This is a genomic window from Hydrogenophaga sp. (assembly GCF_965657535.1).
Taxonomy (GTDB): domain Bacteria; phylum Pseudomonadota; class Gammaproteobacteria; order Burkholderiales; family Burkholderiaceae_C; genus Hydrogenophaga.
Window position 1 is genome coordinate 1 of record NZ_CBFHOP010000011.1, and the last position, 109,221, is coordinate 109,221.

Here is a 109,221-nt window from a genome sequence, read left to right on the forward strand (position 1 = left end):
CGGGCCTGGGCCGCGAAGGCTCGCACCACGGCATGGACGACTATGTGGAGATCAAGTACCTCTGCCTCGGTGACATCATGAAATGAACAGCTTACCCAGCGCAATCCATACCCGGCGCTCTTGGCTGGTGCTCGCACTGGCCGGGGGCCTGAGCGCTTGGGCCAGCCTGGCGCCTGGCGACCCACCGCGGGTGGACGTGGTGGGCGTCGAGCCAATGCCCGGACAAGGCATGGAAGTGCGCCTGCTGGTCAAGCTGCGGGTGATCAACCCCAACGACAGCGCGCTGGAATACGACGGCCTGTTCGTTGAAATGGACGTGCGCGGCAAGTCGTTTGCCAGCGGCGTGAGCAACGCGCGCGGCACCGTGCCCCGTTTTGGTGAAACGGTGTTGAGCGTGCCCGTCACCGTGCCCGCCCTGGCCATGCTGCGCCAGGCCTTGGGCATGGCACAGGGCGACCGTTCACCCATCGGCTACGTGATCAGCGGCAAGCTGTCTGGCCCCCAGTGGCGCAGCCTTCGGTTCAACTCCGCCGGTGAATTCAAGCTGCCCGACTAGAGGGCATCGCCCAACCGGTGAATCCGGGCAAAGCCCCGCTCAATTCACGGCTTTCCAGCTGCCGTCGGGCTGGCGGCAGGCGGTGCCGTAGACCGTTTCGGTCTTGCCACCCACCACCGCTCGCACCGTGTATTCGCGGCAGGGGCCAGCGGCGGTGTCGTAGGTGCGCGTGGGCACCACCACATACTGGTTGCGGGTGTCCGGGTTCACCCAGCTCGACGGCACATCGGTGCGCACCGTTTCCAGCGCATGCGCGGTTTTGAGGCGATCGGTAGCGTCCATCGACCGACCAACGTTGCCGCCAATGGTGGCGCCGATCACCGTGCCTACGATGGTCGCCGCAGTACGGCCCGAACCCTGCCCCACCTGCGCGCCCAGCAGGCCGCCCAAAATGCCGCCCACCACCATGCCGCTCTGCTCCTGGGTGGCCGGCGCCGCGCAACCTGCCAGCAACGCCACCACCAACGAACCTGCCCACAACTTTTTAAAGCCTTGCATGTACCGCTCCCAACGACAAAGAAAAATCAATATTCGGCGAGCGAAATCACAGCGGTGCAACTGCGCAGCGACACCAACGGCAAGTCACTGCCCAACCACGCCACCAACGCCCACCGAGGCATTAGAAAAGTGTAGGCATCCAGCGCCGGCCACCATTGAGCGGACGCAACGCACTGCCGCAAACGAGCCGCAGTGGGCGACAGCGCTGCTCGGGTATGATTCGGGCCTTCGCGGGTGTAGCTCAATGGCAGAGCTGTTGCTTCCCAAGCAACTGACGAGGGTTCGATTCCCTTCACCCGCTCCAAAAATCTAAAAGGCCCGTCGAGGCCTTTTTCATGGCTGCTCGCTGAGCGTCATGTCCTGGTGTTCGTTCAACCCTCGGGGTCCAGCGACGACACCGCCAGCCAGCTCACCACCACCAGCGGTAAGCCCAGGCCAAACGCGTAGCGAATGCCCCAGTGTTCGGCCACAAACCCCAGCAGCGGTGGTGCCAGCAAAAACGCCATAAACGACAGCTGCGACAACGCGGCCACGTTGATAGCGGCTGGCCGGTCGTGGCGCTGGGCGGCGGCCGACATGGCCAGCGGAAAAATGGCGCTGCTGCCCACGCCCATGAGCGCGAAACCGAGCAACGAGGCCGTCGGGTGCAGCGCGGCAAACACCACCAGCACGCCGGCACCCAACGCCAGCAGCAACACGCGGGCCACCGTCTGGGGCGAATAGCGCTCGACAAAATGGTCGGCGGCAAAGCGGGCGCAGGCCTGCGCCAAAGCCCCGGTGGCCACGGCCAAGCCGGCCACAAAGGGGGCCACGCCAAACACGTCGCGCATGTAGATGGCTGACCAGTCGATGCCGGCGCCTTCCATCACCATGGCTGAAAACGTGAGGCACACCAGCCAGAAAATGGCCCGCGTGGGCCGTGCAAAGCGGGGTACCAAGGCCGCGCCGGCCATTTGTGGCCGTGGGTTGCTGGGCGCAAACCGACCCAGCAACAGCAGCGTCGAGATGAGCACCAGCAACACGGTGGCCGACAACTGCAGCTGCGGGCTGATGCCCAGCCAGGCACTGCCAGCGCCCACCATGCCGGCGACGAAAAAGCCCAGGCTCCAGAAGCCGTGGGCGCGGTTCATGATGCGTCGGCCCAGGGCATGCTCGACGCGGTCGGCTTCCACGTTGACGATGATTTCAAGCGCGCCCACGCCCACACCGGCCGGCAACAACACCGAAAACAGCACCCAAGGCGCCGCGGCCCAAGCCGCCAGTGCGTACCAGGTGGCTGTGGCCGGCAGCAGCCACAGCAGGCAGCGCCGGTAGCCCACGCGCTCGATCAGGGCATGGCCCCAGGTGAGCGACAACATGGTGCCGCAGGCGGTGCCAATGAGCGCCAGGCCCAGCGCACCCTCGCCCACCCCCATGCGTTGCTGTATCTCGCCCATGCGCGGGAACAAGCCACCCAGGCTCAACGCATAAAGAAAAAACGCGGCATAGACCCTCTGTGCGGGAGGCAACGCCCGCCCCCACCGGTGCACCCAGCTCTCGCTGTGGGCGGAGGGGCTCATGCGCCGCTCAGCAAAACGCCCACACCCAGCACCAGGAAAATCAGCGCGGCCACCACATGCACTGCCTTGATGGGCACGCGCCGGGTGATGGCGTCACCAAAAAACACCACAGGGGCATTCGCCAGCATCATGCCCAGCGTGGTGCCCGCCACCACGGCCACCAGCGGTTCGTACTGCGCTCCCAGCGCCACGGTGGCAATCTGCGTCTTGTCGCCCATTTCAGCCAGAAAAAACGCCCAGGTGGTGGTAAAAAATACCCCGAACTGGCGCTTGGGCACCGCGTCTTCGTCGTCCAGCTTGTCGGGAATGAGCATCCAGCCTGCCATGGCGATGAAAGACACGCCGAGCACCCAGCGCATCACGTCGGGCCCTGCAGCGGCCATCACCCACGAACCCACCGCGCCGGCCAGGGCGTGGTTGAGCAGCGTGGCCGCCAGAATGCCCCAGATGATGGGCCAGGGTTTTTTGAAACGCGCGGCCAGCACCAACGACAACAACTGTGTCTTGTCGCCCATTTCGGCGAGGGCCACGATGCCTGTGGACAGTAAAAAAGCTTCCAAACCCATTCCCCCAAACGCAAATAAAAACGCAAACGAAAAAGCCCGCACCTGGAGCGGGTGCGGGCGATGGACAGGCAGCAGTGTAGGCACTGCGGCTGTCAAATGGCTATCAGTAGACCATCAATAGGCCATCGACCGATCAGATCAGCGGAACGCCGGTCTTGCTCTGGATGAACTCGCGCGTCACGCCGTCGGCCAGTTCAACCAGCTTCAGGCCTTCAGGGGTCACGTCCATCACGCCCAGGTCGGTGATGATCCGGTCCACCACGCCTTTGCCGGTCAGCGGCAAGGTGCAGGCGGGCAAAATTTTCAAGTCTTCGGTGCCGTCTTTCTTCTTCGCCACGTGTTCCATGAGCACGATAACGCGCTTGACGCCCGCCACCAGATCCATGGCACCGCCCATGCCCTTGACCATCTTGCCGGGAATCATCCAGTTCGCCAGATCGCCCTCGGCGGTGACCTGCATGGCGCCCAGAATGGACAGGTTGATCTTGCCGCCGCGAATCATGGCAAACGACTGGTCGCTACCGAAAATGGCCGAGCCCTTCATGGTGGTCACGGTCTGCTTGCCCGCGTTGATCAGGTCGGGGTCCACCTCGTCTTCATAAGGAAACGGGCCAATGCCGAGCATGCCGTTTTCGCTCTGCAGCCAAACTTCCACATGGTCGGGCACGTGGTTGGCCACCAGCGTCGGGATACCGATACCGAGGTTCACATAAAAGCCATCCTGCAGTTCTTGCGCCGCACGCGCGGCCATCTGGTCTTGGGTCCAAGGCATGTTCTTTTCCTTTCGTGTTGGGGACAGCGCTGAAGGTCTGTCCCGCAAAAAAATCAGACTTTGCGGTCGCGGGTGGTGCGCTTTTCGATGCGCTTTTCCGGGGTGGGGTTCAGCACGATGCGGTGCACGTAAATGCCCGGCAGGTGCACGTCGTCCGGGGCAATGTCGCCGGTGGCCACAATGCGCTCCACTTCGACGATGCAGATCTTGCCGGCTGTGGCCACAGCAGGGTTGAAGTTGCGTGCGGTCTTGTTGAAGCGCAGGTTGCCCGACATGTCGGCCACATCAGCTTTCACCAGCGATATCTCAGGCACCAGCGAGCGCTCCATCACATAAGTCTCGCCATCAAACTCGCGCAACTCCTTGCCCTCGGCCACCAGCGTGCCCACACCGGTTTTGGTGAAAAAGGCCGGAATGCCAGCACCGCCAGCGCGCAGCTTTTCGGCCAGCGTGCCCTGCGGCGTGAATTCGAGTTCGAGTTCACCAGCCAGGTACTGGCGCTCAAACTCCTTGTTTTCACCCACGTAGGACGAGATCATTTTCTTGATCTGGCGCGTCTGCAGCAGCTTGCCTAGACCAAAATCGTCCACGCCCGCGTTGTTTGAAATAGCGGTTAGGTTCTTAACGCCCGAGTCGCGCAGCGCGTCGATCAGGGCTTCGGGAATGCCGCAAAGGCCAAAACCGCCCACGGCGATCAGTTGGCCATCAGCGACCACGCCTTTCAGGGCTTCGGCTGCGCTCGGGTAAATCTTGTTCACGTCGGTTGCTCCAGTGGTTGAACAGGGATAAGGTGACGATACTACGTAACGACATACGTAGTTTGACCTAATGACTAACCCTGACATGACCTCCGACGCGCCTGGCACCGCAGGCGACGCCAGCCCGGCGCTGAGCAGCCCCACCGGCATCGACTACCGGCTCGCTTTTCACCTTGCCCCTGTGGGGTTGGCCCTGTCGCGCCAGCGCACCATGGTGGACTGCAACCAGGCGCTGTGCGACATGTTTGGCGCCAGCCGCGAACAGTTGGTGGGCCAGAGCTTTCAGATCTTGTACCCCAGCGCAGACGAGTACGAGCGCACCGGCGCCCGCATTGCGCCGATTTTGGGCAAGAACGGCACCTATGCCGACGACCGCATCATGAAGCGGGTGGACGGCCGACTGAAGGGCGAAACCTTTTGGTGTCATGTGACCGGGCGGGCGCTGCGGCGCGAGGTGCCCCACGAGGCAGGCATCTGGAGCTTTGAAGACCTCAGTTCGCGCCGCGCCGTGAGAGCCGAATTGACACCGCGCGAACGCGAAGTGGCGGCCTTTCTGATGGACGGCCTGACCAGCAAGGAAATCGGCAAGCAGCTTGCCATCAGCCACCGCACGGTGGAAATTTACCGTGCGCGGCTGATGCGCAAATACCAAGCGGGCAGCTCGGTTGATCTGGTCCACAAGCTCATTGCGGGCTGAGCCGTCCCCCTTTAAAACCCGCACCAGGAGTCTACGATGCCATCCACCATTGACGAGCTGCTCGCGCGCATGCAGGCCCTGGAAGACCAATTGGAAACCGAATACAGCGAGCACCGTGCGGCTTTCATGCGCCACCGAGCCGAGCTGGCCGAGCGCTTTCTGGAACTGCAACAACGGCAGAAAGTGGGCCTGTGGCATTACCTGCGCCACAGCCGGTTCACCGTGCTGCTGAGCGCCCCGCTGATCTATATGGGTTGGCCGATCTTTGCATTGCTGGACGTGTTCATCAGCTTGTATCAGGCTGTGTGCTTTCCGGTTTACCGCATACACCAAGTGCGCCGTGCCGACTACCTGGTGTTTGACCGCAGCGACCTGCCCTACCTGAACACGGTCGAAAAATTCAACTGCTTGTATTGCTCTTACGGCAACGGTGTGCTGGCCTATGCCCGCGAGGTGGCTGCCCGCACCGAGCAGTATTGGTGCCATCAAACACGCGCGGCGGCTGCAGGGCGCGCACCTGCGCTACCCGCAGTTTTTTGAACACGGCGACGCCGAAGCCTTTCGACAGGGCCTGGACCGCCTGCGAGAGCAACTGCGCGAGGCGCAGGCCCACAGCACCGCAGACGCAGCCGAAAAAACACCCGGCGCCTGAAGCCCAGGGGCCGGGTGTCCCGATTTCAGCACCGCTGACGCACAGCCTTTACTGGGGCTGAAAGCCGCTGTCTTTGATGATCTTGGCCCACACCTTGGCGTAGCTGCGTTCGCGCGCGGCCAGCTGCTCAGACGGCATGTAACCCACCGTCAAGCCCATGGCGGTGAGCTTGCCCTGCACGTCGGGCTGGGCAATGGTTTTTTGAATGGCAGCGCCCAGCTTGTCCAGCGTGGCCTTGGGCGTGCCTGCGGGAGCAAACACGCCGTAATAAGGCACGTCTTCAAAACCGGCCAAGCCCAGCTCGGCAAACGTGGGCACCGCGGGCATGGCCGCCTGGCGCTGGGTGCCCATGACGGCCACCACGCGCAGCTTGCCAGCCTTGTGGTTTTCAATGAAGTCGGGGACGGACGCCACGCCCGCCGAAATCTGGTTGCCCAGCATGTCGCCCATCATGGGCGCGCTGCCGCGGTAAGGCGCCGCCACCAAGTCCAGCTGGTTTTGCTTGGCGATCACCTGCACCAAAAACTGCGGCACCGAGCCAGGCGCCGGGATGCCCACCGCACCCTTGCCGCCGCCTTGCTGGCGCACCCAGTCGACGTAGCCATTGAGCGAGGTGGCGGGCGTGCCGCTGGACAGGGCAAATGCGTTCACAAATGTGGCGAAGCCAGCCACCGGCACGAAGTCTTTGGCGGAGTCATAGCCCGGGTTTTTGGTGACCATGGGCAAGATGGTGATGCTGTGGTCGTGGCTTAGGAACAGCGTGTGGCCGTCGGGGGCTGCGGCTTTGAGCGTTTGCGCCGCAATCTGGCCGCCGGCGCCGGGCTTGTTGTCCACCAACACCGTGGTGCCCAGCTCGGCCTGCAGACGCTCGGCCAAAATGCGGGCAATCGCATCGGTGCCACCCCCGGCGGGAAAACCCACCATGAGCTTGGTCACCGGCGCCTGGGCAGCGGCCAGCCCCAGGCTGAGAGTGGCGCTCAGTGCCAGCGCAGTGCGCAGGCTGCGGGAAAGAAATGAACGGCGTGGACTGGTCATAGAGTGCCCCGGTCGGTATGGAAAAATGAACGCAATCAGGAAGATGCAGGCGGTTCGCACACCTCGGCCGCGCTGCGAAACGCCTCCACCGCAGTCGGCACGCCGCAATACACCGCCGCGTGCAGCAGCACCTCTTGAATCTCCTGCACCGTGGCGCCGTTGTTCAGTGCGCCGCGCACATGGCCTTTCAGCTCGTGCTGCTTGCCCAATGCGGTGAGCATGGCCACGGTGATCAGGCTGCGGGTCTTGCGGTCCAGCCCGTCGCGTTGCCACACATCGCCCCAGGCGGCGCGTGAAATGTGGTCTTGAATGGGTTGGGTAAACGGGGTGGTGCCGGCCAGTGCGCGGTCCACAAAAGGGTCACCCATGACCTCGCGGCGGGTCGCGAGGCCGGTGCGGTATTGCTCGTCTTGCATGCTGTGCTCCAAGTGTCTGGGGTGGGAATCGCCCAAGGATAAACTGGTGAGCACCTGCTTTTTTTGACCGGAGACAAGAACATGAGCAACACCCCCCGATACCCCCTGCCCGACCTGAATACCCTGCCCGACGACCTCAAGGCGAAGGTGCTGGAAGTGCAGGAAAAAGCGGGCTTTGTGCCCAACGTTTTTCTGGCGCTGGCCCGCCGGCCCGCCGAGTGGCGCGCTTTCTTTGCCTACCACGACGCCCTGATGACGCCGGAAACCGCAGGGCGCACCTCGGGCCTGAGCAAGGGCGACCGGGAAATGATTGTCACCACCACCAGCGCAGCCAACCATTGCCTGTATTGCGTGGTGGCGCACGGCGCCATTTTGCGCATTTACGAGAAAAAACCCTTGGTGGCCGACCAAGTGGCGGTCAATTACCGCAAGGCCGACATTTCACCGCGCCAGCGCGCCATGCTCGACTTTGCGATGAAGGTGTGCCTGGCTTCGCACGCGTTGGACGATGCCGATTTCGCTGCACTGCACGCCCACGGGTTCACCGATGAAGACGCCTGGGACATCGCGGCCATCACTGCGTTTTTTGGCCTGTCCAACCGCATGGCCAGCTTCAGCGGCATGACGCCCAACCCCGAGTTTTACGTGATGGGGCGTCTGCCGAAACAGAAGTAGTTTGGCCCCCACGCTCCGCCGCTGCGCGGGTCGCAGCCCCCCGAGGGGGCGCGAATTCGCTTGGGTCGGCCCGGCGCTGAATTACCTTGCTCAGCGCCCCAGCAAGGGCGGGCCGCCTGCGCACTCGATCAGGGCGCGGGCGTGTTCCGACATGGGCACCGACTTCTGCTGCGGAAAGTCCACCCAGACCACGGTAGCGCCGCCGTTGGCGTAGACCGTGCTGGGGTCGTCGGTGCGCAGCATCTCGTGGTAGGTGTCAAACGAGGTCCGCCCCATGGTGCCCAGGTAGGTGCGCACCAGCACATCGCCCGGAAACTCCAGCTGCCGGATGAAATTGCAGAACGCGTTGACGATCACCGGGCCTTCGCCCTTCGGGTCAGCCGGCAGGCCCATACCAAAAAACCAGTCCAGCCGGGCAATTTCCATGTAGCGGAAATACAGCGTGTTGTTCACATGGCCCATGGCGTCCATGTCGCCCCAGCGAATGGGAACGATGACGCTGTGCACCAGTTTTTTGTCTTCAGGTAGTTCGAGTTTCATCGGTGTGCCTTGATAGAAGCCAGGATACCCAGCACGAACAGCACGCAGGCCGCCCATTGCATGGCGGCAGGCCATTGGGCGCTCCAGGCAAAGGTGTAGATCAGTCCAAAAACCGTTTCGCTGACGATGAGTTGCCCAGCCAAGCTCGGGCTCAGGCGGCGGCTGGCCATGTTCCACAGCACCGCCGCCACCCAGGCCGAGCCAATGCCGGTCACGGTGCACACCAGCACAAAGGTGCCAAAGCCCTCACGGGCGCGCAGGCTGGCCCAGTCAGAGCCCCACAGGCCCCACAGCAAGAGCGCGCCCACACCCGCCGCGATGCCGAGCCAGTTGGCCCAGTCGGTCGAATTCACCTCGGGGTGGCGCCGCAGCCAGGCCGCGTTGAGCAAACCAAACGCTGTCCAGCTGGCCATGGCGGCCACCGCATACAACACGCCGCGCCATACCTGCCCGGCGGGTGCGTCAGCGCTGCCGTGGCTAGCGGCCTCGCCCGTGGCCTGCATCATCAACACCATGCCCAGCGCTGTGAGCAACACACCGGGCACCAGTGCGCCCCAGCGCAAAGCGTGCGGCTTGCCCAGCACCATCACCCACAGCGGAATGGTGCCAATGACCAGCACCGGCAAGGCCGCGCCCGCGTCTTGGATGGCCAGCACCAGCAGCAGGTAGTAGCCGGTGTAACCCAACACACTCAGACCCAGCGCCACCAGCGCCTGGCGCGGCGTGGGCCAGTGCCAGGCTCCCAGCTGCATCGTGCGCCCAGGCGCCTGGCGGCGAAACAAGGCGCCCATGGGCCGAGCGGCAAACAGCAACAGCGAAAACAGCCCGCAAGCCACAAAGCGACCTACCGTGTAGTCCACCGAACTGAACCCCGCCACCATCAACGGCGCCACAAAAGTCATGCCCCAGAAGGCGCCCGCACCCAGCCCAGCCAGAATGCCGGTAAGCATGCCCACCGGCCAGGCGGCGGTGCGCGCGGCGTCGGTTGCAATCAAGCGTCAGACCCCAAAACCGTCGTCGGCCGCGATCACCGCGCCGTTGATAAAGTGGCTCTCGCTGGCGCACAGCATCACCAGCAGCGCGTCCAGGTCAGCCGGGTGACCCACACGTTTGCGCGGCAGCATGTTGACCAGCTTTTGCCCTTGCTCAGTGGCCCAGTGGTGGTGGTTGATCTCGGTGTCGATGTAGCCCGGGCAAATGGCGTTGACGTTGATGCCAAACTTGCCCCACTCCACCGCCATGGCCTTGGTCATGTGCACCACCGCAGCCTTGCTCATGCAATACACGCCAATTTGCGGCAGCACTTTCAGGCCCGCCATGGACGCGATGTTGATGATGCGCCCACCCACGTAACTGCCGGGTGCCGCGCCCTTGGCCCGCGCCAGCATGCGCTTGGCCACCTCTTGCGCCACAAAAAACGCGCCCTTGGTGTTGGTGTTGAGCACGAAGTCGTAGTCGTCCTCGGTCACATCCTGCAGGCGCTGCGTGGTGCTCACGCCCGAGTTGTTGATCAGAATGTCGATCGGACCCACCTCGGTTTCAGCGTGGGCAATGGCCGCCTTGATGGACGCGATGTCGGTCACATCCAGCGCGACCACATGGGCATCGCCCCCCTCCGCCTCAATGTGCGCGCGCAGGGCCATGAGCCGGTCGGTGCGGCGGCTAGCCAGCACCACCGCCGCGCCCGCGCGGGCCAGCGTTTTGGCGAACTGCTCGCCCAAACCGCCCGAAGCGCCGGTGACCAAGGCCACGCGACCCGAAAGATCCAATGTGTATGCCATTTAGAGTTCCTACCCGAATGAGTTCGTTGCGGGGCCGTTTGCATCCCCCGTGACAGCGATTGTGCGACATCGCCCACTAGAATCCGTCACAACGACGACACGATCTGCACACCCCCTTCATGACGGACGGCTTGCGCCTGCCGGCCCGACCTTTCACTGAGACTGCACACCATGAGCCCACAAGAAATCCTCAGCACCTACGGCCCGCGCGAAGCGATGGAATACGACGTGGTGATCGTCGGCGGCGGCCCCGCCGGCCTGTCCACCGCCATCCGTTTGAAGCAGCTCGCCGCCGACAAAGGCAGCGAGATCAATGTCTGCGTGCTGGAGAAAGGCTCCGAGCCCGGCGCCCACATCCTCTCGGGCGCCGTGATGGACCCGAAAGCCATCACCGAACTGTTCCCCAACTGGAAAGAACTCGGCGCTCCGCTGAACCAGCCTGTGACCGGCGACGACCTGCTGGTGCTGTCTGAAACCGGCGCACAGCGCACGCCCGACTGGCTGATGCCGCGCAACTTCGACAACCACGGCTGCTACGTCATCAGCCTGGGCGCGGTCACAAAATGGCTGGGCGAGCAAGCCGAAGCCCTGGGCGTGGAGATCTTCCCCGGCTTCTCGGCCGCCGAAGTGCTTTACAACGACGACGGCTCTGTGAAGGGAGTGGCCACCGGCAACCAGGGCGTAGGCAAGGACGGCGAGCCGATGGACAGCTTCCAGATCGGCATGGAGTTGCACGCCAAATACACCGTGTTCGCCGAGGGCGCCCGTGGCCACCTGGGCAAGCAGCTGATCGCGAAGTACAAACTCGACGAAGGCAAAGACGCGCAGACCTTCGCCATCGGCATCAAGGAGCTGTGGGAAGTGCCGGCCGACAAGGCCAAGCCTGGCCTGGTGGTGCACACCGCCGGCTGGCCTTTGGGCGACGACGCTTTTGGTGGCGGTTTTCTGTACCACCTCGAAGGCAACAAGGTCACGCTGGGTTACGTCATTGGTCTGGACTACCAGAACCCGTGGATGAGCCCGTTTGAAGAAATGCAACGCTGGAAAACCCACCCCAGCATCAAGGCGCACATTGAAGGCGGCAAGCGCCTGGGCTACGGTGCCCGCGCGCTGAACAACGGCACACCGCAGGCCTTGCCCAAGCTGGTGTTCCCGGGCGGCGCCATGGTGGGCTGCAACGCCGGCTTTCTGAATGCAGCGCGTATCAAGGGCAGCCACGCGGCCATAAAAAGCGGCATGCTGTGCGCCGAAGCCGCGTTTGAAGCGGTGACCGCAGGGCGCCAGAGCGACGAGCTGAGCGCCTTTGAATCTGGCTACAAGGCCAGCTGGCTGCATGAAGAACTGTGGACCTACCGCAACTTCAAGAACTGGTTCAAGAAGAGCCCGCTCATGGGCAAGCTCATGACCGGTGTGGAGCACTGGTTCCTGCCCAAGGTGGGTGTGAGCAACCCGCCCTGGACGCTGCACAACACGACCAAGGACCACACCAAGCTCAAGCCGGCCAATGAAATGCCGCAGATCACGTACCCGAAACCGGACGGTGTGATCACCTTTGACCGGCTCTCCAGCGTGTTCGTCTCCAACACCAACCACGAAGAGCAACAACCGGCGCACCTGACACTCAAGGACGCGAGCGTGCCGGTGCAGATCAACCTCGCCAAGTATGCGGGGCCCGAGAGCCGGTACTGCCCGGCCGGTGTGTACGAGTTCGTCAACAAGGACGGCGCGGACCAACTGGTGATCAACGCGCAGAACTGCGTGCACTGCAAGACCTGCGACATCAAGGACCCGACGCAAAACATTGTGTGGGTCACACCCGAAGGCGGCGGCGGGCCCAACTACGCGGGCATGTGATGGCGCCCAAGCTCCACCCGGCGCTGGTGGAGCGCCTGCAGCTGCTGGCCAGCGGACCGCGCCGTCTGCTCGGGGTGGTCGGCCCGCCCGGGGCGGGCAAGTCCACGCTGGCCCGTCTCATGGAACAAAGCCAGGGCACACGGGCTCAGGCGGTGCCCATGGACGGCTTTCACCTGGCGCAGCTGGAGCTGGAGCGGCTGGGGCGCGCCCAGCGCAAAGGCGCACCCGACACCTTTGACGCTGCCGGCTACGCGGCATTGTTGCGCCGCCTGCGCACGCAAACGGACGACGAGGTGGTGTACGCGCCCGACTTTCGCCGTGAGATTGAAGAGCCGGTGGCCGGCGCCCTGCCCGTGTGGGCGAACACGCCGCTGATCGTCACCGAAGGCAACTACCTGCTGCTGGATGACGCCGGCTGGTCGCCCGTGGCGGGTCTGCTGGACGAGGTGTGGTACTTGCAGGTCGAGCCTGACCTGCGGCTGGAACGGCTGGCCGCGCGCCACCAGCAGTTCGGTCGCACCCGAGAACAGGCCCTGGCCTGGATCGCCCAGACCGACGAACCCAACGCGCGCCGTATCGAGGCTTCGAGGCACCGCGCCCAGCGCCAGGTGGCCTGGAACGCAGCGGCCGGGTGTTTTGAATTCCAGACAAGCTGAAAACACGCGCCGTGCTTTAGAATGCGCGTCTGTCAGGAGAGAGCTGCCCCACGGGTGGCCGCCGAAGGCGCAGGCGGTTTGCTGAACCAGCAAGCCCTGAACGCTCAGGCAAAAGGACTGGCAAGCAGTGGCTGAAAAGCCGCTGTACCCCACTGGAGAGAGGCAGCCCCCGTATCAAGGTTTCGGGCGGCCCACCGAAGGAGCAAACGCGGCATCGCCCGTGTGAATCTCTCAGGTAAAGCGGACAGTGGGGCAGCGCACGGATGAACCGTGTACGCCCTTCAGTGGGCCTGCCCCATTGAGTCCAGGTACAACCCTCCAGAAAGCCCGCCGTGTCTGACGCCCCCACCGCCTCCAAACTGCTGCACACCCCGCTGCACGCCCTGCACCTTGAACTCGGCGCCCGCATGGTGCCCTTTGCCGGTTACAGCATGCCGGTGCAGTACCCCGCCGGCCTGATGGCCGAGCACCACCACACGCGTACCGCAGCCGGTCTGTTTGATGTGTCCCACATGGGCCAATTGCGTCTGGTGGGCCCAGATGCAGCCGCGGCCTTTGAAACCCTGATGCCGGTGGATGTGGTGGATCTGGGCGTGAACAAGCAACGCTACGGCCTGCTGCTGAACGAAGCCGGCGGCATCATTGACGACCTGATGTTCGTGAACCGGGGCGCCGATATTTTTGTGATCGTCAATGGCGCCTGCAAACACGGTGACCTGGCACACATCCAGTCCAGCATCGGCAAGCTGTGCCACGTGGATGTGCAGTTCGAGCGCGGCCTGCTCGCCCTGCAAGGCCCACAAGCCGTGACGGCCCTGAAGCGCTTGCTGCCCGGCGTGGAACAGCTCGTGTTCATGACCGGTGCGGCCTTCACCTGGGCTGGTGGCGACCTGTACATCACCCGCAGCGGTTACACCGGCGAAGACGGGTTTGAGATTTCGCTGCCTGCGCATGTGGCCACCGATTTCGCCCGCGCCTTGCTGGCGCAGCCCGAAGTGAAGCCCGTAGGCCTTGGCGCCCGCAATTCGCTGCGACTGGAAGCGGGCTTGTGCCTGTACGGGCAAGACATCGACACCACCACCACCCCGGTGGAAGCCGCACTGAACTGGGCGATCCAGAAAGTGCGCCGCACCGGCGGCGCCCGCGCTGGCGCATTCCCCGGCGCAGCCCGCGTGCTGGCTCAGCTGGACGGTACCGAGCCCCTGCTCCGCAAGCGCGTAGGCCTGATCGCGCTGGAGCGCGTGCCGGTGCGTGAGCACACCGAACTGCAAAACACCGAGGGCGAAACGATTGGCGAAGTGACCAGCGGCCTGCTGGGCCCCAGCGCTGAAAAGCCGGTAGCCATCGGCTATGTGCACCCCGCTCAGGCCGCCCTGGGTACCCGCGTGAACGCCATCGTGCGCGGCAAAACCGTGCCCATGGAAGTGGCCGCCATGCCGTTTGTGCCCACCCGCTACTACAGGGGTTGATCTCCCGTTCGCCACCTCGCGTTCACCCTTGCAGCCGACACCCCTACTTTCAACCCCCACTTTTCACTGGAGCCCACCATGACCACCAAGTACACCGAAGACCACGAATGGATCAGCGTTGACGGCGATATCGCCACCGTCGGCATCACTCCCCATGCGCAAGACGCGCTGGGCGATGTGGTGTTTGTGGACCTGCCAGAAGTGGGCAAGTCCTTTGCACAGAAAGAAGTGGCCGGCGTGGTCGAGTCGGTGAAAGCCGCAGCCGACGTGTACATGCCCATCAGCGGCGAAGTGGTGGAAGTGAATGAAGCCCTGCGCGCCGACCCCTCGCTGGCCAACAGCGACCCGCTGAACACCGGCTGGTTTTTCAAAGTGAAGCTGTCTGACGCCTCCCAGGTGGATGCCTTGCTGGACGAAACCGCATACGCTGCTTTCGCAGCCTGAACCTGGACAAACCCTGCCGCGCTGCGCGCGCCTCCCTCAAGGGGGCGGCGCTGGCGGCCTTGCAAAGCCGGTTCGGCTGCGCCCCTGGATAGGGTCATCTCCTCCCATGCGGTTGCCCTTCGCCACGCCGAACCGTCCACTTTTCCACCCAGCTAAAAGATTGCCACCATGCTGATGCCGTCTGTCAAACCCCTCGATCAACTCGAAAACGCCAGCGAGTTCATCGCCCGCCACATCGGCATCAGCGAAGCCGACGAAACGCACATGTTGTCGGTCATCGGCGAGGCCTCGCGCCGTGCGCTGATCGATTCCATCGTGCCGCGCAGCATTGCGCGCAGTGTGGGCATGGACCTGCCACCCGCCGTCACCGAAGCTGCCGCACTGGCCGAACTGAAAGCGCTGGCGCAGAAAAACCAGCTGCTCAAAAGCTTCATCGGGCAAGGCTATTACGGCACGCACACGCCTGGCGTGATCCTGCGCAACATCCTGGAAAACCCCGCCTGGTACACCGCCTACACGCCTTACCAGGCCGAGATTTCGCAGGGCCGCATGGAAGCGCTGGTGAACTTCCAGACCATGGTGACCGACCTGACCGGCATGGCGATTGCCAACGCCTCGATGCTGGACGAAGCCACGGCGGCCGCCGAAGCCATGACGCTGGCGATGCGCACCGTCAAGAGCAAAAGCAAGGTGTTTGTGGTGTCGCGCGCTTGCCACCCGCAGACCCTTGAGGTGATTCAGACGCGCGCCAAACCCCTGGGCATTGAGGTGGTGGTGCCGCAGAGTGCTGACGCCTGGGCTGCTGCGTTGAACGGCGAGCATTTCGCCGCGCTGGCGCAGTACCCCAACAGCACCGGTCTGGTGGAAGACCTCACCGCCTACGCCGCCCGGAGCCACGCACAATCCGCCGCATTCATTGTGGCCGCTGACCTGCTGGCGCTGACGCTGCTGAAAGCGCCCGGTGAGATGGATGCCGATATTGTGGTGGGCACCACCCAGCGCTTTGGCATGCCCATGGGCGCGGGCGGCCCACACGCTGCCTACATGGCCTGCCGCGACGACTACAAGCGCTCGCTGCCCGGGCGCCTGGTAGGCGTGAGCGTGGACGTGCACGGCAACCCGGCCTACCGCCTGGCGCTGCAAACACGCGAACAGCACATCCGCCGCGAAAAAGCCACCTCCAACATCTGCACCGCGCAGGTGCTGCCCGCCGTCGTGGCCAGCATGTATGCGGTCTACCACGGCCCGCAAGGCCTCAAGCGCATCGCGCAGCGCGTGGCCAGCTACACCGCCGTGCTGGCCCAGGGTCTGCAAGGCATGGGCTACACACTGCGCAAAGACACCGCGTTTGACACCCTCTGGGTGCTGGCCAAAGACGCCACGGCCACGCTGATGCAACGCGCGCGCGAAGCCGGCATGAACCTGCGCCAGGCGTGTGACCAGAGCATCACCATGTCGCTGGACGAAACCACCACCCGCGACGACATTGCCGCGCTGTGGCGCGTGTTCGCCACCGAAGGCCAGGCCCTGCCCAGCTTCGACGCGTTCGAGAAAGGCATTGAGCCGATGATCCCGTCCGAACTGCGCCGCACCAGCGCGTTCATGACGCACCAGGTTTTCAACAGCCACCACTCGGAAACCGGCATGCTGCGTTACATCCGTAGCCTGTCCGACAAAGATCTGGCACTGGACCGCAGCATGATCCCGCTGGGCAGCTGCACCATGAAGCTCAACGCCACCAGCGAGATGATTCCCATCACCTGGCCCGAGTTCGCCAACGTGCACCCGTTTGCACCCGCCGACCAGCTGCAGGGCTACCAACAGCTCGACGAAGAGCTGCGCGCCTGGCTCTGCCAGGCCACGGGCTACGCTGGCATCAGCCTGCAACCCAACGCCGGGTCGCAGGGCGAATACGCGGGCCTGCTGGCCATCCAGGGCTACCACGCTTCGCGCGGCGAGAGCCACCGCAACATCTGTCTCATTCCCAGCAGCGCCCACGGCACCAACCCGGCCAGCGCCCAGATGGTGGGCCTGCAGGTGGTGGTGACCAAGTGCGATGAAAACGGCAACGTGGACATGACCGACCTGGCCGCCAAGTGCGAGCAGTACAGCGACAAGCTGGCCGCGGCGATGATCACCTACCCCTCGACGCACGGCGTGTTCGAGACCACCGTGAAAGAGCTGTGTGCCCTGGTGCACCAGCACGGCGGTCGCGTCTACGTGGACGGCGCCAACATGAACGCCCTGGTGGGTGTGGCCGCGCCCGGCGAGTTCGGCGGCGACGTGAGCCACCTCAACCTGCACAAAACCTTCTGCATTCCGCACGGCGGCGGCGGCCCGGGCGTGGGCCCGGTGTGTGTGGTCGAAGACCTGGTGCCTTTCTTGCCCCGCCATGCCACCGGCGGCGTGAAGGGCGGCGTGGGTGCCGTCAGCGCCGCGCCGCTGGGCAATGCGGCCGTGCTGCCGATCAGCTGGATGTACATCCGCATGATGGGTGCCGACGGGTTGAAACACGCAACCGAGGCGGCCATCCTGAGCGCGAACTACATCAGCAAGCGCCTGGCCGACCACTACCCGACGCTCTACGCCTCGGCCAACGGCCATGTGGCGCACGAGTGCATCCTGGACCTGCGCCACCTCAAAGAAACCAGCGGCGTGATGGCCGAGGACGTGGCCAAGCGCCTGATGGACTACGGTTTCCACGCGCCCACGCTGAGCTTCCCTGTGGTCAACACCCTGATGGTGGAACCCACCGAGAGCGAAACGCTGGAAGAGCTGGACCGCTTCATCGACGCGATGATCGCGATCCGCAACGAGATTCGCCAGATCGAAGCCGGTGAATGGCCGCAGGACGACAACCCACTGAAAAACGCACCGCACACCGCCGCCAGCGTGCTCACGAGCGATTGGACGCACCCCTACGCGCGCGAAACCGCCGTGGCTGCTGCGGGCCGCGCCGTGAACACCAAGTTCTGGCCGTCGGTGGGCCGGGTGGACAACGTCTACGGCGACCGCAACCTGTTCTGCAGCTGCTTGCCGATCAGCGAACTGGCGTGAAGCCAGCCTGAAAGACAAAGGGCGCCGATGGCGCCCTTTTTCATGGCGGGGTGGCCATGCGCTGAAAGTCCTTGATCCACACGGGCAGCTGCTCGCGCAAAAGCCGCAAGGCCGGCGCCTCCTGGCGCTGCGCCAGCGTGACCAGGCCGAAACGCGCCGTGGCGTTCAGGGGTGGGCTCATGTCCAGCGGCACCAGCCCGGGCGCTGCGGCCTCGGCCGTCAGCACGATGGCCAGGCTGCGCCGCGCCACTTCAACGATGCTCTGGGTTTCGTCGCAGCGCAGGGTCACCATGTCGTCGGGGTTGGCCTGCGGTCCGTAGCGCCCGATCATCACCCGCGCCACCTCGTCGCTCAGCGGCGTGGACGCCACCGGGTAGGCCAGCACCTCGTCCAGTGTGACGGGCCGGCCCAGCCGGGTGAGCGGGTGGTCGGGGCGCACCAGAAAACCGGCGGCCAACTCGAACGCCTGGGCAACCTGCAGGTCGGCCGAGGGCCGTACCGAACGCACATCGACCACGGCCGCGTCCAGCAGCTGTTCGCGCAGGGCGTCGATCAGCACCGACGTATTGCCGCGCGAGATGTGCAACTGCAGCCTGGGGTGGTGCTCGGCCATGTGCAGCATGAGCGGCAGAGACAGCAGCGCGCCGGGGCCCGAACTCAGCCCCACGCGCAGGCTCCCGATCAGGCCCGCATGCAGTCCTTTGCCGGTTTGCTTGAGCGCTTCGGCGTCGGCGACCAGGCGGCGTGCGCGCTGTAGCGCCTCGTGGCCGAAGGGTGTGAGCGCAATGCGTCGGCCCAACCGGTCGAACAGCCGCCCGCCCAGTTCGTCTTCCAGCGCCTGGATGCTGCGCGTGAGAGCGGGTTGCGTGAGAAAAAGCGCCTTGCAGGCCTGCACAAAACTGCCGGCTTCAGCAAGCACCACGAAGTGCCTGAGTTGCACGAGGGTCATCCCTAATCTCCCGTCGAATTCATGGGTTCTTGCCGATCAATGCATTGGACTTTAAATCAACAGCTTCCTAACATGCAACAAAGTTCATGTTTAGGAGAGACCCGGATGGATCGACTCAGCGACGCGGCAGTACAGGCATTCACCCTCCTGCGCCGCGACATTCACCAGCACCCTGAGCTGGCTTTCAGCGAACGCCGCACCGCCGCACTGGTGGCAGCGCAGCTGGGCGCCTGGGGTTATGCAGTCAGCACCGGCCTGGGCGGCACCGGCGTGGTCGGGCAACTGAAGCGCGGTACATCCGATCGCAGCATCGGCCTGCGCGCCGACATGGACGCCCTGCCCATTGCCGAGGCCACCGGCGCAGCCTGGGCCAGCTGCCACCATGGCGTGATGCACGCCTGCGGGCACGACGGCCACACCGCCATGCTGCTGGCCGCCGCCCAGCACCTGGCACAGCAGGGCCGCTTTGACGGCACGCTGAACCTGATCTTCCAGCCCGCCGAAGAAGGCGGCGGTGGCGCGCTGAAGATGATGGAAGACGGCCTGTTCGAGCGCTTTCCCTGCGACGCCATCTTTGCCATGCACAACATGCCGGGCTACCCGCAGGGCCAGTTGGTGTTCCGCAGCGGGCCGACCATGGCCTCGTCGGACTACGTCACCGTCACGCTGCACGGCTTTGGGGGGCATGGCGCCATGCCGCACAAGGCCACCGACCCGGTGGTGGCCGCCGCCTCGATCGTGATGGCGCTGCAAACCTTGGTGTCGCGCAACGTCGATCCGCAGTCGGCGGCCGTGGTCACGGTCGGTGCCATCCACGCCGGGCAGGCCAACAACGTGATTCCGGCCGAAGCCCGGCTGGAGATCAGCGTGCGCGCGCTCGACCCGCAAGTGCGCCGCGACCTGGAGCGGCGGCTGCACGAGACGGTGCGCCTGCAAGCCGAGAGCTTCGGTGTACGCGCCGAGATCGACTGGCGCCCCGGCTACGCGGTGCTGGTGAACGACGCCGAGCAGACGCAGCGCGCCTTGCAGGTGGCGGTGAAGCATTTCCCGGCCCACCAGGTGGTGCCGCAGGGCGCCCAGCTCACCGGCAGCGAAGACTTCGCCTTCATGCTGGAAAAAGTGCCCGGCAGCTACCTGTTCATCGGCAACGGCACCGATGGCGAACCCGGCGCCTGCATGGTGCACAACCCGGCCTACGACTTCAACGACAACAACATCGGCCCCGGCGCGAGCTACTGGATCGCGCTGGTGCAAGAGCTGCTTTCCCCTGCCCCCTGAGGCGTTTGCTCAAACGCCTGCCTCCATCGTTTCCCCCACCACAACCTCACTTTCACCCGAGGAGACAAACCATGAAAAACCGCCAACGCATCCACGCCCTGATCGCCAGCGCCGCCCTGCTCACGCTGGGCAGCGCCGCCACCGCCCAGGCCCAGACCACGCTCACCATGTCCAGCTGGGTGCCGCCCACGCACTACGTGGTCAAGGACATCCTGCAGCCCTGGATGGCCGATGTGGAGAAAGCCACCGAGGGCCGCGTGAAAATCAACCTGCTGCCCAAGGCCGTGGGCGCACCCGCCCAGCACTGGGAACTGGCACGCAAAGGCGTGGCCGACATTACCTGGGGCAACTTCACCTACGAGCCCGAGCGCTTCAAGCACGTCTGGTTCTCCGAGCTGCCCATGATGGGCGCCAGCAGCGAAGCCTCTTCGGTGGCGCTATGGCGCACCTACACCCAGTTCCTGGCCAGCAACGAAGCCTTCAAGGGCGTGACCCTGCTGGGCACCGGCATGCTGGGTGGCGGTCAGTTCCACCACCCCACCAAGGTGATCGACACGCCTGATGACCTCAAGGGCCAAAAGGTGCGCATGGGCGGCCCGATCCAGAAACGCCTGTTGGAAGACCTGGGCGCCATTCCGGTGGCCGGCCCCGGCACCAAGGCCTACGAACTGCTCGAAGGCGGCGTGATCGACGCGTCGCTGCACGCGCTGGAATCGGTGGTCAATTTCCGTCTGGACGGCAAGTTGAAGAACCACACCATCATCCCAGGTGGCCTGTACGAAGCTTCCTTCTTCATCGGCATCAACGAGGGCAAGTTCAAGAGCCTGTCCGCTGCTGACCAGCAGGCCATCCTGAAGATCTCGGGCGAAGCCCTGTCGCGCCGCTGGGGCCAGGAATTCGACAAGCAAAACAAGTCGGCCGAAACCACGCTGCGTGCCAACGGCCACAAGTTCGCCCAGCCCAGCCCCGCGCTGCTGGACAACATTCGCAAGGTGCGCACCGCCATGCTCGGCGAGCTGCAGAAAGACGGCGCCAGCTTTGGTGTGAAGGACCACAACGCCATGGTCGCCTTCTACGAGCAGCAGTACAAGGCGCTGGCCAAGTAAGCCGAGCCTGACCGGAGAACACGGCCATGAAACCCCTTGAACAAGGCATCCAGCGGGCGGTAAGCCTGTTGCTGGTGCTCATGCTGTCGGCCATGGTGGCGCTGACCTTCACCGACGTGATCGGGCGGCGCCTCTTCAACACCCCGGTGTTTGGCGCCAACGACATGACCGAGCACCTCATGGCCGTCATCATTTTTGCGGGCCTGCCGCTGCTCACGGCCCAGCGTGGCCACTTGAGCATCGACCTGTTTGACCATTGGTTGCTGCAGCCACGCTGGCGTCTGTGGCACAAGGCGGTGGACGTGCTCATTGCCGCGGTGCTGGGGCTGATCGCCTGGGAGTACTACCTGGCGATTGAAGAGGCACGCACCATCAATGAGATCAGCCCGGCGCTGATGATTCCCCGCTCCTGGATGTACACCTTCATCGCCATCACCACGGCGCTGGCCTCACTGCTGGCGCTGTTCGCGGGCGCTCCGCACCACGAATCCCACACCGAGGAGCTCGCATCATGACCATCGGCCTCATTTGCCTCGGCCTGGTGCTGCTGCTGGCCTTTCTTCGCGTGCCACTGGGCATTGCGCTGCTCACCGTTTCCATTGGTGGCATCACCGCCATCAACAGTTTCGGCGTGGCCGCCACGCTGCTGCCGATGACGCTGAGCGAAGCCGCGTTCTCCTACGAACTGGCCGTGGTGCCGCTGTTCATCCTGATGGGCAACGTACTCTCGCGCACCGGCATCTCGGCCGATCTGTTCCGCGCCGCCAACGCCTTTCTGGGCAGTGTGCGGGGCGGTCTGGCGCTGGCCACCATGGTCACCTGTGCGGGTTTCAGCGCGGTCTGCGGATCGAGCTTCGCCACCGCCGCCACCATGTCCAAGGTGGCATACCCGAGCATGCAGAAATACGGTTATTCGGACCGGCTGGCTACCGCCACCATCGCGGCCGGGGGCACGCTGGGCATTCTGATTCCACCATCCATCATCCTGATGATCTACGGCATCCTGACGCAGCAGAACATCGGTGAGCTGTTCATCGCCGGCGTGCTGCCGGGCTTGCTGGGCCTGGCCATGTACATGGGTGTGATCTACCTGATCGCCGTCATCAAACCCGAGCATGCACCACGCGGTGCGCGCGTCTCAGCCGCCGAGCGCTGGGCTTCGCTGGCTGGCGTGTGGCCCTTCGTGGCTTTGTTCCTGCTCATCATTGGCGGCCTGTACATGGGCTGGTTCACCGCCACCGAGGCCGGTGGCATCGGTGCCGGCATGGCGCTGCTGATTGCGCTGGCACAGCGGCGCATGGGCTGGAGCCGCTTCATGGAGGTGATGAAGGAAACCGCCATGACCTCGGTCATGCTGTACGTGGTGCTGTTTGGCGCCATGATGTTTGCGCAATTGATCAGCTTCTCGGGTCTGGCCGATGAATTGCTGTCGCTGATCAATGACTCGGGCCTTTCCAAGCTGGGCATCTTGCTGGCGATCCTGGCAGTGTTTCTGCTGCTGGGCTGCGTGATGGATGCCATGGCCATCATCCTCATTTTCGTCCCCCTGTTCCTGCCCACGCTGGTCGCCCAAGGGTATGACCTGGTGTGGTTCGGCATCATCGTGGTGGTGTTGACCGAAATCGGACTGATCACACCCCCGGTGGGCATGAACGTGTTTGTGCTCAAGGCCAACCTGCCCAAGGTGCCGGTGGGCACCATCTTCCGCGGCCTGCTGCCCTTTGTGGGCGTCGACGTGGTGCGCCTGGCGCTGCTGGTGGCATTCCCCTCCATCAGCTTGGTCTTGGTGCAATGGATGCGGTAAGTTAAGCGACAATCACGCAGTCGATCGGGAGAGACTGACCTGCCCAGCAGGCCAGCGCCGAAGGAGCAACCGCCCCGGAAACTCTCAGGCAAAAGGACCGATCGACACGCATCAAAACTCTGAAGAGTGGTCGGGATTCGTCTCCCGGCCCACCGCAGGAGCAAGCCATTCCCCAGCGGGGTGGTGAATCTCTCAGGTCCCAAACAGAGGGGGTCGTGGCCCGCACACCGTGTGCAGGCCACGTACCTCTTTGTTTGACGGCTTTGAAAGCGAGATTCCCATGGCACAACAACACCTCATCGTCATCGGCGGCGGCATCACCGGCGTGACCAGCGCCTACGCTCTGGCCCAGCAAGGCCACCGCGTCACGCTGATCGAAAAGAACCGCTACGCCGGCATGGAAACCAGCTACGCCAACGGCGGCCAGCTCTCTGCCTCCAATGCCGAGGTGTGGACGCACCCGTCCACGCTGATCAAAGGCATCAAGTGGATGCTGAAAAACGACGCGCCACTGCTCATGAACCCCAAGCCCAGCTGGCACAAGCTGAGCTGGATGGCCGAGTTCGTGGCCAACATCCCCAAGTACCGCGACAACACCATTGCCACCACCCGCCTGGCCATTGATGCGCGTCAGCACCTGTTTGCCTGGGCTCAGGCCGAGGGCATCGACTTCGACCTCAAGCGCGAAGGGATCTTGCACATCTACCGCGACAAGGCCGGCTTTGACCACGCGGGCGAAGTGTCCAAACTGCTGGCCGCCGGCGGTCTGCCCCGCCGCGCTGTCACACCCGACGAGATGCGCGCCATTGAACCCACGCTGCACGGCGATTTCTACGGTGGCTACTTCACTGAGAGCGACAGCACCGGCGACATCCACAAGTTCACCCACGGCTTGGGTCAGGCCTGCGAACGGATGGGTGTGCGCTTCCTCACCGGCGAGACGGTGCAATCGGTCAGCAGCGACGGCCAGGTGGCCCGCGTGGTGCTGGCCAGCGGCGACACCGTGCAAGCCGATGCCGTGGTGGTCTGCGCCGGCGTGCGCAGCCGCGCACTGGCCGCCCAGCTGGGCGACCGGCTCAACGTGTACCCGGTGAAGGGCTACTCCATCACCGTGATGCTCAACGACGAACAGAGCCAGGCCGCAGCACCCCAGGTGAGCCTGCTAGACGACGAAACCAAGCTGGTGACCAGCCGCTTAGGCGCCGACCGTTTCCGCGTGGCCGGCACGGCCGAGTTCAACGGCTACAACCTGGACATCCGCGCCGACCGCATCCGCCCGCTGGTCAACTGGGTGAATGAGTGTTTCCCGGGCGTGAGCACCCGCCGCGTCGAGCCCTGGGCCGGCCTGCGGCCCATGATGCCGGACATGCTGCCGCGCGTGGGCTCCGGCCGACTGCCCAACGTGTTCTACAACACCGGCCACGGCCACCTGGGCTGGACGCTCTCTGCCATCACCGCGCACCAGCTCGCAGGGCATGTGGCGCAGTGGCAAGCGCAACGGCGCCACACGCGCCTGGTGGTGCCCGCCCCGGCCCATTGACGCTGCACGCGCAACGCGCGCAAGCTTCCACTGGCGGTGCGGGCATGGCGTGCTCCCGCCCGCTGCAGCGGTGGGCTTGGGCTAAGCTCCTCGTATTGCCCCAAGCCCAACCGCCCATGCCCACCCACTTCCGCGTGCTCAGCCTCATCCCCCCGATGACGCAGCTCAACACGCCCTACCCGTCCACCGCTTACCTCACCGGCTTTCTGCGCTCGCGCGGCTTGGACGCCGTGCAGGAAGACCTGGCACTCGCCCTCGTGCTCCAGCTGTTCACACCCGCCGGGCTGGACGCCGTGCGCGACCGCGCCAACGCCTTGCCCGAGGCCGAGCGCAGCGCCAGCGTGCACGCCTTTCTGGACCAGCTCTCCACCTACCGCAGCAGCATAGGCCCCGTCATGACCTACCTGCAGGGCCGCGACTCCACCCTGGCCCATCGCATCGCCGCGCGCGGTCTGCTGCCGGAAGGCCCGCGTTTTGCCGCGCTGGACGCCTACGAAGATGACGGCAGCGGAGACCCGCTGGCCTGGGCGTTTGGCGCACTGGGCGTGCAAGACAAGGCCCGCCACCTGTGCACGCTGTACCTGAACGACCTGGCCGATGTGCTGCGCGACGCGGTGGACGAACGCTTTGAATTTGTGCGCTACGCCGAGTCGCTGGCCAGCAGTCAGCCCACGTTTGACCCGCTGGCCCAGGCGCTGGCCGCACCGCCCACGCTGGTCGACGACCTGCTGCGCAGCCTCACGCTGGCGGCCGTCGAGCGGCACCAGCCGCAGCTCGTGCTGCTGTCGGTGCCCTTTCCCGGCTCGGTGTACGCGGCCTTTCGCATTGCCCAGACCATCAAGGCCGACCACCCCAACATCACCGTGGCGCTGGGTGGCGGGTTCGTCAACACCGAACTGCGCGAGTTGAGCGACCCGCGCGTGTTTGACTTCGTGGACTACGTGACGCTGGACGCGGGCGAACGCCCCGTGCTCTCGCTCATTGAGCACCTGCGCGGCCAGCGCGGGCGACAGCGCCTGCAAAGGACGTTTGTGCGCGAGGACGGCGCGGTGAAATACGTGAATCTGGCCGAGCCGGACATTGCATTTGAAGACGTGGGCACGCCCACCTGGGACGGCCTGCCGCTGGACAAATACCTGAGCCTGCTCGACATGCTCAACCCCATGCACCGCCTGTGGAGCGACGGTCGCTGGAACAAGCTCACGGTGGCGCATGGCTGCTACTGGAAAAAGTGCAGTTTTTGCGACGTGAGCCTGGACTACATCGGCCGTTACGAGACCGCCACGGCCGAAAAGCTGGCCGACCGCATCCAGCAAATCGTGGAAGAAACCGGCCAGACCGGCTTCCATTTTGTGGACGAAGCCGCGCCACCCAAAGCGCTCAAAGCGTTGGCCGAGGAACTGATTCGGCGCGACCTGCACATCAGCTGGTGGGGCAACATCCGGTTTGAAAAAACCTTCACCCCCGAGCTGGCCGATCTGCTGGCCCGAAGCGGCTGCATCGCCATGAGCGGCGGCCTCGAAGTGGCCAGCGACCGCCTGCTCAACCTGATGAAAAAAGGCGTCAGCGTGGAGCAAGTGGCGCGCGTGACCAAGGGTTTTTCAGACGCTGGCATTCTGGTGCACGCCTACCTCATGTACGGCTTTCCCACACAAACGCTCCAAGACACGGTGGACGCGCTGGAATACGTGCGCCAGCTGTTTGAAACCGGTTGCATCCAGAGCGGCTTTTTTCACCGCTTCAGCTGCACCGTGCACTCGCCCGTGGGCATGGACCCGGCGGCCTACGGCATTGAGCTGATCCCGCTGCCGCCGGTGAGCTTCGCCAAAAACGACATCGGCTTCATCGACCCCACAGGGACCGACCACGACGCGCTCGGCCAGGGCCTGCGCAAGGCGATCTACAACTACATGCACGGCCTGTGCGTGGAAGACGATGTGCGCCGGTGGTTTGAACACCTGCCGCACAAAGTGCCCAAGCCCACGGTGAGCCGGCACAAGATCAGCAAGGCCCTGTCGCTACGGGCCTGAGGCGCTCAGGCGCCCGCTGCAATCTGCCGCAGCGCCTGTTCAAACACCGCCGCAGGCTGGCCGCCCGAAATGAGGTGGCGGTCGTTGATGATGACGGCCGGTACCGAGTGGATGCCCTGGCTGGTGTAGAACGCCTCGCGCTCGCGCACCGCCTGCGCAAATTCGCCGCCGGCCAGCACCGCGCGGGCGCGGCTGCCGTCCAACCCGGCCTGCTCGGTACAGGCCAGCAGCACGGCGGGGTCGGCCATGGCCTCTGACCGGGTGTGGCAGGCGGCCAGCAGGGCTTTTTTCAGGGCGGCTTGCTGGCCCGGTGCGCCTTCCAGCGCGGCCCAGTGCAGCAGCCGGTGGGCATCAAAGGTGTTCCAGATGCGGCCCCGGCCATCGGGGTTGAACGCAAAGCCCACTTCGGCGCCGCGCTGGCGAATGGTGTCCCGAATCTGCACCTGCTGCGCGGCCGTGCTGCCGTACTTTTGCGTCAGGTGCTCGGTGATGTCCTGGCCCTCTGGGCCCATCTGCGGGTTCAGTTCGAAGGGCTGGAAATGCAGATCGGCGCTGATGTCGCCCTGCACCGCGTCCAGGGCTTGCTCCAGTGCGCCCAGGCCCACGGCACACCAGGGACAAGAGACGTCGGACACAAAATCGATTTTCAATGCGGTGGTCATGGCGGGTACTCCTTCAGGATGGGGCGAAAAAAGGGAATTTAGTGGGCGCCCAGGGGCTTGAGCAGCTCGGCCAGATCGCTCTCGCCAAACATCGGCTCGCGCCGCGCGGTGGCGCCCCGGTACACGTCGTTGGCCAGGGCGGCTTTGCGCTCCTGCAGCGCGAGTATGCGTTCTTCAATGGTGCCCTGCGCCACCAGCTTGATCACCCACACGCTTTGCGTCTGGCCGATGCGGTGGGCGCGGTCGGTGGCCTGGTTTTCCACCGCGGGGTTCCACCAGGGGTCGTAGTGGATCACGGTGTCGGCCTGGGGCAGGTTCAGACCCACGCCGCCGGCCTTGAGGCTGATGAGGAACAGCGGCACCTGGCCGCTGGTGAAACGGTCGATGATCTCGTCGCGTTTCTGGCTTTGGCCGGTGAGTTTGACCCATTTCAGATCGCGCTTTTTCAACTCGGCTTCAATCAGGGTGAGCATGCTGGTGAACTGCGAAAACAGCAACACGCGCCGCCCCTCCGCCAGCATCTCGGGCAGCACCTCCATGAGGTGTTCGAGCTTGGCCGACTGTTTGACCTTTTTCGCCGCGTCGAGCTTGAGCAGTTGCGGGTCGCAGCACACCTGGCGCAGCTTGAGCAGCGCGTCCAGGATGGTGATTTGCGACTTCGCCAGGCCTTTGGTTTCGAGCGCCTCGCGCACGGTTTTTTCCATGGTGAGGCGAATGGTTTCGTACAAATCGGCTTGCTTGCCAGCCAGCTCCACCCGCGCCACGGTTTCCACTTTGGGCGGCAGTTCGTGGGACACCAGCGCCTTGGTTCGGCGCAGCATGAACGGGGTGATGCGGGCGCGCAGCTGCGCCAGCCGCTCGGCGTTGCCCTGGCGTTCAATGGGGTTGCGAAAGCGCTCTTTGAAACGCTGCTGAGCGCCCAGAAATCCGGGCATGAGGAAGTGGAATAGGCTCCAGATTTCACCCAAGTGGTTTTCCATGGGTGTGCCCGAGAGACACAGCCGGTGGCGGGTGACGAGCTCACAGGCCACCTGAGCGGCGTGGGTGCTGGCGTTTTTGATGTTCTGCGCTTCGTCCAGTACCACCAGGTGCCAGGGCATTTGCAACCACAGTTCCCGGTCGCGTTGTAGCAGCGAATACGGCGCAACAACCACGTCAATGCCATGCAGGTCCGCCGCTTTGGCGTGCCGGTCTTGCCCGTGCAGCACCGTGCAGCGCAGATCGGGGCAGAAACGTTCGGCTTCGCGCTGCCAGTTGCCCAGCAGGCTAACGGGCGCGATGATGAGCGCGGGCCGGTCCAGCCGGCCGGCGTCTTTTTCCACCTGGATGTGGGCCAACGTTTGCAGGGTTTTGCCCAGACCCATGTCGTCGGCCAAGATGCCGGCCAGCGCGTTTTCACGCAAGAACTGCAGCCAGTTCAGGCCTTGCTGCTGGTAGGGGCGCAGGCTGGCGCGCACGCTTTCGGGCAGTGGCACCACGGGCAGGCTTTGCTGCCCGTGCATGCGCTGCACCAGCCCGTGCAGGCTCTGCGCGCCGTCCCAGGCCACACCCTCGCCCAGCGCAGCGCTGGTGCGCAGGGCTTCCATGCGCGAGAGCTGTATTTTTTCAGCCCCGAAGTCCACCGCCCGGTCGCCCACCAGTTCCAGCAAGGCACCCAGCCAGGGGCGCAAGGACGCGCTGGGCAAGCGCACAAAGCCTTGCGGGTTGGCGGCGCGCAAATACAAAAACTCGGGCAGCTCGGGCTGGCCGGTTTCGGGGTTGATCGGACCCTGCGCTGCGGCGGCCAGCATGTCGGGCAGCCAGGGCAACACGTTGTGGCGCTCGCCGTTGATCTCGATGCCCAGCGACAGGTCAAACCAGGGTGAGGTGCCTTCGTCGCCGGGTTCACCGCCCTGCACGTCCAGCGCCACGTGTACACCGTCGGCGCGCTGCACCCAGTCGGTCAGGCGGTCGTCCAGCAGCACCTCAAAGCCGGCCTCACGCAGTTCTGCCCAGCCGCTGTCGGCCCAGCGCAGCCAAGTGAGCTGGGTGTCGGTGGACAACAGCGCCAGCAGCCCGCCACCACCCACCTGCAAACCCAGGGCGTGCAAGCGCTCCAGAGCTCGCCGTTCGGTGGCCAGGTCGCGGTGCAGCAGCTGGCGCGGACTGTCAGCGCTTGGGACGGGCAGCATCACCGTGGGTTGGTGGTGGTGCCAAAAACCCTGGTGGCCCGCATAGTTGAACCGAAGCTGTCCACGCACAAGCCCTTGGGCTGGAGCATCTTGGGCGGGCACCGGGCTCAGAAGAAGACGAGGCACCGGCACCACGTCCGCCAAGGACTCGACGCGCGGCAACACGGGCGGCAGCGGCAAAGCGCCCAGCAGCAACACCAGCTGTTCAGCGTGCTTTTGCAAGGCTGAGGCGGCCAGCACCGGCGCGTCCAGCAGCGCGGCCAGCCGTTCGGGCGCCACGCCTTCGGCCACCACGGCACCCAGCAGGCCGCGATCGGCGTCCAGGTACAGCGGCGGTTCGTTGGCACACAGCAGCAGGCTTTCACGTCCCAGTGCGCCTTGCAGGCGCCAGCCGGGCGGGGCCTTGCCGCTGGGCGCCACCTCAGCCCAGCGCCATTGCAGGGGTTCGGGTTCACCCCAGCGCAACGCCCGCTCGGGGTAGCCGGTGCTGGAGCGGGTGAACAGCCGGCCCGTGCTGGCGGCCAGGCGCAGCATGAACAACCCGGCCTCGCCGCCAGGCCACACCGTGTCGGCGTAACCATAGCCAAAGCTGTAGCCAGCGCGAGCGCCCTTGCAGGCGCGCATGAGCTGCAAGATCTGTCGGTCGGTGGGGCTGGCCTGGTCGTACAGGGCATAGCCCGCGCTGGGCTCACTGCGCACCACGCTGGGTTTGGACCACCCGCCGTTGACTTTGACGTAGGCGCTGCTCAGCGTCATCTGCAAACGGGGGCCGCCCGGTGCCGCCAGGGTCGACACAAGGTACAGCAACTGGTCCACCCGGGGCTCTCCGCTGCACGCATCGGCTTGCGGGCCGATGGCGCGGGTCTGGGCGGCATCCACTTTTTGCATCCAGCCGATCAACTGCCGCTCGGCCATGGCCTCGGCGGCGGCTTGGGCCTGTTGCTCAAGGCGCTCCTTGGCGGCTTTCAGCATGCCATCGGTGAGGGCCTGCAACGCCACATCGTCGCCATTGACCAAGGCAGCTGGCATCACCACGCCACCCAGCCGCAGGCCATTGAAACCAGCCTTGATGGTCATGGCCACGGCGTGTTTGCAGATCTCGCCCACGGGGCAGCTGCAGGTGCCAAACCAGTCCACGAGGCGGTTTTGCGGGTCTAGTGTGATCTCGGCTTGCACATCGTAGGGGTCTTCCTGGGTGCCCTGCACCTCACCTGAAATGACCCAGGAAACACCGTCTGAGGTCACGTCGTAAGACAACACCTTGCCATGCAGAAACAACGACTGGCCGCGCGTCCAGGTCTGATAATCCACGTGGTCTTGCAAGGCTTTGGTGTCAAACCAGGGACTGCGCATTGCACCGCTTTTTGCCATGTCTGCCTACCGCTGAAAATACGTTGAATTTGCCTGAAAAGGCCCGTATCAAACCACACTTGAACCGCCCCATGAGTGAACCCCACGCCATATACCGCTATGCGGTGATCGGCCACCCCATTGCACACAGCAAATCACCGCTGATTCACGGTCTGTTTGCACAGGCCACCGGCCAGGTCATGGAATACACCGCCATTGAAGCGCCGCTGGACGGGTTTTCTGCGGTGGTGCACGCCTTTCGCGCCCAGGGCGGGCGCGGGCTGAACGTGACCTTGCCGTTCAAGCTGCAGGCGTTTGAGATCGCCACCGATCCGATGGAATCGGCCCGACTGGCCGGCGCGGTGAACGCGCTCAAGTTTGACAACGACCGCATCTATGCCCAGAACTTTGACGGCCTGGGTCTGGTCAACGACATCCAGCACAACCTGGGCGTGTCGCTCGCGGGCAAGCGGGTGCTGCTGTGCGGCGCCGGTGGCGCCACGCGCGGTGCCATTTTGCCCATCGCAGCACAACAACCGGCCCTGATCGCCGTGGCCAACCGCAGCGCCGACAAAGCCCACCAGCTCCAGAGCGACTTTGCGGCCCATGTGAGCCTGCAAACGGGTGGCTACGGCGACCTGACGGGCGAGTCGTTTGACGTGGTGCTCAACGCCACCTCCACTGGCCTGTCGCAAGCCGAGCTGCCCTTGCCCCAAGGGGTGTTTGCCCCAGGCGCTCTGGCCTACGAGCTGGTGTACGGCAAGGGACTCACGCCCTTTTTGAAGCAGGCGCAGGCTGCTGGCGCCGCCCACATCGCCGATGGCGTCGGCATGCTGGTCGAGCAAGCCGCCGAGGCGTTTGCGTGGTGGCGCGGCGTGCGGCCCGACACCCGCCCGGTCATCGAACGCCTGACCGTGCCGCTGGTCTGACCAGCTGCGCGCCTGACACTTTCGCAAAACGCCGCCTGAAAAGGCCAGGCGCCCCCTTTTCACATGACTTCCCCACGCTGGGCGCAGGCCCTGCCCTTGCTCGCCGTGCTCGGCTCCGTCACGGCGCTGGGCATCGGCACGTCGTTTGCCAAGCAGCTGTTTCCCCAGGTGGGCTCGTTGGGCACCACGGCCCTGCGGGTCGGCTTCTCGGCCTTGTTGCTGCTGCTGATCTGGCGCCCTTGGCGCTGGCCGCTTTCTGCGGTCGACGCCAAAAGCCTGCTGCGCTACGGCATGGCGCTGGGCTGCATGAACCTGATGTTTTACCAGTCGCTGCAAACCATTCCATTTGGCGTGGCCGTGGCCATTGAGTTCAGCGGACCGCTGGCCGTGGCCATGTGGTCGTCGCGCAAGCCGGTTGACTTTGTATGGGTGGCCCTGGCCGTGCTGGGCCTCGGGCTGCTGCTGCCGCTGGGGCACGATGTGAGCAGCCTCGACCCCACTGGCGTGGCCTTTGCGCTGGGTGCCGCGGTGTGCTGGGCCGCCTACATTGTGTTTGGCAAGCGCCTGGGGCATTTGCACGCCGGACATTCGGTGGCGCTGGGCCTGAGCTTAGCCGCCCTCACCGTGGTGCCGTTTGGCGTGTGGCACGCCGGCAGCGCCTTGCTGGACCCGCACATTTTGGTGTTCGGACTGGGCGTGGCTGCGGTGTCCAGCGCCATTCCCATATCGCTAGAAATGGTGGCCCTGAAACGCTTGCCGCAAGAGGCCTTTGGCATCATGACCAGCCTGGAACCCGCCGTGGCCGCGCTGCTGGGTTTGCTGATGCTGGGCGAGCACCTGAGCGCCTTGCAGTGGCTGGCGATTGTGCTGGTGATGTGCGCTGCGGCGGGCAGCTCGGTCACGGCCAGCCAGGGCAAGCACAAGGTGGTCGCAGAAGAAATTGTGATGTGACGCCGTCGTGCGTCCGGACGACCGCTGGCCATCGTTGCTGAACACCGACAATCTAGGCGCATGAATCTGCCTCTCCCCTCCGCTTCGATGGTGTTTCCCGTCTTCCTGCAAGGCCTGGTCCTGAGCCTGGGCCTCATCGTGGCCATCGGTGCGCAAAACGCCTTTGTGCTGCGCCAGGGGCTGCGGCGCGAGCATGTGGCGAGCGTGGTGTTGTTTTGCGCGCTGACCGACGCGGTACTCATCACCGCCGGTGTGTTGGGCATGGCGCAGGCGCTGGGCAACAGCCCTGGCGTGGCCCGGGCCATGGCGCTGGCTGGTGCGGCTTTTCTGGCCTGGTACGGCTGGCAGGCGCTGCTGCGTGCGCGCCGCACGAGCCAGCTGAAGGCGGCCGAGGGTGGCGCGGGCCTGAGCCACGGCGCCGCGCTGGCGCAGGCCGCTGCCTTCACCCTGCTCAACCCCCATGTGTACCTGGACACGGTGCTGCTGGTGGGCAGCATCGGCGCCCAGCAACCGCCCGGGCTGCAGGGCTGGTTTGTGGCGGGTGCCTGCATCGCCAGCCTCGGCTGGTTCACGGCGCTGGGTTTCGGGGCGCGCTGGCTGGCGCCGCTGTTTGCCAAGCCCCGCGCCTGGCAGATGCTGGACGGTCTGATCGGCGCCACCATGTGGCTGCTGGCCGCGCTGCTGGTGCGGCATGCGCTGCTGGGCGCCTGAGATTCAGACGCCACCCCGACAGCAGCAGGCAGGCGCCTGCCCATATCTGCCACCGCTCGCTCACGGTATAACAGCCACCGACCGAACCTGTACCCCAAACCGCCATGTACATCCCCACCCACTTCGAAGATCACCGCCCAGGCGAACTGCAGCGCGTGATGCGTGAACACCCGCTGGGCACGCTCATCACACACGGCCCCCACGGACTGGACGCCAACCACATTCCGTTTGAACTGGCTGAAGACGCTGGCCCGCAAGGCACGCTGCGCGCCCACGTGGCGCGCGCCAACCCAGTGTGGCGCGAGGTGCCCGCCGAGGGCGCCGACGTGCTGGTGGTATTTCAGGCCAGCGATGCCTATATTTCGCCCAACTGGTACCCCAGCAAACCCGAACACCACCGGCACGTGCCCACCTGGAACTACCAGGTGGTGCACGCCCACGGCCGCCTGCGTGTGGTGGACGACGAGCGCTTCGTGCGCGGGCTGGTGGCGCGCCTCACACGCGAACACGAGCAGCGATCGCAGCAAGCCCAGCCCTGGAAGATGGGCGACTCGGCGCCCGAGTTCATCACCGGCATGCTGCAAGCCATCGTCGGTATCGAGGTGGAAATCACCCGCTTGGTGGGCAAGTCCAAGCTCGGCCAAAACCGTGAAGAACGCGACCGGCTGGGTGCGGCGGCAGGGGTGGAAGCTTTGGGGAACGCGCCAGCGGCTGAAGCCATGCGGCGTGCGGGTTGAGGCCAAGGCCCACCGATAGCACCTACCGGACAGAACGGGGATTCAAATCCCCGCACAATCGCGCGGTGAAAAACAAACACTTTGCGCAGCTCATCGGCCTCTCTGCCTTGTGGGGCGCCTCGTTTTTGTTTTTGCGCATCGCCAGCCCGCTGCTGGGTCCCATGGTGCTGGCCGGTGGCCGGGTGGGCCTGGCAGCCATCACGTTGGCTGTCGTCATGCGCACGCTGAACCACCGCTGGCCCTGGCAACACTGGCGCGAACTGCTGTGGCTGGGCGTGCTGTCGGTTGCGGCGCCTTTTCTGCTGTATTCCTGGGCTGCGCTGCGCCTGCCGGCAGGCTACAGCGCCCTGCTCAACACCACGGCGGTGCTGTTTGGCACGCTGGCCGCAGCCTGGCTGAAAGAAGACACCCTGTCAGCGCGCAAGCTGCTGGGCTGCCTGTGCGGCTTCCTGGGGGTCGGCCTGATCGTGCGGCTGGGCCCGGTGCAACCCGATGCCGCCACGCTGGCCGCCGCGCTCGCCTGCATCACGGCGGCGGCGTGTTATGGCTTCTCCACATCACTCATGAAACGCGCCACCACCCGCATGCAGCCCCTGGCCATTGCTGCGGGCATTCACGCCATGTCGCTGGTGTTGCTGCTGCCAGGTGCAGTGTGGGCGCTGCCGCAAGCGCAATTCACGCCGGCGGCGCTCGGGGTGGTGCTGGTGCTGGGCGTGGTGACATCTGGCCTGGCGTATTGGGCGCACCTGCGCATCATTCGCCACGTGTCCCCAGTGGCGGCCATGAGCCCGGCTTTTTTAATCCCGGTGTTTGGCGTCACCTGGGGCCATATTTTTCTGGGCGAAGCGCTTTCACCCGGTATTTTTGCAGGTGGCGCGCTGGTGCTGCTGGCCACCGCGCTGGTGACGGGTTTCAACCCGCTGCGGCGCACAGGGGTGGGAGACCCGGTGCCATGACAGAACGCCTGGCCAGTGGTGTTTACCGCTGCGCCTTCAGTGCGTCGTAAGCATCGTTCACCCGCTTGAACGCATCTTCGGCCAGCTTGTGTACCAGCGGTGGCACGTGGCCCAGGCGGTCTGGGTGGTATTGCTGCAGCAGCATGCGCCGCGCACGCTCCACCTCTGCCCATGGGCTGTCGTGGGCCAAACCCAGCACACCCCACGGGTCGGCCGCAGGCGCGCTCTGCACTTCGGGTGCGGGGTCTGCGCCAGCGTCAACCGTGTCGTCGTCCGCCGGCGCCTCATGGCGCTGCACCACACACACCATCTCTTGCCAATGGACGGCGTACTCGGTTTGACACGCAGGGCAGCGGATGTCGCTGGGGCTGTCCATCAGCGGAATGCGCAGGCGCTTCTGGCAGCAGGTGCAGCGGATGATGGCGGTGGCCGGCTGGGCGTGTGGCGATGCACCGTCAGGCGCTTGCTGCGGCGTTGCCCCCGTGTGCTCCCCGGTGCCCACCGCTGCGCGCAGCAATTCGGTTTTGGACATCGGCCGGTGGCGCAACTCTGCGCTCAGGGCTTGGCGCACCGCCGGGTTGCCACCCCAGGCGCGCTGCAGTTCGGCGAGCTCATCCACCGACAGGGCTTGCAAGGCGCGCGCGCGGTTGAGCTGCAGGTCCAACGCCACGTGCGCTGCGTCGCGGCCCTGCAAATGGCGTGCGTGCACGATGTCTTCACCCGTGAGCGGCGCCGAAGCCAGCGCGTCTTGTGGGTCAAGCAGGCCGGCAAGCATGTCAACCGTGAGGCGCGGCACGCCCAGAAACACAGCGCAGGCTTCGGCCAGCTCGTCCTTGATGGACTCGATGGGCCGAAACCCGATACGCAGCTGACTCACATCCCAATACGACACACCGAGAGACGTGGCCAGGTCGCTTTGCGACAGATCGCGCTCGCTGGCGCACTGCATCAGCGCTGCGGTGAGCAGCCCACCTGGGCGGTGGCATTCGTCCGGATCCACCCGGCCGCTCCACGGCTGGGGTGCAAATTGGACCGGTTTTTTGCGAAAGGCCGAAGCGGTGTCGCGGGCAGTGGCTTGGGGCATGGCGCAGGGCGATTTTTCGCGAGAAACAAGTGAAAGGCTTCAAAGAAACGGCAGGCACGATGGTAGCTGGTGCGACCATCGACGCAATGGGGGCACACGGCGACCTGCACACAACATGGGCAGCGCTGAGACCCGACCTTGGCCCTTTGGGTCAAAATCGCGGCTTCAAGCCCACACCGGTCCAGAACACAACATGAAAAAGATCCTGATCCTTAATGGCCCCAACCTGAACTTGCTGGGCACCCGCGAGCCAGCGCAATATGGTTACACCACGCTGACCGATGTGGAAGCCTTCTGCAAGGCACATGGCGAAAGCCTGGGTTACGAGGTTGAGTGCTTTCAAAGCAACTGGGAAGGTGCGCTGCTGGACAAAGTGCATGAATATGGCCGCCTCTACCGCGAAGGGAAGGCTTTGGGCGTGGTGTTCAACCCCGGTGCGTTCACCCACACATCCATCGCGCTGCATGACGCCATCAAGGGCGTAGAGCCATTGCCCGTGATCGAGTGCCATGTGTCCAACGTACATGCGCGGGAAGCCTTTCGCCACCATTCCTGGGTGTCACCAGCGGCTGCGGGCATCGTGGTGGGCTTCGGCGTGGACGGTTACCTGATTGCCATGGACGGCCTGGTTCGCAAGTGTGTCAACTCTGCCGCCACGCAAAAGCCCTGAATGGGTCTGTAAAGGCCAATGAAATATACGGGCAACAGCAGGTGGGGGGGCGCAATGCAAGGCCCACCCAACGCTTACTGATCGAGCAGCGGCAGCGGGAAATCGTAGTCTTCATCCAGCGCGCGTGCGGCCATGTAGGGGAGCATGCGGGCCAAGAACACCTCGCCGAGCCACTGGCGGGTGGTGCCGTCCACCTGCGCTGGGTCGGCTTGCAAGGTGAGGCTGCTGAACGCAGCAATGCCCACGTCAACGGACACATGCACCGGCACCGGACAGGCGCCAGCCTCGCTGTCGGCGGGGGTTTCGCTTTCCATGCGCCAAGCACCCAGAAAGCGCTCGAAAAACCCAACCGTGCCGCGGCGCCACACCTCGGCCACATACACATTCCAGACGCCCGCGTCTTCGGTCACAAAGCCCCAGGAAAACGCGTACACCCGCGCCGGTGCGTCATCAAAAACACCAATGCCCTGCACGTCTTCACGCGCCAGAAACTCGGCCAACATAGGCCCCGGGCCCGATGGCTCGCCCCGCACAAAGCGCTGCACTTCGTCCGCCTGCACATGAAAAAAGGGCTGCGGGTCTGACCAGGAGCGCTTGGCGCGGTTGATCAGACGGGACGTGGCGTCCACGCATTTTTGTGCCGTGATGCAGCGGTCCATAAACGTTGTTCGGCCCTCGGGGGTCGAAATCAGCGCCAAGGTTTCGTCAAACGCCGCGTCGTCCTGGAGCTGCCCGTCTTCGCGCATGCGCAGCACGATGTCAAGCATCGAATGGCGGGTGATGTGCTCAATGGTGTAAGCCATATCGCCACCCTCAAAGTCCTGCATCGACCGCTGGATCCAGGCCATGGTTTCCAGATGCGAAAGACCTTGGGGGGCTCGCGGCATGTCGTTGAACAGTGCCCTGAGCACCTTGACCGAATCCAGATCGCTGGCCATATTGCCTCCCTTGGTGACTGGTGACGCGTGTCGGACTGTCGCTTGCTTACTTGTAAAACACCTCGACCTTGCCCTTGATCTTCATCAGCAGCGGCTGGCCCTTGCGGTCCACCGTTTTGCCGGCGGGTACCTTCACCCAGCCTTCGCTGATGCAGTATTCGGCCACGTCAAAGCGCTCGCGGTCGTTCAGGCGAATCCCGATGTCGTGCTCAAAAACCGCCGCTACATGGTGCGGGCTGCGCGGGTCGATGGACAGGTGATCGGGTAGCGCTGGGGCTTGGGTCGCGTCGGTCATGGAAAAGCTTCACAGAATATGGAGAAGAAGTGATTTTCCCGGATTTGGCCAGGCCTGCGCAGCGGCAGCGCGACAAAGCGTGAACAAGCCCGCGTTCAGCCCGCAGCAGGCACACACGGGGCTGCCCGGCAGGGTTCAGCCACCCAGGCCGGCAAACACGTTTTGCACGTCTTCGTTGGCGTCCAGCGCCGCCAGAAAGGTTTCCACCTCGTCCAGCTGTTCGGGGGTAAGGCTGCCGGGGTCGATCGGATTCTTGGGTTTGTAGCCCAGCTTGGCAGACAGCACGGTGAAGCCCTGCGCGGGCAGCGCGCGGCTGACCAGGTCCAGGTCGGTGGGGTCGGTCATGAACACGGTCACACCGTCCTCGTCGCCCACCTCAAAGTCTTGGGCGCCCGCTTCAATGGCCGCCATTTCCGGGTCAGCGCCCTGGGTGGCGGGCTCGGCCTCAATGATGCCCACGTGGTCAAAGTCCCACGATACCGAACCGCTGGTGCCCTGCTGGCCCTTGCGAAACAGCACGCGCATGTCCGACGCCGCACGGTTCACGTTGTCGGTCAGGCACTCGATCATCACCGGCACGCGGTGCGGTGCGAAGCCTTCGTAAATGACGTGTTCAAAATGCACGGCCTCACCGGTGAGCCCGGCGCCCTTCTTGATGGCTCGGTCCAGCGTTTCCTTGGGCATGGACACCTTTCGCGCCTGTTCCACCACCAGGCGCAGGCGCGCGTTGGCCGCCGGGTCGGCACCGTGGCGGGCTGCAATCATGATGTCTTTGGCCAGCTTGCCAAACAGCCGCCCTTTGGCGTTGGCCGCCAGATCTTTGTGTTTTGCTTTCCACTGCGCGCCCATGGGTTTTCCTTGTGTTGTGGCCGACCAAAGCCCATGAGTTTAGTGGAGCCTGGCCGGGCGACGGGCGGGTACCGGTGCGTTCAGGCCTGCGGCGGGGCAAACGGCAGGCTGCGCCCGCCCAGCGCCTGCTGCAGCATGTCCACAAAGGCCCGCGTCTTCGCAGGCATGAGTTTGCGCCCTGGGTACACCGCCCAGGCGGTGCTGCTGGGCAGGTGCCAGCCGGGCAAAACACGCCGCAAAACCCCCCCACGCATGGCACCTTGCGCAAAACCGTCTGGCAAGGCCGCAATGCCGGCACCCGCACTGGCCAGGCGCATCAGCAGTTCGGGGGAATTCGCACTCAGCCGGCCCGCGGGCACCGCGTCCCAGCGCTGCCCGCCCTGCACCAGCGTCCAGCCTGCGGCCTCGCCGCTGCCGCGCATCAGGCGCACCGCTGTGTGGCGCGCCAGGTCGTCGGGGCTCTGCGGGTCGCCGTGTTCGGCCAGGTAGCCGGGCGAGGCATACAGGCCGTGGGTAAACACCGCCAGCTTGCTCGCCACCAGCAGCGCGTCGTCGGGCAGGTCGCCCATGCGAATGGCGACGTCAAAGCCCTCGCCCAGCAGGTCCACCCGCCGAGGTGACAGGTCCAGCTCCAGCGAAATGGCGGGGTGCAGGGCCATGAAGGCGGCCAGGCTGTCCACCAGCATCAGGTTGGCAAAGTCGCTCGGCATCGACACGCGCAACCGCCCGCTGGGCGCGGCTTGGCGCTGTTCGCGCAGCGCGCTCACAGCGTCCAGCTCGGCCACCACCTGGCGCGCGTGTTCCAGCAGCTGCAGTCCAAATTCGGTCATGGTCTGGCGCCTTGTGGTGCGCAGCAGCAGGCGCTCGCCCATGCGCTGCTCCAGCGCCGCCAGCCGGCGCGAAACGGTGGACTTGGGCAAGCCCAGGCGCTCGGCCGCGCGGCTGAAGCTGCCCAGCTCGGCCACCCGGGCAAAGATCAGCAAGTCATTGGGGTCGATACCGTGTTCAGCGCCTGATTGTTCCATCATAGAAACAATCATATCCATTTCAAGGTATTTTCAAGGCGATTGATCCATCTTAAAGTCACCACATCGAATGTCGCTTTTTAAGGAAAACACCATGAACATCCTGCAAATCAACGCCAGTGCCCGCCGCGAAGGCGCCAACTCCACCAAAGTCGCCAACAGCGTCGTCGCGCGACTGCAAGCGGCCAACCCCGCCGCCAAGCTCGCCCTGCGCGACCTGGCTGTGACGCCGCACCCGGTGCTGGACGAAGCCGCCCTGGGCGCGCTGTTCACCCCCGCCGACCAGCGCACACCCGAGCAAGCCGCCCGCGTGGCGCTGGACGACGCGCTGATCGCCGAGATCCAGGCGCACGACACCCTCGTGCTGGGCGTGCCCATGTACAACTTCGGCGTGCCGGTGCAGCTCAAGGCCTGGATCGATGCGATTGCCCGCGCCGGCACCACCTTCCGCTACACCGCCACCGGACCCGAAGGCCTGCTCACGGGCAAAACCGTTTACGTGGCCCTGGCCCGTGGCGGGCTCTACCGCGACACGCCCAACGACTCGCAGGTGCCGTACCTCAAGGCCGTGCTGGGCTTCCTGGGCATGACCGATGTGCGCTTCATCTACGCCGAAGGCCTGGCCATGGGCCCAGAAGCGCTGGCCAAGGGGTTCGCCCAGGCCGAGCAAGACATCGAAGCCGCGCTGGCTTGATCCACCCCACGCCCCGCTGAACGAGGAGACTGCCATGACCACCGCCACCCTCAGCGCTCCCAGCATCCAGCAACCGCGCCGCGTGGAGCGGCTGATCGCCGGGCAGCCCACGTCCGACGGCGCGGGCGTCAAGCTCACCCGCGTGCTCACGCAGGACCTGCAGCGCCGGCTCGACCCGTTCCTGATGCTCGATGCCTTTGGCAGCGACAACCCCGACGACTACATCGCCGGCTTCCCGGACCACCCGCACCGCGGCTTCGAGACCATCACCTACATGATCGCGGGTCGCATGCTGCACCGCGACAGCGCGGGGAACGAAGGCCTGCTGGAAAACGGTGGTGTGCAGTGGATGACCGCGGGCAAAGGCGTGATCCATTCCGAGATTCCGCAACAAGAAGCGGGCGTGATGGAAGGTTTCCAGCTCTGGCTGAACCTGCCCGGGCGCGACAAGATGAACGCGCCGTGGTACCGCGATTTCAAGAACGTCGAGCTGCCGCAGTTCACCACGCCCGAGGGTGTGGCCGTGACCGTGATCGCCGGGGAAAGCCATGGCGTGCAGGGTGCGGTGACTCGCGACGCCACCGCGCCGGTGTACCTGGACGTGCATTTCCAGGCCGCCGCGGCCTTATCACAAGCGCTGCCAGCCACGCACAACGCCTTTGTCTACGTGTACCGGGGCGCAGTGACCATCGGCGGCCAGCGCGTGCCGGCCGGCCGCATGGCCCTGCTGGCCAACACCGCCGGCAGCGACGGCGTGGTGGTCGAGGCCACAGCCGGGGCCAAGACCCTGCTCATCGCCGGCCGCCCGCTGAACGAACCCATCGCGCAGTACGGACCGTTCGTGATGAACACCAAAGAAGAGATCTACCAGGCGCTGAACGACTTTCGCGATGGGCGTCTGGGCGAGGAAGCGCAGACGTAAAAACCAGGTCGCTCAGGCCCTCGTCCGCTCCAGCCGGCGAAGGCGCAATGCACAGCCCATGGCAACCAAGGCGCAAGCGCTGGCCAGCCAGAACACACTGGCCAGCCCCAAGGCGGACGACAGCAGCCCCCCGCCCAAGCCACCCAACACCCCCGGTAAGCCGTAGCCCACCACGGTATAGAGCGCCTGACCGCGCCCACGCAGGCGCCCGGGAAAATGGTGCGACAGCAGCGCGATGCACACCGTGTGGTGCGCGGCAAAGGTGATGGCGTGCAGTGCCTGCGCCAACAGCAACAGCGGCAACACCATGGGCAGCCCGGCGGTGAGACCCATGCGCAGCGCCATGAGCGCTGCCGCCAGCACCAGCCAGCCGGTGAGCGAGAGCCAAGGCAAACAGCGCCCCTGAAAGAAAAACCAGCCGATCTCGATCACCACCGACAAGGCCCACAGCAGGCCAATCACGGTTTTGCTGTAGCCCAGACTGTCGAGGTAGAGCGAGAAAAACACGTAAATGAAGATGTGCGCCAGCACGTGAAAAAACACGGCGGCGAAAAACCAGCGCACCGCGGGCAGGCGCAACACGGGCCACATGTTGGGGTGCTGGTCTTCGTGGTGGGCTGTCTCCTTGAAGTCCGGCAACAGCCACACGCTGACCACCACCGCCGCCAGCGTCACCAACGTCCAAGCGGGGAAATGCCCCATGCCAAAGCGCTCAAACCACCAGCCGGCGCTCACCACCGTGAACAGAAAACCGAGCGAACCCCAGAGCCGCACGCGGCCATAGCGTTTGGCGTCAAACGCGCCGCCCTGGCTCACCAGATGCGCCAGCGCGGCTTCGCTCATGGGCATCATGGCGCTGGTGTGGGTAAACATGAGCAGCAACACCACAAACAGCGCCACACCACCGAGCGGAAACCACAGGCCCAAGGACAGTACAAGCGCCACCGTGGCACCAAAACGCAGCAGCTTCACGCGCTCGCCGGTGCGGTCGCTCAGCATGCCCCAGCCGTAGGGGGCAAACAGGCGGGTGGCCGACTGCACCGACGTCAGGACCGCAATCGCGATCAGGCTGAAGCCCAGCTCTTTCAGCCACAGCGGCAGGTAGGGGTTAAAGAACCCAATGTGTGCGAAGTAGCTCGCCGAGAGCGCCGCAAAAGGGAACAGCTGCCGGCGCTGGCTCACCGCGCGCCCTGCTTGAGCTGAGCCTGTCGGAACCCTCGCGAGCCCTTGGGCAGGCTCAGAGCGAAAGGGAGTGACGGTTGCACGAAAGACTTGAAATCAACTGCGCGAAGCGGCGGCGATGTCGGGCGTGTTCACCTGCACGTCACCACACTGCGCGCGGTGACGCAGCGCGTGGTCCATCACCACCAGTGCCAGCAGCGCCTCCATGATGGGCGCGGCGCGAATGCCCACGCACGGGTCGTGCCGGCCTTTGGTGATGACTTCCAGTGGCTGTCCATCCACGTCGATGCTGTCGCGCGGAATCAGAATGGAGCTGGTGGGTTTGATGGCAATGGACACGTCCAGGTCTTGCCCGGTGCTGATGCCGCCGAGCACGCCACCGGCTTTGTTGCCCACAAAACCTTCGGGCGTGAGCGCGTCGCCATGCGTGCTGCCACGCTGCGCGACGCTGGCAAAACCCGCGCCAATTTCAACGCCCTTCACAGCGTTGAGGCCCATCATGGCGTAAGCGATGTCAGCGTCCAGCTTGTCGTACAGCGGCTGGCCCAGGCCCACCGGCATGTTTTTGGCCACCACCCGCAAGCGCGCGCCACACGAGTCGCCGCTCTTTCGCAGCGCGTTCATGAAGTCTTCCAGCGCCGACACATCGGCCACTGGTGCGAAAAACGGGTTGTTGGGCACATGGTCCCAGCTCTCGAAGCCAATGGCCACGTCGCCAACTTGCGTCATGCAGGCGTGGAAGGTGGTGCCGTATTTCTCTTTCAGCCACTTCTTGGCCACAGCGCCGGCGGCCACGGTGGGCGCGGTCAGGCGGGCCGAACTGCGGCCACCACCGCGCGGGTCGCGGATACCAAACTTTTGCCAATAGGTGTAGTCGGCATGGCCAGGACGAAAGGTCTGCAGGATGTTGCCGTAGTCCTTGCTGCGCTGGTCGGTGTTGCGGATCAGCAGGGCAATGGGCGTGCCAGTGGTGCGCCCCTCGTACACGCCGCTCAAAATTTCTACCGCATCGGGTTCGTTGCGCTGGGTCACGAACTTGCTGGTGCCCGGGCGGCGGCGGTCCAGATCGGTCTGGATGTCCGCCTCAGCCAGGGCCATGCCGGGCGGACAGCCATCGATCACGCAGCCAATGGCCGGGCCGTGGGATTCACCAAAGTTGGTGACGCAAAACAGGGTGCCGAAGGTGTTGCCGCTCATAGTGGGTGGGATTATCCCAGAGGGCCGGCGTGGTGCCCGGCGGCCCGATGTGGTGCGCGGTTGCGTGCTTTTCGGTGCACGACCCCACCCGCCCAGAACAAAAGGGCAATGGAACGCTTCATGCTTTGTGCTGCATTGCAACAATTTGCTTGCATACCGCCCACAAGGAGCGCCCCATGCTGGACCGAACCACCACCCTGTTTTCCCACGTCAAACCCGGCGAAACCGAATTTGTGCGCGGCGGCTTGCGCGACTTTTTTCTCTACCGCGATCTGGGCGTGGCCGAAGCCACCCACGGCAAGGTGGTTGCGCACCTGGTGAAGGCCAACCTGCCGCCCGACGGCGGCACCGGCTGGCACATCCACGAGGCCGACTTTCAAATCGTGATCATGACCAAAGGCTGGGCCAAGTTCATGTACGAAGACCAGGTGACGCTGGTGGAAGCTGGTGACGTGGTGCACCAGCGCCCGGGTATTCGCCACTACCTGTTCGACTACTCGCCCGACATGGAGTACCTGGAGATCGTTTCACCGGCCGATTTCAAGTCGGTTCCGGTCGAGCCGGTGTGCGAGATCCCGGCGCCGACGCCCTGGAACGAACCCTGAAAGTCAAAAGGCAGCCGCCGGAGCGAGCTGCCTTCACCCAGAACGCCTCGGAACCGGCTTTGCCGGGCCGCCAGCGTTGCCCCCTTGAGGGGGTCGCGCGCAGCGCGGCGGGGGTGGGCCCAATCCATCTCGGGGGTGGGTCAAAACTCGGCGTCGAGTTCGTCAATTTCGTCGGGCTCGGCTTGCGCAGCCGCTACCCATTCCTGCATGGCCGGGAGCGCCATGACCGTGTCGCAATAAGTCACACAGACTTCGTCCAGCGGCACGTCGTAGGTGATGAAGCGCGTGACCACCGGCGCAAACATGGCATCGGCCATGCAGGGCCTGGCGCCAAACAGGTACGGGCCGCCGTACTTGGCGAAGCATTCCCGCCAGATGATCTCGATTCGGTCAATGTCGGTCTGCGCCCGCGACCAGAGTTTGAAGCCCGGAAAGTGGGCCTTGATGTTCATGGGCAACGACGAACGCATGGCGCTGAAGCCCGAATGCATCTCGCCGCAAATGGCTCGGCAGTGGGCACGGGCAGCACGGTCGGCCGGCAACAGCCCAGCCTTGGGCTTGATCTCGTTGAGGTATTCGCCAATGGCCAGCGTGTCCCACACGTGCACGCCGTCGTGGTCGAGCGAGGGCACGCGCATGGAAGCCGACAGCAGCAGCATCTCAGCCTTCATGGCCGGGTCGTCGGGCGAAATGGTGTGCTCGGTGAACTCCAGCCTGGCCAGTTTGGCCATGAGCCAGCCGCGCAAAGCCCAGGCACCGTAGTTTTTGCTGCTGATCGTGAGTACCGCTTTGGCCATGAACATGCTCCTGTAGGAGCAGTGCCAGGAGCAATCCCTGTGCCACATCCGTGCCCGGCAGCTGCACCAGCGGGGTGCGGCCCTCGCTGGCCCGTTACTTGCCTACAACGCCGCACACCCACAGGAAAGACCGACATGCTGTACCAGGCCTACCAACTCCAGTCCGACCTGGCCTCCCCGCTGCGTCTGGGAGCCCAGCACCTCAGCGCGTCGCTGTGGTTTGAGCAAACCGAACGCACGCTGGTGCGCAAGGTGGCAGCGGCCTGCGATGTGTTGTCGCGCCTGCGGCTCACCCATTCGCGTCCGCCTTACAACATCCAGTCGGCCGCAGTGGAAGGCCGAGACGTCCCGGTGGTGGAAGAAACCGTACTCACGCTGCCGTTTGGCACCCTGCTGCGCTTTCGCAAAACCGACACCGACCTGCCGCCCCAACCCAAGGTGCTGCTGGTGGCGCCACTTTCAGGCCACTTCGCCACCCTTCTGCGCGAAACCGCGCGCACGCTGCTGCAAGACCACGAGGTGTTCATCACCGACTGGCACAACGCGCGCGATGTGTCGCTGCTGCACGGCGGGTTCAGCCTGGACGACTACATCAGTTACATGATCGCGTTCACCGAAGCGGTGGGCGAAGGCTGCCACATGGTGGCGGTGTGCCAGCCGTGTGTGGCCGCGCTCGCCGCCACGGCCATCATGGCCGAAGACGACAACCCGGCCCAGCCGCGAAGCCTGACGCTGATGGCCGGCCCGGTGGACTGCCGTGTCAACCCCACCGAAGTGAACCGGCTGGCGGTGAGCAAACCCATCGAGTGGTTTGAGAAAAACCTCATCAGCCATGTGCCCCTGCCACACGCCGGGTTCATGCGACGCGTATACCCAGGCTTTGTGCAGCTCTCGGCCTTCATCAGCATGAACCCGGAGCGGCACAAGCAGTCGTTTCGGCACATCTACGACCACCTGGAACACGGCCGGCTGGAGGAAGCTGGTGCGATCCAGGATTTTTACGAGGAATACCTGGCGGTGAACGATTTGCCGGCTGAGTTCTATCTGGAAACGGTGGAAAAGGTGTTCCAGACCTACGACCTGCCGCGTGGCGTGTTGCAGTACAAGGGCCGCACGGTCAACACCGCCGCGATCCGCCGCACGGCGCTCATGACGGTGGAGGGCGAGCGGGACGACATTTGCGCCGTGGGCCAGACGGTGGCCGCCCAAGACCTGTGCACCAGCGTGCGCCCTTACATGAAAACGCACCACGTGCAGACCGGCGTGGGCCACTACGGTGTGTTCAGCGGGCGGCGCTGGAACCAGCAGATTTATCCCCGGGTGCGGGACATGATCCATAGCATGGGTTGAGGCGCCCCCCCGCGCCGCGCTGCGCGCGTCACCCCCCTGCTGGGGGCCACACCTGCCTCCCGGCAAGCCGGTTCTGCGGTGTTTCCAGATTGGAGTTACCTCACTCAAACGCCGCTTCAATGCAAAACGCCCCGGCGTGCGGGGCGTTTTTCTTGGCGTCGGGTGGTTTACTTGGCGGCTTCTGCGGGAGCAGCGCCCTCGTCTTGTGGCCAGTCACGAATGTAGGCCTTAAGCATCTTGTTCTCAAAATTCTGGCTGTCCACCACCGCCTTGGCCACGTCGTAGAAACTGATCACGCCCATGAGCATGCGGTCGTCCATCACGGGCATATAGCGGGTGTGCCGCTCCAGCATCATGGGGCGCACTTCGTCCAGTTCGGTCTGGGGCGTGCAACTCATGGGGTGGTCGTCCATCACGGTGCTCACCGTCTTGCCGTTAAGCGCACCGCCATTTTTGGCCAGCGTATGAATCACCTCGCGAAAGGTCAGCATGCCCACCAGCTCACCGCGGTCCATCACGGCCAGCGAACCGATGTCGTATTCCGACATGGTTTGCACCGCGCGGTCCAGCGATTCTTCGGGTTGGCAGGTGTAGAGCGTTCCGCCCTTGACGCGCAGGATGTCACTGACTTTCATGGCTGTTCTCCTCGGGGTTTTGCTGTCTCCAGCTGGGCTGTTGTGAGTCGGAATATAGCCCACAATAAACGGTAAAACCACTGCGCACAACCGGTTTCGGGTGTGGCGCGTCAACTCTGGAGACCCTGCATGTCCGGTTATTCCGACCCTGGCTTTGACACCTTGGCGTTGCACGCCGGTGCCACGCCCGACGCCACCGGCGCACGCGCCGTACCCATCCACCTCACCACGTCGTTTGTGTTCGAGTCGAGCGACCACGCCGCCGCCCTGTTCAACCTGGAGCGGGCCGGCCACGTCTACAGCCGCATCAGCAACCCCACCAATGCTGTTTTCGAGCAGCGCATGGCAGCGCTGGAAGGCGGCATTGGCGCCATCTCGGTGGCCAGCGGCCAGGCTGCGCTGCACCTGAGCGTGGCCACGCTCATGGGCGCTGGCGCCCACATCGTGGCCAGCACCGCGCTGTATGGCGGTAGCCAGAACCTGCTGCACTACACGCTGCGCCGCTTCGGCATTGAAACCACCTTTGTGAAACCCGGCGACATCGACGGCTGGCGCGCGGCCGTGCGGCCCAACACCAAGCTCTTCTTTGGCGAAACCGTGGGCAACCCGGGGCTGGACGTGCTGGACATTCCCACCGTGGCGCAAATTGCGCACGAGGCAGGCGTGCCGCTGCTGGTGGACAGCACGCTGACCACGCCCTACCTGATCAAGCCCTTTGAGCTGGGTGCCGATCTGGTCTACCACTCGGCCACCAAGTTTCTGAGCGGCCACGGCACGGTGATTGGCGGTGTGGTGGTGGACGGCGGAAGTTTCGACTGGGAGAAGTCGGGCCGCTTCCCCGGGTTGACCGAACCCTACGACGGCTTCCACGGCATGACCTTCAGCGAAGAAAGCACCGTGGGCGCCTTCTTGCTGCGGGCGCGCCGCGAAGGCCTGCGCGACTTTGGTGCATGCCTGTCACCGCACAGCGCGTGGCTGATTCTGCAGGGTATTGAAACCCTGTCGCTGCGCATGGACCGCCACATGGCCAACACCGAGCGTGTGGTGCAGTTTCTGGCCAAACACCCGCTGGTGAGCCGCGTGGGCCACCCGCTGCTGGAAAGCCACCCCAGCCACGCCCTGGCCGAAAAGCTGCTGCGCTTTGGCGCCAAGGGCGCGGGCTCGGTGTTCAGCTTCGACATCCGGGGCAGCCGCGAACAGGGCAAGGCCTTCATTGAAGCGCTGAAAATTTTCAGCCACCTGGCCAACGTGGGCGACTGCCGCTCGCTGGTGATCCACCCGGCCAGCACCACCCATTTCCGCATGACCGACGAAGCACTGGCCGGCGCCGGTATTGGCCCTGGCACCATCCGCCTGTCCATCGGGCTGGAAGACGCGGACGACCTGATCGACGATTTGAAGCGCGCGCTGAAAGCGGCAGAAAAAGCAGGAGCCTGAAGATGTACTTCGACGTTCAAGGCGCAAAAACCTACTGCTACACCGGCGGCAAGGCCTTCGATGCCGCCAAACCCACCATCGTCTTCATCCACGGCGTGCTGAACGACCACAGCGTCTGGATTCTGCAAAGCCGCTACATGGCCCACCACGGCTTTAACGTGCTGGCAGTGGATCTGCCAGGCCACTGCAAGAGCGCGGGTGTCGCCCCCGATTCGGTGGAAGCCGCGGCAGACTTCATCGGCGCGCTGCTCGACGCCGCGGGCGTGCAAAAGGCCGCGCTGGTGGGGCACAGCTGGGGCTCACTCATTGCGCTGGAAGCCGCAGCCCGCCTGCAGGAGCGCGTGAGCCATCTGGTGCTGGTGGGCACGGCCTACCCCATGAAGGTGTCGGCCGCGCTCATTGAGGCTTCGCTGAACGAGCCCATGAAAGCGCTGACCATGGTGAACGTGTTTTCGCGCAGCACGCTGTCCGCACCGCCTTCGGCGCTGGGGCCGGGCACCTGGGTGTTTGGCGCCGGCATGGCGCTGGGCCGCCGCGTGCTGGCCAGCAACCCCACGGTGAACGTGTTTCACCGCGGTTTCGTGGCGTGCGACAGCTACAGCCATGGCGAAGCCGCCATGGCCTCCGTGGCCTGCCCGGTGCTGTTTTTGCTGGGCGCGCAAGACCAGATGACGCCACCCAAGGCCGCAAAAACCCTGATCGCGGCCGCCCAGGCCAGCGGCCAGCGGGTGCAGGTGGCGCACCTGCCCGTGGGCCACCACCAGATGACGGAAGCGCCCGACGCCACCCTGGCGGCGATTCGCGACTTCTTGGCTCCATGAGCACGCACGCACCGCTGAGCGCCGCCGATGTGTCCCGTGTGATCGAAATGGCGTGGGAAGACCGCACGCCGTTTGAAGCCATCGAGCGGCAGTTTGGGCTCAACGAGCCGGCTGTGGTGGCGCTGATGCGTCGCGAACTGAAGCTGCGCTCCTTCAAGATGTGGCGCGAGCGCATGGCGGGCCGTGCCACCAAACACGCCAGCCTGCGCCCGCCGGGCGCCTCACGGCACCGGGCCAGCCACACACGGCAGGCTTGAAACCAGTTGCATCGGCCGGCTGATCAGGGCCCGGAACGGCGAGCGCGCTGACCCGGCATATCCGCCTGGCGCGACGCATGTGCCCGGGTGTGCTGTGTGCCTTTGTGCGAGGCGTGCACCACGCCCAGGCTCTGGTTTTCAAATTGCGAAGCCTGTGGAAACAGGCTCTGCAACGTGGCTCTGACCTGGGCCAAACGTGGGTCGTGAGCGTGTGCGTCGTCGGTGGTGTCGTTGACGCAGAAAAAGTCCAGCTGTCCACGGGCTTTCACCAACGCCGCCAGCTGTCCCGCCTGATCGGGATCGCCCGTGGCCACGTAGAGATGGGCGTAGTCCCGAATCTTGGCCACGCCGTGCGCCAGCGCCCAGCGCAGCACAAAGTCGGAAACCAGGGTCGGGTTGTCCCAGGTGCGAAACACGCCAGAACGTACCCGCTCGAACAGTTCGGGCGCCTCGTCTTCCAGCTGAAACAGCAGCGACTTCAACATCGGCCGCGGCGCGTGCGCAAAGGTGCGGGGCGTGTGGCAGTAGGCGGCTTCGGTGAGCGACGCCAGCCCGTTCAGCCACTGGTCCGACAAGCGGCTGGCATTTTCCAGCGAGTTGTCATCTGGCCGCATGGGGCCCTCCCGCACGTCCGGGTCGTCCGACCAGGCGGTATAAAAACCGCCGGGCCAAAACCAATGATCGAGCCGAACCGGGGCGCCAAAAAACACGTCGTCGTTGAGATAAAAATAGCGCTCAGACAGCCCAGGAATGCGGTGGATGTAGGACTCGATGTTGCCGGAATCGAACGTGGGCAAGCGGTCAGCGGGCAGCAGATCGCGGTGGCTCACCACGGTGAGGCGGCTGGAATCGCGCAGCCAGGGCGGCGTTTGTTCATCGGTCAGCAGGTACACATGGCCGTGGCCCGGGAAGAAGCGCTCCAGTGCACGCAGGCTGTAACGCAGTTCGTCGTTGTCCCGAAAGCGCCCTTCCACATTCCCAAAAGGCGCCAGCGCCTCTGTTTGGGCTGCGTCCATGCCCAGCGCGGCCCGCTGCCGCTTGGCCCGCCAGACAGGATCGTTGCCGTCCACCCAGAGGTAGACGATGTCGATGGGCTCGGCAACTGGGAGAGACATAGCAGGAAAGCAGCGAAACAAAAAAATAGGTGTGAAGACGAAAGCAACCGGCCTGGACAAACCCCAGCCAGGCACAGCGGCCCGTGCAACCGGGCGCAAATGGTACGGTGGTTTGGCTACAGGAGCAGGGTCACGGGTTATCTGCATGGTCCGATGGTGACAACAGGAGCCCAACCAAAACGGCCGGCGCTGCCAGAATGGCGCCATGACCAAGCCCATCGTCGCCCAAGCCATCACGCCCGCCATGACGTCGGAACGCGCCCAGGCCATTGCCGCCACCTTTGACCTGCGCGCCCTGCCCGCCGATTTTCTGGCCAACCCCTACCCGGTGTACGCCGTGTTGCGCGAAACCGAGCCGGTTCGGCGCATGCCCGACGACTCGTATTTTCTGACCCGTTACGCCGACCTGGTGGCTGTGTACCGCGACGCTGCCACCTTCAGTTCGGACAAACACGTGGAATTTGCACCCAAATACGGCGCGGGCTCGCCACTGTTTGAGCACCACACCACCAGCCTGGTTTTCAACGACCCGCCGCTGCACACCCGCGTACGCTTGCCTCTCATGGGCGCCCTCACCCGCCGAGCCATTGCCGACATGGAACCTGGCCTGGTTCGGCTGGTGGACAGCCTGCTGGACCGCATGGCGGCGCAAGGCGGTGGCGACCTGATCGAAGACTTTGCCTCGGCCATTCCGGTGGACATCATTGGCAACCTGCTGGGCGTACCGCACCCGGACCGGGGGCCGCTGCGGGCCTGGTCTCTCGCCATTCTGGGTGCGCTGGAGCCGGTCGTGTCGCCCGAGCAGCAGGCGCTGGGCAACCAGAGCGTGACCGACATGCTGGACTACCTGCGCACCCTGGTGGCGGCGCGCCGCCGGCAACCCGGCGACCCCGAGCGCGACGTGCTGACCCGGCTGATTCAAGGCGAAGCCGGCGGCGAACAGCTCAGCGAAGTAGAGCTGCTACAAAACTGCATTTTTCTGCTGAACGCTGGGCACGAAACCACCACCAACCTCATTGGCAACGGGCTGCTGGTGCTGCAAGAACACCCGGCTGCCCGCACACAGCTGCTGCAGGCGCTGCAACACACCCAAAACGATGCTGCAGCGCAAGAGGCTGTGCTGACGCGGGCTGTGGACGAGTTTTTGCGCTTCGAGTCGTCCAACCAACTGGGCAACCGCCGCGCGCTCACCGCAACCACGGTGGGGGGCGTTGAACTGCCTGCGGGCGCGCTGGTCACCCTGTGCATTGGCGCAGCCAACCGCGACCCGGCGCAGTTTTCATCGCCCGAAACGCTGGACCTCGCCCGCGAGCCCAACAAACACCTGGCGTTTGGCTTTGGCATTCACCAGTGCGCGGGGTTGAGCCTGGCGCGGCTGGAAGGCCGCATTGCCATCGGCCATTTTTTGCAGCGTTTCCCCCATTACCGGCTGACGCAGGCGCCGGTGCGGGGTGGGCGGGCCCGGTTCCGGGGGTTTTTGGATGCACCGTTCAGCGTGGACTAGCCGGGGCCCGCAGGGCAGGCTTCAGCCCGACGCCACCGAAGGCCCCACCACATCCACCGCACCGGCCTCGCTGGTTGCGACGGCAGGCGGCTCGGCCAACGCCTGCGCCACGGTGAGCTGGGCACACCGGCTCTCGTGCCAAAAGCGTGCGGTGCTGGCCTGGCGGGCAATCAGCAGGCGCTCCACCAGCGGGGCCAGCGCGGTCTGGGCCGGATCGATCAGCAGCACATAGCGCTCGCCATCCTCGTCCAGGCGGCCCAGCCAATCCAGGGTGACCAGCGCTGCCACCGGCGCTTCCAGCTGCAGGGCTTCCACCCGCAACACCTGGGCCAGCGTCTCCAGGCTCATGCCTCGCTGTGCATCGTCGCGTACCCGGTGCAGTTGCTCCAGCACCTCCAGCGCGAGCTGAAAGTTCCAACCCGGCTGGTCGCCGCGCCGCGCGATGCCCGACAACAGGCTGGGCAAATAGGCCGCCACCACAGCACCCAGTAGCACAATCACCCAGGCCACATAAATCCACACCAGCAAGATCGGCACCGTGGCAAAGGTGCCGTACACCACCGAATAGGTGGGCACCTGCGCCAAGTACCAGGCCAGCACTTTTTTGGCCAGCTCCAGGCCAGTGGCCACAAACAAACCGCCCAGCAAGGCGTGGGTCCAGCGCACTTGGGTGTTGGGCACGTAGCGGTACAGCGCGGCGATGCCCCCGGTCACCAGCGCCAGCTGCACCGATTCGAGCAGAAAGCGAACGCCACCCGGCAGGTTGGACACCACACCACGCGAAACCGTGAGCGCGTACGAAGTGACCGTGAGGCTGCCCGCCAGCAGCAGAGGCCCCAGCGTGAGCAGGGCCCAGTACACCAGCACGCGCTGCGTGAGCGAACGCGACTGGCGCACGCGCCAGATGTCGTTGAGTTTGCGGTCGATGGTGAGGATCAGGGCCAGCGCCGTCACCAGCAGCACCAGGGCACCGGCCCACCCTATCTGACCCGCCTTGCCCGCGAATTCATTCAGGTAACTCAACACCTGTTTGGCAATATTTTCAGGCACCAGGCTCTGGATCAGCCAGCGCTGCAGCGTGTCTTGCAGCCGCGCAAACATGGGGAATGCGCTGAACACCGCCAGTGCCACCGTGAAGAGGGGAACGAGCGAAATGGTGGTAGTGAAGGTCAGGCTGCTGGCGGTAATGCCCAGGCGGTCTTCGCGGAAGCGCTCGCGCAGTGTCAGGGCGGTGTTCTGCCAGGGAAACTTCAGCGCGTCGCGCCACAGAGTCCGCAGGAAGGTCTCCATCGCCCGCAGGCGGTCGTTCAAGGTCATCCCGGTATCATGCCAGCTGCCTATCTTGGGTCCCATCCGCACCTGCCATGACCGACATTTCAACCCACACCGCTTCACCCGCCAACCCCGCCAGCCAGGGCGCTTCACCCGTTGTCAATGGCACCCGCTGGCTGGCCGTGGGCAGCGTGCTCGGCTTGATCGTGCTCGGGCTGGCCTGGGAACTCTGGCTGGCGCCGCTGCGCCCGGGCGGCTCCTGGTGGGCCATCAAGGTGCTGCCGCTGGCGCTGCCACTGGCCGGCCTGCTGAAAAACCGCATGTACACCTACCGCTGGGTGAGCTTGCTGGTGTGGCTGTACTTCACCGAAGGCGTGGTGAGGGCCTGGAGCGACACGGGCCTGTCAGCCGGCCTGGCCAGCATGCAGGTGCTGCTGTGCGTCACGCTGTTCGTAGCCTGCGCACTGCACGTGCGCGTTCGCTTGCGCGCGGCGGGCACCGAAGCCGTGGCCGCCGACAAAGCCCGCCACGCTGCCGAAACCAACGCTGCAGCCGATCCGGTGGCGCCCCAGCCGCCCGCACAAGCATGAATGCCCTGATCAACACCTTGCGCGACGCGGTGGGCGCAGCCCATGTCCTCACCCACGAAGAACCCGCCACCGACCTGAGCGCCTGGGAACAAGACTGGCGCAAACGCAGCCAGGGCCGGGCCCTAGCGGTGGTGCGCCCCGGCAACACCGCCGAGGTGGCTGCGGTGGTGCGGGCCTGCGCGGCGGCGGGCACCAGCATCGTGCCGCAGGGCGGCAACACGGGCCTGGTGGTGGGCTCTGTGCCCGACGGCAGCGGTACCCAGGTGGTACTCAGCCTGTCGCGCATGAACGCGGTGCGCGACATTGACACCGCCAACCTCACCATGACGGTGGAGGCGGGCTGCATTTTGCAAAGCTTGCAGGAAACCGCCGAAAAAGCCGGTTTCTTGTTTCCGCTGAGCCTGGCGGCCGAAGGCAGCTGCACCATCGGCGGCAACCTGGGCACCAACGCCGGTGGCACCCAGGTGGTGCGCTACGGCAACACCCGCGACCTATGCCTCGGTCTGGAAGTGGTGACTGCACAGGGCGAGGTGTGGCACGGGTTGAGCGGCCTGCGAAAAGACAACACCGGCTACGACCTGCGCAACCTGTACATCGGCAGCGAAGGCACGCTGGGCGTCATCACCGCAGCCACCATGAAGCTCTACCCCCTGCCGGCGGCCCAACTCACCGCCTGGGCGGCCGTGCCCAGCCTGGACGCCGCCGTGGCCCTGCTCGGCCTGGCGCACCAGCACCTGGGCGCGGGGCTCACCGGTTTTGAGGTCATGGGACAGTTTGCGCTGAGCCTGGTGGACCGCCATTTCAAACAACTGCGGGTGCCCCTGTGGGACACCACGCCCTACTGTGTGCTGCTGGAAAACAGCGACAGCGAGTCCGAAGCCCACGCCCGTGCGCAGTTTGAACGGCTGCTGGAAGCCGCACTGGAAGAAGGTGTGGTGACCGACGCCGTGGTGGCCGAAAGTCTGGGCCAAGCCCACCAGCTCTGGCACATCCGCGAAAGCATTCCCCTGGCCCAGTCTGAAGAGGGTCTGAACATCAAGCACGACATCAGCATCCCGGTGTCACGCATTCCGGCCTTTTGCGCCGAAACCGACGCCCTGCTGCAGCGCGAGATTCCGGGTGTTCGGCTGGTCAACTTTGGCCACCTGGGCGACGGCAACCTGCACTACAACGTGCAGGCGCCCGCCGATGGCGATCCAAGGGCGTTCCTTGAGACGATGGAGGAACGTGTCAACACACTGGTTTTTGACGCCGTGGCGCGCTACCATGGTTCCATCAGCGCCGAACACGGCGTTGGCAGCCTCAAGGCCGCCAAGCTGCCACACTACAAAGACGCGGTGGCCCTGGGCCTGATGGGCGCCATCAAACAAGCGCTGGACCCCCAACGGATCATGAACCCCGGACGCGTGCTCATGTGAAAACTTCGCCCTTCGTGAAACGGCTGCTGAGCTGCTGGGCCGTGTTGCTCACAGCCGCCCAGCCCGCTCACGGACGGCCGCAAGACGCCGGCCTGTGGCGCGAACAGGCCCGCGCCTACGAACACGGCGAAGGGGTGGTTCGCGACATCGACACCGCCATGGCCCTGTATTGCAAGGCAGCGATGGCCGGCGACGCCGAAGCCCGCTACAGCCTGGGCTGGATATACGCCAACGGCCGTGGCACCGAGCGCAACGACGCTTATGCAGCCTATTTTTTCCAGCAAGCCGCCAGCCTGGGCGACGGGCCTTCGCAGCGCATGCTGAATCAGGTCGGCCCGCACACAGCCAAGCCGCCCTGCGTGTTGGCAGCCGAAGCCGTGGAGCAGGAACGCTTGGCCCAGGCACAAGCCGACGCCAAGGCAGCCGCCGCCTTGGTCGAAGCACAGCGCCAGTCGGGCAAGTTTGAACAATGGGTGCTCACGCCCAGCCAGAAACACATCATGGCCATCGTGCGGCGGCTTGCACCCCAGTACGGCATCCACCCCGGCCTGGCGTTTGCCGTGATCCGCGCCGAATCCAACTTCGACCCGCAGACCGTTTCCGATAAAAGCGCCCAGGGCCTCATGCAACTGATCCCTGAAACCGCCGCCCGCTTCAACGTGCACCAGCCTCTGGACCCCGAACAAAACATCCGCGGCGGCCTGGCCTATCTGCGCTGGCTGCTGGCCTACTTCAAAGGCGATGTGCCGCTGGCCGTGGCCGCTTACAACGCAGGGGAAGGCGCGGTCAACCGCTACGGCGGTGTGCCGCCCTTCAAAGAAACCCAGGCTTACCTGCGGCGTATCCAGGAGGTGTTCAACCTGCCTGAGCACCCGTTTGACCCGCGCATCACAGCCCCATCACCCATGCTGAGCAGGCCGCCTTTGCCGCCAAGGCTCTGATACACCGCTGCCTCAGCCCACGGCCGGGCGAAAGAAGTCAGGCTGCGTCACAATCGGTGCCTCGTCCGACCTGCCAGCAAGCCCCCATGACCGACCGCACCCCACCGCGTCCCGTTCGCTCCCAATACGAAGATTTCATGCGCCAGGTGTTTACCCAAGGCGTAAACAAAGGCGACCGCACCGGCACCGGCACCAAGAGCGTTTTTGGCCACCAGATGCGCTTTGACCTGAACGAAGGTTTCCCGCTGGTGACCACCAAAAAGGTGTTTCTGAAAGCCATCATCGTGGAATTGCTGTGGTTTCTGCGGGGCGACAGCAACGTGAAGTGGCTGCAAGAACGCGGCTGCACCATCTGGGACGAATGGGCCCGCGCCGACGGCAGTCTGGGCCCGGTGTACGGCGTGCAATGGCGCAGCTGGCCCACGCCCGACGGTGGCCACATCGACCAGATTGCCGACGTCATCCAGACCCTCAAGACCAACCCCGATTCGCGCCGCATCATCGTGAGCGCATGGAACGTGGCCGAGCTGAACCAGATGGCACTCATGCCCTGCCACGCGTTCTTCCAGTTCTACGTGGCCCCGGCCACCGAGCCAGGCGAGCGCGGCAAGCTCAGCTGCCAGCTCTACCAGCGCAGCGCCGACATTTTTCTCGGTGTGCCTTTCAACATCGCCAGCTACGCGCTGCTCACCCACATGGTGGCCCAGCAGTGCGACCTGGACGTGGGCGACTTCATCTGGACCGGCGGCGACTGCCACATTTACAGCAACCACCAGGAACAGGTGGCGCTGCAGCTGAGCCGGGAACCATTCGCTTACCCGACGCTCCACATCAAGCGCCGGCCCGACTCGATTTTTGATTACACGTACGAAGACTTCGAGGTGCTCGGCTACGAGCACCACCCGGCCATCAAGGCACCGGTGGCGGTTTGATTTCCCGCCGCCAACTCTGGGCGCTGCTCGCCCTCACGCTCATGTGGGGCGTCAACTGGCCCATGATGAAGCTCTCGTTGCAAGAGCTTTCACCGCTGTATTTCCGCGCCAGCACCATGCTGCTGGGGGCAGCCTGGCTGTTTGTGTACGTGGCGGCCAAAGGCGAGCGCATGTGGCCGGTAGGCCGCGAATGGAAAGCCATCGCCTGGCTGGGCCTGCCCAATGTGTTGGGCTGGCACACGCTGTCCATTTTCGGCGTGCAAGAACTGGCCTCGGGCCGCGCAGCCATTTTGGGCTTCACTATGCCCATCTTCACCGTGCTGCTGGGCGCAGCCTTCTTTGGCGAACGCATCACACCGCGCGTGCGACTGGCTGTGATCAGCGTCAGCGTGGCCATTGCGCTGCTGCTGTGGCATGAGTTGTTGAGCCTCACTGGGCGGCCCGCCGGCATCGCCTGGATGCTGGGGGCAGCGGTTTCGTGGGCGCTGGGCACGCTCATGTTTCGCCGCGCCCACCTCACGCTCTCACCCCTGGTGGTCACGGTCTGGATGCTGCTGCTGGGCAGCGCGGTGGTGTGGGTGCTGGCTTTGTCGCTGGAGCCTCTGCCCCAACCCAGCGGCTTTTCACTGCCCATGTGGCTGAGCCTGGCATACGGCGTGGTCATCAACTACGGCTTCGCCCAACTGATCTGGTTTGGCATGGCGCGCAACCTGCCCCCAGCCACCAGCGCGATGAGCGTCATGGCGATCCCGCTGGTGGGTACACTGAGCGCCACCCTGATCGTGGGTGAGGTGCCGCACTGGCAAGACTGGCTGGCCATGGGCTTTGTGATGGTAGCCATTGCCAGCGTGCTGCTGCCACCCCGCCAGCGGGCGGCACAATAAGGTCATGACCGCCGCCCCCCCCCCCCGCCTGCACCTCATTTATGCCCGCGCCGCCAACGGCGTGATCGGCAAAGACAACACCCTGCCCTGGCACCTGCCCGAAGACCTGGCGCATTTCAAGCGCACCACACTGGGCTGCACTGTGATCATGGGGCGCAAAACCTGGGATTCGCTGCCGCCCAAATTCCGCCCATTGCCTGGCCGGCTCAATATCGTGGTGTCCCGCGACCCTGCATGGCAAGCAGTCGGCGCGCTGCACGCCGCGTCCATCGACGCAGCACAGGCGCTGTGCCCACCTGGTAGCGATGTCTGGGTGATCGGCGGCGCGCAAATTTACGCGCAAGCCTTGCCCTTGGCGCATAGCGTGGTGGTGACGGAAATTGACCAGATTTTTGACGGCGATGCGCTGGCGCCGACCCTCGATGCCACCTGGCGCGAGCAGTCCCGCGAACCGCATGTCTCGGCCAGCGGATTGCCGTTTGCCTTCGTCACCTACACCCGACACGACTGAACCCACACGAACCCATGCAACTCGCCACCTGGAACATCAATTCACTCAACGTGCGCCTGCCCCAGGTGCTCGACTGGCTAGCCGCACACCCGGTGGATGTGCTGGCGCTGCAGGAGCTCAAGCTCACCGACGACAAATTTCCCACACAAGCCTTTGCCGACGCCGGTTACCAGGCGCAGTGGTTTGGACAGAAAACGTACAACGGTGTGGCGTTGATCAGCAAACTGCCAGCGCAAGATGTGATCAAGAACATCCCGGGTTTTGAAGACGAGCAGTCGCGCGTGCTGTGCGCCACCTTTGACGGCGTGCGCGTGATCGGCGCCTATTTTCCCAACGGCCAGGCGCCGGGCAGCGACAAGTTTGCCTACAAAATGCACTGGCTGGATGCCCTGCGCGAGTGGGTGCGCGCCGAGATGGCTGCCCACCCGCAACTGGTGCTGATGGGTGACTACAACATCACGTTTGACGACGCGGATGTTTGGGACCCTGAAGGCATGCGCGAGGCGATTCACTGCACCACCGAAGAGCGCACACACCTGCAGGCCCTGATTGGCCTGGGCCTCACAGACGCGGTGCGCCTGTTTCCGCAGCCCGAGAAAAACTACAGCTGGTGGGACTACCGTGAGTTTGCTTTTCGACGCAACCGCGGCCTGCGGATCGACCACATTCTGATCAGCGAAGCGCTGAAGGCCCGCGCCGCTGCCTGTGCCGTGGACAAACTGCCCCGCAAGAACGAGCGTCCCAGCGACCACGCACCTGTGGTGCTGACACTCGAATAGCAGGGTAACCGCTCAGAACGCCGTGGAACTGGCTCAGCCAGGCCACAGGTGTTGCCGATTGGGGGTGACGTGGAGCGGCGCGGGGAAAGCCCGCTACTCCAGGTTCAACTCCTGAATCTTCCGGGTGATGGTGTTTCGGCCAATACCCAGCTTCTGAGCGGCTTCAATACGGCGTCCACGGGTGTTGACCAGTGCGGTCTGAATGAGCCGCGTCTCGAAGCGGCGGGTCAACACGTCCCACACATCGGAACGGCCCTCCTCCAGCAAAGCAAGGGCTTCGGCCTGCAAGCCCGTTTCCCAAGCCGCCGCCGCAGTGTCCAACGGGGGTACCACCGCCAACCCCGCAGCAGCCGGCGTCGGCTCGTTGGGGGCCGGTGGTACCGTGGTGGCGAGTGCTGGCGGTGCAAATGCCAGGGCCACGGCTTCGGGCTCTGTCCAGGCCGGCGCGGCCTGTACGGCGGGTAGACCGACCGTGCCAGCGTCAACAGCCGACATGGCCAACACCTCGGGCGGCAGGTCTTTGAGTTCAATGACTTGCGCCGGCGCCATCACGGTGAGCCAGTGGCACACATTTTCCAGCTGGCGCACGTTGCCCGGGAAGTCAAACGTACCCAGCAAGCGCAAAGCCGCTTCGGAAATGCGCTTGGGCTCCACGCCGAGCTGCTTGGCGCTTTGCTGCAGAAAGAAGCGTGTGAGCATGGGAATGTCTTCGCGCCGCTCGCGCAGCGCGGGCAGGCGCAGGCGAATGACATTCAGGCGGTGAAACAAGTCCTCTCTAAACACACCTTCTTTGACGCGCTGCTCCAGATTTTGGTGGGTGGCGGCAATCACGCGCACCTGGGCCTTCACGGCGCTGTGTCCGCCCACGCGATAGAAGTGCCCGTCAGACAGCACGCGCAGCAGCCTCGTCTGCAGATCAAATGGCATGTCGCCAATTTCGTCCAGAAACAACGTGCCACCGTCGGCCTGTTCAAAACGCCCTCGGCGCATGGTCTGCGCACCGGTGAAGGCGCCACGCTCGTGGCCAAACAGCTCGGACTCCAGCAGGTCTTTGGGAATGGCCGCGGTGTTGATCGCCACGAACGGCCCGGCTGCGCGCGGCGAATGCTTGTGCAACGCACGCGCCACCAGCTCTTTGCCAGAACCTGACTCTCCCGTGATGAGCACCGTGACCTGGCTCTGGCTGAGCCGGCCGATGGCACGAAACACATCCTGCATGGCGGGCGCCTGGCCCAGCATTTCAGGGGCTGCGCTCATGCGCTCTTCGGCCACCTCTTCGCGCTGGCTTTCTTCGACCGCCCGGCGGATCAGCTCCACCGCCTTGGGCAGGTCAAACGGCTTGGGCAGGTATTCGAACGCGCCGCCCTGGAAGGCCGACACCGCACTGTCGAGGTCAGAGAATGCGGTCATGATGATCACCGGCAGGCCTGGCAGCTTTTCTTTGACCTTCTCCAGCAAGTCCAGACCGGAGCCACCGGGCATGCGGATGTCGCTCACCAGAATCTGCGGCCCCTCCATCTCGGGGGTGTCGGCCAATGCCATGAGCACATCTTGCGGGTTGGTGAAACTGCGGGTGGGCAGGTTTTCGCGCAGCAGGGCTTTTTCCAGCACGAAGCGTATCGATTGGTCGTCATCCACTATCCAGATCGGCTTCATGTCTATGTGTTCCCTTCGTCAGGCGAGGCGTGTGGTTGTTGGTTTCAAGGCAACGGAATCAACAGTTTGAAGTCCGTGTGGCCTGGCACGCTCTCACACTCGATCAGACCATGGTGCTGCTGGACAAAGGTTTGCGCCAGCGTGAGTCCCAGTCCCGAACCGCCATCGCGTCCCGACACCAACGGGTAAAAAATGCGGTCTTTGATCGAGTCTGGAACACCAGGCCCGTTGTCGATCACATGCAATTCCAGTGCCAGCCGATAGCGTTGTTTACCAAACGTCACTTGTCGACCCACACGGGTCTTGAAAATGATCTGGCCTTCGCCGGCGGCGATACTGACCGAGAGCGCCTGCGCCGCGTTGTGCGCGATGTTAAGAACGGCCTGGATGAGCTGCTCGCGGTCGCCACGGAACTCGGGAATCGAGGTGTCGTAATCGCGCACCACACGCAGCCCTTTGGGAAACTCGGCCAGGATGAGCGAGCGCACCCGCTCGCATACCTCGTGAATGTTCACGTCGCCCACCACATGAGGACGCCGGTGCGGTGCGAGCAGACGGTCCACCAGAGACTGCAGCCGGTCGGCCTCGTGGATGATGACCTGGGTGTACTCGATCAGTTCCTTGGACTCCAGCTCCATCTGCAGCAACTGCGCAGCGCCACGTATGCCACCCAACGGGTTCTTGATCTCGTGCGCCAGGTTGCGAATCAACTCTTTGTTGGCCTGCGCCTGATCGATCAGGCGCTCTTCCCGCTCTTGCCGGGTCTGCTGCTCTAGAGGCAGCAGCTCCACAATGACCTCGCCCGACACCTCGGTCTGCGCCACGACCACATGCACCGGCAATGGGTCGTGGGCCAGGCGCTTGAGCCAAGCGTCGTAGCGCAGCGCCGCAAATTCGTTGCCCCTCGCACCGGTCAGGGCGTTTTGCAGCAGCAAGGGGTCGGTAAAACAGTCTTGCAGGCGCGCACCCGTGATGCTGCGGCGCGACATGCCCAGCGCGTCTTCCAGCGCTGCATTGGCGTACAGCACGCAGCCGTCTGAGGCCACCACCGCCACCAAGGTGGCCAGCAGGTCCAGCGACTGAAAACGCTGCGACGCCGGCACAGCGGACTGGCTTGGCGGGCCGAGCGCCGTTGCGGGTATCGAAGAAGAAGCGAGCTGGGGTGGGGTGGGGGGGATGGTCTTTTTCAAGATGCCTATTTTGCGGCAGAACCACCGGTGTTTGCGCCACCGCTGAGCCGGCCGAGCTCGCGGCGGATGCCGTCCACATCGCTCTGCGCGCGAGCCACGGCGGCTTTGAGCTCGGCCACGCGGTCCAGATAGCGCTGGTAATTGCGCGACTCAATGCCCTGCTTCTCGGGCTCACCATTGGCGTACGCCTTCTGCGCCTGCGCCAGCTGATCTTCAGCCTTGCGCAACTCGGCTTCCAGAATGGCGCGGGCATCGCTGTCGCGGGCCCGTTGGGCGGCCGAGTCCACCCGTTCGGTGCTCGTACGGGTGGGTGCCGTGGAGGTTGTGCTGCGCGGGGTACTGGACGCAGTGGGCGGTCGGGTTTCGGTGCTGCGTTGCGGTGTGGTGCCCTGCACGATGGTGATGTTGCCTCCCTCCATCAAGGTGCAACCCCGGCTCTTGGCCACCTCGGCATTGTTGGTGTATTCGTTGCCGCAACGGTAAATGCGCTCTTGCGCCTGGGCTTGCACAAGGCACAAGGTGGCTGCACTGGCAGCCAGCCACTGAATAGCAGGGGTCGGTTTCATGGTGAACAACAAGAAAGCTCCAGGTGCACGTTGCTTGAATCAGGCGCGCACCGAAGCGCGCATCGCGTTTCAGTATGACCGAAAACACCCTGAAAAGTGCCCTGAGTGGCGCAACCCTGGGGCCAATTGGGCGTGCCGCATGAAAAAGGGACGGCAAGTGCCGTCCCTTTTGTATTTGACCCACAACGCAGCAAATGCATTGTTAGGCGGTGATGCGGTCCCGGCGAAGGCCGGGCCCACGCTCACAGACTGAAGTACATGTCGTATTCGACAGGCGACACTTCAACACGGCTGCGATTGACTTCCACCGACTTGAGGTCGATGTAGGCATCCAGCATAGCGTCGGTGAACACGCCACCTTTGGTCAGGAACGCGCGATCCTGGTTCAGGCATTCCAGCGCCTGGTCGAGGCTGTGGCACACGGTAGGCACCAGCTTGTCTTCCTCCGGCGGCAGGTGGTACAGGTCTTTGGTGGCAGCTTCGCCGGGGTGGATCTTGTTTTCCACGCCGTCCAGACCGGCCATCAACAACGCTGCAAAACCCAGGTAAGGGTTCATCAGTGGATCGGGGAAGCGCGCTTCCACGCGACGGCCCTTGGGGTTGGCCACGTAAGGAATGCGGATCGAAGCCGAGCGGTTCTTGGCCGAGTAAGCCAGTTTCACAGGCGCTTCGAAATGCGGCACCAGACGGCGGTAGCTGTTGGTACCGGGGTTGGTGATGGCGTTCAAGGCACGGGCGTGCTTGATGATGCCGCCGATGTAGTACAGCGCGAAGTCAGACAGACCGGCGTAGCCGTCACCAGCAAACAGGTTCTTGCCGTCTTTCCACACCGACTGGTGCACGTGCATACCGCTGCCGTTGTCGCCAGCGTAAGGCTTGGGCATGAAGGTGGCGGTTTTGCCGTAGGCGTTGGCCACGTTGTGCACCACGTACTTTTGCAGAATGGTCCAGTCGGCGCGCTCCACCAGCGTGCTGAAACGGGTACCAATTTCATTTTGGCCAGCGCCCGCCACTTCGTGGTGGAACACTTCAACCGGAATGCCCAGCGATTCGAGGATCAGGGACATCTCGGCGCGCATGTCTTGCGTGCTGTCGACCGGAGGCACGGGGAAGTAACCGCCCTTGGTGGTGGGACGGTGGCCGCGGTTGCCGCCTTCGAGCTTTGAACCGGTGTTCCAGGGTGCTTCGTACTCTTCGATTTCGTAGAAGCTGTGGCCGGGTTCGGTGCTCCAGCGCACGCCGTCGAAAATGAAAAACTCAGGCTCGGGTCCGAAGAACGCCGTGTCGCCCAGGCCAGACGACTTGAGGTAAGCCTCGGCGCGCTTGGCGATGGAACGTGGATCGCGCTCGTAGGCCTTGCCGTCAGCTGGCTCGATCACGTCGCAGGTCATGATCAGCGTGGTTTCTTCGAAGAACGGGTCGATGTTGGCCGTGCTGGGGTCCGGCACCAGCTGCATGTCCGAGGCTTCAATACCCTTCCAGCCAGCGATCGAAGAGCCGTCAAAGGCGTGACCGGAGCTGAACTTCTCTTCGTCAAAGTGCGAAACAGGTACCGTGGTGTGGTGCTGCTTGCCGCGGGTATCGGTGAAACGGAAGTCAACAAACTTGACGTCGTTGTCTTTCACCATTTGCATCACGTCTGCGACGGTCTTGGCCATCAAATACTCCTGTAGCTGGGTAAGTGGAAATTAAAAGGACGGTGTGGATAAGCAGATTGTGTGCCAAGGCCTTGTGTATGGCGCTGGAGCCGCTGGGTTGCCCACGATCACACCCGCGATTATCACGCAGCCTGGGGTGCGGCCAATGCGCTTCTGCCGCGCAGGCTCCTAGGCAGCCCAGGAGGCGCACACAGTGCGCCGAGCCCACTCTCGACGCCCCTAATTGGTGCAACCCAAAACAATGCACCGATTCGGTGCAATTTAAGGGCGCACCAATTCGGGGCCCAGCTGCGCACCACAGTCATGCAACCCAGCCAGCAAGTCGGCAAAAGCCACACCAACGGCCTCTGGGCTGCCTTTGACGCCCAGCTCGATGTGCCTCCCATAGGTGGGATGGTCGACGCTGGGCAGGCTGAACACCTTCACCGCATGCACCGCTTCGAGGCGCTCCATCAGCGGGGTCAGCGCCGCTTCCATGGCACCCATCACCACCACCGAGCGTTCGAGCCACGCGCCTTGGCGCTGGCAGTGCTGGTATTGCCCGTCGAGCACGGCTTCCACCATGGGCCAGGCCATGACGGGAAAGCCCGGCACGAAGTGCACCGTGCCCCCGCCAGGGCCATCGCTACTGAACCCAGGGATATTGTTGTAGGGGTTTTCAATGATGCGGGCACCCACCGGAAACACCCCCATGTTGTAACGGTGCACGTTGTCGGGCCGGCTGGGGTCGAAGGTCTGCCCTTGCTCGGTCGCAATGTCGCGCATGCGTTGCTCGATCAGGTCTTTAGCCTGCGGATGCAGCGCCAGTTCAACCCCAAGCGCCGCTGCCGCGCACTGGCGGGTGTGATCGTCTGGCGTGGCACCAATGCCGCCGCAGGAAAACACCACATCGGCACTGGCAAATGCATCTTGCAGGGCTGCGGTGATGCGATCGCGGTCGTCACCCACGCAGCGCACCCAGGCCAGCGATAGGCCGCGCGCGGTGAGCAGTTCGATCACTTTAGGCAAATGCTTGTCGGCCCTTTTGCCGGACAGGATTTCATCGCCAATGATGATCAGACCAAAGGCGGGCGGAGTGGAGGCTCTGTGGAAAGTGGTCAAGGGGCACCTGATCGGTCGGGTGGTGGCAAATGGGGGGTACTGCCAGCCAGTGGTTGCGCGTCTTCAAAAAGTTGCTCCTGCGGGGCGGGACCTGGACCGGGCTCCGCGTCGAGCACCTCCACGCCGGAGGCGGCCCGCAAACGCTGCAACGCAGTAAGCGAAAAATGCGCAAACCAGAGCGAAGCAAAAGCGAACACCAGGGTGTAGATCCAGATGGCCACCGGCACCAGCAGCGGCGCCAGCGCAATGAACATGGCACCCGATGCCCACAAGAGGCTGGGCGCTGCGCCCAGATAACCGCTGAGCACCCCCATGAGCAGCAGGGTGCTGCGATTTTCACGCAGGATTTGCTTGCGCTCTTCGCTGCTGGCGTGCACGGCCAGTGCGTCAAACGCAAACACCCGGTAAGTGAGCCAACCCCAGATGAGGGGCGGCAGGATCAGCACCAGGGGCGGCACCAGCCACAGCGGCATGGACACCACCAGCACCACCACCGCCAGCAGCGTGGAACCCAGCGACCACAACACGCTGACCAGCAGCGAGCCGCCGTGCTTGCGCTCCAGCGCGGGGTAGCGCCGCTGCCCCACCAGCTCCACCATGGCGGGCGTCATGAACATGGCCACCAGCAGCAGGCACAGCAACACAATCACGGGCGTGGCCAGCACCAGCACCAGCAAAGGCGCAAACACGGTGCGCAGCGAGCCCATGCCCAGGCGCTCCAGCCAGCCCAGAAAAGCCTGTACCAACTCATAAGCTTCCAGCCAGGCCGCCACCGAGGCCACCGCGCCTTCCCAGAAAAAATAACCCATCCCAAACGACAAGACCACCATGAGGATCAGCGGCAAGAAAGACAGCGCGATCACGCGGGGGTGCATGCAATAGGCCACTGCACGCCAAAAGGAATCAAACAACAGGCTCATGGCTGCAAGAATACAGGCTTTCAACCGCCAGCGAGGACCGCTGCAGGGTGACAGGATGGTCTGCGTGGCGGCCTTGACTGCCAGAGGAAAACACACATGAACCACATCATCATTGAGGGCGTTCGACTGGAAATTTCACATATCAACGGCCCCACCGACCGTGCGCCGCTGGTGTTCCTGCACGAAGGTCTGGGCAGCGCTGCCATGTGGCACCAGCGCGGGCGCCATTGGCCCACCGAGCTGTGCCAAGCCACCGGGCGCGCAGGCTGGGTGTATTCGCGCCGAGGCTACGGCCAGTCGGACCCGGTGGACGACGTGCGTGGCCCGCCGCGCTGGCAAGGCACCTGGCACATCGGGCGCCACGAACCCGACTACATGCACCTGGAAGCCTGGGTGGTGCTGCCTGCGCTGCTCAAGCAGCTGGGTGTACAGCGCCCCGTGCTGGTGGGGCACTCAGATGGCGCCAGCATTGCGCTGCTGCACGCCAGCTGCCACCCGGTGAGTGCCTGTGTGGCCCTGGCGCCACATGTGATGGTGGAAGACGTGGCGATTCGCTCAATTACCCAGGCCCGCCAGCTTTTCGAGAGCGATGACACCGAACGTGGCTTGCGCGCGCGCCTGGCCCGCTACCACGCCGATGTGGACAACGCCTTCTGGCAGTGGAACGACGTCTGGCTCAGCGAGGCGTTTCGGCGTTTTGACGTACGCGCCAACTGCCAGAACATTCAGGCACCGCTGTTGGCCGTGCAAGGCGAAGACGACGAATACGGCACGCTGCAGCAGCTGCGCGACATTGCGCTCAACTGCCCCCATGCGCTGACGCAGGCCCTTCCCGACTGCGGTCATAGCCCACACCGCGACCAGCCCGTTGCACTCACGCAATCGGTTGTGCAGTTGCTCGCCAAAACCGCTTGACGCCCAGAGGCACGGGAAGGCGTGCCTTCCCCGCCATGGTCACAACCTCTGACCGCTAAAAGTTTGAAAAAGTTGGGGCGTGTCCACACACCCCGGTCTCAAGCAGCAACTGGCCACAACGCTGCACCACAGCCGGATCACCCGGCGCCAGGCGATGAGGCTCCTGGGAGCCATTTCTTCGGCTGCGGCGCTGGTCAGTTTGAGTCGGCGCTGCAACCGAACCCGCGCGACCACGCCGTCCATTCCCGCATGGCGCAATGCCCGCAAGCTCCTAGGCACGGGGGGCCCTGACCATTCAGCTACCAGCCGCTTGCAGATTGGTGGCCAGGCGCACTGAGAAAGCACACCATTGCGACGCCAAAGGCCGTCCGCCAACCGTCAAACAGCGAGAAAACCAGAAAGAAATCACGGGAATGGCGGGTACAAGCTCACGCAAAGTGGTCAGAAGCGCGGTGAAATACACACACCCTGACACAAATTCAGGTACTTTTAAACAATATGAGCAACTGGTCCAACCCATGGCTGCTGGCTGTGCTGGCTCCCGCGCTGATAGCGCTGGGCGCTGCGCTTCACCGCGCCTGGGAGGCCCGCCAAGCGCGCGCCCGCCGCCGCATACCCAAACACTGGCCACTGAACACCCGTGCGCTCGCCAACAGCGAGGAGGCCCGTGTCTGGCACTGGCTGGCCAGGGCGTTTTACGACCACCACGTCATGATCAAGTTGCCGGTGACGCGCTTCACCCTGCCGCGCGACCGGGAACAAGGCATGCACTGGTACCGCCTGCTCGGCAGCGTGTATTGCACCTTCACCATCTGCAAGCCAGACGGTCGGGTGGTGGGCTGCGTTGACGTGCCCGGACCAGCGGGCCTGCCGCGCAGCGCACGCAGCCTCAAACACTCGCTGCTCACACAGTGCGGTCTGCCCTACTGGGTGGTGCGCTCCGCAAGTTTGCCCACGGTGGCCGAAATCCGTGCGGAGTTTTTGGGCGAATCACCCGCCACGCAGGCCCTTCGGGAACGCGAGCAAGAAGAAAGCGCCATCATCGCGGCGCAAACCAACCTGAGAACGGTCCTGACCCGCCAGCGCAGCAACCGCCAGATCGATTTCGCTCCCCTGTCCAACTGGCCCAACAGTGCCAACGGTAGCTTGCGCAGCGACTTCAACTCGCAATGGCAAGACGACAACTCGTTCCTCATGCCGCTGGACAGCCGCCGAGGCGACCTGCTCTGATCCCGCCCGGGCTCATTTAGCCGTTGGGCTCACGCAGCCGTTTTGGCTGGCACCTTTTGCGTCAGCGCCTGCACTTCTTCGGCCGTCAGCCAGCGCCATTGCCCGGGCAGCAGATCGTTGGGCAGCACCACCGGCCCAATGGACGAACGGTGCAAGCCCTCTACCCGGTTGCCCACCGCAGCCACCATGCGCTTGACCTGGTGGTATTTGCCCTCGGTCAGCGTCAGTTGCAGGTGCCGTTCGCTGAGTGCCTGGCAAGCGGCGGCGCACACAGGCTTGGGGTCATCGTCCAGCACCACGCCGTCGAGCAGGCGGGCCACTTGCCGATCGTCGAGTGCATGCTTGACTTGCACCTCGTACACCTTGGGCACGTGGTGGCGGGGCGAGGTCATGCGGTGGATGAACTTGCCATCGTCTGACAAGAGCAAGAGGCCGGTGGTGTCCTGGTCCAGCCGCCCCACCGCCTGCACACCCGCAGCAGCACCGCCACCCCGGTTGCGCAGCGGGCCGGGAAGCAGGGTGTAAATGCTGGGGTAGGTGCTGGGCTTTTGCGAGCATTCGTAACCCGCCGGCTTGTGCAGCATGAGATAAGCCAGCGCGTGGTAATGCCAAGTTTCACCCTGAACGCGAAAAACCAAACCAGCCTCCTCAAAGGCTTCGGTGGGATCGGTGCATGTCAGACCCTCGTGGCCCACTTGTACCAAGCCTTGCTGCACCAGGCCGCAACAAATGCGGCGCGTGCCAAAGCCCTGAGAGAAAAGAATGTCCTGTAACTGCATCATGATGCCAAGATTGTCGCCGCAGTCGGCACAGCGTCGGAGCATCAGCGAGAATCGTCGGCTAACCAAGTTCACAACGAACCGCTGCCACGGATGAAACACAAGCTCAAGCAACTGCTGCCCACACCGGAGACGCTGCGCAACAACCGCTGGCTTCGCTGGATGGGTCCGGTGCTGCACCACCCCAGGCTGTGGCATTTCAGCCGCAAGGGCATTGCCTTGGGGTTGGCGCTGGGCATTTTTTTTGGTCTGCTGATTCCGGTCGCCCAGATCCCTTTTTCAGCCACGGTAGCTGTGCTGTTGCGCGCCAACCTGCCCATGGCGGTAGCCAGCACCCTGGTCACCAACCCGGTGACATTTGGCCCGGTCTATTACGGTGCCTACCGCCTGGGCAAATGGGTGTTGGGCGAAGAAGACGTTTCCGAAAGGAAAGCCGTCAAGATTTTGGAAAAGGCCGAGGCATTGCCAGCTGAAAAGGAAGGCTGGACGGAACGCATGACCGCATGGTTGACCTACCTCGGCACCGTTGGCAAGCCGCTGGTGGTGGGTTTGGCCATCGTCGCCACAGCCAGCGGGCTGTTCATTTACTTTTTGACAAGCGCGCTGTGGGTGCTCAAAACGCGCTGGACGCGCAACCGCAGGCTAAGGGCGCGGCTGGTCCGAGGCACCGGCGAAGCCGACGCGCGCCGCTGAGCGCGCCACAGCCACCTAAAAAAAAGCGGCTCGAATACTCAAGCAGGTGGGGTGTCGAGCAGACACGCTTCCACCACTTGCAGTTGGTTGTCGCGAGCAAAGTTCATGCAAAAGTCCCATGCCATGGGCTCCTCTTCGCGCAGGTCAACATGCACCACCACGCACTTGACGCCGTTGATGGTGTTCGGTACGCACCAGGGCGAATAGCTCAGGTGGCTGCCAGGATGGGCGCCGCCGGGGCGAAATTGGCTCATCACCCCAGCCAGGCGCTCTGCCCAGTCGCTGGGACGAAACGTGCGGCCACTGAGCGTGACGCCCTGAATGAACACTTGCTTGGCAGTCGGAGAGACCATCGGGGAAGCCTTCGGATGGAGGGCCCTGGAAGGGGAAATGGACACGGCCAGAACGAGGATCACTCGCCAGGGTGGACGGTGGGTATTGTATCTTATATAAGACCTAAGATCAGGGATTACCCGACCCTAAGGCCATCTGCCAGCTTGTAAAGGCACCAGCATGACAGCGATGCGCAACAAGCAATGATGATGCCCGCGGCTGCCTCTAAAATCGGTTTTCAACGGCTCAACCTGCGTTGAGCCGCTTTCTTTTTGGCCCCTCTCCACTGGAGTCCTGTATGTCTGCTGCCTTGACCACCGCCGCCTCGCCCCATGTGATGAACACCTACGGCCGACTGCCGATCGCGATGTCTCACGGCCGAGGCTGCCGCGTCTGGGATGTGAATGGCAAGGAATACCTGGACGCGCTGGCTGGCATTGCCGTCAACACCCTGGGCCACGGCCACCCCAAGCTGGTGCCGGCCTTGCAAGACCAAGTGGCCAAGATGATTCACTGCTGCAACTACTACCACGTACCCGACCAGGAGCGCCTGGCGCAGATGCTGGCGGAGCGCTCGGGCCTGACCAACGTGTTCTTCTGCAGCACCGGCCTGGAAGCCAACGAAGCGGCCCTGAAACTGGCGCGCAAATTCGGGCACGACAAAGGCATTGAGCGCCCTGAAATCGTGGTCTACGAGAAAGCCTTTCACGGCCGCAGCATTGCCACACTGTCAGCCACCGGTAACCCCAAGATCCAGGCGGGTTTTGGTCCGCTGGTGGAAGGCTTCATTCGCGTGCCGGTGAACGACATTGACGCGCTGAAAAAAGCGACCGAAGGCAACCCGAATGTGGTGGCGGTGTTTTTCGAAGCCATCCAGGGAGAAGGCGGTGTGAACCCGATGACGGTGGGCTATATGCAAGAACTGCGCGCTCTGTGCGATACCCGCGACTGGCTGATGATGATCGACGAGGTGCAGTGCGGCATGGGCCGCACCGGCAAGTGGTTTGCGCACCAGTGGGCGGGTATCAAGCCGGACGTGATGCCGCTGGCCAAGGGCTTGGGCTCGGGCGTGCCCATTGGCGCCGTGGTGGCGGGCCCCAAGGCGGCCCACATTTTCCAGCCTGGCAACCACGGCACCACCTTTGGCGGCAACCCGCTGGCCATGCGCGCCGGAGTGGAAACGATCCGCATCATGGATGAAGACGGCCTGCTGGCGAACGCAGCCGCAGTGGGCGAGCACCTGCGTGGAGCGCTGGAAGCGGGCCTGCAAGGGCTGCCCGGCGTGAAAGAGATCCGCGGCCAGGGCCTGATGATCGGCATTGAGCTCACCAAACCCTGCGGCGTGATCACCCAGCGCGCCGCCGATGCCGGGCTGCTGCTGAGCGTGACCGCCGACAGCGTGATCCGCATCGTGCCGCCGCTGATCATGACCACCGCCGAGGCCGACGAAGTGGCCGCTATCCTGCTGCCACTGATCCACGCGTTTCTTTCAGAATGAATGTCGCCATGAACCTCCAGCACTACCTGCAGTTCAAAGACCTGCACGCCGACGAATACGCCTACCTGCTTCAGCGCGCGGCTTTCATCAAGGCCAAATTCAAGGCGTTTGAAAAGCACCAGCCCTTTGCCGACCCCGACCGCACCCTGGCCATGATCTTTGAGAAGGCCAGCACGCGCACCCGCGTGAGCTTTGAGGCCGGCATGTACCAGCTCGGCGGCTCGGTGGTGCACCTCACCACCGGCGACAGCCAGCTCGGCCGCGCGGAACCCATCGAAGACAGCGCCAAGGTGATCAGCCGCATGGTGGACCTGGTGATGATCCGCACCTTTGAGCAGAGCAAGATCGAAGCGTTTGCCGCGCACTCGCGCGTGCCGGTCATCAACGGTCTGACCAACGAGTTCCATCCCTGCCAGATCCTGGCCGACCTGTTCACCCTGGTCGAATACCGCCCCGCTGCCAGCGGCAACCCGCTGGACGCCATCAAAGGCAAAGTGGTGGCCTGGGTGGGCGACGGCAACAACATGGCCAACACCTGGCTCCAGGCGGCCGAACTGCTGGGCTTCACGGTGCACGTGAGCACGCCCAGCGGCTACGAGGTCGATCCCCAGCTCGCTGGCATCGGCAACCCGGATTGCTACAAAGTCTTCAAAGACCCCAAGGAAGCCTGCGCCGGCGCTGATCTGGTCACCACCGACGTCTGGACCAGCATGGGCTATGAAGCCGAAAACGAAGTGCGTCGCGCGGCCTTTGCACGCTGGTGCGTGGACGAGGCCATGATGGCCGTGGCCAAGCCCGACGCGCTGTTCATGCACTGTCTGCCTGCGCACCGTGGTGAAGAGGTGAGCGCCGAGGTGATCGATGGGCCACAAAGCGTGGTGTGGGACGAAGCCGAAAACCGCATGCACGCGCAAAAGGCCTTGATGGAATACCTGCTGCTGGGTCGGCTCTGATCCCGGATTCTCTACGCACCCAAGAGCCACCACGCGGTCGGCCGTGAGGCCCACCGCCGACAGGAAACCCATGCAAGCCTTGCTCGACACCATCGCACAGATGGACGCTCCCATCGACGCCGGACGCATTTTTCATGGCCGTGGCGGTTTGCACCCTGGCTGTGAGCAGTGGGCGCTGGATGCTTTTCCGCCCGTGTGGCTGCTCACCAGCTTTCAGCACGCCACCGACGCCGAGCTGGCCCAGATACACGGGGCCTTGGCCGCCCGCTGGGCGCAGCTGCTCCCCGACGAACCCCTGAATTGGGTCTACCAGTGCCGCCAGGCCGGGCAAACCGAAACCCGCCTCATGGCGGGCGCTGTGCCGCAACCGCATGTGGTCACTGAGCGTGGCGCGCGCTACCTGGTGCATGTGCTGAAAGGGCAAAACCACGGACTGTTTCTGGACATGGCCGTGGGCCGCGAATGGGTGCGCGCGCAAGCGGCGGGCCAGAAGGTGCTGAACCTGTTTGCCTACACCGGTGCCTTTTCGGTGGCGGCGCTGCAAGGCGGGGCCAAGCAGGTGGTGAACGTGGACATGAGCGCGGGCGCCATGGCCATTGGCCAGCAAAACCATGCGCTCAACGGGCTGCAGGCCGGCGCCAGTTTTCTGGTGCACGACATCTTCAAAACCTGGGGCAAGATCACCCGCAGCGGCCCCTACCACCTGGTCGTGGTAGACCCACCGAGCTACCAGAAAGGCAGCTTTGTGGCCACAAAAGACTACCTGCGGCTGATGCGCCGCCTGCCCGACCTGCTGCGCCCTGGCGGGCGGGTGTTGCTGTGCCTGAACGCGCCCGAGCTGAGCGCTGTTTTCCTGCACGAGCAGATGCAGGAAGCCGCGCCCGAACTGGTGTTTGAACAGCGCCTGGACAACCCGGCGGCGTTTGCCGATGTGTCAGACGAGCGCTCGCTCAAGGTGCTGGTGTACCGCGCGCCCGAGCTGGCAGCGACGCGCGCCGTAACCGCCCCGCTTTGACGCCAGCCCCATGTCTGCCTGTACATCTTGCGGCGCTTGCTGCGCCAGTTTCCGGGTGGATTTTTCGGTGTTTGAAACCCAGGCCGAGGGCGGTGCGGTACCCGACGGCCTGGCGGTTGAGGTCACCGCCAACACCTGCCGCATGCGCGGCACCGACCATTCTCCGCCGCGCTGCGCCGCGCTCTCGGGCCGGCTGGGCGTGAAGATCGGCTGCGGCATCTATGAATGGCGCCCCTCGCCCTGCCGCGAATTTGAAGAAGGCAGTGGCGCTTGCGGGCGGGCGCGCCAGCGCCACGGCCTACCGACCCTGTCAGGCCCGGGCTGAAACGCCAACTGCTTCAAACCTAAACTTTTTCCAGCGCTGTTGGAAATAACCGACACCATGGTTTTTTGGCCGGTGCTACCTTCACGGCACCATGAAAAAGCTTTGGGACATATCCCCCCCCATCCACGCTGCTTCGCCGGTTTTCCCGGGCGACACCGCGTATTCGCAGACCTGGGTGGCCCGCATCGACCCGGCTTGTCCGGTCAACGTGAGTGCCATGACCTTGTCGCCCCATGTAGGCGCCCACGCCGACGCGCCGCTGCATTACGACCCCGCGGGCGAGGCCATCGGCGCGGTTGGTCTGGACGCATTTTTAGGCCCTTGCCGGGTGATTCACGCCATCGGCTGCGGCCCGCTGGTGCAGCCGACACACCTGGCGCACGCCATGCAAAATCTGCCCGAGCGCGTGCTGGTGCGGGTGTACGAATGCCAGCCGCAAGCCCACTTTGACGACGCCCTGCCCGCTTTCGCGCCCGAATCTGTCGCGCTGCTGGCCGACCTGGGCGTGAAGCTGATTGGCATTGACAGCGCCAGCATCGACCCCGCCGACAGCAAGGCCCTGCTCAGCCACCAGGTGATCCGCCAGCGCGGCCTGCGCGTGCTGGAAAACTTGTGGCTCGACGATGTGCCCGAGGGCGATTACGAGCTGATTGCACTGCCCCTGAAGCTCACCACCGCAGACGCCAGCCCTGTGCGCGCGGTGCTCAGAGCGCTTTAAACCCCAGCCAACGGAGCCCCCATGATCACCCAGCAAGACTGCCTCAACCTCGACGCGCAAGACCCATTGCGCAGCCTGCGCCAGCAGTTCAGCATCCCCGCTGGCACCATCTACCTGGACGGCAATTCGCTCGGCGTCATGCCCGTTGCCACCCCCGCACGCGTGGCCGACACCGTGACCCGCGAGTGGGGTACCGACCTCATTCAAAGCTGGAACAAAAACGGCTGGTTTGCCATGCCGCAGCAGGTGGGCAACAAAATCGCTCGGCTGATCGGCGCCGGCGACAACGAGGTGGTGGCCACCGACAGCACGTCGATCAACCTTTACAAAGTGCTGAGTGCGGCACTGAACATGGCCGCGGTGGACAGCCCAACCCGCAAGCGCATCGTGAGCGAGCGCAGCAACTTCCCGACCGACCTCTACATGGCCGAGGCCCTGTGCAAAGAGCGCGGGCTGGAACTGGTGCTGGTCGAGCCCGACGGCATTGCAGCCGCCCTCACCGCCGACGTGGCGGTGCTGATGCTGACCCACGTGAACTACCGCACCGGCGCCATGCACAACATGCCCGCCGTGACCGCCGCCGCCCACGCTGCGGGCGCGCTGATGGTGTGGGATCTGGCGCACAGCGCAGGCGCCGTGCCGGTGGACCTGAGCGGCGCGGGTGCCGACTACGCCGTGGGTTGCGGTTACAAATACCTCAATGGCGGCCCGGGCGCTCCCGCCTTTGTGTGGGTGAACCCCAAACACGCCAGCCGATTCTGGCAACCACTGGCCGGCTGGTGGGGCCACGCCGCCCCGTTCGCCTTCACCCCCGACTACCAGCCCGCCCCCGGCATCACCCGCTACCAGTGCGGTACCCAGCCCATCATCAGTCTGGCCGCACTGGACTGCGGGCTCGACGTGTTCGCCGCCGCCGAAGCGCTCGGCGGCATGGCCGCGCTGCGCACCAAATCGCTGGCCCTCACCGACCTGTTCATCGCACTGGTGGAAGCACGCTGCGCTGGCCACGGTCTGGGTTTGGCCACGCCACGCGCGCACGCTGAACGGGGCTCACAAGTCTGTTTAACCCGGGAAGAAGGCGCCTATGCCATTGTGCAAGCGCTGATTGCGCGCGGCGTGGTGGGCGATTACCGCGCCGGTGACGGCGCCAGCCACAAGGACATCCTGCGCTTTGGTTTCACGCCGCTCTACATCGGCTTTGAAGAGGTGTGGCACGCGGTGGAACACCTGAAGCAGGTGCTGGAAAGCGGGGAATGGCAACGCCCCGAGTTCAACCGCCAGCACGCTGTGACCTGAACCGGAGCGCCACCATGACCTGCCCTCACCACACAGAAAATATCGTCGCGGAAGAGAAAGCGCAACTCGACTTCAGCGAGCGCATGAGCTACGGCGACTACCTGCAGCTCGACGCCATTCTGGGCGCCCAAAAACCGCTGTCGCCCGCGCACGACGAGCTGCTGTTCATCGTGCAGCACCAGACCAGCGAACTCTGGATGAAGCTGATGCTGCATGAGCTGCACGCCGCTGTTCAAAACATCGCCACCGACGAGCTGAACGCCGCCTTCAAGCAGCTCGCGCGCGTCAGCAAAATCATGGAACAGCTGGTGCATGCCTGGGACGTGCTGGCCACCATGACGCCGCCTGAATACAGCGCCCTGCGGCCCTACCTGGCGCAGTCCAGCGGGTTCCAGAGCCACCAGTACCGCTGCATCGAATTTGCCATGGGCAACAAAAACGCCGCCATGCTCAAGCCCCACGCGCACCGGCCCGACCTGCTGGCGGTGGTGCAGGCGGCGTATGAAGCCCCATCGCTGTACGACGAAGCGCTGCGCTTGCTGGCCCGCCGTGGCCTGGCGGTGCCGGCCAGCCACACCGATCGCGACTGGACCCAGCCCTACGAAGCCAGCGACGCCGTGCAGCAGGCCTGGCTGCAGGTCTACCGCAATCCCAAAGACCACTGGGACCTGTACCAACTGGGCGAAGAACTCACCGACCTGGAAGACGCCTTTCGCCTTTGGCGCTTTCGCCACGTCACCACGGTGGAACGCGTGATTGGCTTCAAGCGCGGCACCGGCGGCACGGGTGGCGTGAGCTACCTGCGCAAGATGCTCGACGTGGTGCTGTTTCCCGAAATCTGGCGGCTGCGCACCGACTTGTGACGCGCTGGCGATAATGGCCGGATGAGCACGTCATCCAGCCCGAACCCCAGCCAGACCGCCCCGTTTCGACATCGGCTGGCGACCCTGACGCGCTGGCTCGCGGCGCTGTTGGCGGTGATGGGACTGAGTGCCCCGGCAGCCCGGGCGCAACCGGTGGTGGTCGCCGCTTCCGACCTGAAGTTTGCGCTGGAGGAAGTGGCCGCACTGCACCGCAAGGCGGGCGGTCAACCGGTGCGGCTGGTGTTTGGGTCGTCCGGCAATTTTTACCGACAAATTTTGCAAGGCGCGCCCTACCAGCTGTTTCTGTCGGCCGACGAAAACTTTGTCTTTCAGCTCGCCGATGCGGGCAAAACCGAAGACCGGGGCGTGCTCTACGCCGTGGGTCGCATTGGCCTGCTGGTGCCCAAGGGCTCACCCCTAAAGGCCGACGGTGAGCTCAAAGACCTGGCACTGGCGCTGCAAGACGGGCGATTGAAGAAATTTGCCCTGGCCAACCCCGAACACGCCCCCTACGGCACCCGTGCCATGGAAGCCCTGCAACACGCGGGACTGTGGTCGGCCATCCAGCCCCGGCTGGTGCTGGGCGAAAACATTTCACAAGCCACGCAGTTCGCCACCTCGGGCAGCACGCAGGGCGGTATCGTGGCGTATTCGCTGGCCCTGTCACCGGCGGTGGCCGCGCAGGGCAGCTTTGCGCTCATACCCGAAAGCTGGCACCAGCCGCTGCGCCAGCGCATGGTGCTCGTGCGCGGCGCCAGCGCGGCCACCCGCGCTTTTTACGACCACCTGCAAACGCCCGCCGCCCAAGCCGTGTTGCGCCGCTACGGCTTCACCCTGCCCAACGCCACCAAGACGCCCTGACGGCCCATGGACTGGACCGCCCTCACCCTCTCGCTCAAACTCGCCGGCGCCACGGTGCTGCTGCTGCTGCCGCTGGGCCTGTGGCTGGGCCGCTGGGTGGCGCGCACGCCCTCGCGCTGGAAAATCTGGGTTGAAGCGGCCATGCTGCTGCCGCTGGTGCTGCCGCCCACCGTGCTAGGTTACTACCTGCTGGTGGGGCTGGGCAACAGCTCGCCGCTGGGCCAATGGGCGCAACAACTCTTCGGCGTTCAGCTGACCTTCAGCTTCACCGGCCTGCTCATCGCCTCGCTGGTGTTCAACATTCCGTTTGCCCTGCAACCCCTGCAGCGCGCCTATGAAAACGTGCCGCGCAGCCTGCACGAAGCGGCACTGGTGTGCGGTCTGTCGGCCTGGGAACGCTTCACCAAGGTGGACCTGCCACTCGTGTGGCCCGGCATCATGTCGGCTGGCGTCATGACCTTCGCCCACACCCTGGGCGAATTCGGCGTGGTGCTCATGGTCGGTGGCAGCATTCCGGGCGAAACCCAGACCATCGCCATCGCCATTTACGACCGCGTGCAGGCCTTCGACACGCGCAGCGCACACCTCATGTCGCTCACGCTGCTGCTCATTTCGCTGCTGGCCATAGGCGCGTCCTTGCTCGCCAGCCGCCGCCTGGGCCGCTCCCGCCCTGAGGCCACGCCATGAGCCTGCAGGTCAGCGTCGACCAGACCCTCCCCATGCGGCTGACCGGTGCGTTTCATTGCGCGCCGGGCCAGCTGGTGGCGCTGGTGGGGCCTTCGGGGGCTGGCAAAACTTCGCTGCTGCGGGGCATTGCCGGGCTCATGAAACCGCAGCACGCCCGCATCAGCGTGGGCAGTGCTTGCTGGTGCGACACCGCACAAGGCCTTTTCGTGCCGCCGCAGCTGCGCAACGTGGGCCTCGTGTTTCAAGACTACGCGCTCATGCCGCACATGAACGCGCTGGACAACGTGGCCCTGCCCTTGCGCGGGCCTGAGCGCCTGACACGTGCACGGGACATGCTACGCCGCGTGGGCCTGGCGCCCGAGCACATGCAGCGCCGCCCGGCCCAGCTCTCAGGCGGGCAGCAGCAGCGCGTGGCGGTGGCACGCGCACTGGTGCGAGAGCCTGCCGTGCTGCTGCTGGACGAGCCGTTTTCTGCGGTCGATCAGATGAACCGGCAAACGCTGTATGCGCTGCTGGCCGAGCTGCGCGAAGACATTGCCGTGCCCATGGTGCTGGTGACGCACGACCTGAACGAAGCCCGCCTGCTGGCCGATGAGCTGGTGGTGATGGCCGAGGGCGTGGTGCTGCAGCAAGGCCGCGCCGACGCCATTCACCGAGCCCCGCGCAACGCCCGCGTGGCCGACATCGTGGGTATTGCCAACCGCTTTGACGGCGTGTGGCTGGGGGCCGACGCCAACAGCCCCGCCGGCACCGGCTGGCTGCGCTGGGGCAGCACAGACGCGGCCTTGCACCTGCCGGTGCGCGACAAAGGACGCATTGAGCCCGGCCAGTCGGTGGCCTGGGTGGTACCCGGCGAGGGCCTGCGACTGTGTGAAGAACCGGCAGCGGCCAGCGCGGCGCCGGTCAATGGGCTGGGCCTGACGGTGCGGGTGGTCACGCTGCGCCACTTGGGCGACGTGTGGCTGCTGCGCCTGCAATGCCTGGACGGGCCGCAGGCCAGCTTTCAGATCATGCTGACCGGCCCGCAGGTGCGCCCGCTGGTGCCCGGCCAGGTGCTGCAGATGTGCATGGACCTGGCGATGCTGCACATCATGCCGATCAAGACCGGTGCAGGCGCGCTCGTCTCGGCAGGCTGAGGCCTCCCCAGCAGGGTAACCGCCGCCGGTTCAGGGCCGGATGTTGTTGCGGGTGATCACATCGGTCATGGCGGCCGTGTCGGCACGCACGCGCTGGGCCAGCCCCTCGGGCGACGTACCGACCACCTGCCAGCCCTGGTTAAGGATGGTTTGGCGTACCTCGGGGCGGCGCACGATCTCGGTCAAGACGGTCGCCAGGCGGTTCACATGGGCCTTGGGCAGGCTGTTGGGCGCCGCCACCGCGTTCCATATCTCCAGTTGCATGTCGCGCACGCCCAGCTCGGCCAGGCTGGGCAGTTCGGGCGCCACGCTGCTGCGCCCGCGCGACGTGACCCCGATGGCGCGCAAGGCGCCACCACGCACCTGGGCCAGTGCCAGGCCCGGTGGCAGCAGGGCCATCTGGATCTGGCCACCCAGCATCGCCGCAATCACCTGTGGGTTGCCCTGGTACGGCACGTGCACCGGCGCCAGGCTGGCGCGGTTTTTCAGCAACTCCATGCCCAAGTGGGCCACCGTGCCCACACCGGGCGTGCCGTAGTTCCAGCGGTCACCGGAGGCGCGCGCTGCATCAAAAAAACCGGCCCCGCTGGTGGGGGTGCTGGCGGGCACAGTAAGGACCAGCGGCGACACCGCCAGCAGCGACACCGGCGACAGGTCGGTCAAGGGGTCGTACGTCGTGGCCGGATTGAGGATCTTGGCGATCGTCATGTTGCCGTTGATCATGAGTCCGATGGTGTGGTCGTCGGTGGCACGGGCCACCAGGCCAGCGGCAATGTTGCCACCGGCGCCCGGGCGGTTGTCCACCACCACCGGCTGGCCCAACGCTTGCGACAGGGGCTCGGCCAGGGCACGGGCCATCAGGTCGGGCGAGGAGCCACCGGGAAAACCCACAATGATTTTGAGCGGCCGGCTGGGCCAGGCGGTTTGGGCCTGCGCGGTGGGCAGCGCCCAGGCGGTGGCCAGCGCGGCGGCGGCGGCCAGGGCATGGCGGCGGTTGGGGCGGTTGGATGGGGTCATGTGGTCTCTCGCGGTCAGGTTGTCGGTGGGCAGATCAGTCCAGCGGATCGGGCGGTCCATCGTACAGCCAGGGGTTGTCCATCAGACTTTCGCCCAGCACCGCCATGGCCGTGTTGCGGCCCCAGCGCAGCACGCCGCTGGCGTGAAAAATGGTGCCGTTGCGCTGTGAGCGGCTTTGCACACGGGCATTGCGCGCCCAGCGGGTTTGCGCATAGGTGCCCAACAATGCGGGCCAGTCTGCTGCGGGCGCAGCACCGCGCAGGCGACCGATCGTCCAGGCGTCTTCAAGGGCCATGGCGGCGCCTTGCGCCAGATAAGGGCGAAGCGGGTGGGCAGCGTCGCCCAGCAAGGCCACCCGGCCCTGCGCGTGCTCGTGCGGTCCGGTCATGGGTGCGCGGTCGTTCAGCGCCCAGAGCTTCCAGCCTTGCACGGCGTTGATCATGGCCATCAGGTCGGGACAGGCCGAGCCGAGCGCTCGCTTCAGGTCGGCCGCCTGGGCTTCGTGGCTCCAGCTTTGCGGGTCGCTGCCCACCGGACCGCCATGGCCGTGGCCCAGCACGCCGTGCACCACCGCCACCACGTTGAACCACTCGCCGCTGCGCACGGGGTAGTGCACCACGTGCAGGCGCGGCCCAAGCCAGGCGGTGACCACGTTGTCGCGCTGCGCGGCGGGCACGTCGTCCCGGTGCACCATGCCCCGGTAGGCCAGGTGGCCGCTGGCACGAACCGGCTGCGCGCCCAGCATTTGGGCCCGAACACGGCTCCACAGGCCATCGCTCCCCATCAGGGCTTGGCCTTGCAACACCGTGCCGTTTTCGGTAGTCACCTGCACCGCGTCGGGCGTCTGCTCGTAGGCGGCCAGGCGCGTGTTGAGGTGCAGGCGCACACCGGGCTCTTGCCGCACCGCGCGCAGCAACAGGCTGTGCAGGTCGGCGCGGTGCAGGGTGGCGTAGGGTTGGGCGTAGCGGGCCAGGGCCATGGCGCCCAGGCGCAGCTGGCCAAGTCGCTGGCCGCCGTGGGCATCGCGCACCCACAATGCTTCGGGAAACGCGGCGCAGGCCTGCAGCTCGTCTGTGAGGCCCCAGGCATGCAGCACGCGCACGGCGTTGGGGCCCAGCTGCAAGCCCGCGCCCACCTCGCCAAACGCGCTGGCTTGCTCCAGCACGTCCACCGAAACCCCGGCACGTGCCAGCGCCAGCGCGCAAGCCAAGCCCCCAATACCACCACCGGCAACCACCACTTGATCGTTCATGGGACGCGATTGTGCCGCCAGCGCGCAGGGCTGCCTTGACGCAGGTCAGCGCCACACCTTCAAAGCACGCGGTTGAACCAGAACAAAGACAGCCCCGCCGACAGCAACGCCAGCACCGAGGCCAGCAGTGCCAGCAAGGCGGAAATTTCGGTTTCCTTTTTCTCCACCGTGAGCCGCGTGCTGAGCGACTCGTAGACCTGCTTGAGGTTGTCGGCCGTACCAGCATAAAAGTACTCGCCCTGCGTGGTGCGAGCCACGCTTTTCAGCGTGTCTTCGTCCAGCCGCACCCGCATGGACCAGCCCTCAAAACCGATCACCTCGCCTTCCACCGTGCCAATGCCCACGGTGTAGACGCGCACGCCCCGGTCGGCCGCCAGCTGGGCGGCTTCTGCGGTGTCCACGCCGGTGGTGCGCTGGCCGTCGGTGAGCAAGATGATGGAGGCCGAGGTGTACGAACCCGGCGGCACGGGCGCTGCAGGTTGCTGGTCTTTGCGGGCCTGTTCGAGCGGGCGGCCCTGGGGCGCAAACGGGTCGCTGTTGCGGCCATAGGTGAGGCTGGCCAGGTCCAGCCCCTGGCCGGGAAACAACTCCCCCAGCGCCACCACGATGGCGCTGCCGATGGCGGTGGCGCGCTGCAGCTGGAACTTGTCGATGGCGGCCACCAGGTCTTCGCGGCTGAGGGTGATGGGCTGCACCACCTGCGCCGTGCCGGCAAATGCCACGATGCCCACGCGCACATGGCGCGGCAGCTCGGCCAGAAAGGCCTTGGCCGCGGCCTGCGCGGCTTCCAGCCGGTTGGGCTCCACGTCGGTGGCGCGCATGCTGCCCGACACGTCCATGGCCAAAATAATGGTTTGCTGTTGCGATGGCAGCACGATGCTGGCCATAGGCCGCGCCGAGGCCAGCAGCATGGCGGCCAGGGCCAGCCACAGCAACACCGGTGGCACATGGCGGCGCCAGCCAGGGCCTTTGCCCATGGCTTCGCGCACGATGGACAGGCTGGCAAAACGCAGTGCGGTTTGCTGGCGCCGGCGCAGCAGCCACACATAGCCCAGCACCAGCAGCGGCAAGGCCAGCAACAGCCACAGAAACTGCGGCCAGAGAAAGGTGATGGGCCAATTCATGTGCGGGTTCCTTGAGGTACGCCAGCCTGCGAGAGGTGCGGGCCAGCGGGGCCGTGCTGTGCACCACGGCCGATGCGGCTGCGCCGCTGGCGCAGGTCCACAAAGCGCAGCACGGCGTCAGCCAGGTCGTCGTCGGTCGCCAGTTCGAGCGTGTCCACGCCCGCGCGCGCCAGGCTCTCGCGCAGCTGGGCTTCCCGTTGGGCGGCAATGCGGGCAAAGCGCTGCCGAAAGCCCGCATCGTGCGTGTCCACCAGCAGCTGTTCGCCGGTTTCGGCGTCGCGTATCGGGATCAGGCCCAGATCGGGCAACTCCAGTTCCAGCGGGTCAAGCAGGCGCACGGCCACCACGTCGTGGCGCCGGGCCAGTTCGCCCAGAGGCTTTTCCCAGCCTGGCTCGCTGATGAAGTCGGACACCACAAACACGGTGGCGCGCTGGCGCACGGTGCGGGCCGCTGCGGTCAACAAATCCGCCAGTCGGGTGGGTCCGTTGCGGGGGCCGCTCTTGGCTGCAGGCGCTGAGGGCGCGGGGGGTTGCTGGATCAGGTGGATCAGCTGCAGCACATGGGCCCGCCCGCCGCGCGCGGGCAGCACCGCGTCCACCACCGGCTGGCCGCGCGAACCGTAGAGCAGCGCACCCACCCGGTTGCCGTGGCGGGTGATCAGCCGGGCCAGCACCGCCACCGCGTCGCGCAGCACGGTGCTCTTGCGTTGTGAGCCCGAGCCAAAGTCCACCGAGGGACTCAGATCCAGCAAAAACCAGGCCGCCATTTCACGGTCTTCGGTGAACACGCGCACATGCGGCTGCTGCAAGCGCGCGGTCACGTTCCAGTCGATGTGGCGCACATCGTCGTGGAGCTGGTATTCGCGCAGGTCGGCCAGGTCGAGCCCACTGCCGCGCATGAGGCTGCGAAAGTCGCCTTGCAGCAGCCCATCCAGCCGGCGGATCACGGTCCAGTCGAGCCGCTTGAGCAGCGCATCGGCCCGCTCGCGCGTGGCGCTGACCGGCGCCGGCGGTGGCGGTGGCGGCGCGGCGGTGCGGGGTTTGAAGAGACCGAACAACATGGCAACGTGCCCTCAGGCCACCCGTTTTTCGTGTTCCAGGGGTTTGGCGGGCGGCTTCACCGCGGCCATGATGCGTTGCACCAGCGCGTCGGGGCTCAAGCCTTCCGAGATGCCTTCGTACGACAGCACGATGCGGTGGCGCAGCACGTCGGGCACCAGGTCGGCCATGTCTTCGGGCAGCGCATAGCTTCGCCCGCGCAACAGGGCTAGAGCCCGGGCGCCTTCCACCAAACCAATGGTGGCACGCGGACTGGCGCCGTAGGTGATGAGGCGAGCCATGTCTTTGATGCCATGCTTGTCGGGCGTGCGCGTGGCCGACACCAGCTTCACCGCGTACTGCACCAGCGAGGGGTCCACGTACACGGCGCGGCACTGCGCCTGCAGCGCGGCCAGCTGCTCGGTGGTGGCCACGGCCTGCACCTGCACCGCCGGGCCGGTGACGCGCTCGACGATGACGAACTCTTCCTCGTCGGTCGGGTAGTCCACCAGCACCTTCATCATGAAACGGTCGACCTGCGCCTCGGGCAGCGGGTAGGTGCCCTCTGTCTCGATCGGGTTTTGCGTGGCCATCACCAGAAACGGACTCGGCACCTTGTGCGACTCGCCGGCAATCGTCACCTGGCGCTCTTGCATCACTTCCAGCAAAGCGCTTTGCACCTTGGCGGGCGCCCGGTTGATCTCGTCGGCCAGCAGCAGGTTGGCAAACACCGGACCCAGCGAGGTGCTGAAGTCGCCCGTTTTCTGGTTGTAGATGCGCGTCCCCACCAAATCAGCCGGCACCAGGTCGGGCGTGAACTGGATGCGCTTGAACCGCCCCTGCACCACCTCGGCGAGGGTCTTTACCGTGAGGGTTTTAGCCAGCCCGGGCACCCCTTCCACCAGCAAATGGCCCTGCGCCAGCATCGCCACCATGACGCGCTCCAGAAAGCGGTCTTGGCCGACCACAACCCGTTTCACCTCGTACAGGATCTGTTCCATCAGCTGGGCGGTGTCAGGGGCGTTGGGGTCGCTCATGTTGTGCTCCGTTTCAGAATGGGGGAAGGCCGGCGGCGCCGGCGGCGCTTTCAATGGGCACTGCAAAACCAATGCCCACAAAGGTACGGTGGCTGGTGGGGTTGAGGATGCCGGTGACGATGCCGACCACCTCGCCGTCCATGGTCACCAGCGGCCCGCCCGAATTGCCGGGGTTGGCAGCCGCGTCAAACTGGATCAGGTTGCCGATTTCCTGCTCGCCTTCGGGCGACCGAAACGAGCGCCCCAGCCCCGAAATCACACCCGACGACACCGACGGCCCGATGCCGAAGGGAAAGCCCACCGCCACCACCTGTTCGCCGGGGCGCAGGTCGTGGGTGGACCGCATGGTGGCCGCACTCAGGTCGTCCGGGATGGTGTGGGCCTGCAGCACGGCCAGGTCGTTTTCAGGCTGTGCGCCCACCACGCTGGCCGCCGAGGTGCTGCCGTCGGCAAACACCAGCCGAATGCGCTGCGCGCTTTGCACCACATGCAGGTTGGTCAGGATCACACCCTTGTCCACGATGACCACGCCGGTGCCCACGCCCTGCTCTTCGTCTTCACCCTTTTTGTTCTTGGCCAGTGACACGACGCGCACCACGGAAGGGCGGATTTGTTCGGCCGCTCGGGCCGCCACCGAAGGCAGGTTCTGGGTGGTGAGGGTGCGCAGCACCGCTGCGTCGATGTCTTTTTGCGTCAGCCCACTGGCGGCGCCCGGGCCGCGCAACAACACACCGGCCAGCAGCATGCCCAACAACGCCATGGCGCCCCACAACACGCGCGGACTATTGCCGGCTCTGGCCAGGCGGTGCCCGAGCAGGGGCTTGGGCGGCCCCACAGCCGCCACCGCAGGCACAGGCGCCACCACCACAGTGGCGCGGGCCGAACGGCTGTACAGGGCGGGCTTGCGCATGGGCTACTCCTGGGGCGCCGGGATGGGCGCTGTGCACATCATGCCGCGTTGCGCGGCCCGGCTCAAGCGGTCAACAATTGCCTGAGCACATAGGGCAGGATTCCGCCTGCCCGGTAATAGTTCACTTCCACCGGCGTATCGATGCGCAGCGTCAGCCGCACTTCCTGCCGGTGGCCATTGGCACGGGTGATCACCAGGGTCGCATCGCTCTGGGGCAGCAGTTCAGGGTGCGGCAGCACGTCCAGCGTTTCGTTGCCCGTAAGGCCCAGGCTTTCCCACGAATCGCCCGCCTTGAACTGCAGCGGCAGCACGCCCATGCCCACCAGGTTGCTGCGGTGGATGCGCTCGAAGCTGCGCGCCACCACCGCCTTGATGCCCAGCAACTGCGTGCCTTTGGCGGCCCAGTCGCGGCTGGAGCCAGTGCCGTACTCCTCGCCCGCCAGCACCACAGTGGGCACGCCTTCGGCCTGGTAGCGCATGGCGGCGTCAAAAATAGTCATTTTCTGCCCTTGCCCGGTACCGCTGCTCTGGTAAACAGTCCAGCCGCCCTCTTCGCGTGAGCCGGCGGCGTCGGGGGCGAGCATCAGGTTTTTGATGCGCACATTGGCAAAGGTGCCGCGCACCATCACGTCGTGGTGGCCTCGGCGTGCGCCGTAGCTGTTGAAGTCGGCCTTGAGCACGCCGCGCGCCAGCAGCCACTGGCCAGCCGGCGAGTTTTCGGCAATGCTGCCAGCTGGTGAAATGTGGTCGGTGGTGATCGAATCACCAAACAGCGCCATGATGCGCGCGCCACGCACGGCAGGCGCCTGCTCGGCCGGCTGCGCCAGGGCGAAGTCGGCAAAGAACGGCGGCTCGGCAATATAGGAACTGGTGGGCCAGGTGTAGGCGTTACCGCTCACCCCCTGAATGCGCGCCCACAACTCGCCAGGCTCGCCTTGGATGCGCTCGTAGTTGTCGCGGTAGGCCTTGCCTTTCATGGCAAATTTCATCAGCGCATGCACCTCTTCGCTGCTGGGCCAGATGTCACCCAGGTACACCGGGTGGCCGCCCTTGCCGAGGCCCAGCGGCTCGGTCATCAGGTCGGTCATCACGTTGCCGGCAATGGCGTAAGCCACCACCAGCGGCGGGCTGGCCAGAAAGTTGGCTTTCAGGTTGGGGTGGATGCGCGCCTCGAAATTGCGGTTGCCCGACAGCACGGCAGCGCACACCAGGTCGTTTTGCGTGATCACGTCGTTCAGCTCGGGCGTGAGGTCGCCCGCGTTGCCAATACAGGTGGTGCAGCCGTAGCCCGCCAGGGCAAAGCCCAGCTTTTCCAGGTAGGGCAGCAACCCGGTGGCGGTCAGGTATTCGGTAACGATGCGCGAGCCCGGCGCCAGCGACGTCTTGATGTGCGGCTTGACCTTGAGCCCGGCCTGCACCGCTTTTTGCGCCAGCAGGCCCGCGGCCAGCATCACACCCGGGTTGCTGGTGTTGGTGCAACTGGTGATGGCCGCAATCAGCACTTCGCCATTGCCGACCGACAGCGACTGGGGCCTCAGGGTGGCGGCGCCGGACTGTGCGGTGGCGCGTGCTGGCCGGTTGGCGTCCATTTCAGCCACCGAGCGCGGCGCACCTGGGGGCGTGGGCTGCTCAGGCAGGTCGTGCAGGGCCTGCGGGTTGCCGCCGGCTTGCAGCTGGTGGCGCGTGTGCAGCAAAGCTGCTGGGCGGTTGAAGCCGTTGTCGGCGTTGGCCTTGCTGAACAGCGACGCAAACTGGCTGGCCACCTGGCCGAGCTCGATGCGGTCTTGCGGGCGCTTCGGACCCGCCAGGCTGGGCGTGACCTGCCCCAGATCGAGCGTGACCACCTGCGAATAGTCGATGTCACCCGCCCCAATGCAAGCCCCTGGCGCGCCCGGCACGCCAAACCATCCCTGCGCCCGGAAGTAAGCTTCAAAGGCTTCGATTTCGGCCTTGTTGCGGCCGGTGCCCCGGAAGTAATCCAGCGTCTTGCCGTCCACCGGAAAGAAGCCCATGGTGGCGCCGTACTCGGGCGCCATGTTGGCAATGGTGGCGCGGTCAGGCAGCGACAGTGAGGCCGTGCCCTCGCCAAAAAACTCCACAAACTTGCCCACCACCTTGTGGCGGCGCAACAGTTCGGTCACGCTCAACACCAGGTCGGTGGCGGTCACGCCTTCGCGCAGGCGGCCCGTCATCTCGAAGCCCACCACGTCGGGTGTGAGGAAGTACACCGGCTGGCCCAGCATGGCGGCTTCGGCCTCGATGCCGCCCACGCCCCAGCCCACCACGCCAATGCCGTTGATCATGGTGGTGTGGCTGTCGGTGCCCACCAGCGTGTCGGGGTAATACAGGCCGCCCTTCAGGTGCACGCCGCGCGCCAGGTACTCCAGATTCACCTGGTGCACGATGCCGAAGCCCGGCGGCACAACGCCGAAAGTGTCAAAGGCCTGCATGCCCCATTTCATGAACTCGTAGCGCTCGCGGTTGCGCTGAAATTCCAGCTTCATGTTGAGGTCGAGCGCGCGCTTGGTACCGTAGTGGTCCACCATGACAGAATGGTCCACCACCAGGTCCACTGGCACCAGCGGCTCAATCTTTTTCGGGTCCTGGCCCAGCCGCTGCGCCACGCTGCGCATGGCGGCCAGGTCGGCTAGCAGGGGCACGCCGGTGAAGTCTTGCAGCACCACCCGAGCCACCGTGAAAGGAATCTCGTCGCTGCGCCCGGCGTTGGGCTGCCAGTTGGCCAGCTGCGCCACATGCTCGGCCATGACGCGCTCGCCATCGCAATGGCGCAACACGCTTTCCAGCACGATGCGCAGCGACACCGGCAAACGCGACACGTTGGGAAAGTGCTTGGCGAGGGCAGGCAGGGAATAGAACCGACCGCTTTTCCCCGAAGTGGTTTTGAACGTCTTGACGCAAGACGCAAAGGGGTGCTTGAAAACCATGGCGAACTCCTCGTGAGAGCCCATTGTGGCGCCGGCGTGCTTCACCGCACTGCCTGTGGTGGCTTAAGGTCCGCACGCCGGTACCCAGGCAGCCAACCTTCAAGGACGGTTTGGAGCGGGCCTTGCGCGAAGACCCGGACACCACGGACGACCTCGCGCGGCGGCGCGACTACTTCTTCTGCACCGGGTTGGCGGTGAGCCAGTTGGCAGGGTAGGCGCGCATGAACTCTTTGGCCTTTTGCGGGTGGGCGGTGAGCCAGGCACCGTAAGCGCCTTCGTTTAACACCGCCGGCATGCGTTTTTCAGAGCCCGGTTGCTGGTAGCGGTTCATCAGCGCGTGGCTGTTGGCGTTGACGGTGAGCAGGGTGAAGCTGACGATGACCTGGCCGTCGGCACCGGTCCAGCATTCCCACAACCCGGCCACGCCCATGGGCTTGCCGTCCACCCGGGCAATGCGGGTGGGCACGGCTTTGCCGCTGCGGTAGTCGTCTTCAATAAAGGCCATCATAGGCACGATACAGCGCTGGCCGTGGGTCCAGGCGTCGTAGAAATTTTTCGACGTGCTCACGGTTTCCGAGCGGGCGTTCACCAGCTTGGTCGAGCGCAGCTTGGCGTCCGATGCCGACTTGACCCACGTCGGCACAAAACCAAACTGCCCGGCCGCCAACTCCAGCACCAGGGGCGCGGCCTCGGCGGGAGCTGCTTGCGCAGCGCCATCCGTTGGAGCATCTGGCGCATCAGGCGTTTCGGGCTCGGTGGCCTCAGGCGCTGGGGCGGGTGCGGCAGCCGCCGGTGCTTTGCGGATGAACACACCCGGCTGGCGTGGCCACACGCTGCGCCCCACGGGGGTTTCGGGGGCAGCCACATTAAAGGCATCGGGGTACAGCGCGGCGGGCTGCAGGCTTTCGTATTGGGAACTCATGCAGCGATGCTAGCAGCCCGCCACAAGAACACCGGGTGCCTGACACGGGCAGCGCTTTTTGCCGCCAAAATCCCTCTTTTTTCTGGGAGTTGTGGTGCCCCGTTCCAGCCTGGCCGGTCTGTTAGTTTTGTTCGCTCCTTCAGCGCCCAACCGCCGCACGCTACGGCTGGGCGCGTGGGGCCCAGCCAAGGGCGCTACAACGGCCGCAGAGGCAAGCGGCGTTGTACCCCACGCCTCGTCCGTGCCAGGCGGCATTGCACGACTGTCTCTCGGGCCGGGCGTAACCGGGCAGCATCTGCACTGGGGCGTCATGCTCAACCGCGCCGTGGTGGACCCGGCGCTGTTTCTCGCCGCTTGATGTGCCTATTCCAACTATGCTGATCCGATTCAACAAACCCTACGGCGTGCTCAGCCAGTTCACCGCTGAAGGCCGCTGGCGTGGGCTGAAAGATTTCATCGACCTGCCCGGCGTGTACGTGGCCGGGCGGCTGGACGCCGACAGCGAAGGCCTACTGCTGCTGACCGACAACGGCAAGGAGCAGGCCCGCATTGCCGACCCGCGCTTCAAGATGGAAAAAACCTACTGGGTGCAGGTGGAAGGCGAGCCCGACGAGGCGGCGCTGAACCAGCTGCGCAACGGGGTCCAGCTCAACGACGGGCCCACCCTGCCCGCCCGCGCCCGCGCCATGGCACCACCGCCCGGGTTGTGGGAGCGCGACCCGCCCATTCGCGTGCGGGCGTCCAAGCCCACAGCGTGGATCGAACTGATCATTCGCGAAGGCCGCAACCGCCAGGTGCGCCGCATGACGGCCGCCGTGGGCTTTCCCACGCTGCGCCTGATCCGCGCGGCGATTGGCCCGCACAGCCTGGAAGGGCTGGCGCCGGGCACCTGGCAAGCCTGACGCAGCGGCGCACCGCCGTCAGGCCAGCGCCTGCAGACTGCTGCACAGCTCGGCCATGCCGGGCCGCTGGCTCGGCTGAGGGTGCTGACAGGCCTGCGCCAGGTGAGCCAGAGCGGCCACCGTGGGGCTGCCAGGCGGCGCCAAAGCATGGTCGGCCAACTCCTCCAGCAGACAGCCCATGGCGCGCACCTCCAGCGCCTGCAGGGCTTGAGTGAGCGCGCGCTGGTCGGCTGGCAAGCGGGTGGCAGCGCCAAAGTCGCTCAACACCGCATTCCCATTGGCCGGGTTCCACAAGATGTTGTGGGCGTACAGGTCGCCATGCACCACGCCACGGCGGTGCAGGTGCGCCACCGCCTCGGCCACGCACTGCGCGAGCCGCAAGGCCACAGGCAAGCCCAGACCGAACCCGTCGGGGTACACATCGCGGGTGCAGCTGTCCAGGCTGGGTGGGCCAGCCAGGCTGGTGTGCGTGGGCGCTATGAGCGGCAGCAACAGCCCGTGTGTGCCCTCGGGGTGGTCGCACAGGTCGGCGCTGGGCGTGCACAGCGCGGGGTGCAGACCCGCAGCCAGGCAGGCGTCGCGCTCGTGTGCGGGCAAGCCGTCGCTGGTGACCGCGCCTTTGAACAGCTTGAGCGCCAGCGCTTCGCTGGGGGCGCCTCCCACCCGGTGGGCGCGGTGAATGTGACCAGACGCACCTTCGCCCAACCGCTCGCCCAGCTGCAACTGGCGCCAGGGCACCGTGGGCAAGCGCGGCAGCGGCGGCAGCTGCCAGCCCAGCGGGTTGCCCGACAGCGCCAACCAGGCCAGGCGCGGCAGCTCGGTCAGCCAGCCTGGCACATCAGCCAACTGGTTGGCCGCTAGGCGCACCAGTTCGAGCCGCTGCGCACCGGCCAGGCTGGGCGGCAGGCAGCGCAGCTGGTTGCCAGACAGCATGAGCTTTTGCAGCGCCGGGCGCTCACCCAGCGCCGCTGGCAGCTCGGCAATGGCGTTGTCGGTGAGCACCAGCCAGCGCAGCGCAGGCGGCAAGGCGCTGGCGGGCACATCCACGATGCGGTTGGCTTTGAACCCCACCATTTCCAGCGCAGGGCAATCTCCCAGCACTTCAGGCAGGTGGGTGAAGTGGTTGTCGGAACAAAAAACAATCTTTAGCCGGTGCAGGCGACCCAGGTCGGGCGGCAGGCGGCTGAGCCGGTTGCCACTCAGGTTGAGCACTTCCAGTGTGTCGGCCAGGCCAAAGACCTCGGGGGGCATTTCGGTGAGGCCACAGCTCAGATTGAGTTGGCGCGTACCGGCGAGCGCGCCGCTGCGCAGTTGTTCCAGGGTGTGCATACAAATAGAGAGAGGGACGAGACCGGGCTCCGATTATCAAAGCCACCGATAATGCCGCCCCATGATGGACGCCTTTTCACTCTTTCCCCTCGGCTGGCAGCACTACCTGCTGGGCGGGGTTTTCATTGGCACCGGTGTGGCGCTGCTGTTTTTGTTTACCGGTCTGGTGGGCGGCATGAGCACCGTGTTCTCGAGCACCTGGTCGTTTGTGCTGAAGCGCTCCTTTTTCCAGCAAGCGCGCCTGACCGAAACCCGTGTGTGGCGGCTGGTCTATGCGCTGGGTCTGGTGCTGGGCGCCGGGGTGTGGTGGCTGCTGTTTTCAGACGGCACACCCCTGACCACCGAGGTGCCGGTTGCGCTGCTGCTGGTGGGTGGTTTTCTGGTGGGCTATGGCGCACGGCTGGGCAACGGCTGCACGTCTGGCCACGGCATCTGCGGTCTGGGCTCGCTGAACTGGCCCTCGCTGCTGGCGGTGCTCACCTTCATGGCCACGGCTTTTATCACGGCCAATCTGGCGGCATGGTGGCTGGCATGAGCACCACACCACTGACCCCTGGCAAGTTGCTTGCCGTGCTGGCGGCCGGCGCTTTGTTTGGTTTTGGCCTAGCGCTGTCCACCATGGTGCAGCCTGAGGTGGTGCTGAGCTTTCTGCGCTTCGAAGACTTTGGCCTGATGCTGGTGATGGGCGGTGCCGTGCTGGTGACCTTGCTGGCCTACAAAGTGGCGCCGCGCGTGCTGGGACGCCCCCTGCTGGGCGGCTACTTTCACCAGCATGTGAGCCATTGGAACCGCGACACCCTCACCGGTGCGGCGCTGTTTGGCGTGGGCTGGGGCCTGTGCGGTGTGTGCCCCGGCCCGGCCATTGCCGGCCTGGGCACCGGCAACTGGAGCCTGCTGTGGGCGCTGGCCGGCATTGCGCTGGGTGCGCTGGCGCAAGGCATGCGCGCCAAAGCCTGACAGCGGCCGCCATGAGCAACCTGCCCTTCAGCCCCGCCGCCGATCGCAACAAGGCACCCATTCTGGAGCGGCTGCAAGCGATCTTGCCCGCGCAAGGTGCTGCGCTGGAAATCGCCTCGGGTACCGGGCAACACGCCGTGTGGTTTGCGGCCGGTTTGCCCGGCTGGCACTGGCAACCCACGGACTTTGAAGCCCAGTCCCTGCCCGCCATCGACGCCCGCGTGTCCGAATCGGGCCTGACCCGCGTCGCCAGAGCACGGCGACTCGATGTGCTGGCGCCGCAGTGGCCCGCCGAAGGCCCGGCGTTCAGCACCCTTTTTGACGCCATTTTCTGCGCCAACATGTTGCACATTGCGCCCTGGGCCACCTGCGCAGGCCTGATGCAAGGCGCTGCGCGCCACCTGGCGCCGGGCGGCGTGCTCATCACCTACGGCCCTTACCTGGAAAACGGCGTGCCCACAGCGCCCGGCAACCTCGCGTTTGACGCCAGCCTGCGTGCCAACCACCCCGACTGGGGCATTCGCCAGCTCGCCGATGTCACCGAGCAGGCACACCACGCGGGCCTGACCCTGCAGCAGCGCCACGCCATGCCGTCCAACAACCTGCTGCTGGTGTGGGGTCGCAGCACCTGAGCTGCCGTGCGGGCGGGACAGCCGGCAGCCCATGCGGGGAACCATTGGACGGGTTGCAGGCTCAGCCTTTCAACTTCACAAGCGCCAAAACCCATGTTCAAGACCCTCAAAGACTTGCTGGACACCCTGACGGCCAACCTCGCCGCGGCGACCAGCGCCCAGCCGGCCCAAACGGCCGAACACACGCTGCAACTCGCTACCGCCGTGCTGCTTGTGGAAGTGATGCGCGCCGACCCCAGTCTGGACGAGGCCGAGCGCGACACCGTGCTGATGGCGCTGCGCGGCAAATTTGCGTTGACCGACGACGAACTGCAGCACCTGCTGGAACTGGCCCATGAAACGGCACGCACCGCCTACGACTACCAGCGATTCACCGGCCTGCTGAACGAGCGTTTTACCCAGCCCCAAAAAATCCGCGTGGTGGAAGCCATGTGGCAAGTGGCCTACGCCGACGACCACATCCATGCCCACGAACACCACGTCATCAGCAAGGTGGCCGGGCTGCTGCACGTCACGCACGGCGAATACATTGGCGCCAAACTGCGCGCGCAAGAGGCCGCGCAAACCCAGGGCTGACCCGGACCGACCCCAAGCCCACGCACAACTGGCTACCCAGCTTTGCACGCGCAGGCACGGGGCTTTACCGGCGCGACACACGGGTCACCCACCATGCAGGTTCACCCCCAACAGGAGAACCTCCATGACATCCAGAAACTTTGTTGTTTACGCCATCGTTGCTGCCACGCTGGGCATCAGTTCCCTGTCGTTTGCCCAAGGCAATAGCCAGCGCGGCCACCGCGAGGAACCACCCCGGGTGCAGCACCAAGACGACCGCCGGGATGACCGGCGCGATGCCCGCGATCACCGCCAAGACGACCGCCGCGACTTCCGCCACCCGCGCAATGACCGCCATGTCCATGCACGTGGCCCTGCATTCAAACGCGGGGCGTACATTCCACGCGAATACCGCCACCGCCAGTACGTGGTGGTGAACCACCGCAGCCACCGCCTGAGCGCGCCACCCCGCGGCCACCAGTGGGTGCAGGTAGGCGCTGACTACGTGCTCATCACCGTGGCCACCGGCCTGATTGCACACATCGTGCTGAATCACTGAACCACCGCTGTGCCCCCGCCGGAAGCGCCAGGCGGTTGGGCACAACGGGCACCTCTGCGATGATGTCGACCCGCATGTTGTCTACACGCTCCATCCTATGAACCGCCGACGCCTCGCCCTCACCCTGGTCAGCACCCTGGCCATGGGACTTGCGGCCTGCTCAAAAGAAGAGAGCAGCACGCCCGCCGCCACACAGACTGCAGCAGCCATTGCGCCCACGCAAGCCTACGAAACGGTCGCAGCAGAGGCCAAAGGCTTTACGGTGGGCGCACTCATGAGCGCCAACCCGGTGTACGTGCTGTTTGACCCGCAGTGCCCGCACTGCGGCCATTTGTGGAACGCCGCGCTGCCCTTGCTGGGCAAGGTGAAGTTTGTCTGGGTGCCGGTGGCCATCATGAGCCCCAAAAGCGTGCCGCAAGGCGCGGCATTGATGCAGGCGGCCGATCCCGTGGCCACCATGTCGGCGCACGAACAGTCCATCTTGAGTGGCCAGGGTGGCATGTCGGCGTCCAGCAGCATCCCCGACGGCGTGCTGACCGCCATCAAGGCCAACAGCCAGCTGCTGGACCGGCTGGGTGCCGATTCGGTGCCCTTCATGGTGGCACGCCATGCCCGCAATGGCCAGGTGGTGACGAAGGCGGGCGCGCTCAGCACCGAAGCGCTGAGCGAATTTCTGGGCCTGGGCCAGCCCTGAACCGGGCCGCAGCAAGCGCCCACCGCAGCCGCAAAACCCAGCCGTTTGTGGCTTAACATTCACGCATCAGACCGCATGTCGCGGCTGCAAACGGAGTCCCCCATGGGCAAAGAACAGCGCAACGAAAAGATGTCGAAAAAGCCGAAGAAAGACACCTCGGCCCCCAAAGGCCCAGCCACTTCGGACCGCCCCACCCCACCCATGACGTCGGTGCTGCCCCGCGGCAAAGACAAAAACAAGTGAATCTGGGCCGATGAAAGCCACCTGGAACGGCGCCGTGGTCGCCGAAAGCGACGACACGGTGCTGGTGGAAGGCAACCACTACTTTCCGACAAGCGCGCTCAACCGCGCGTTCGTCACCTTCAGCAACCACCGCACCAGCTGCCCCTGGAAGGGCCAGGCGCAGTATTACTCGCTGCTGGTCAACGGCGAGCTCAACGCCGACGCTGCCTGGTACTACCCCGACCCCAAACCCGAAGCCGACAACATCCGGGGGCGTGTGGCGTTCTGGAAGGGTGTGAAGGTCGAGGCCTGACCAAGTCGTGCGGCGCGCTCAGCGCTTGCGGGGCTTGCTGGGCTTGTTGCCGCGCTCTTTTTTCCGGTTTTGGCGTTCAGCATCGGCTTTGTTGCCAGCCGCCAGCCACCCACCAAACATGTCAGGTGTTTCCAGCGTGACGCGGCCAATGCTGTTGCTGCGGTAGTCGGCAATCAGCAGCTCGGCGGCTTTTTGCCAGTTGGCGTGACCGCCCGCAGCCAAGGCGCCGCGCTTGCGTGCAATGGCTTCCAGCACATCTTCGTCCGGCATGCTGGCGATGGCCTCCAGCGCCATGCCCAGTTTGTAGCGCGCTTCCAGCAGCGCCGGGTAGGCCAGCTTGAGCTTGGCCAGCAGCTCCAGCGCCACCTCTTGGTCGTCGTAAGCGTTCCGGCCCACGGCACCACTGGCGGCCAGGTTGAAACCGCTCTCGGGCACCACAATGCGCGGCCACAGCATGCCAGGCGTGTCGTAGAGGTAGAAATCGTCGGCCAGGGCCAGTCGCTGCTCGTTGCGGGTGATACCGGCCTCATCGCCGGTCTTGGCTGAGCGCTTGCCCATGAGGGTGTTGATCAGCGTGGACTTGCCCACATTGGGAATGCCACAAATGAGCACGCGCATGGGCTTGACCATGCCGCCCCGGTTGGGTGCGAGTTCGCGGCAGGCGGCAATGATGGCGCGCGCGGGCGCGGTGTCGCTGGCGTCCAGCGGTATGGCTCGGGTGTTGGGCTGGGCGTTGTAGTGCGCCAGCCAGAGCGCGGTGCGCTCGGGGTCGGCCATGTCCTGCTTGTTGACCACTTTCAGCGTGGGTTTTCCGCTCGTGAGCTCGGCCAGCAGCGGGTTGGCGCTGGAGCCGGGCAGGCGCGCGTCGAGCATTTCAATCACGACGTCGATCTCTTTCACACGCTCGGTGATGGCCTTGCGCGTGAGGTGCATGTGCCCGGGAAACCACTGGATGCTCATCTGGAAATCGTCTTTCTGGGGAAATGGGTCTGCGCCCGGTGATGCCCCGGCCGCGTGACCGAGGATTGTGCCTTGCCCTGCCTGGTGCTTGGTGTTTGCACCGTGCCGCTGAGTAGCAGGCGTCCCTACAATGAACCCACCATCTTCAAACCCACCCACCCCAACGCAACAAGGGCTTTTTGTATGAGCATCAACGTCAAGATCGATCTGGGCTACGAATTCGACGTCAAGGCCAAAGCGGCAGAGGTGTTTGAGGTGCTGTCGGACGTGCCCACCTCGGTCAGCCATTTCCCCAAGGTGGACAAGCTGACCGACCAGGGCGGTGGTGTGTACCAGTGGGAGATGGAAAAAGTGGGCACGGCCCAGGTGAATATCCAGACCGTGTACGCCAGCAAGTACGTGAGCGACAAGGCCAAAGGCACGGTGAAATGGACGCCGGTGAAGGGCGTGGGCAATGCCCTGGTGGGTGGCCAGTGGACGATCGTGGACAACAAAAAGTCCACCAGCGTGAAGCTGGCGATTCAGGGCGAGATAGAGGTGCCGCTGCCGGGCCTGATGAAAATGATCGTGGTGCCGGTGGTGCAAGGCGAGTTTGAAAAACTGGTGGAGCAGTACATCGACAACCTGATTGCCCGCTTCGGCGGCGAGGTGTGAGCCGCTTCACCACGGGAGCGGTTTGATGTGCTGGCGCTGTTACCAGGACAAAATATTTCCCTGGGCGCTTGACCTGGCCTGCGGCCTGCCCATGATTGGCCGCATGCGCCAGCAGGTGGTGCCCCTGGCGCAAGGCCGTGTGCTGGAAGTGGGCCTGGGCACCGGCCTGAACATGCCCCACTACAACCCCGCCCGCGTGACCCGCATCACCGGTCTGGACCCGGCACTGGAACTGCAGCCCCGAGCCCGCCGCCGCATCGAAGCCAGCGGACTTGATGTGGAACTGCTGGCGCTCTCGGCCGAGCGCATCGCCCGGCCAGACGCGAGCTTTGACACGGTGGTGGTCACGTATTCGCTGTGCACCATTCCCGACCCACTGGCGGCCCTGCGAGAAATGCGCCGCGTGCTCGCGCCTGGTGGCTCGCTGCTGTTTTGCGAACACGGCCGCGCGCCCGACGCCGGTGTGGCCCGCTGGCAAGACCGGCTGCAAAGCCTGTGGGGGCCACTGGCCGGTGGCTGCCACCTGAACCGTGACATACCCACGCTGCTGCAGGCCGCGGGCCTGCACTGCCCGCAGCTGCACACAGGCTACCTGCCCGGCCCCAAACCCTGGACGTTTCATTACTGGGGCCAGGCTTACGCCGCCTGATGCCACACCAGGCCCTGGCTTATGCACAGGGCTCGGAAGGTTGTGCAGCGCGCACAACAGCACCGCAGGACTTGTCCCTGCAAATCTGGGACAACTGTGTGCATAAGTCAGGGTAATCCCTGTACGGCTCACATAAGTTATTGATTCGAAAGGGGTATTAACAGACTGCTTAACGAATAGGCAACACCTCAAAAAACAGCTAAAACCCACCCGGAACACCCGAGTTCCCCACAGGCGGGGCTCTCAAACAGTCCCAAAAACGCTCAACCGAGGCATTTAGACACAGCCAGGTCTTTTGTCCCACAGAACACTGGACAAGCTTGTGCATAACTCCGGGTAAGTCCTGTACGGTGAATGCAAGTGCTTGATTTAAAAGGGTGTTCTCTAACTTGCCTATTTAAAAGGCAGTGTCAGAAAGTGGCGTGTGCAGCAACCCGGGTAGGGCCCACAAACAGACCGCAGCCAACCCACCAAGCCGCTGGGGTAGATTGCAGCCATGGAACCCATCGAGCCCACGCAACCCTTGACGATCCGCTTGGAACCCACGGGCCAGACCCTGCCCACCGCACCCGACCAGACGCTGTGGCAAGCCCTGCAGCAAGCCGGCGTGGTGTGGCCGGTGTCTTGCCGCAACGGCACCTGCCGGGCCTGCATGGGCCGGCTGGTGGCGGGCCGGGTGCGCTACACGGTGGCGTGGCCGGGCTTGCTGCCCGAAGAAAAAGCCGCCGGCTGCGTGCTGCCGTGCGTGGCTTGCGCACAAACCGACGTGGTATTGCTCGGCCCGGGGGCCTGAACGATTGGGGCCAGGAGCCTCGGAGCAACGGCCATGCGTTGCCCCCAGGCTTTCACCTGCAGCTTCAGGCGGCCACGGTTTGCGCGGGGGGGCGGCCCAGGCGCGCGGGCGAGGTGTATTCCTGCCGGTAGATTTCAAACGGCATGGTGTCTGCCGTCTCAATGGCACGCTGGTCGGCCACCGATTGCGCGGCCATGGCTTCAAAGCGGGCTTGCTGCTTGGCGCTCCAGGGCATGGCCAGCAGTTCGGCATGGTTCTTTTGCGACTGCGCACGCGCAAAGGCCACAAACGAGTCGCCATGCGCCTCGCGCACGGCGCTGAGCACGCGGGCCGAGGGCAAGGTGTCGGGCGCATTCAACGCCGCCAGCGCCTGGGCCACAGCGCCTGCGTGGTCGGTGCCGCCATGGGCCGCGTCGAGCGAGTGGGCAATGGGCTGAAGCTGGTCCAGCAGCTCCTGGCCCCACTGGACCAAGGGCACGCTTTGTCCCTGGCGCTGCAAGTGCAGCCCGGGCTCGCGGCCGCGCGCGGCGGTGAGGTGCTGGTTATAAGCCAGTTCGTGAATTTCCTCAGGCGTGTCGCGCGGGCTGTCCGTCAGCAGGCAGTGCATCAAAAACACGTCCAGAAAACGCAGCGTGCTGGCACCAATCCCAATCACCTCGAAGGGGTTGAGGTCCATCAGGCGCACTTCGATGTATTCCACCCCACGCTCGCGCAGGGCGTGCAACGGGCGCTCGCCGGGATAAATGACGCGTTTGGGCCGGATCGTGCCGTAAAACTCGTTTTCAATCTGCAGCAGCGTGGTGGCGAGCTGGTTGTAGTCACCACCGGGGTTGCGTATGCCCAGCGCCTCATAGGCGGGCCAGGGCCGGGTAAGCGCGTCTTGCAGCGAAGCGGCGTAGCCTTCCAGGCCGTTGTAGCTCACGGCCAGGGTGGCCTGGGCTTCGCTCTGGTAACCCAGCCGACCCATACGCAGCGACGTGCCGTGCGGCATGTAAAGCGAACCGCTGGTGCCCAGCGGCTGCAGCTCGTGCTGGCGGCCTTCCACAAACGACGAACACACCGCCGGCGAAGCACCAAACAGGGTGAGCAGCAAAAACGCGTGGCGGCGAAAATTGCGGATCAGCGCAAAGTAGCCATCGTTGTCCACACCGGGCAGCGACCAGTTGTAGTGAATGCCTGAAATGGTTTGCATGCGCCGGCCGTAGCGGTGGCCCAGCCCCATGCGGTAGACGCTCTTGGCGCGCCCCACGTTGCTGGAACCGTAGCGGCCCAGCGGAATGGTTTCGTCGGTGGGCAGTCCACAGGGCATGCTGGAGGCCCAGAGCATTTCGTCGCCGGCCGCGCGCAGGCTGCGCACGGTGAACTGGTGCACTTCACGCAGCTGGTCCAGGCACGCGCCGACGCTGTCGTGTACGCCCGTGATCAGTTCCAACTGGGACTCGCTGTAATCGGTGGTGATGTGGGGGTGCGTGAGGGCACTGCCCAGCGCAGCGGGGTGCGGCGTGAGGGCCAATTTGCCGTCGGGCTGGGAGCGCAGGCTCTCTTTTTCAAGGCCACGGCGCATGCCGCGCAGGCGGTCACCCGCGATGGCGTCCAGCCGTTGTTGTAATGAAGTCATACAGGGGTCGTGTGTCGGGTCCGGGGCCGGAACTTAACACGGTTGGGGTATTTCTGCTGTCGGCGCCGGGTTGCGACTTTGGTGTAGATCCTCTTGGCGGGGCGCTGGTGGCGTGTGCAGCGACAGCGGGGATACGTTGTGGCGCAGCCAGGCCTCCACCTGCTCGGGCTCGTTGCACAGCCGTAAATCGTCAAACGCACACTGGGCCTCGGGGTGGCGTTTGCGCAGGTAGTTCAGCCATTGTTTGAGGCGCCCCGCGCGGTGGCGGCGCTCCACGCGCGCACTCATTTGCACCCAAAACACCTGCAGCAGCGGCGCGATGTGGCCCCAGCTCGCACCGCCCAGCCCCTTGATGGCCAGCGCCAGGCCAGGGTCGGTCACCATGCCACGGCCGATCATCAGGGCGTCGCACCCAGTCACCTCGCGGCAACGCTGGGCGTCGGCCACCGCCCAAATCTCGCCGTTGGCAATGATGGGAATGCGCCGCCCCAGCGGCAGCGACTCGCGCACCTGGGCAATGCGCTCCCAATAGGCAGGCGGGCGGTAGCCGTGGGCCTTGGTGCGGGCGTGTATCACCAACTCGTCGGCACCGGCCTCTGCGATGGCGTGGGCGCATTCTTCGGCGCGGCTGTCGTCGTTGAAGCCCAGGCGCATCTTGGCCGACACCGGCACATGCGCCGGCACCGCACGGCGCACCGCAGACACAATGCGCCCAATCAGCTCGGGCTCGTCGAGCAGCACGGCACCACCCCGGCTCTGGTTCACGGTTTTGGCCGGGCAGCCAAAGTTCAGGTCAATGCCATGCGGCCCCAGGCCTGCGAGCCGGGCCGCGTTGTCGGCCAAGCAGGCCGGGTCAGATCCCAGCAACTGCGCCCGCACCGGCACACCGGCGCGGGTGTAGCCGCCGTTGAGCAGCTCGGGCACCACCCGCACAAAAGCGCGCGCGGGCAACACCGTGTTGGTCACGCGGATGAACTCGCTCACACAGCGGTCAATGCCGCCAATGCGCGTGATTACATCGCGCAGCGTGGCGTCCAGCAGGCCCTCCATGGGCGCGAGCAAGAGCATGGTGTATCGCCTGTGCGTGGTCTTCAGCCAGCGCGGGTGTGCACATGCACGTCGCGCTGGGGAAACGGAATGCCGATACCCACTTCGTCAAAACGCTTTTTCACGCGCTCTTGCATGTCGAAAAACACGGGCCAGTAGTCTGCCGTGGCGGTCCACACGCGCACACGGATGTTGACCGCGCTGTCGGCCAGCTCGCCCACCACAATCACAGCAGCGGGGTCTTTCAACACACGCTCATCGGCCTGCACCAGCGCGTCAAGGGTCTGGCGGGCCAGGTCAATGCTGCTGCCGTAACTGATGCCAAACACCATGTCCACGCGCCGGGTGGCTTCAGTAGAAAAATTGACGATATTGCCGTTGGCCACCGGGCCGTTGGGCACAAACACGGTCTTGTTGTCCGGCGTTTTCAGCACGGTGTTGAGAATCTGGATGGACTGCACGGTGCCACTTTGCCCTTGCATCTCCACGAAATCACCCACCTTGTAGGGCTTGAACAGGATCAGCAGCACGCCACCGGCAAAGTTCGACAAACTGCCCTGCAGCGCCAGACCCACCGCCAAGCCAGCAGCACCCAGCACCGCAATGAACGAGGTGGTGGCCACGCCCAGCATGCTGGCCACAGTGATGACCACCAGCACCTTCAGTGCCAGACTGATCAGGCTGCGCAAAAAACTGCGCAGCGTCACCTCCACCTTCAGGCGCTCCATGTGTGCGTCCACACGGCGGCTGAGCCAGCCGCTGAGCCACAGGCCGACGAACAGCACCGCCAAGGCGAGCAACAGTTGCACGCCGTAAGTGACGGCGAGTTCGGTGAGACGTTCGGATTGCAAAACAGACAAAGGATCAGCCCTTTCAGAACAAGGTGACGGATGATACGGGCGCCCCGCCCAGCGCCTGCCCGGCCAACAGCCGTGGCAACCTAGAAGGGACAGGGCAAACCGCCCAAGGTTCCCGGGAACTGGGACCGCCCGGGCAGGCCCTCATACCCACAGCCGATTGACCATGACCCAGCATCGAGCCAAGTCAGCGCACTCCGGTAACATCAAAGGCTTACCCTTGGAGACCCCGCATGCAGACCTTTTCTGGAACCAAGTTGGCGCTGCCTTTGGCCGCAGCGCTGTGGCTGGCCCTGCCCGTGGCCGGCGCACAGACCATGCCGGCCACGGCACCAACCGCCGTGGTGGCGCCAGCAGGGCCCGCCGCAGCCGCTGAAGCCACACCAACGGCGGTGGCTGCGACCCCGGTCAACGACAAGCGCGTTGGCACCTTCAAGCAGGTTAAGGGCGAAAGCTGGCTCGGCAAATCTGACGCGAGGCGCCCTGCCGCCCCGGGCGATGGCGTGCTTGAAACCGAACGCGTGAACACCGGGCCGCAGGGCGCAGCCACCATCACCCTTAAAGACGGCACCGTGCTGACCATGGGCCCCAATTCGACCATGGACCTGAGCCAGTTCAAGTACGACGCGACCACCCAGAAAGGCCATTTCGCGCTGGATCTGCTGCAGGGCTCGGTGCGCGTGGTCACGGGCCTGCTGGCCAAGATCAACCCCGATCTGTTCAAAATCTCGACCCCCACCTCGGTGGTCGGCGTGCGCGGCACCGACTTCATCGTCGAAACCCAGGCCGCGCAGTAAGCCGGTACGGCACCCGACGACCATCCTTTTCCGACCGACACCTGCCCATGAACCGCTCAAGACCCCTCTTCAACGCCCTGGCCCTGCTGGCCCTGGCAGCCCTGCTGTCAGCCTGCGCCCCGGCCACCCGCGTCACGCTGCTGCCCCAGGCCGACGGCACGCCCAGTGCCGTCGAAGTGACCACGGGCCAGGGCGTACAGCGCATCAGCCAGCCCTACCAGGTGGCCAGCGTGAGCACCCGCGGTGCGCTCAGCGTGGACACCACCACGGCCGACAAGGTGCGCGAAACCTACCCCGAACTGGTGGCCCTGCAGCCACCGGCGCCCGAGCGCTTCACGCTCGAATTTGAGCCCGGTACCTCGCAGCTGACCGCCGACTCCCAGGCGCAGCTGGCCACCGTGGTGGCGCGCGCCCAAGCCCGCGCTGGCGGTGAGATCGTGGTCACCGGCCACACCGACCGCCAAGGCGCCGTGGAAGCCAACGACCGACTGTCGCTGCAGCGCGCTCAAGCGGTGCGTGCCTTGCTCATCGAGCGCGGCTTCAAAGCCGACCTGATCGAAGCCGTGGGCCGCGGCGAACGGGAGCCGGTGGTGCCTACCGAGGACGAGGTGATCGAACCCCGCAACCGCCGCGCCGAACTGCTGGTGCGCTGAGGCCACGGTGGCGGCAACCGCGCCACATCCCTACACCCCATGTCCACCGAACACAGCCTGACCCGCGCATTGCGCGAACTGGTGCAGCAGCAGCGCACCGCTGCCCTGGGCACCGTGTCTGCCGGCGGCGCTCCCTTTGTGTCGCTCGTACCCTACGCGTTGGACGTCCAGCAACGCTGCCTGGTGATCCACGTGAGCGGTCTGGCCGCCCACACCGGCAACCTGCAGCGCGAGCCGCGTGTGTCGCTGCTGCTGAGCCAGGCTGCTCCAAGCGAAGGCCCGGTGCATGCCTTGCCCCGCGTCACGCTGGAAGCCACCGCCGAAAGCTTGCTGCCCGACACCCCCGAAGCGCTGGCCTGCCGCACTGTCTACCTGGAACGGTTTCCCGAAGCGGCTCCCATGACCACACTGGGCGACTTTCGCTTCGTGCGCCTGCACCTGCTGGGCGCCAGGCAGGTGGCCGGCTTTGGGGCCGCCCGCAGCCTGAACGGCGATGAGGTTCGCCGCGCACTGGGGCCCGCACCCTGAACCCCGAAACCAATTCCGCCGACAGGCGCCTGGTGGTGCTGCACGCCGACGATGCTCTGCTGGTGCTGGAGAAGCCGGCGGGTCTGCTGGCGGTACCCGGTCGCGGCGAAGACAAACAAGACTGCTTGAGCGGCCGCGCCCAGGCAGAGTGGCCCGACGCGCTGGTGGTGCACCGGCTGGACATGTCCACCTCGGGCCTGGTCGTGATGGCGCGCGGCATTGAAGCCCAGCGCGCGCTCAGCCGCGCGTTTGAACAGCGACAGGTGCACAAGCGCTACCTGGCCGTGGTGGCGGGTCAGCTCGCCAACCCGCTACCCGACAACAGCTGGAACACCATTGAGCTACCGCTGGCCGTGGACTGGATCAACCGCCCGCGCAGCAAGGTATGCCATGGGAGCGGCAAGCCCAGCCTCACGCGCTGGCGCCTGGCTGAGCCCGCCGCACAAACCCCAGCGACACACACGGGCATCGGCACCCGGGTAGAACTCGAACCTTTCACCGGGCGCACGCACCAGCTGCGCGTGCACCTGCAGGCCCTGGGTCACCCCATTGTGGGCGACGCGCTCTACGCCACCCCGGCCCAGCAAGCCATGGCGAGGCGCCTGCTGTTGCACGCCGTGCTGCTGGAACTGCCCCACCCCGTCACCGGCCAGATGCTGCGGTTTCACAGCCCCTGCCCTTTTTGAATATAAGAGCCCTCAGACATGACGTTGCGCGACATCACCATCCTCACCGGCGCCTCTCGCGGCATGGGCCTGGCCATGGCACGCCAGCTGCTCAGCCCCAGCCGGCACCTGCTGTGCATTTCGCGGGGAACCCACGAAGCCCTGGCCGCTGAAGCCCAGCGCTTGAACGCGCCGCTCACCCAATGGGCGCAAGACCTGAACGACACCACTGGCGCAGCCCAGCGCCTGCAGGCGTGGCTGGCCAACCTGGACGCAAACGCGCTGCGCAGCGCCACGCTCATCAACAACGCCGGCATGATCCCGCGCATTGGCCCGCTGGACGCCTGCCCACCCGAAGAGCTTTCAGCCGCCTTGCGCGTGGGCCTGGAAGCCCCCATGCAGCTCACCGCCGCCTTTTTGCGCGCCACCGGTGCCTGGGTCGCCACAGGCTGGCAAGGGCCGCGCAAGGTGCTCAACATTTCGTCCGGGCTGGGCCGCCACGCCCTAGCCGCGCAGGCGCCCTATTGCGCCGCCAAAGCCGGCATGGACCATTTCACCCGCTGCTGCGCGCTGGACGAAGCCCAACGGCCGCACGGCGCGCGCCTGGTTTCGCTGGCCCCAGGTGTGATCGACACCGACATGCAGGTGCATTTGCGCGCCGGCGACCCCGCCGAATTTCCCGACCTGCAGCGTTTTGTGGAACTCCAGCGTCAAGGCCAGCTCACACCGCCCGACACCGCTGCCACCCGCGTGCTCGCCTGGCTGGACCGCCCCGACTTTGGTGCCCAGCCGGTGGCCGACGTGCGGGACTGAAACCCACCCAGGAGAACCCCATGCCCCCCAACCCCCTGCCCCGCCGCTGCTTCGTTCGCGCCGCACTGGGCTGGGCGGCCGGCGGTGCGCTGTTGCCGGCAGCCAGGGCGCAAACCGAGGCCGATTTCTGGGGACTGCTGCGCGCTGGCGGTTGTGTGGTGCTGATGCGCCACGCCCAGACCATGCCCGGCATTGGCGACCCACCGGGCTTTCGGCTGGGTGACTGCAGCACGCAGCGCAACTTGAGCGAGGCCGGCCGCGAGCAGGCGAAGCGGGTGGGCCAGGCCTTTGAGCGCGAGGCCATCCGCGTGGACGAGGTGCGCTCCAGCGCCTGGTGCCGCTGCACCGAGACCGCCGACCTGGCGTTTGGCCGCCACACCGTGTGGGCGCCGGTCAACTCGTTTTTCAGAGACAACAGCGGCCCCGAGCAAACCCGAGCGGTGCTGCGAGGGGTGACCAGCTTGCGAGCCCCCCGCAACCTGGTGCTGGTGACGCACCAGGTGAACATCTCGTCGCTGACCGGCGAGTACCCGTCCATGGGCGAAATCTTTGTAACCCGTGCCAGCGCGGGCGGCGACCGGCTCCAGGTGCTGGCACGCCAGCTGGTGTGAGCAGCTGAGCGCTGGCGGCCCCATTCGTCCCCTGTTTGACCTGCGACAAGTTCGGTGTAAGGCAGCGGCGCATACCATTGCCTGTTGATCGCACGATCACACACCCAAAACCACCACAAGCAGGAGATACCCCATGAGCAGAGAAGTCGTCGTCGTCAGCGCAGCCCGCACCGCCATTGGCACCTTTGGCGGCAGCCTCAAAGACACGCCCCCCACCGAACTCGCCGCCCTGGTGGTGCGCGAGTCGCTGGCGCGCGCCGGGGTGGAAGGCAAAGACGTGGGCCATGTGGTGTTTGGCCATGTGGTGAACACCGAACCCAAAGACATGTACCTCTCGCGCGTGGCGGCCATCAACGGCGGTTGCGCCCAGAGCACGCCCGCCTACAACGTCAACCGCCTGTGCGGTTCGGGACTGCAGGCCATCGTCAATGCCAGCCAGAGCATTTTGCTGGGCGACACCGACATCGCCATTGGCGGCGGTGCTGAAAACATGAGCCGCGCACCCTACGCCTCGCTCAACACCCGCTGGGGTGCCCGCATGGGCGACACCAAGATGGTGGACATGATGGTCGGGGCGCTGCACGACCCGTTCCACACCATCCACATGGGCGTGACGGCTGAAAACGTGGCCGCCCAATTTGGCATCACCCGCGATATGCAAGACGCGCTGGCCGTGCAAAGCCACAACCGCGCCCAGGTGGCCATTGAAGAAGGCCGCTTCAAAGAGCAAATCGTGCCGGTCATGCTCAAGAGCCGCAAAGGCGAGGTGGCCTATGACACCGACGAACACTACCGCCCCAACTGCACCTTGGCCGACATGGCCAAGCTCAAGCCGGTGTTCATCAAAGAAAACGGCACCGTGACCGCCGGCAACGCCTCGGGCCTGAACGACGCCGCCGCTGCCGTGGTGCTGATGGACAGCAAGGCCGCCCAGGCCCGCGGCCTGCAGCCGCTGGCCCGCCTGGTGGGTTACGCCCACACCGGCCTGGAACCCAAAATCATGGGCATGGGCCCGGTGTCGGCCACGCGCCTGGTGCTGGAGAAAACCGGCCTGAGCGTGAACGACCTGGACGTGATCGAAGCCAACGAAGCCTTTGCGGCCCAAGCCTGCGCCGTGAGCCAAGAGCTGGACCTGGACCCGGCCAAGGTCAACCCCAACGGCTCGGGTATTTCGCTCGGCCACCCGATTGGCGCCACAGGTGCGCTGATCACGGTGAAGGCGCTGTACGAACTGCAGCGCATCCAGGGCCGCTACGCGCTGGTCACCATGTGTATTGGTGGCGGCCAGGGCATTGCGGCAGTGTTTGAACGGATGTAACCCCCCGCGTCGCTTCGCGTCACCCCCAAGGGGGCGATGCGAGCGGCCTGGCGGAGCCAGTTCCGCCGCATCCTCGGCTCGGGCACGCGCTCCGGAGATGGATGGATTCACCTTTGTGGGTCTTGACGGGGGCGCTGACGCTGGAAACACTGGGGCCGTTTGTCTTTCTGCTTCAATCCGCACTCCATGACGCGTGAATACACCTCTGGCGCTGTCTGGGCGCCCATGCTGGCCGAGCTGGAGCGCGGCCTGCTGCAGCGCGACGTGGCGGCGCGGGCGCTGCTGCTGGCCGCGCTGGCGGGCGAACACGTGTTGTTGCTCGGGCCGCCCGGCACCGCCAAGAGCGAGCTGGCGCGCCGCCTGCAGCGGCTTCTGCCCGGCGCGCATTATTTTGAGCGTTTGCTCACGCGCTTCACCGTGCCCGAAGAGCTGTTTGGCCCGCTCTCGCTGCGCGCGCTGGAAGACGACCGCTACGAGCGCCTGACAGAGGGCTACCTGCCCAGCGCCGAGGTGGCTTTTCTGGACGAGGTATTCAAGGCCAACTCAGCCATCCTCAACACCCTGCTCGGCCTGCTGCACGAACGCCAGTTTGAC

At 65.0% G+C, this 109,221-nt stretch carries 114 protein-coding genes, 1 tRNA gene and 3 riboswitches (1 of these 118 only partly in view); of the genes, 70 read left to right on the forward strand and 45 right to left on the reverse strand.

What is annotated here, in order from left to right; genetic code table 11:
* Positions 1-82: 82 nt before the first annotated feature.
* Complete coding sequence (locus ACTG4K_RS16865; RefSeq protein WP_439115380.1) at positions 83-556, forward strand: LEA type 2 family protein; 474 nt, start codon at positions 83-85, stop codon at positions 554-556.
* Positions 557-595: 39 nt separating this feature from the next.
* On the opposite strand, the gene ACTG4K_RS16870 is transcribed toward ACTG4K_RS16865, so the two are convergent.
* Complete coding sequence (locus ACTG4K_RS16870; RefSeq protein ID WP_439115381.1) at positions 596-1,054, reverse strand: glycine zipper 2TM domain-containing protein; 459 nt, start codon at positions 1,052-1,054, stop codon at positions 596-598.
* A gap of 230 nt (positions 1,055-1,284) precedes the next feature.
* On the opposite strand from ACTG4K_RS16870, the gene ACTG4K_RS16875 reads away from it, so the two are divergent.
* Positions 1,285-1,358 (forward strand) — tRNA-Gly (locus tag ACTG4K_RS16875).
* Between the two features lie 67 nt (positions 1,359-1,425).
* Here the strand turns inward: ACTG4K_RS16875 and ACTG4K_RS16880 are convergent.
* From ACTG4K_RS16880 to ACTG4K_RS16895, 4 genes are all read right to left on the reverse strand, one after another.
* Positions 1,426-2,613: an MFS transporter gene (locus tag ACTG4K_RS16880; RefSeq protein WP_439115382.1), complete on the reverse strand. Its 1,188-nt coding sequence runs from the start codon at positions 2,611-2,613 to the stop codon at positions 1,426-1,428.
* Positions 2,610-3,173 carry a TMEM165/GDT1 family protein gene (locus ACTG4K_RS16885; RefSeq protein ID WP_439115383.1) on the reverse strand — a complete coding sequence of 188 codons (564 nt, stop codon included), beginning with the start codon at positions 3,171-3,173 and terminating at the stop codon, positions 2,610-2,612. The genes ACTG4K_RS16880 and ACTG4K_RS16885 overlap by 4 nt, the downstream gene beginning before the upstream one ends.
* A gap of 139 nt (positions 3,174-3,312) precedes the next feature.
* Positions 3,313-3,951: a CoA transferase subunit B gene (locus tag ACTG4K_RS16890; protein ID WP_305335487.1), complete on the reverse strand. Its 639-nt coding sequence runs from the start codon at positions 3,949-3,951 to the stop codon at positions 3,313-3,315.
* Between the two features lie 53 nt (positions 3,952-4,004).
* Positions 4,005-4,709 carry a CoA transferase subunit A gene (locus ACTG4K_RS16895; protein WP_439115384.1) on the reverse strand — a complete coding sequence of 235 codons (705 nt, stop codon included), beginning with the start codon at positions 4,707-4,709 and terminating at the stop codon, positions 4,005-4,007.
* An 85-nt stretch (positions 4,710-4,794) separates the two neighbouring features.
* Here ACTG4K_RS16895 and ACTG4K_RS16900 point away from each other — a divergent pair, with 85 nt between their 5' ends.
* Together ACTG4K_RS16900 and ACTG4K_RS16905 are read left to right on the forward strand one after the other, a co-directional pair.
* A complete protein-coding gene (locus tag ACTG4K_RS16900; protein WP_439115385.1) occupies positions 4,795-5,406 on the forward strand; it encodes a LuxR C-terminal-related transcriptional regulator in 612 nt (203 codons plus the stop codon).
* Between the two features lie 36 nt (positions 5,407-5,442).
* Positions 5,443-5,946 carry a hypothetical protein gene (locus ACTG4K_RS16905; RefSeq protein WP_439115386.1) on the forward strand — a complete coding sequence of 168 codons (504 nt, stop codon included), beginning with the start codon at positions 5,443-5,445 and terminating at the stop codon, positions 5,944-5,946.
* A gap of 160 nt (positions 5,947-6,106) precedes the next feature.
* Here ACTG4K_RS16905 and ACTG4K_RS16910 read toward each other — a convergent pair whose 3' ends face one another.
* The gene (locus ACTG4K_RS16910; protein WP_439115387.1) at positions 6,107-7,093 is read right to left on the reverse strand and encodes a Bug family tripartite tricarboxylate transporter substrate binding protein; all 987 of its coding nucleotides are present in this window, start codon (positions 7,091-7,093) and stop codon (positions 6,107-6,109) included.
* 35 nt (positions 7,094-7,128) lie between these two features.
* The gene (gene pcaC / locus ACTG4K_RS16915) at positions 7,129-7,509 is read right to left on the reverse strand and encodes a 4-carboxymuconolactone decarboxylase (protein ID WP_439115388.1); all 381 of its coding nucleotides are present in this window, start codon (positions 7,507-7,509) and stop codon (positions 7,129-7,131) included.
* A gap of 81 nt (positions 7,510-7,590) precedes the next feature.
* Here pcaC and ACTG4K_RS16920 point away from each other — a divergent pair, with 81 nt between their 5' ends.
* The gene (locus ACTG4K_RS16920; RefSeq protein ID WP_439115389.1) at positions 7,591-8,184 is read left to right on the forward strand and encodes a peroxidase-related enzyme; all 594 of its coding nucleotides are present in this window, start codon (positions 7,591-7,593) and stop codon (positions 8,182-8,184) included.
* 90 nt (positions 8,185-8,274) lie between these two features.
* On the opposite strand, the gene ACTG4K_RS16925 is transcribed toward ACTG4K_RS16920, so the two are convergent.
* The 3 genes from ACTG4K_RS16925 to ACTG4K_RS16935 are packed head-to-tail and all read right to left on the reverse strand — an operon-like array spanning position 8,275 to position 10,505.
* Positions 8,275-8,724 (reverse strand): acyl-CoA thioesterase, encoded by a 450-nt coding sequence (locus ACTG4K_RS16925; protein WP_439115390.1) that lies wholly within the window; start codon positions 8,722-8,724, stop codon positions 8,275-8,277.
* On the reverse strand, positions 8,721-9,719 hold the full coding sequence (locus ACTG4K_RS16930; RefSeq protein WP_439115391.1) for a DMT family transporter: 999 nt from the start codon (positions 9,717-9,719) through the stop codon (positions 8,721-8,723). Before ACTG4K_RS16930 ends, ACTG4K_RS16925 begins: the two co-directional genes overlap by 4 nt.
* Positions 9,720-9,722: 3 nt before the next feature.
* The gene (locus ACTG4K_RS16935; protein ID WP_439115392.1) at positions 9,723-10,505 is read right to left on the reverse strand and encodes an SDR family oxidoreductase; all 783 of its coding nucleotides are present in this window, start codon (positions 10,503-10,505) and stop codon (positions 9,723-9,725) included.
* Between the two features lie 171 nt (positions 10,506-10,676).
* Here ACTG4K_RS16935 and ACTG4K_RS16940 point away from each other — a divergent pair, with 171 nt between their 5' ends.
* From ACTG4K_RS16940 to gcvP, 5 genes are all read left to right on the forward strand, one after another.
* Entirely contained in the window at positions 10,677-12,359 is a 1,683-nt protein-coding gene (locus ACTG4K_RS16940) for an electron transfer flavoprotein-ubiquinone oxidoreductase (protein ID WP_439115393.1), read from the forward strand.
* Positions 12,359-13,015 carry a nucleoside/nucleotide kinase family protein gene (locus ACTG4K_RS16945; RefSeq protein WP_439115394.1) on the forward strand — a complete coding sequence of 219 codons (657 nt, stop codon included), beginning with the start codon at positions 12,359-12,361 and terminating at the stop codon, positions 13,013-13,015. Before ACTG4K_RS16940 ends, ACTG4K_RS16945 begins: the two co-directional genes overlap by 1 nt.
* A 23-nt stretch (positions 13,016-13,038) precedes the next feature.
* Positions 13,039-13,145: riboswitch (glycine riboswitch) on the forward strand.
* 12 nt (positions 13,146-13,157) lie between these two features.
* A riboswitch (glycine riboswitch) is annotated at positions 13,158-13,273 on the forward strand.
* A gap of 74 nt (positions 13,274-13,347) precedes the next feature.
* Positions 13,348-14,484 carry a glycine cleavage system aminomethyltransferase GcvT gene (gcvT, locus tag ACTG4K_RS16950; RefSeq protein WP_439115395.1) on the forward strand — a complete coding sequence of 379 codons (1,137 nt, stop codon included), beginning with the start codon at positions 13,348-13,350 and terminating at the stop codon, positions 14,482-14,484.
* Positions 14,485-14,562: 78 nt separating this feature from the next.
* Positions 14,563-14,928 (forward strand): glycine cleavage system protein GcvH, encoded by a 366-nt coding sequence (gene gcvH / locus ACTG4K_RS16955; protein WP_439115396.1) that lies wholly within the window; start codon positions 14,563-14,565, stop codon positions 14,926-14,928.
* Between the two features lie 168 nt (positions 14,929-15,096).
* Positions 15,097-17,985, forward strand: a complete 2,889-nt coding sequence (gene gcvP, locus ACTG4K_RS16960) for an aminomethyl-transferring glycine dehydrogenase (protein WP_439115397.1) — start codon at positions 15,097-15,099, stop codon at positions 17,983-17,985.
* 40 nt (positions 17,986-18,025) lie between these two features.
* Here the strand turns inward: gcvP and ACTG4K_RS16965 are convergent, their stop codons facing one another.
* Complete coding sequence (locus tag ACTG4K_RS16965) at positions 18,026-18,934, reverse strand: LysR family transcriptional regulator (protein ID WP_439115398.1); 909 nt, start codon at positions 18,932-18,934, stop codon at positions 18,026-18,028.
* 105 nt (positions 18,935-19,039) lie between these two features.
* Between ACTG4K_RS16965 and ACTG4K_RS16970 the strand changes: the two genes are divergently transcribed.
* From ACTG4K_RS16970 to ACTG4K_RS16995, 6 genes are all read left to right on the forward strand, one after another.
* A complete protein-coding gene (locus tag ACTG4K_RS16970) occupies positions 19,040-20,212 on the forward strand; it encodes a M20 aminoacylase family protein (protein WP_439115399.1) in 1,173 nt (390 codons plus the stop codon).
* 71 nt (positions 20,213-20,283) lie between these two features.
* Positions 20,284-21,318, forward strand: coding sequence for a TRAP transporter substrate-binding protein (locus ACTG4K_RS16975; RefSeq protein WP_439115400.1), 1,035 nt, complete (start codon positions 20,284-20,286; stop codon positions 21,316-21,318).
* Between the two features lie 26 nt (positions 21,319-21,344).
* Positions 21,345-21,833, forward strand: coding sequence for a TRAP transporter small permease (locus ACTG4K_RS16980; RefSeq protein WP_439115401.1), 489 nt, complete (start codon positions 21,345-21,347; stop codon positions 21,831-21,833).
* On the forward strand, positions 21,830-23,122 hold the full coding sequence (locus tag ACTG4K_RS16985) for a TRAP transporter large permease (protein ID WP_439115402.1): 1,293 nt from the start codon (positions 21,830-21,832) through the stop codon (positions 23,120-23,122). Before ACTG4K_RS16980 ends, ACTG4K_RS16985 begins: the two co-directional genes overlap by 4 nt.
* Before the next feature lie 15 nt (positions 23,123-23,137).
* Positions 23,138-23,232, forward strand: a riboswitch (glycine riboswitch).
* 170 nt (positions 23,233-23,402) lie between these two features.
* Entirely contained in the window at positions 23,403-24,662 is a 1,260-nt protein-coding gene (locus ACTG4K_RS16990) for a D-amino acid dehydrogenase (protein ID WP_439115403.1), read from the forward strand.
* Positions 24,663-24,778: 116 nt separating this feature from the next.
* A complete protein-coding gene (locus ACTG4K_RS16995) occupies positions 24,779-26,692 on the forward strand; it encodes a B12-binding domain-containing radical SAM protein (protein ID WP_439115404.1) in 1,914 nt (637 codons plus the stop codon).
* Positions 26,693-26,697: 5 nt separating this feature from the next.
* Here ACTG4K_RS16995 and ACTG4K_RS17000 read toward each other — a convergent pair whose 3' ends face one another.
* Complete coding sequence (locus ACTG4K_RS17000; protein WP_439115405.1) at positions 26,698-27,354, reverse strand: DsbA family oxidoreductase; 657 nt, start codon at positions 27,352-27,354, stop codon at positions 26,698-26,700.
* Between the two features lie 38 nt (positions 27,355-27,392).
* On the reverse strand, positions 27,393-30,878 hold the full coding sequence (locus ACTG4K_RS17005) for a DEAD/DEAH box helicase (protein WP_439115406.1): 3,486 nt from the start codon (positions 30,876-30,878) through the stop codon (positions 27,393-27,395).
* Positions 30,879-30,967: 89 nt separating this feature from the next.
* Here ACTG4K_RS17005 and aroE point away from each other — a divergent pair, with 89 nt between their 5' ends.
* From aroE to ACTG4K_RS17030, 5 genes are all read left to right on the forward strand, one after another.
* Positions 30,968-31,804, forward strand: a complete 837-nt coding sequence (aroE, locus tag ACTG4K_RS17010) for a shikimate dehydrogenase (RefSeq protein WP_439115407.1) — start codon at positions 30,968-30,970, stop codon at positions 31,802-31,804.
* Positions 31,805-31,867: 63 nt separating this feature from the next.
* Entirely contained in the window at positions 31,868-32,755 is an 888-nt protein-coding gene (locus tag ACTG4K_RS17015; protein WP_439115408.1) for an EamA family transporter, read from the forward strand.
* A gap of 60 nt (positions 32,756-32,815) precedes the next feature.
* A complete protein-coding gene (locus tag ACTG4K_RS17020; protein WP_439115409.1) occupies positions 32,816-33,466 on the forward strand; it encodes a LysE/ArgO family amino acid transporter in 651 nt (216 codons plus the stop codon).
* Between the two features lie 104 nt (positions 33,467-33,570).
* The gene (locus ACTG4K_RS17025; RefSeq protein WP_439115410.1) at positions 33,571-34,203 is read left to right on the forward strand and encodes an FMN-binding negative transcriptional regulator; all 633 of its coding nucleotides are present in this window, start codon (positions 33,571-33,573) and stop codon (positions 34,201-34,203) included.
* 65 nt (positions 34,204-34,268) lie between these two features.
* Positions 34,269-35,159 (forward strand): DMT family transporter, encoded by an 891-nt coding sequence (locus ACTG4K_RS17030; protein ID WP_439115411.1) that lies wholly within the window; start codon positions 34,269-34,271, stop codon positions 35,157-35,159.
* A gap of 22 nt (positions 35,160-35,181) precedes the next feature.
* On the opposite strand, the gene ACTG4K_RS17035 is transcribed toward ACTG4K_RS17030, so the two are convergent.
* Positions 35,182-36,243: a DnaJ domain-containing protein gene (locus tag ACTG4K_RS17035; RefSeq protein ID WP_439115412.1), complete on the reverse strand. Its 1,062-nt coding sequence runs from the start codon at positions 36,241-36,243 to the stop codon at positions 35,182-35,184.
* Positions 36,244-36,436: 193 nt separating this feature from the next.
* Between ACTG4K_RS17035 and aroQ the strand changes: the two genes are divergently transcribed.
* On the forward strand, positions 36,437-36,913 hold the full coding sequence (gene aroQ, locus ACTG4K_RS17040) for a type II 3-dehydroquinate dehydratase (RefSeq protein ID WP_439115413.1): 477 nt from the start codon (positions 36,437-36,439) through the stop codon (positions 36,911-36,913).
* A gap of 74 nt (positions 36,914-36,987) precedes the next feature.
* Here aroQ and ACTG4K_RS17045 read toward each other — a convergent pair whose 3' ends face one another.
* The 4 genes from ACTG4K_RS17045 to ACTG4K_RS17060 all read right to left on the reverse strand — a co-directional run bounded on the left by ACTG4K_RS17045 (position 36,988) and on the right by ACTG4K_RS17060 (position 40,023).
* A complete protein-coding gene (locus ACTG4K_RS17045) occupies positions 36,988-37,851 on the reverse strand; it encodes a hypothetical protein (RefSeq protein WP_439115414.1) in 864 nt (287 codons plus the stop codon).
* Between the two features lie 46 nt (positions 37,852-37,897).
* Entirely contained in the window at positions 37,898-38,146 is a 249-nt protein-coding gene (locus ACTG4K_RS17050) for a DUF3297 family protein (protein ID WP_439115415.1), read from the reverse strand.
* Positions 38,147-38,281: 135 nt separating this feature from the next.
* Entirely contained in the window at positions 38,282-38,995 is a 714-nt protein-coding gene (locus tag ACTG4K_RS17055; protein WP_439115416.1) for a YebC/PmpR family DNA-binding transcriptional regulator, read from the reverse strand.
* 80 nt (positions 38,996-39,075) lie between these two features.
* Complete coding sequence (locus ACTG4K_RS17060) at positions 39,076-40,023, reverse strand: LysR substrate-binding domain-containing protein (RefSeq protein ID WP_439115417.1); 948 nt, start codon at positions 40,021-40,023, stop codon at positions 39,076-39,078.
* A 91-nt stretch (positions 40,024-40,114) separates the two neighbouring features.
* Here ACTG4K_RS17060 and ACTG4K_RS17065 point away from each other — a divergent pair, with 91 nt between their 5' ends.
* Together ACTG4K_RS17065 and ACTG4K_RS17070 are read left to right on the forward strand one after the other, a co-directional pair.
* Complete coding sequence (locus ACTG4K_RS17065) at positions 40,115-40,714, forward strand: FMN-dependent NADH-azoreductase (RefSeq protein WP_439115418.1); 600 nt, start codon at positions 40,115-40,117, stop codon at positions 40,712-40,714.
* A 34-nt stretch (positions 40,715-40,748) separates the two neighbouring features.
* Positions 40,749-41,636, forward strand: coding sequence for a pirin family protein (locus tag ACTG4K_RS17070; protein ID WP_439115419.1), 888 nt, complete (start codon positions 40,749-40,751; stop codon positions 41,634-41,636).
* Between the two features lie 12 nt (positions 41,637-41,648).
* On the opposite strand, the gene ACTG4K_RS17075 is transcribed toward ACTG4K_RS17070, so the two are convergent.
* The gene (locus tag ACTG4K_RS17075; RefSeq protein WP_439115420.1) at positions 41,649-42,818 is read right to left on the reverse strand and encodes an MFS transporter; all 1,170 of its coding nucleotides are present in this window, start codon (positions 42,816-42,818) and stop codon (positions 41,649-41,651) included.
* Between the two features lie 96 nt (positions 42,819-42,914).
* Positions 42,915-44,015, reverse strand: coding sequence for a chorismate synthase (gene aroC, locus ACTG4K_RS17080; RefSeq protein ID WP_439115421.1), 1,101 nt, complete (start codon positions 44,013-44,015; stop codon positions 42,915-42,917).
* Between the two features lie 176 nt (positions 44,016-44,191).
* Between aroC and ACTG4K_RS17085 the strand changes: the two genes are divergently transcribed.
* On the forward strand, positions 44,192-44,620 hold the full coding sequence (locus tag ACTG4K_RS17085) for a cupin domain-containing protein (RefSeq protein ID WP_439115422.1): 429 nt from the start codon (positions 44,192-44,194) through the stop codon (positions 44,618-44,620).
* A 140-nt stretch (positions 44,621-44,760) separates the two neighbouring features.
* On the opposite strand, the gene ACTG4K_RS17090 is transcribed toward ACTG4K_RS17085, so the two are convergent.
* Positions 44,761-45,417: a glutathione S-transferase gene (locus ACTG4K_RS17090; protein ID WP_439115423.1), complete on the reverse strand. Its 657-nt coding sequence runs from the start codon at positions 45,415-45,417 to the stop codon at positions 44,761-44,763.
* 135 nt (positions 45,418-45,552) lie between these two features.
* Here ACTG4K_RS17090 and ACTG4K_RS17095 point away from each other — a divergent pair, with 135 nt between their 5' ends.
* The gene (locus ACTG4K_RS17095; RefSeq protein WP_439115424.1) at positions 45,553-46,767 is read left to right on the forward strand and encodes a polyhydroxyalkanoate depolymerase; all 1,215 of its coding nucleotides are present in this window, start codon (positions 45,553-45,555) and stop codon (positions 46,765-46,767) included.
* A 167-nt stretch (positions 46,768-46,934) separates the two neighbouring features.
* On the opposite strand, the gene ACTG4K_RS17100 is transcribed toward ACTG4K_RS17095, so the two are convergent.
* Complete coding sequence (locus tag ACTG4K_RS17100; protein ID WP_439115425.1) at positions 46,935-47,402, reverse strand: CBS domain-containing protein; 468 nt, start codon at positions 47,400-47,402, stop codon at positions 46,935-46,937.
* Between the two features lie 129 nt (positions 47,403-47,531).
* On the opposite strand from ACTG4K_RS17100, the gene ACTG4K_RS17105 reads away from it, so the two are divergent.
* From ACTG4K_RS17105 to ACTG4K_RS17115, 3 genes are read left to right on the forward strand one after another with little or no spacing between them, the layout of a single operon-like run.
* A complete protein-coding gene (locus tag ACTG4K_RS17105; RefSeq protein WP_439115426.1) occupies positions 47,532-48,839 on the forward strand; it encodes an O-acetylhomoserine aminocarboxypropyltransferase in 1,308 nt (435 codons plus the stop codon).
* 2 nt (positions 48,840-48,841) lie between these two features.
* Positions 48,842-49,660 (forward strand): alpha/beta fold hydrolase, encoded by an 819-nt coding sequence (locus ACTG4K_RS17110; protein ID WP_439115427.1) that lies wholly within the window; start codon positions 48,842-48,844, stop codon positions 49,658-49,660.
* Positions 49,657-49,917 (forward strand): TIGR03643 family protein, encoded by a 261-nt coding sequence (locus tag ACTG4K_RS17115; protein ID WP_439115428.1) that lies wholly within the window; start codon positions 49,657-49,659, stop codon positions 49,915-49,917. Before ACTG4K_RS17110 ends, ACTG4K_RS17115 begins: the two co-directional genes overlap by 4 nt.
* Positions 49,918-49,940: 23 nt before the next feature.
* On the opposite strand, the gene ACTG4K_RS17120 is transcribed toward ACTG4K_RS17115, so the two are convergent.
* Positions 49,941-51,032 (reverse strand): Stealth CR1 domain-containing protein, encoded by a 1,092-nt coding sequence (locus ACTG4K_RS17120; protein WP_439115429.1) that lies wholly within the window; start codon positions 51,030-51,032, stop codon positions 49,941-49,943.
* A 205-nt stretch (positions 51,033-51,237) separates the two neighbouring features.
* Here ACTG4K_RS17120 and ACTG4K_RS17125 point away from each other — a divergent pair, with 205 nt between their 5' ends.
* Positions 51,238-52,536: a cytochrome P450 gene (locus ACTG4K_RS17125; RefSeq protein ID WP_439115430.1), complete on the forward strand. Its 1,299-nt coding sequence runs from the start codon at positions 51,238-51,240 to the stop codon at positions 52,534-52,536.
* Positions 52,537-52,557: 21 nt separating this feature from the next.
* On the opposite strand, the gene ACTG4K_RS17130 is transcribed toward ACTG4K_RS17125, so the two are convergent.
* Complete coding sequence (locus ACTG4K_RS17130) at positions 52,558-53,853, reverse strand: YihY family inner membrane protein (RefSeq protein ID WP_439115431.1); 1,296 nt, start codon at positions 53,851-53,853, stop codon at positions 52,558-52,560.
* Positions 53,854-53,900: 47 nt separating this feature from the next.
* On the opposite strand from ACTG4K_RS17130, the gene ACTG4K_RS17135 reads away from it, so the two are divergent.
* From ACTG4K_RS17135 to ACTG4K_RS17165, 7 genes are all read left to right on the forward strand, one after another.
* Entirely contained in the window at positions 53,901-54,398 is a 498-nt protein-coding gene (locus tag ACTG4K_RS17135; RefSeq protein WP_439115432.1) for a DUF2069 domain-containing protein, read from the forward strand.
* Positions 54,395-55,816, forward strand: a complete 1,422-nt coding sequence (locus tag ACTG4K_RS17140; RefSeq protein ID WP_439115433.1) for an FAD-binding oxidoreductase — start codon at positions 54,395-54,397, stop codon at positions 55,814-55,816. The genes ACTG4K_RS17135 and ACTG4K_RS17140 overlap by 4 nt, the downstream gene beginning before the upstream one ends.
* The gene (locus tag ACTG4K_RS17145; protein WP_439115434.1) at positions 55,813-56,757 is read left to right on the forward strand and encodes a transglycosylase SLT domain-containing protein; all 945 of its coding nucleotides are present in this window, start codon (positions 55,813-55,815) and stop codon (positions 56,755-56,757) included. The genes ACTG4K_RS17140 and ACTG4K_RS17145 overlap by 4 nt, the downstream gene beginning before the upstream one ends.
* Before the next feature lie 86 nt (positions 56,758-56,843).
* Positions 56,844-57,689, forward strand: coding sequence for a thymidylate synthase (locus ACTG4K_RS17150; RefSeq protein WP_439115435.1), 846 nt, complete (start codon positions 56,844-56,846; stop codon positions 57,687-57,689).
* Positions 57,686-58,573 carry a DMT family transporter gene (locus ACTG4K_RS17155; protein WP_439115436.1) on the forward strand — a complete coding sequence of 296 codons (888 nt, stop codon included), beginning with the start codon at positions 57,686-57,688 and terminating at the stop codon, positions 58,571-58,573. Before ACTG4K_RS17150 ends, ACTG4K_RS17155 begins: the two co-directional genes overlap by 4 nt.
* A 4-nt stretch (positions 58,574-58,577) precedes the next feature.
* On the forward strand, positions 58,578-59,084 hold the full coding sequence (locus tag ACTG4K_RS17160; protein WP_439115437.1) for a dihydrofolate reductase: 507 nt from the start codon (positions 58,578-58,580) through the stop codon (positions 59,082-59,084).
* A gap of 14 nt (positions 59,085-59,098) precedes the next feature.
* Positions 59,099-59,863, forward strand: a complete 765-nt coding sequence (locus ACTG4K_RS17165; protein WP_439115438.1) for an exodeoxyribonuclease III — start codon at positions 59,099-59,101, stop codon at positions 59,861-59,863.
* Between the two features lie 93 nt (positions 59,864-59,956).
* Here ACTG4K_RS17165 and ntrC read toward each other — a convergent pair whose 3' ends face one another.
* The 6 genes from ntrC to ACTG4K_RS17195 all read right to left on the reverse strand — a co-directional run bounded on the left by ntrC (position 59,957) and on the right by ACTG4K_RS17195 (position 66,954).
* Positions 59,957-61,519, reverse strand: coding sequence for a nitrogen regulation protein NR(I) (gene ntrC / locus ACTG4K_RS17170; RefSeq protein ID WP_439115439.1), 1,563 nt, complete (start codon positions 61,517-61,519; stop codon positions 59,957-59,959).
* A 44-nt stretch (positions 61,520-61,563) separates the two neighbouring features.
* Positions 61,564-62,661 carry a nitrogen regulation protein NR(II) gene (gene glnL, locus ACTG4K_RS17175; RefSeq protein WP_439115505.1) on the reverse strand — a complete coding sequence of 366 codons (1,098 nt, stop codon included), beginning with the start codon at positions 62,659-62,661 and terminating at the stop codon, positions 61,564-61,566.
* A gap of 53 nt (positions 62,662-62,714) precedes the next feature.
* A complete protein-coding gene (locus ACTG4K_RS17180; RefSeq protein WP_439115440.1) occupies positions 62,715-63,275 on the reverse strand; it encodes a hypothetical protein in 561 nt (186 codons plus the stop codon).
* Positions 63,276-63,517: 242 nt separating this feature from the next.
* Positions 63,518-64,933, reverse strand: coding sequence for a type I glutamate--ammonia ligase (gene glnA, locus ACTG4K_RS17185; RefSeq protein WP_439115441.1), 1,416 nt, complete (start codon positions 64,931-64,933; stop codon positions 63,518-63,520).
* Positions 64,934-65,194: 261 nt separating this feature from the next.
* Positions 65,195-66,034, reverse strand: coding sequence for a competence/damage-inducible protein A (locus tag ACTG4K_RS17190; protein ID WP_439115442.1), 840 nt, complete (start codon positions 66,032-66,034; stop codon positions 65,195-65,197).
* Positions 66,031-66,954, reverse strand: a complete 924-nt coding sequence (locus ACTG4K_RS17195; protein ID WP_439115443.1) for an EI24 domain-containing protein — start codon at positions 66,952-66,954, stop codon at positions 66,031-66,033. The genes ACTG4K_RS17190 and ACTG4K_RS17195 overlap by 4 nt, the downstream gene beginning before the upstream one ends.
* Positions 66,955-67,050: 96 nt before the next feature.
* Between ACTG4K_RS17195 and ACTG4K_RS17200 the strand changes: the two genes are divergently transcribed.
* Both ACTG4K_RS17200 and ACTG4K_RS17205 read left to right on the forward strand, forming a co-directional pair.
* On the forward strand, positions 67,051-67,869 hold the full coding sequence (locus ACTG4K_RS17200; protein WP_439115444.1) for an alpha/beta fold hydrolase: 819 nt from the start codon (positions 67,051-67,053) through the stop codon (positions 67,867-67,869).
* Between the two features lie 498 nt (positions 67,870-68,367).
* A complete protein-coding gene (locus ACTG4K_RS17205) occupies positions 68,368-69,099 on the forward strand; it encodes a DUF2726 domain-containing protein (RefSeq protein ID WP_439115445.1) in 732 nt (243 codons plus the stop codon).
* Between the two features lie 29 nt (positions 69,100-69,128).
* On the opposite strand, the gene ACTG4K_RS17210 is transcribed toward ACTG4K_RS17205, so the two are convergent.
* Positions 69,129-69,878 (reverse strand): 16S rRNA pseudouridine(516) synthase, encoded by a 750-nt coding sequence (locus ACTG4K_RS17210; protein WP_439115506.1) that lies wholly within the window; start codon positions 69,876-69,878, stop codon positions 69,129-69,131.
* 93 nt (positions 69,879-69,971) lie between these two features.
* Between ACTG4K_RS17210 and ACTG4K_RS17215 the strand changes: the two genes are divergently transcribed.
* Positions 69,972-70,571: a DUF2062 domain-containing protein gene (locus tag ACTG4K_RS17215; protein WP_439115446.1), complete on the forward strand. Its 600-nt coding sequence runs from the start codon at positions 69,972-69,974 to the stop codon at positions 70,569-70,571.
* A 38-nt stretch (positions 70,572-70,609) separates the two neighbouring features.
* Here the strand turns inward: ACTG4K_RS17215 and ACTG4K_RS17220 are convergent, their stop codons facing one another.
* Complete coding sequence (locus ACTG4K_RS17220; RefSeq protein WP_439115447.1) at positions 70,610-70,924, reverse strand: DUF3579 domain-containing protein; 315 nt, start codon at positions 70,922-70,924, stop codon at positions 70,610-70,612.
* A gap of 278 nt (positions 70,925-71,202) precedes the next feature.
* Here ACTG4K_RS17220 and ACTG4K_RS17225 point away from each other — a divergent pair, with 278 nt between their 5' ends.
* The 10 genes from ACTG4K_RS17225 (at position 71,203) to ACTG4K_RS17270 (ending at position 80,256) form a co-directional block, all read left to right on the forward strand.
* A complete protein-coding gene (locus ACTG4K_RS17225; RefSeq protein ID WP_439115448.1) occupies positions 71,203-72,402 on the forward strand; it encodes an aspartate aminotransferase family protein in 1,200 nt (399 codons plus the stop codon).
* Between the two features lie 8 nt (positions 72,403-72,410).
* Complete coding sequence (gene argF / locus ACTG4K_RS17230; protein ID WP_439115449.1) at positions 72,411-73,355, forward strand: ornithine carbamoyltransferase; 945 nt, start codon at positions 72,411-72,413, stop codon at positions 73,353-73,355.
* A gap of 70 nt (positions 73,356-73,425) precedes the next feature.
* Positions 73,426-74,370, forward strand: a complete 945-nt coding sequence (locus ACTG4K_RS17235) for a class I SAM-dependent methyltransferase (protein WP_439115450.1) — start codon at positions 73,426-73,428, stop codon at positions 74,368-74,370.
* A gap of 10 nt (positions 74,371-74,380) precedes the next feature.
* A complete protein-coding gene (locus tag ACTG4K_RS17240; protein ID WP_439115451.1) occupies positions 74,381-74,695 on the forward strand; it encodes a YkgJ family cysteine cluster protein in 315 nt (104 codons plus the stop codon).
* Between the two features lie 91 nt (positions 74,696-74,786).
* Positions 74,787-75,413: an arylformamidase gene (gene kynB / locus ACTG4K_RS17245; RefSeq protein ID WP_439115452.1), complete on the forward strand. Its 627-nt coding sequence runs from the start codon at positions 74,787-74,789 to the stop codon at positions 75,411-75,413.
* Between the two features lie 21 nt (positions 75,414-75,434).
* Positions 75,435-76,709 carry a kynureninase gene (gene kynU, locus ACTG4K_RS17250; RefSeq protein ID WP_439115453.1) on the forward strand — a complete coding sequence of 425 codons (1,275 nt, stop codon included), beginning with the start codon at positions 75,435-75,437 and terminating at the stop codon, positions 76,707-76,709.
* A gap of 14 nt (positions 76,710-76,723) precedes the next feature.
* Entirely contained in the window at positions 76,724-77,572 is an 849-nt protein-coding gene (gene kynA / locus ACTG4K_RS17255) for a tryptophan 2,3-dioxygenase (RefSeq protein ID WP_439115454.1), read from the forward strand.
* Between the two features lie 21 nt (positions 77,573-77,593).
* Positions 77,594-78,433, forward strand: a complete 840-nt coding sequence (gene modA, locus ACTG4K_RS17260; RefSeq protein WP_439115455.1) for a molybdate ABC transporter substrate-binding protein — start codon at positions 77,594-77,596, stop codon at positions 78,431-78,433.
* Positions 78,434-78,439: 6 nt separating this feature from the next.
* A complete protein-coding gene (gene modB, locus ACTG4K_RS17265; protein WP_439115456.1) occupies positions 78,440-79,120 on the forward strand; it encodes a molybdate ABC transporter permease subunit in 681 nt (226 codons plus the stop codon).
* Positions 79,117-80,256, forward strand: coding sequence for an ABC transporter ATP-binding protein (locus tag ACTG4K_RS17270; protein WP_439115457.1), 1,140 nt, complete (start codon positions 79,117-79,119; stop codon positions 80,254-80,256). Before modB ends, ACTG4K_RS17270 begins: the two co-directional genes overlap by 4 nt.
* A 30-nt stretch (positions 80,257-80,286) precedes the next feature.
* Here the strand turns inward: ACTG4K_RS17270 and ACTG4K_RS17275 are convergent, their stop codons facing one another.
* The 8 genes from ACTG4K_RS17275 to ACTG4K_RS17310 all read right to left on the reverse strand — a co-directional run bounded on the left by ACTG4K_RS17275 (position 80,287) and on the right by ACTG4K_RS17310 (position 90,501).
* Positions 80,287-81,273 (reverse strand): Bug family tripartite tricarboxylate transporter substrate binding protein, encoded by a 987-nt coding sequence (locus tag ACTG4K_RS17275; protein ID WP_439115458.1) that lies wholly within the window; start codon positions 81,271-81,273, stop codon positions 80,287-80,289.
* Positions 81,274-81,307: 34 nt separating this feature from the next.
* The gene (locus tag ACTG4K_RS17280) at positions 81,308-82,525 is read right to left on the reverse strand and encodes an FAD-dependent monooxygenase (protein ID WP_439115459.1); all 1,218 of its coding nucleotides are present in this window, start codon (positions 82,523-82,525) and stop codon (positions 81,308-81,310) included.
* A 59-nt stretch (positions 82,526-82,584) separates the two neighbouring features.
* Entirely contained in the window at positions 82,585-83,637 is a 1,053-nt protein-coding gene (locus ACTG4K_RS17285) for a VWA domain-containing protein (protein WP_439115507.1), read from the reverse strand.
* A gap of 8 nt (positions 83,638-83,645) precedes the next feature.
* On the reverse strand, positions 83,646-84,710 hold the full coding sequence (locus ACTG4K_RS17290; protein ID WP_439115460.1) for a DUF58 domain-containing protein: 1,065 nt from the start codon (positions 84,708-84,710) through the stop codon (positions 83,646-83,648).
* Positions 84,711-84,722: 12 nt separating this feature from the next.
* Entirely contained in the window at positions 84,723-85,724 is a 1,002-nt protein-coding gene (locus ACTG4K_RS17295; protein WP_439115461.1) for an AAA family ATPase, read from the reverse strand.
* Between the two features lie 13 nt (positions 85,725-85,737).
* Positions 85,738-86,634: a S1C family serine protease gene (locus ACTG4K_RS17300; RefSeq protein ID WP_439115462.1), complete on the reverse strand. Its 897-nt coding sequence runs from the start codon at positions 86,632-86,634 to the stop codon at positions 85,738-85,740.
* 62 nt (positions 86,635-86,696) lie between these two features.
* A complete protein-coding gene (locus tag ACTG4K_RS17305; RefSeq protein ID WP_439115463.1) occupies positions 86,697-89,579 on the reverse strand; it encodes an aconitate hydratase in 2,883 nt (960 codons plus the stop codon).
* A gap of 169 nt (positions 89,580-89,748) precedes the next feature.
* Entirely contained in the window at positions 89,749-90,501 is a 753-nt protein-coding gene (locus tag ACTG4K_RS17310; RefSeq protein WP_439115464.1) for an SOS response-associated peptidase, read from the reverse strand.
* Between the two features lie 374 nt (positions 90,502-90,875).
* Here ACTG4K_RS17310 and ACTG4K_RS17315 point away from each other — a divergent pair, with 374 nt between their 5' ends.
* A complete protein-coding gene (locus tag ACTG4K_RS17315) occupies positions 90,876-91,403 on the forward strand; it encodes a pseudouridine synthase (RefSeq protein WP_439115508.1) in 528 nt (175 codons plus the stop codon).
* Between the two features lie 18 nt (positions 91,404-91,421).
* On the opposite strand, the gene ACTG4K_RS17320 is transcribed toward ACTG4K_RS17315, so the two are convergent.
* Positions 91,422-92,732: a protein kinase gene (locus tag ACTG4K_RS17320; protein WP_439115465.1), complete on the reverse strand. Its 1,311-nt coding sequence runs from the start codon at positions 92,730-92,732 to the stop codon at positions 91,422-91,424.
* A 61-nt stretch (positions 92,733-92,793) separates the two neighbouring features.
* Between ACTG4K_RS17320 and ACTG4K_RS17325 the strand changes: the two genes are divergently transcribed.
* From ACTG4K_RS17325 to ACTG4K_RS17360, 8 genes are all read left to right on the forward strand, one after another.
* Positions 92,794-93,267 carry a YeeE/YedE family protein gene (locus tag ACTG4K_RS17325; RefSeq protein ID WP_439115466.1) on the forward strand — a complete coding sequence of 158 codons (474 nt, stop codon included), beginning with the start codon at positions 92,794-92,796 and terminating at the stop codon, positions 93,265-93,267.
* Positions 93,264-93,689 (forward strand): DUF6691 family protein, encoded by a 426-nt coding sequence (locus ACTG4K_RS17330; protein ID WP_439115467.1) that lies wholly within the window; start codon positions 93,264-93,266, stop codon positions 93,687-93,689. Before ACTG4K_RS17325 ends, ACTG4K_RS17330 begins: the two co-directional genes overlap by 4 nt.
* 11 nt (positions 93,690-93,700) lie before the next feature.
* A complete protein-coding gene (locus tag ACTG4K_RS17335; RefSeq protein WP_439115468.1) occupies positions 93,701-94,321 on the forward strand; it encodes a DUF938 domain-containing protein in 621 nt (206 codons plus the stop codon).
* A 93-nt stretch (positions 94,322-94,414) separates the two neighbouring features.
* On the forward strand, positions 94,415-94,897 hold the full coding sequence (locus ACTG4K_RS17340; protein WP_439115469.1) for a TerB family tellurite resistance protein: 483 nt from the start codon (positions 94,415-94,417) through the stop codon (positions 94,895-94,897).
* A gap of 124 nt (positions 94,898-95,021) precedes the next feature.
* Positions 95,022-95,435, forward strand: a complete 414-nt coding sequence (locus ACTG4K_RS17345) for an RcnB family protein (RefSeq protein WP_439115470.1) — start codon at positions 95,022-95,024, stop codon at positions 95,433-95,435.
* Between the two features lie 97 nt (positions 95,436-95,532).
* A complete protein-coding gene (locus tag ACTG4K_RS17350) occupies positions 95,533-96,129 on the forward strand; it encodes a DsbC family protein (protein WP_439115471.1) in 597 nt (198 codons plus the stop codon).
* Between the two features lie 102 nt (positions 96,130-96,231).
* Positions 96,232-96,372: a hypothetical protein gene (locus ACTG4K_RS17355; protein WP_322306152.1), complete on the forward strand. Its 141-nt coding sequence runs from the start codon at positions 96,232-96,234 to the stop codon at positions 96,370-96,372.
* A gap of 10 nt (positions 96,373-96,382) precedes the next feature.
* On the forward strand, positions 96,383-96,664 hold the full coding sequence (locus tag ACTG4K_RS17360; protein WP_439115472.1) for a DUF427 domain-containing protein: 282 nt from the start codon (positions 96,383-96,385) through the stop codon (positions 96,662-96,664).
* Between the two features lie 18 nt (positions 96,665-96,682).
* Here ACTG4K_RS17360 and ylqF read toward each other — a convergent pair whose 3' ends face one another.
* On the reverse strand, positions 96,683-97,624 hold the full coding sequence (ylqF, locus tag ACTG4K_RS17365) for a ribosome biogenesis GTPase YlqF (protein WP_439115473.1): 942 nt from the start codon (positions 97,622-97,624) through the stop codon (positions 96,683-96,685).
* Between the two features lie 183 nt (positions 97,625-97,807).
* Between ylqF and ACTG4K_RS17370 the strand changes: the two genes are divergently transcribed.
* The 3 genes from ACTG4K_RS17370 to ACTG4K_RS17380 all read left to right on the forward strand — a co-directional run bounded on the left by ACTG4K_RS17370 (position 97,808) and on the right by ACTG4K_RS17380 (position 99,720).
* The gene (locus ACTG4K_RS17370; RefSeq protein ID WP_439115474.1) at positions 97,808-98,278 is read left to right on the forward strand and encodes an SRPBCC family protein; all 471 of its coding nucleotides are present in this window, start codon (positions 97,808-97,810) and stop codon (positions 98,276-98,278) included.
* Positions 98,279-98,303: 25 nt separating this feature from the next.
* Positions 98,304-98,927 (forward strand): class I SAM-dependent methyltransferase, encoded by a 624-nt coding sequence (locus tag ACTG4K_RS17375; RefSeq protein ID WP_439115475.1) that lies wholly within the window; start codon positions 98,304-98,306, stop codon positions 98,925-98,927.
* A 496-nt stretch (positions 98,928-99,423) separates the two neighbouring features.
* Positions 99,424-99,720 carry a 2Fe-2S iron-sulfur cluster-binding protein gene (locus ACTG4K_RS17380; protein ID WP_439115476.1) on the forward strand — a complete coding sequence of 99 codons (297 nt, stop codon included), beginning with the start codon at positions 99,424-99,426 and terminating at the stop codon, positions 99,718-99,720.
* Between the two features lie 64 nt (positions 99,721-99,784).
* Here the strand turns inward: ACTG4K_RS17380 and gshA are convergent, their stop codons facing one another.
* Genes gshA through ACTG4K_RS17395 form a run of 3 tightly spaced genes read right to left on the reverse strand, consistent with a single transcriptional unit; the run spans position 99,785 to position 103,245 of the window.
* A complete protein-coding gene (gene gshA, locus ACTG4K_RS17385) occupies positions 99,785-101,338 on the reverse strand; it encodes a glutamate--cysteine ligase (protein WP_439115477.1) in 1,554 nt (517 codons plus the stop codon).
* Between the two features lie 33 nt (positions 101,339-101,371).
* A complete protein-coding gene (locus ACTG4K_RS17390; protein ID WP_439115478.1) occupies positions 101,372-102,406 on the reverse strand; it encodes a tRNA dihydrouridine synthase in 1,035 nt (344 codons plus the stop codon).
* A gap of 23 nt (positions 102,407-102,429) precedes the next feature.
* Positions 102,430-103,245 carry a mechanosensitive ion channel family protein gene (locus tag ACTG4K_RS17395; protein ID WP_439115479.1) on the reverse strand — a complete coding sequence of 272 codons (816 nt, stop codon included), beginning with the start codon at positions 103,243-103,245 and terminating at the stop codon, positions 102,430-102,432.
* Between the two features lie 230 nt (positions 103,246-103,475).
* Between ACTG4K_RS17395 and ACTG4K_RS17400 the strand changes: the two genes are divergently transcribed.
* The 8 genes from ACTG4K_RS17400 to ACTG4K_RS17435 form a co-directional block, all read left to right on the forward strand.
* Entirely contained in the window at positions 103,476-104,039 is a 564-nt protein-coding gene (locus ACTG4K_RS17400) for a FecR family protein (protein WP_439115480.1), read from the forward strand.
* Between the two features lie 47 nt (positions 104,040-104,086).
* A complete protein-coding gene (locus ACTG4K_RS17405; RefSeq protein ID WP_439115481.1) occupies positions 104,087-104,692 on the forward strand; it encodes an OmpA family protein in 606 nt (201 codons plus the stop codon).
* Between the two features lie 39 nt (positions 104,693-104,731).
* Positions 104,732-105,220 (forward strand): HugZ family protein, encoded by a 489-nt coding sequence (locus tag ACTG4K_RS17410; protein WP_439115482.1) that lies wholly within the window; start codon positions 104,732-104,734, stop codon positions 105,218-105,220.
* A gap of 29 nt (positions 105,221-105,249) precedes the next feature.
* Positions 105,250-105,906, forward strand: coding sequence for an RluA family pseudouridine synthase (locus ACTG4K_RS17415; protein WP_439115509.1), 657 nt, complete (start codon positions 105,250-105,252; stop codon positions 105,904-105,906).
* A gap of 18 nt (positions 105,907-105,924) precedes the next feature.
* Entirely contained in the window at positions 105,925-106,698 is a 774-nt protein-coding gene (locus ACTG4K_RS17420) for an SDR family NAD(P)-dependent oxidoreductase (protein WP_439115483.1), read from the forward strand.
* Between the two features lie 20 nt (positions 106,699-106,718).
* A complete protein-coding gene (locus ACTG4K_RS17425) occupies positions 106,719-107,309 on the forward strand; it encodes a histidine phosphatase family protein (RefSeq protein ID WP_439115484.1) in 591 nt (196 codons plus the stop codon).
* Between the two features lie 133 nt (positions 107,310-107,442).
* The gene (gene bktB / locus ACTG4K_RS17430; RefSeq protein WP_439115485.1) at positions 107,443-108,627 is read left to right on the forward strand and encodes a beta-ketothiolase BktB; all 1,185 of its coding nucleotides are present in this window, start codon (positions 107,443-107,445) and stop codon (positions 108,625-108,627) included.
* A gap of 186 nt (positions 108,628-108,813) precedes the next feature.
* A protein-coding gene (locus tag ACTG4K_RS17435) for an AAA family ATPase (protein ID WP_439115486.1) crosses the window boundary here: on the forward strand, positions 108,814-109,221 show its 5' end (the start). It continues 975 nt past the right edge of the window; 408 of the gene's 1,383 nt are visible here — the first part of the coding sequence; it begins with the start codon at positions 108,814-108,816; its stop codon lies off the right edge, out of view.

Excerpts from the sequence above, each read along its gene's own strand:
- ACTG4K_RS16865 (WP_439115380.1), top strand. The coding sequence starts at position 83 with ATGAACAGCTTACCCAGCGCAATCCATACCCGGCGCTCTTGGCTGGTG.
- ACTG4K_RS16870 (WP_439115381.1), bottom strand. The coding sequence starts at position 1,054 with ATGCAAGGCTTTAAAAAGTTGTGGGCAGGTTCGTTGGTGGTGGCGTTG.
- ACTG4K_RS16880 (WP_439115382.1), bottom strand. The coding sequence starts at position 2,613 with ATGAGCCCCTCCGCCCACAGCGAGAGCTGGGTGCACCGGTGGGGGCGG.
- ACTG4K_RS16890 (WP_305335487.1), bottom strand. The coding sequence starts at position 3,951 with ATGCCTTGGACCCAAGACCAGATGGCCGCGCGTGCGGCGCAAGAACTG.
- ACTG4K_RS16900 (WP_439115385.1), top strand. The coding sequence starts at position 4,795 with ATGACCTCCGACGCGCCTGGCACCGCAGGCGACGCCAGCCCGGCGCTG.
- ACTG4K_RS16905 (WP_439115386.1), top strand. The coding sequence starts at position 5,443 with ATGCCATCCACCATTGACGAGCTGCTCGCGCGCATGCAGGCCCTGGAA.
- ACTG4K_RS16910 (WP_439115387.1), bottom strand. The coding sequence starts at position 7,093 with ATGACCAGTCCACGCCGTTCATTTCTTTCCCGCAGCCTGCGCACTGCG.
- pcaC (WP_439115388.1), bottom strand. The coding sequence starts at position 7,509 with ATGCAAGACGAGCAATACCGCACCGGCCTCGCGACCCGCCGCGAGGTC.
- ACTG4K_RS16920 (WP_439115389.1), top strand. The coding sequence starts at position 7,591 with ATGAGCAACACCCCCCGATACCCCCTGCCCGACCTGAATACCCTGCCC.
- ACTG4K_RS16925 (WP_439115390.1), bottom strand. The coding sequence starts at position 8,724 with ATGAAACTCGAACTACCTGAAGACAAAAAACTGGTGCACAGCGTCATC.
- ACTG4K_RS16935 (WP_439115392.1), bottom strand. The coding sequence starts at position 10,505 with ATGGCATACACATTGGATCTTTCGGGTCGCGTGGCCTTGGTCACCGGC.
- ACTG4K_RS16940 (WP_439115393.1), top strand. The coding sequence starts at position 10,677 with ATGAGCCCACAAGAAATCCTCAGCACCTACGGCCCGCGCGAAGCGATG.
- ACTG4K_RS16945 (WP_439115394.1), top strand. The coding sequence starts at position 12,359 with ATGGCGCCCAAGCTCCACCCGGCGCTGGTGGAGCGCCTGCAGCTGCTG.
- gcvH (WP_439115396.1), top strand. The coding sequence starts at position 14,563 with ATGACCACCAAGTACACCGAAGACCACGAATGGATCAGCGTTGACGGC.
- gcvP (WP_439115397.1), top strand. The coding sequence starts at position 15,097 with ATGCTGATGCCGTCTGTCAAACCCCTCGATCAACTCGAAAACGCCAGC.
- ACTG4K_RS16965 (WP_439115398.1), bottom strand. The coding sequence starts at position 18,934 with ATGACCCTCGTGCAACTCAGGCACTTCGTGGTGCTTGCTGAAGCCGGC.
- ACTG4K_RS16970 (WP_439115399.1), top strand. The coding sequence starts at position 19,040 with ATGGATCGACTCAGCGACGCGGCAGTACAGGCATTCACCCTCCTGCGC.
- ACTG4K_RS16975 (WP_439115400.1), top strand. The coding sequence starts at position 20,284 with ATGAAAAACCGCCAACGCATCCACGCCCTGATCGCCAGCGCCGCCCTG.
- ACTG4K_RS16980 (WP_439115401.1), top strand. The coding sequence starts at position 21,345 with ATGAAACCCCTTGAACAAGGCATCCAGCGGGCGGTAAGCCTGTTGCTG.
- ACTG4K_RS16985 (WP_439115402.1), top strand. The coding sequence starts at position 21,830 with ATGACCATCGGCCTCATTTGCCTCGGCCTGGTGCTGCTGCTGGCCTTT.
- ACTG4K_RS16990 (WP_439115403.1), top strand. The coding sequence starts at position 23,403 with ATGGCACAACAACACCTCATCGTCATCGGCGGCGGCATCACCGGCGTG.
- ACTG4K_RS16995 (WP_439115404.1), top strand. The coding sequence starts at position 24,779 with ATGCCCACCCACTTCCGCGTGCTCAGCCTCATCCCCCCGATGACGCAG.
- ACTG4K_RS17000 (WP_439115405.1), bottom strand. The coding sequence starts at position 27,354 with ATGACCACCGCATTGAAAATCGATTTTGTGTCCGACGTCTCTTGTCCC.
- ACTG4K_RS17005 (WP_439115406.1), bottom strand. The coding sequence starts at position 30,878 with ATGCGCAGTCCCTGGTTTGACACCAAAGCCTTGCAAGACCACGTGGAT.
- aroE (WP_439115407.1), top strand. The coding sequence starts at position 30,968 with ATGAGTGAACCCCACGCCATATACCGCTATGCGGTGATCGGCCACCCC.
- ACTG4K_RS17015 (WP_439115408.1), top strand. The coding sequence starts at position 31,868 with ATGACTTCCCCACGCTGGGCGCAGGCCCTGCCCTTGCTCGCCGTGCTC.
- ACTG4K_RS17020 (WP_439115409.1), top strand. The coding sequence starts at position 32,816 with ATGAATCTGCCTCTCCCCTCCGCTTCGATGGTGTTTCCCGTCTTCCTG.
- ACTG4K_RS17025 (WP_439115410.1), top strand. The coding sequence starts at position 33,571 with ATGTACATCCCCACCCACTTCGAAGATCACCGCCCAGGCGAACTGCAG.
- ACTG4K_RS17035 (WP_439115412.1), bottom strand. The coding sequence starts at position 36,243 with ATGCCCCAAGCCACTGCCCGCGACACCGCTTCGGCCTTTCGCAAAAAA.
- aroQ (WP_439115413.1), top strand. The coding sequence starts at position 36,437 with ATGAAAAAGATCCTGATCCTTAATGGCCCCAACCTGAACTTGCTGGGC.
- ACTG4K_RS17045 (WP_439115414.1), bottom strand. The coding sequence starts at position 37,851 with ATGGCCAGCGATCTGGATTCGGTCAAGGTGCTCAGGGCACTGTTCAAC.
- ACTG4K_RS17050 (WP_439115415.1), bottom strand. The coding sequence starts at position 38,146 with ATGACCGACGCGACCCAAGCCCCAGCGCTACCCGATCACCTGTCCATC.
- ACTG4K_RS17055 (WP_439115416.1), bottom strand. The coding sequence starts at position 38,995 with ATGGGCGCGCAGTGGAAAGCAAAACACAAAGATCTGGCGGCCAACGCC.
- ACTG4K_RS17060 (WP_439115417.1), bottom strand. The coding sequence starts at position 40,023 with ATGATGGAACAATCAGGCGCTGAACACGGTATCGACCCCAATGACTTG.
- ACTG4K_RS17065 (WP_439115418.1), top strand. The coding sequence starts at position 40,115 with ATGAACATCCTGCAAATCAACGCCAGTGCCCGCCGCGAAGGCGCCAAC.
- ACTG4K_RS17070 (WP_439115419.1), top strand. The coding sequence starts at position 40,749 with ATGACCACCGCCACCCTCAGCGCTCCCAGCATCCAGCAACCGCGCCGC.
- aroC (WP_439115421.1), bottom strand. The coding sequence starts at position 44,015 with ATGAGCGGCAACACCTTCGGCACCCTGTTTTGCGTCACCAACTTTGGT.
- ACTG4K_RS17085 (WP_439115422.1), top strand. The coding sequence starts at position 44,192 with ATGCTGGACCGAACCACCACCCTGTTTTCCCACGTCAAACCCGGCGAA.
- ACTG4K_RS17090 (WP_439115423.1), bottom strand. The coding sequence starts at position 45,417 with ATGGCCAAAGCGGTACTCACGATCAGCAGCAAAAACTACGGTGCCTGG.
- ACTG4K_RS17095 (WP_439115424.1), top strand. The coding sequence starts at position 45,553 with ATGCTGTACCAGGCCTACCAACTCCAGTCCGACCTGGCCTCCCCGCTG.
- ACTG4K_RS17100 (WP_439115425.1), bottom strand. The coding sequence starts at position 47,402 with ATGAAAGTCAGTGACATCCTGCGCGTCAAGGGCGGAACGCTCTACACC.
- ACTG4K_RS17105 (WP_439115426.1), top strand. The coding sequence starts at position 47,532 with ATGTCCGGTTATTCCGACCCTGGCTTTGACACCTTGGCGTTGCACGCC.
- ACTG4K_RS17110 (WP_439115427.1), top strand. The coding sequence starts at position 48,842 with ATGTACTTCGACGTTCAAGGCGCAAAAACCTACTGCTACACCGGCGGC.
- ACTG4K_RS17115 (WP_439115428.1), top strand. The coding sequence starts at position 49,657 with ATGAGCACGCACGCACCGCTGAGCGCCGCCGATGTGTCCCGTGTGATC.
- ACTG4K_RS17120 (WP_439115429.1), bottom strand. The coding sequence starts at position 51,032 with ATGTCTCTCCCAGTTGCCGAGCCCATCGACATCGTCTACCTCTGGGTG.
- ACTG4K_RS17125 (WP_439115430.1), top strand. The coding sequence starts at position 51,238 with ATGACCAAGCCCATCGTCGCCCAAGCCATCACGCCCGCCATGACGTCG.
- ACTG4K_RS17130 (WP_439115431.1), bottom strand. The coding sequence starts at position 53,853 with ATGACCTTGAACGACCGCCTGCGGGCGATGGAGACCTTCCTGCGGACT.
- ACTG4K_RS17135 (WP_439115432.1), top strand. The coding sequence starts at position 53,901 with ATGACCGACATTTCAACCCACACCGCTTCACCCGCCAACCCCGCCAGC.
- ACTG4K_RS17140 (WP_439115433.1), top strand. The coding sequence starts at position 54,395 with ATGAATGCCCTGATCAACACCTTGCGCGACGCGGTGGGCGCAGCCCAT.
- ACTG4K_RS17150 (WP_439115435.1), top strand. The coding sequence starts at position 56,844 with ATGACCGACCGCACCCCACCGCGTCCCGTTCGCTCCCAATACGAAGAT.
- ACTG4K_RS17160 (WP_439115437.1), top strand. The coding sequence starts at position 58,578 with ATGACCGCCGCCCCCCCCCCCCGCCTGCACCTCATTTATGCCCGCGCC.
- ACTG4K_RS17165 (WP_439115438.1), top strand. The coding sequence starts at position 59,099 with ATGCAACTCGCCACCTGGAACATCAATTCACTCAACGTGCGCCTGCCC.
- ntrC (WP_439115439.1), bottom strand. The coding sequence starts at position 61,519 with ATGAAGCCGATCTGGATAGTGGATGACGACCAATCGATACGCTTCGTG.
- ACTG4K_RS17180 (WP_439115440.1), bottom strand. The coding sequence starts at position 63,275 with ATGAAACCGACCCCTGCTATTCAGTGGCTGGCTGCCAGTGCAGCCACC.
- glnA (WP_439115441.1), bottom strand. The coding sequence starts at position 64,933 with ATGGCCAAGACCGTCGCAGACGTGATGCAAATGGTGAAAGACAACGAC.
- ACTG4K_RS17195 (WP_439115443.1), bottom strand. The coding sequence starts at position 66,954 with ATGAGCCTGTTGTTTGATTCCTTTTGGCGTGCAGTGGCCTATTGCATG.
- ACTG4K_RS17200 (WP_439115444.1), top strand. The coding sequence starts at position 67,051 with ATGAACCACATCATCATTGAGGGCGTTCGACTGGAAATTTCACATATC.
- ACTG4K_RS17205 (WP_439115445.1), top strand. The coding sequence starts at position 68,368 with ATGAGCAACTGGTCCAACCCATGGCTGCTGGCTGTGCTGGCTCCCGCG.
- ACTG4K_RS17210 (WP_439115506.1), bottom strand. The coding sequence starts at position 69,878 with ATGCAGTTACAGGACATTCTTTTCTCTCAGGGCTTTGGCACGCGCCGC.
- ACTG4K_RS17215 (WP_439115446.1), top strand. The coding sequence starts at position 69,972 with ATGAAACACAAGCTCAAGCAACTGCTGCCCACACCGGAGACGCTGCGC.
- ACTG4K_RS17220 (WP_439115447.1), bottom strand. The coding sequence starts at position 70,924 with ATGGTCTCTCCGACTGCCAAGCAAGTGTTCATTCAGGGCGTCACGCTC.
- ACTG4K_RS17225 (WP_439115448.1), top strand. The coding sequence starts at position 71,203 with ATGTCTGCTGCCTTGACCACCGCCGCCTCGCCCCATGTGATGAACACC.
- argF (WP_439115449.1), top strand. The coding sequence starts at position 72,411 with ATGAACCTCCAGCACTACCTGCAGTTCAAAGACCTGCACGCCGACGAA.
- ACTG4K_RS17235 (WP_439115450.1), top strand. The coding sequence starts at position 73,426 with ATGCAAGCCTTGCTCGACACCATCGCACAGATGGACGCTCCCATCGAC.
- ACTG4K_RS17240 (WP_439115451.1), top strand. The coding sequence starts at position 74,381 with ATGTCTGCCTGTACATCTTGCGGCGCTTGCTGCGCCAGTTTCCGGGTG.
- kynB (WP_439115452.1), top strand. The coding sequence starts at position 74,787 with ATGAAAAAGCTTTGGGACATATCCCCCCCCATCCACGCTGCTTCGCCG.
- kynU (WP_439115453.1), top strand. The coding sequence starts at position 75,435 with ATGATCACCCAGCAAGACTGCCTCAACCTCGACGCGCAAGACCCATTG.
- kynA (WP_439115454.1), top strand. The coding sequence starts at position 76,724 with ATGACCTGCCCTCACCACACAGAAAATATCGTCGCGGAAGAGAAAGCG.
- modA (WP_439115455.1), top strand. The coding sequence starts at position 77,594 with ATGAGCACGTCATCCAGCCCGAACCCCAGCCAGACCGCCCCGTTTCGA.
- modB (WP_439115456.1), top strand. The coding sequence starts at position 78,440 with ATGGACTGGACCGCCCTCACCCTCTCGCTCAAACTCGCCGGCGCCACG.
- ACTG4K_RS17270 (WP_439115457.1), top strand. The coding sequence starts at position 79,117 with ATGAGCCTGCAGGTCAGCGTCGACCAGACCCTCCCCATGCGGCTGACC.
- ACTG4K_RS17275 (WP_439115458.1), bottom strand. The coding sequence starts at position 81,273 with ATGACCCCATCCAACCGCCCCAACCGCCGCCATGCCCTGGCCGCCGCC.
- ACTG4K_RS17280 (WP_439115459.1), bottom strand. The coding sequence starts at position 82,525 with ATGAACGATCAAGTGGTGGTTGCCGGTGGTGGTATTGGGGGCTTGGCT.
- ACTG4K_RS17290 (WP_439115460.1), bottom strand. The coding sequence starts at position 84,710 with ATGTTGTTCGGTCTCTTCAAACCCCGCACCGCCGCGCCGCCACCGCCA.
- ACTG4K_RS17295 (WP_439115461.1), bottom strand. The coding sequence starts at position 85,724 with ATGAGCGACCCCAACGCCCCTGACACCGCCCAGCTGATGGAACAGATC.
- ACTG4K_RS17300 (WP_439115462.1), bottom strand. The coding sequence starts at position 86,634 with ATGCGCAAGCCCGCCCTGTACAGCCGTTCGGCCCGCGCCACTGTGGTG.
- ACTG4K_RS17305 (WP_439115463.1), bottom strand. The coding sequence starts at position 89,579 with ATGGTTTTCAAGCACCCCTTTGCGTCTTGCGTCAAGACGTTCAAAACC.
- ACTG4K_RS17310 (WP_439115464.1), bottom strand. The coding sequence starts at position 90,501 with ATGAGTTCCCAATACGAAAGCCTGCAGCCCGCCGCGCTGTACCCCGAT.
- ACTG4K_RS17315 (WP_439115508.1), top strand. The coding sequence starts at position 90,876 with ATGCTGATCCGATTCAACAAACCCTACGGCGTGCTCAGCCAGTTCACC.
- ACTG4K_RS17320 (WP_439115465.1), bottom strand. The coding sequence starts at position 92,732 with ATGCACACCCTGGAACAACTGCGCAGCGGCGCGCTCGCCGGTACGCGC.
- ACTG4K_RS17325 (WP_439115466.1), top strand. The coding sequence starts at position 92,794 with ATGATGGACGCCTTTTCACTCTTTCCCCTCGGCTGGCAGCACTACCTG.
- ACTG4K_RS17330 (WP_439115467.1), top strand. The coding sequence starts at position 93,264 with ATGAGCACCACACCACTGACCCCTGGCAAGTTGCTTGCCGTGCTGGCG.
- ACTG4K_RS17335 (WP_439115468.1), top strand. The coding sequence starts at position 93,701 with ATGAGCAACCTGCCCTTCAGCCCCGCCGCCGATCGCAACAAGGCACCC.
- ACTG4K_RS17340 (WP_439115469.1), top strand. The coding sequence starts at position 94,415 with ATGTTCAAGACCCTCAAAGACTTGCTGGACACCCTGACGGCCAACCTC.
- ACTG4K_RS17345 (WP_439115470.1), top strand. The coding sequence starts at position 95,022 with ATGACATCCAGAAACTTTGTTGTTTACGCCATCGTTGCTGCCACGCTG.
- ACTG4K_RS17350 (WP_439115471.1), top strand. The coding sequence starts at position 95,533 with ATGAACCGCCGACGCCTCGCCCTCACCCTGGTCAGCACCCTGGCCATG.
- ACTG4K_RS17355 (WP_322306152.1), top strand. The coding sequence starts at position 96,232 with ATGGGCAAAGAACAGCGCAACGAAAAGATGTCGAAAAAGCCGAAGAAA.
- ACTG4K_RS17360 (WP_439115472.1), top strand. The coding sequence starts at position 96,383 with ATGAAAGCCACCTGGAACGGCGCCGTGGTCGCCGAAAGCGACGACACG.
- ylqF (WP_439115473.1), bottom strand. The coding sequence starts at position 97,624 with ATGAGCATCCAGTGGTTTCCCGGGCACATGCACCTCACGCGCAAGGCC.
- ACTG4K_RS17370 (WP_439115474.1), top strand. The coding sequence starts at position 97,808 with ATGAGCATCAACGTCAAGATCGATCTGGGCTACGAATTCGACGTCAAG.
- ACTG4K_RS17375 (WP_439115475.1), top strand. The coding sequence starts at position 98,304 with ATGTGCTGGCGCTGTTACCAGGACAAAATATTTCCCTGGGCGCTTGAC.
- ACTG4K_RS17380 (WP_439115476.1), top strand. The coding sequence starts at position 99,424 with ATGGAACCCATCGAGCCCACGCAACCCTTGACGATCCGCTTGGAACCC.
- gshA (WP_439115477.1), bottom strand. The coding sequence starts at position 101,338 with ATGACTTCATTACAACAACGGCTGGACGCCATCGCGGGTGACCGCCTG.
- ACTG4K_RS17390 (WP_439115478.1), bottom strand. The coding sequence starts at position 102,406 with ATGCTCTTGCTCGCGCCCATGGAGGGCCTGCTGGACGCCACGCTGCGC.
- ACTG4K_RS17400 (WP_439115480.1), top strand. The coding sequence starts at position 103,476 with ATGCAGACCTTTTCTGGAACCAAGTTGGCGCTGCCTTTGGCCGCAGCG.
- ACTG4K_RS17405 (WP_439115481.1), top strand. The coding sequence starts at position 104,087 with ATGAACCGCTCAAGACCCCTCTTCAACGCCCTGGCCCTGCTGGCCCTG.
- ACTG4K_RS17410 (WP_439115482.1), top strand. The coding sequence starts at position 104,732 with ATGTCCACCGAACACAGCCTGACCCGCGCATTGCGCGAACTGGTGCAG.
- ACTG4K_RS17420 (WP_439115483.1), top strand. The coding sequence starts at position 105,925 with ATGACGTTGCGCGACATCACCATCCTCACCGGCGCCTCTCGCGGCATG.
- ACTG4K_RS17425 (WP_439115484.1), top strand. The coding sequence starts at position 106,719 with ATGCCCCCCAACCCCCTGCCCCGCCGCTGCTTCGTTCGCGCCGCACTG.
- bktB (WP_439115485.1), top strand. The coding sequence starts at position 107,443 with ATGAGCAGAGAAGTCGTCGTCGTCAGCGCAGCCCGCACCGCCATTGGC.